General features: G+C 71.6%; 97 protein-coding genes, 2 tRNA genes, 2 pseudogenes and 1 riboswitch. Of the genes and pseudogenes, 64 read left to right on the top strand and 37 right to left on the bottom strand.

Annotated elements, in window-relative coordinates; translation table 11 throughout:
- Positions 1-76 precede the first annotated feature (76 nt).
- Together glpR and ACIHEJ_RS18615 are read left to right on the top strand one after the other, a co-directional pair.
- Positions 77-1,261 (top strand): gephyrin-like molybdotransferase receptor GlpR, encoded by a 1,185-nt coding sequence (gene glpR / locus ACIHEJ_RS18620; RefSeq protein ID WP_400136580.1) that lies wholly within the window; start codon positions 77-79, stop codon positions 1,259-1,261.
- Between the two features lie 93 nt (positions 1,262-1,354).
- Positions 1,355-1,428: transfer RNA gene (locus ACIHEJ_RS18615), tRNA-Ala, on the top strand.
- Positions 1,429-1,531: 103 nt separating this feature from the next.
- Here ACIHEJ_RS18615 and ACIHEJ_RS18610 read toward each other — a convergent pair.
- Positions 1,532-2,125 carry a hypothetical protein gene (locus ACIHEJ_RS18610; RefSeq protein WP_400136577.1) on the bottom strand — a complete coding sequence of 198 codons (594 nt, stop codon included), beginning with the start codon at positions 2,123-2,125 and terminating at the stop codon, positions 1,532-1,534.
- Positions 2,126-2,269: 144 nt separating this feature from the next.
- On the bottom strand, positions 2,270-2,746 hold the full coding sequence (locus tag ACIHEJ_RS18605) for a GNAT family N-acetyltransferase (protein ID WP_400136574.1): 477 nt from the start codon (positions 2,744-2,746) through the stop codon (positions 2,270-2,272).
- An 80-nt stretch (positions 2,747-2,826) separates the two neighbouring features.
- Between ACIHEJ_RS18605 and ACIHEJ_RS18600 the strand changes: the two genes are divergently transcribed.
- Positions 2,827-3,630 carry an exodeoxyribonuclease III gene (locus ACIHEJ_RS18600; RefSeq protein ID WP_400136571.1) on the top strand — a complete coding sequence of 268 codons (804 nt, stop codon included), beginning with the start codon at positions 2,827-2,829 and terminating at the stop codon, positions 3,628-3,630.
- Positions 3,631-3,668: 38 nt separating this feature from the next.
- On the opposite strand, the gene ACIHEJ_RS18595 is transcribed toward ACIHEJ_RS18600, so the two are convergent.
- Positions 3,669-4,289 carry a MerR family transcriptional regulator gene (locus ACIHEJ_RS18595; RefSeq protein WP_400137484.1) on the bottom strand — a complete coding sequence of 207 codons (621 nt, stop codon included), beginning with the start codon at positions 4,287-4,289 and terminating at the stop codon, positions 3,669-3,671.
- Positions 4,290-4,466: 177 nt separating this feature from the next.
- Here ACIHEJ_RS18595 and ACIHEJ_RS18590 point away from each other — a divergent pair, with 177 nt between their 5' ends.
- The 4 genes from ACIHEJ_RS18590 (at position 4,467) to ACIHEJ_RS18575 (ending at position 8,212) form a co-directional block, all read left to right on the top strand.
- Complete coding sequence (locus tag ACIHEJ_RS18590) at positions 4,467-6,035, top strand: flavin-containing monooxygenase (protein ID WP_400136568.1); 1,569 nt, start codon at positions 4,467-4,469, stop codon at positions 6,033-6,035.
- Positions 6,032-6,985: an alpha/beta fold hydrolase gene (locus tag ACIHEJ_RS18585; protein WP_400136566.1), complete on the top strand. Its 954-nt coding sequence runs from the start codon at positions 6,032-6,034 to the stop codon at positions 6,983-6,985. The genes ACIHEJ_RS18590 and ACIHEJ_RS18585 overlap by 4 nt, the downstream gene beginning before the upstream one ends.
- On the top strand, positions 6,982-7,866 hold the full coding sequence (locus tag ACIHEJ_RS18580; protein WP_400136563.1) for an SDR family oxidoreductase: 885 nt from the start codon (positions 6,982-6,984) through the stop codon (positions 7,864-7,866). Before ACIHEJ_RS18585 ends, ACIHEJ_RS18580 begins: the two co-directional genes overlap by 4 nt.
- Positions 7,867-7,963: 97 nt before the next feature.
- Positions 7,964-8,212 (top strand): hypothetical protein, encoded by a 249-nt coding sequence (locus tag ACIHEJ_RS18575; RefSeq protein WP_400136560.1) that lies wholly within the window; start codon positions 7,964-7,966, stop codon positions 8,210-8,212.
- A 105-nt stretch (positions 8,213-8,317) separates the two neighbouring features.
- Here ACIHEJ_RS18575 and ACIHEJ_RS18570 read toward each other — a convergent pair whose 3' ends face one another.
- Positions 8,318-11,674, bottom strand: a complete 3,357-nt coding sequence (locus tag ACIHEJ_RS18570; RefSeq protein WP_400136558.1) for a S41 family peptidase — start codon at positions 11,672-11,674, stop codon at positions 8,318-8,320.
- 154 nt (positions 11,675-11,828) lie between these two features.
- On the opposite strand from ACIHEJ_RS18570, the gene ACIHEJ_RS18565 reads away from it, so the two are divergent.
- The 6 genes from ACIHEJ_RS18565 (at position 11,829) to ACIHEJ_RS18540 (ending at position 17,710) form a co-directional block, all read left to right on the top strand.
- Positions 11,829-12,434 (top strand): TetR/AcrR family transcriptional regulator, encoded by a 606-nt coding sequence (locus ACIHEJ_RS18565; RefSeq protein WP_400136556.1) that lies wholly within the window; start codon positions 11,829-11,831, stop codon positions 12,432-12,434.
- A gap of 106 nt (positions 12,435-12,540) precedes the next feature.
- Positions 12,541-14,766 (top strand): MMPL family transporter, encoded by a 2,226-nt coding sequence (locus ACIHEJ_RS18560; RefSeq protein WP_400136554.1) that lies wholly within the window; start codon positions 12,541-12,543, stop codon positions 14,764-14,766.
- A gap of 249 nt (positions 14,767-15,015) precedes the next feature.
- The gene (locus tag ACIHEJ_RS18555) at positions 15,016-15,528 is read left to right on the top strand and encodes a YbaK/EbsC family protein (protein WP_400136551.1); all 513 of its coding nucleotides are present in this window, start codon (positions 15,016-15,018) and stop codon (positions 15,526-15,528) included.
- On the top strand, positions 15,525-16,373 hold the full coding sequence (locus tag ACIHEJ_RS18550) for an EamA family transporter (protein ID WP_400136548.1): 849 nt from the start codon (positions 15,525-15,527) through the stop codon (positions 16,371-16,373). The genes ACIHEJ_RS18555 and ACIHEJ_RS18550 overlap by 4 nt, the downstream gene beginning before the upstream one ends.
- 69 nt (positions 16,374-16,442) lie before the next feature.
- Entirely contained in the window at positions 16,443-17,339 is an 897-nt protein-coding gene (locus ACIHEJ_RS18545; RefSeq protein ID WP_400136545.1) for an NAD(P)-dependent oxidoreductase, read from the top strand.
- Between the two features lie 95 nt (positions 17,340-17,434).
- Positions 17,435-17,710, top strand: coding sequence for a DUF1876 domain-containing protein (locus ACIHEJ_RS18540; protein WP_400136544.1), 276 nt, complete (start codon positions 17,435-17,437; stop codon positions 17,708-17,710).
- An 18-nt stretch (positions 17,711-17,728) separates the two neighbouring features.
- Here the strand turns inward: ACIHEJ_RS18540 and ACIHEJ_RS18535 are convergent, their stop codons facing one another.
- The 6 genes from ACIHEJ_RS18535 to ACIHEJ_RS18510 all read right to left on the bottom strand — a co-directional run bounded on the left by ACIHEJ_RS18535 (position 17,729) and on the right by ACIHEJ_RS18510 (position 22,592).
- Entirely contained in the window at positions 17,729-18,889 is a 1,161-nt protein-coding gene (locus ACIHEJ_RS18535; RefSeq protein WP_400136541.1) for a serine hydrolase domain-containing protein, read from the bottom strand.
- Positions 18,890-18,962: 73 nt separating this feature from the next.
- Positions 18,963-19,409: an organic hydroperoxide resistance protein gene (locus ACIHEJ_RS18530; protein WP_400136539.1), complete on the bottom strand. Its 447-nt coding sequence runs from the start codon at positions 19,407-19,409 to the stop codon at positions 18,963-18,965.
- Positions 19,410-19,572: 163 nt separating this feature from the next.
- Complete coding sequence (locus ACIHEJ_RS18525) at positions 19,573-20,037, bottom strand: MarR family winged helix-turn-helix transcriptional regulator (protein WP_400136537.1); 465 nt, start codon at positions 20,035-20,037, stop codon at positions 19,573-19,575.
- Complete coding sequence (locus tag ACIHEJ_RS18520; RefSeq protein ID WP_400136534.1) at positions 20,034-20,795, bottom strand: energy-coupling factor ABC transporter ATP-binding protein; 762 nt, start codon at positions 20,793-20,795, stop codon at positions 20,034-20,036. Before ACIHEJ_RS18520 ends, ACIHEJ_RS18525 begins: the two co-directional genes overlap by 4 nt.
- The gene (gene cbiQ / locus ACIHEJ_RS18515; protein ID WP_400136531.1) at positions 20,783-21,544 is read right to left on the bottom strand and encodes a cobalt ECF transporter T component CbiQ; all 762 of its coding nucleotides are present in this window, start codon (positions 21,542-21,544) and stop codon (positions 20,783-20,785) included. Before cbiQ ends, ACIHEJ_RS18520 begins: the two co-directional genes overlap by 13 nt.
- A 1-nt stretch (position 21,545) precedes the next feature.
- Positions 21,546-22,592: an energy-coupling factor ABC transporter permease gene (locus ACIHEJ_RS18510; protein ID WP_400136528.1), complete on the bottom strand. Its 1,047-nt coding sequence runs from the start codon at positions 22,590-22,592 to the stop codon at positions 21,546-21,548.
- Positions 22,593-22,740: 148 nt separating this feature from the next.
- Here ACIHEJ_RS18510 and ACIHEJ_RS18505 point away from each other — a divergent pair, with 148 nt between their 5' ends.
- Positions 22,741-23,079: an SsgA family sporulation/cell division regulator gene (locus ACIHEJ_RS18505; RefSeq protein WP_400136526.1), complete on the top strand. Its 339-nt coding sequence runs from the start codon at positions 22,741-22,743 to the stop codon at positions 23,077-23,079.
- Positions 23,080-23,127: 48 nt separating this feature from the next.
- Here ACIHEJ_RS18505 and ACIHEJ_RS18500 read toward each other — a convergent pair whose 3' ends face one another.
- Complete coding sequence (locus ACIHEJ_RS18500; protein WP_400136523.1) at positions 23,128-24,798, bottom strand: penicillin-binding transpeptidase domain-containing protein; 1,671 nt, start codon at positions 24,796-24,798, stop codon at positions 23,128-23,130.
- A 95-nt stretch (positions 24,799-24,893) separates the two neighbouring features.
- Positions 24,894-26,522: a penicillin-binding transpeptidase domain-containing protein gene (locus tag ACIHEJ_RS18495; protein ID WP_400136520.1), complete on the bottom strand. Its 1,629-nt coding sequence runs from the start codon at positions 26,520-26,522 to the stop codon at positions 24,894-24,896.
- Positions 26,523-26,758: 236 nt separating this feature from the next.
- Between ACIHEJ_RS18495 and ACIHEJ_RS18490 the strand changes: the two genes are divergently transcribed.
- Positions 26,759-27,856 carry a PP2C family protein-serine/threonine phosphatase gene (locus ACIHEJ_RS18490; RefSeq protein ID WP_400136517.1) on the top strand — a complete coding sequence of 366 codons (1,098 nt, stop codon included), beginning with the start codon at positions 26,759-26,761 and terminating at the stop codon, positions 27,854-27,856.
- A gap of 30 nt (positions 27,857-27,886) precedes the next feature.
- Here the strand turns inward: ACIHEJ_RS18490 and ACIHEJ_RS18485 are convergent, their stop codons facing one another.
- On the bottom strand, positions 27,887-29,635 hold the full coding sequence (locus ACIHEJ_RS18485; protein WP_400136514.1) for a dolichyl-phosphate-mannose--protein mannosyltransferase: 1,749 nt from the start codon (positions 29,633-29,635) through the stop codon (positions 27,887-27,889).
- Positions 29,636-29,740: 105 nt separating this feature from the next.
- Between ACIHEJ_RS18485 and rsmI the strand changes: the two genes are divergently transcribed.
- From rsmI to ACIHEJ_RS18430, 11 genes are all read left to right on the top strand, one after another.
- On the top strand, positions 29,741-30,589 hold the full coding sequence (rsmI, locus tag ACIHEJ_RS18480; RefSeq protein WP_400136511.1) for a 16S rRNA (cytidine(1402)-2'-O)-methyltransferase: 849 nt from the start codon (positions 29,741-29,743) through the stop codon (positions 30,587-30,589).
- Between the two features lie 253 nt (positions 30,590-30,842).
- A complete protein-coding gene (locus ACIHEJ_RS18475; protein ID WP_400136509.1) occupies positions 30,843-31,238 on the top strand; it encodes a hypothetical protein in 396 nt (131 codons plus the stop codon).
- 52 nt (positions 31,239-31,290) lie between these two features.
- Positions 31,291-32,187: a TatD family hydrolase gene (locus ACIHEJ_RS18470; RefSeq protein WP_400136506.1), complete on the top strand. Its 897-nt coding sequence runs from the start codon at positions 31,291-31,293 to the stop codon at positions 32,185-32,187.
- Positions 32,188-32,321: 134 nt separating this feature from the next.
- On the top strand, positions 32,322-33,695 hold the full coding sequence (locus ACIHEJ_RS18465; RefSeq protein ID WP_400136503.1) for a ubiquitin-like domain-containing protein: 1,374 nt from the start codon (positions 32,322-32,324) through the stop codon (positions 33,693-33,695).
- A 102-nt stretch (positions 33,696-33,797) separates the two neighbouring features.
- Positions 33,798-34,667 carry a 16S rRNA (adenine(1518)-N(6)/adenine(1519)-N(6))-dimethyltransferase RsmA gene (gene rsmA, locus ACIHEJ_RS18460; protein WP_400136501.1) on the top strand — a complete coding sequence of 290 codons (870 nt, stop codon included), beginning with the start codon at positions 33,798-33,800 and terminating at the stop codon, positions 34,665-34,667.
- Entirely contained in the window at positions 34,664-35,578 is a 915-nt protein-coding gene (locus tag ACIHEJ_RS18455) for a 4-(cytidine 5'-diphospho)-2-C-methyl-D-erythritol kinase (RefSeq protein WP_400136498.1), read from the top strand. The genes rsmA and ACIHEJ_RS18455 overlap by 4 nt, the downstream gene beginning before the upstream one ends.
- A gap of 82 nt (positions 35,579-35,660) precedes the next feature.
- Complete coding sequence (locus tag ACIHEJ_RS18450) at positions 35,661-36,917, top strand: HEAT repeat domain-containing protein (RefSeq protein WP_400136496.1); 1,257 nt, start codon at positions 35,661-35,663, stop codon at positions 36,915-36,917.
- A 48-nt stretch (positions 36,918-36,965) separates the two neighbouring features.
- The gene (locus ACIHEJ_RS18445; RefSeq protein ID WP_400136494.1) at positions 36,966-38,774 is read left to right on the top strand and encodes an ABC-F family ATP-binding cassette domain-containing protein; all 1,809 of its coding nucleotides are present in this window, start codon (positions 36,966-36,968) and stop codon (positions 38,772-38,774) included.
- Positions 38,775-39,007: 233 nt separating this feature from the next.
- The gene (locus ACIHEJ_RS18440) at positions 39,008-40,801 is read left to right on the top strand and encodes a PQQ-binding-like beta-propeller repeat protein (RefSeq protein ID WP_400136492.1); all 1,794 of its coding nucleotides are present in this window, start codon (positions 39,008-39,010) and stop codon (positions 40,799-40,801) included.
- A gap of 79 nt (positions 40,802-40,880) precedes the next feature.
- Complete coding sequence (locus tag ACIHEJ_RS18435; RefSeq protein WP_400136489.1) at positions 40,881-42,803, top strand: PQQ-binding-like beta-propeller repeat protein; 1,923 nt, start codon at positions 40,881-40,883, stop codon at positions 42,801-42,803.
- 227 nt (positions 42,804-43,030) lie between these two features.
- Entirely contained in the window at positions 43,031-43,714 is a 684-nt protein-coding gene (locus ACIHEJ_RS18430; protein ID WP_400136487.1) for a LuxR C-terminal-related transcriptional regulator, read from the top strand.
- A gap of 89 nt (positions 43,715-43,803) precedes the next feature.
- On the opposite strand, the gene ACIHEJ_RS18425 is transcribed toward ACIHEJ_RS18430, so the two are convergent.
- The gene (locus ACIHEJ_RS18425) at positions 43,804-44,148 is read right to left on the bottom strand and encodes a hypothetical protein (protein ID WP_400136485.1); all 345 of its coding nucleotides are present in this window, start codon (positions 44,146-44,148) and stop codon (positions 43,804-43,806) included.
- A 21-nt stretch (positions 44,149-44,169) separates the two neighbouring features.
- The gene (locus tag ACIHEJ_RS18420) at positions 44,170-45,861 is read right to left on the bottom strand and encodes a sodium:solute symporter family protein (protein ID WP_400136483.1); all 1,692 of its coding nucleotides are present in this window, start codon (positions 45,859-45,861) and stop codon (positions 44,170-44,172) included.
- A gap of 177 nt (positions 45,862-46,038) precedes the next feature.
- Here ACIHEJ_RS18420 and galT point away from each other — a divergent pair, with 177 nt between their 5' ends.
- The 3 genes from galT to galK are packed head-to-tail and all read left to right on the top strand — an operon-like array spanning position 46,039 to position 49,213.
- Complete coding sequence (gene galT, locus ACIHEJ_RS18415; protein ID WP_400136481.1) at positions 46,039-47,100, top strand: galactose-1-phosphate uridylyltransferase; 1,062 nt, start codon at positions 46,039-46,041, stop codon at positions 47,098-47,100.
- Positions 47,097-48,059, top strand: a complete 963-nt coding sequence (gene galE / locus ACIHEJ_RS18410; RefSeq protein ID WP_400136478.1) for a UDP-glucose 4-epimerase GalE — start codon at positions 47,097-47,099, stop codon at positions 48,057-48,059. Before galT ends, galE begins: the two co-directional genes overlap by 4 nt.
- The gene (galK, locus tag ACIHEJ_RS18405; RefSeq protein ID WP_400136476.1) at positions 48,059-49,213 is read left to right on the top strand and encodes a galactokinase; all 1,155 of its coding nucleotides are present in this window, start codon (positions 48,059-48,061) and stop codon (positions 49,211-49,213) included. The genes galE and galK overlap by 1 nt, the downstream gene beginning before the upstream one ends.
- A gap of 535 nt (positions 49,214-49,748) precedes the next feature.
- Here the strand turns inward: galK and ACIHEJ_RS18400 are convergent.
- Positions 49,749-50,204 (bottom strand): GNAT family N-acetyltransferase, encoded by a 456-nt coding sequence (locus tag ACIHEJ_RS18400; protein WP_400137482.1) that lies wholly within the window; start codon positions 50,202-50,204, stop codon positions 49,749-49,751.
- A 245-nt stretch (positions 50,205-50,449) separates the two neighbouring features.
- Here ACIHEJ_RS18400 and ACIHEJ_RS18395 point away from each other — a divergent pair, with 245 nt between their 5' ends.
- Positions 50,450-51,217, top strand: a complete 768-nt coding sequence (locus ACIHEJ_RS18395; protein ID WP_400136473.1) for a LuxR C-terminal-related transcriptional regulator — start codon at positions 50,450-50,452, stop codon at positions 51,215-51,217.
- On the opposite strand, the gene tamR is transcribed toward ACIHEJ_RS18395, so the two are convergent.
- Positions 51,176-51,673 carry a MarR family transcriptional regulator TamR gene (tamR, locus tag ACIHEJ_RS18390; protein WP_143631217.1) on the bottom strand — a complete coding sequence of 166 codons (498 nt, stop codon included), beginning with the start codon at positions 51,671-51,673 and terminating at the stop codon, positions 51,176-51,178. The two genes, ACIHEJ_RS18395 and tamR, sit on opposite strands and share 42 nt — an antisense overlap.
- Positions 51,674-51,761: 88 nt before the next feature.
- Between tamR and ACIHEJ_RS18385 the strand changes: the two genes are divergently transcribed.
- Together ACIHEJ_RS18385 and ACIHEJ_RS18380 are read left to right on the top strand one after the other, a co-directional pair.
- Complete coding sequence (locus ACIHEJ_RS18385) at positions 51,762-52,574, top strand: trans-aconitate 2-methyltransferase (RefSeq protein ID WP_400136469.1); 813 nt, start codon at positions 51,762-51,764, stop codon at positions 52,572-52,574.
- A gap of 2 nt (positions 52,575-52,576) precedes the next feature.
- Positions 52,577-52,957 carry a VOC family protein gene (locus ACIHEJ_RS18380; protein WP_400136466.1) on the top strand — a complete coding sequence of 127 codons (381 nt, stop codon included), beginning with the start codon at positions 52,577-52,579 and terminating at the stop codon, positions 52,955-52,957.
- Here the strand turns inward: ACIHEJ_RS18380 and ACIHEJ_RS18375 are convergent.
- From ACIHEJ_RS18375 to ACIHEJ_RS18360, 4 genes are all read right to left on the bottom strand, one after another.
- Entirely contained in the window at positions 52,932-53,180 is a 249-nt protein-coding gene (locus tag ACIHEJ_RS18375; RefSeq protein ID WP_400136464.1) for a type II toxin-antitoxin system RelE/ParE family toxin, read from the bottom strand. The genes ACIHEJ_RS18380 and ACIHEJ_RS18375 overlap by 26 nt on opposite strands.
- Positions 53,177-53,431, bottom strand: coding sequence for a type II toxin-antitoxin system Phd/YefM family antitoxin (locus tag ACIHEJ_RS18370; RefSeq protein ID WP_400136461.1), 255 nt, complete (start codon positions 53,429-53,431; stop codon positions 53,177-53,179). The genes ACIHEJ_RS18375 and ACIHEJ_RS18370 overlap by 4 nt, the downstream gene beginning before the upstream one ends.
- Positions 53,432-53,492: 61 nt before the next feature.
- Positions 53,493-54,170 (bottom strand): TetR family transcriptional regulator, encoded by a 678-nt coding sequence (locus ACIHEJ_RS18365; RefSeq protein ID WP_400136458.1) that lies wholly within the window; start codon positions 54,168-54,170, stop codon positions 53,493-53,495.
- On the bottom strand, positions 54,167-55,174 hold the full coding sequence (locus ACIHEJ_RS18360; RefSeq protein ID WP_400136455.1) for an acyl-CoA desaturase: 1,008 nt from the start codon (positions 55,172-55,174) through the stop codon (positions 54,167-54,169). The genes ACIHEJ_RS18365 and ACIHEJ_RS18360 overlap by 4 nt, the downstream gene beginning before the upstream one ends.
- Positions 55,175-55,480: 306 nt before the next feature.
- Here ACIHEJ_RS18360 and ppc point away from each other — a divergent pair, with 306 nt between their 5' ends.
- On the top strand, positions 55,481-58,213 hold the full coding sequence (gene ppc / locus ACIHEJ_RS18355) for a phosphoenolpyruvate carboxylase (protein WP_400136452.1): 2,733 nt from the start codon (positions 55,481-55,483) through the stop codon (positions 58,211-58,213).
- Between the two features lie 72 nt (positions 58,214-58,285).
- On the opposite strand, the gene ACIHEJ_RS18350 is transcribed toward ppc, so the two are convergent.
- The 6 genes and pseudogenes from ACIHEJ_RS18350 to ACIHEJ_RS18325 all read right to left on the bottom strand — a co-directional run.
- Positions 58,286-58,792, bottom strand: coding sequence for a hypothetical protein (locus tag ACIHEJ_RS18350; RefSeq protein ID WP_400136450.1), 507 nt, complete (start codon positions 58,790-58,792; stop codon positions 58,286-58,288).
- A gap of 52 nt (positions 58,793-58,844) precedes the next feature.
- A complete protein-coding gene (pth, locus tag ACIHEJ_RS18345) occupies positions 58,845-59,450 on the bottom strand; it encodes an aminoacyl-tRNA hydrolase (protein WP_400136447.1) in 606 nt (201 codons plus the stop codon).
- A gap of 72 nt (positions 59,451-59,522) precedes the next feature.
- Positions 59,523-60,119, bottom strand: coding sequence for a 50S ribosomal protein L25/general stress protein Ctc (locus ACIHEJ_RS18340; protein WP_400136445.1), 597 nt, complete (start codon positions 60,117-60,119; stop codon positions 59,523-59,525).
- A 211-nt stretch (positions 60,120-60,330) separates the two neighbouring features.
- Positions 60,331-61,311 carry a ribose-phosphate diphosphokinase gene (locus ACIHEJ_RS18335; protein WP_366010771.1) on the bottom strand — a complete coding sequence of 327 codons (981 nt, stop codon included), beginning with the start codon at positions 61,309-61,311 and terminating at the stop codon, positions 60,331-60,333.
- Between the two features lie 153 nt (positions 61,312-61,464).
- On the bottom strand, positions 61,465-62,913 hold the full coding sequence (gene glmU, locus ACIHEJ_RS18330; protein ID WP_400136441.1) for a bifunctional UDP-N-acetylglucosamine diphosphorylase/glucosamine-1-phosphate N-acetyltransferase GlmU: 1,449 nt from the start codon (positions 62,911-62,913) through the stop codon (positions 61,465-61,467).
- A gap of 214 nt (positions 62,914-63,127) precedes the next feature.
- A pseudogene (locus ACIHEJ_RS18325) lies at positions 63,128-63,412 on the bottom strand (hypothetical protein); the annotation flags it as partial.
- A 238-nt stretch (positions 63,413-63,650) separates the two neighbouring features.
- On the opposite strand from ACIHEJ_RS18325, the gene ACIHEJ_RS18320 reads away from it, so the two are divergent.
- Entirely contained in the window at positions 63,651-64,952 is a 1,302-nt protein-coding gene (locus ACIHEJ_RS18320; protein ID WP_400136439.1) for a sensor histidine kinase, read from the top strand.
- Between the two features lie 24 nt (positions 64,953-64,976).
- Here the strand turns inward: ACIHEJ_RS18320 and ACIHEJ_RS18315 are convergent, their stop codons facing one another.
- A complete protein-coding gene (locus ACIHEJ_RS18315) occupies positions 64,977-65,468 on the bottom strand; it encodes an SUKH-3 domain-containing protein (protein WP_400136437.1) in 492 nt (163 codons plus the stop codon).
- A gap of 61 nt (positions 65,469-65,529) precedes the next feature.
- A complete protein-coding gene (locus ACIHEJ_RS18310) occupies positions 65,530-66,045 on the bottom strand; it encodes a YwqJ-related putative deaminase (RefSeq protein WP_400136435.1) in 516 nt (171 codons plus the stop codon).
- 263 nt (positions 66,046-66,308) lie between these two features.
- Between ACIHEJ_RS18310 and ACIHEJ_RS18305 the strand changes: the two genes are divergently transcribed.
- The 3 genes from ACIHEJ_RS18305 to ACIHEJ_RS18295 all read left to right on the top strand — a co-directional run bounded on the left by ACIHEJ_RS18305 (position 66,309) and on the right by ACIHEJ_RS18295 (position 71,621).
- The gene (locus ACIHEJ_RS18305; protein ID WP_400137479.1) at positions 66,309-67,319 is read left to right on the top strand and encodes an SMI1/KNR4 family protein; all 1,011 of its coding nucleotides are present in this window, start codon (positions 66,309-66,311) and stop codon (positions 67,317-67,319) included.
- A 10-nt stretch (positions 67,320-67,329) separates the two neighbouring features.
- On the top strand, positions 67,330-70,404 hold the full coding sequence (locus ACIHEJ_RS18300) for an SUKH-4 family immunity protein (protein ID WP_400136433.1): 3,075 nt from the start codon (positions 67,330-67,332) through the stop codon (positions 70,402-70,404).
- Positions 70,405-70,730: 326 nt separating this feature from the next.
- The gene (locus tag ACIHEJ_RS18295) at positions 70,731-71,621 is read left to right on the top strand and encodes a DivIVA domain-containing protein (protein ID WP_400136430.1); all 891 of its coding nucleotides are present in this window, start codon (positions 70,731-70,733) and stop codon (positions 71,619-71,621) included.
- 24 nt (positions 71,622-71,645) lie between these two features.
- Here the strand turns inward: ACIHEJ_RS18295 and ACIHEJ_RS18290 are convergent, their stop codons facing one another.
- The 3 genes from ACIHEJ_RS18290 to ACIHEJ_RS18280 all read right to left on the bottom strand — a co-directional run bounded on the left by ACIHEJ_RS18290 (position 71,646) and on the right by ACIHEJ_RS18280 (position 75,442).
- The gene (locus ACIHEJ_RS18290; protein ID WP_400136429.1) at positions 71,646-73,286 is read right to left on the bottom strand and encodes a cation acetate symporter; all 1,641 of its coding nucleotides are present in this window, start codon (positions 73,284-73,286) and stop codon (positions 71,646-71,648) included.
- On the bottom strand, positions 73,283-73,765 hold the full coding sequence (locus ACIHEJ_RS18285; protein ID WP_400136426.1) for a DUF485 domain-containing protein: 483 nt from the start codon (positions 73,763-73,765) through the stop codon (positions 73,283-73,285). Before ACIHEJ_RS18285 ends, ACIHEJ_RS18290 begins: the two co-directional genes overlap by 4 nt.
- A gap of 180 nt (positions 73,766-73,945) precedes the next feature.
- The gene (locus tag ACIHEJ_RS18280; protein WP_400136423.1) at positions 73,946-75,442 is read right to left on the bottom strand and encodes an MFS transporter; all 1,497 of its coding nucleotides are present in this window, start codon (positions 75,440-75,442) and stop codon (positions 73,946-73,948) included.
- Between the two features lie 443 nt (positions 75,443-75,885).
- On the opposite strand from ACIHEJ_RS18280, the gene ACIHEJ_RS18275 reads away from it, so the two are divergent.
- Complete coding sequence (locus ACIHEJ_RS18275; protein ID WP_400136420.1) at positions 75,886-76,674, top strand: ABC transporter ATP-binding protein; 789 nt, start codon at positions 75,886-75,888, stop codon at positions 76,672-76,674.
- Positions 76,671-79,247: an ABC transporter permease gene (locus ACIHEJ_RS18270; protein ID WP_400136418.1), complete on the top strand. Its 2,577-nt coding sequence runs from the start codon at positions 76,671-76,673 to the stop codon at positions 79,245-79,247. Before ACIHEJ_RS18275 ends, ACIHEJ_RS18270 begins: the two co-directional genes overlap by 4 nt.
- 129 nt (positions 79,248-79,376) lie before the next feature.
- Here the strand turns inward: ACIHEJ_RS18270 and ACIHEJ_RS18265 are convergent, their stop codons facing one another.
- Positions 79,377-79,805: a phospholipase A2 gene (locus tag ACIHEJ_RS18265; protein ID WP_400136416.1), complete on the bottom strand. Its 429-nt coding sequence runs from the start codon at positions 79,803-79,805 to the stop codon at positions 79,377-79,379.
- A 419-nt stretch (positions 79,806-80,224) separates the two neighbouring features.
- Here ACIHEJ_RS18265 and ACIHEJ_RS18260 point away from each other — a divergent pair, with 419 nt between their 5' ends.
- The 4 genes from ACIHEJ_RS18260 (at position 80,225) to ACIHEJ_RS18245 (ending at position 86,084) form a co-directional block, all read left to right on the top strand.
- Entirely contained in the window at positions 80,225-80,563 is a 339-nt protein-coding gene (locus ACIHEJ_RS18260; RefSeq protein WP_400136414.1) for a helix-turn-helix transcriptional regulator, read from the top strand.
- Positions 80,564-80,690: 127 nt separating this feature from the next.
- A complete protein-coding gene (gene mfd, locus ACIHEJ_RS18255; RefSeq protein WP_400136412.1) occupies positions 80,691-84,224 on the top strand; it encodes a transcription-repair coupling factor in 3,534 nt (1,177 codons plus the stop codon).
- 305 nt (positions 84,225-84,529) lie between these two features.
- Positions 84,530-85,243, top strand: a complete 714-nt coding sequence (locus tag ACIHEJ_RS18250) for an HNH endonuclease family protein (RefSeq protein WP_400136410.1) — start codon at positions 84,530-84,532, stop codon at positions 85,241-85,243.
- A gap of 97 nt (positions 85,244-85,340) precedes the next feature.
- A complete protein-coding gene (locus ACIHEJ_RS18245) occupies positions 85,341-86,084 on the top strand; it encodes an N-acetyltransferase (RefSeq protein ID WP_400136408.1) in 744 nt (247 codons plus the stop codon).
- Between the two features lie 74 nt (positions 86,085-86,158).
- Here the strand turns inward: ACIHEJ_RS18245 and ACIHEJ_RS18240 are convergent, their stop codons facing one another.
- Positions 86,159-86,872, bottom strand: coding sequence for a hypothetical protein (locus ACIHEJ_RS18240; protein WP_400136406.1), 714 nt, complete (start codon positions 86,870-86,872; stop codon positions 86,159-86,161).
- Between the two features lie 90 nt (positions 86,873-86,962).
- On the bottom strand, positions 86,963-87,649 hold the full coding sequence (locus ACIHEJ_RS18235) for a hypothetical protein (protein WP_400136404.1): 687 nt from the start codon (positions 87,647-87,649) through the stop codon (positions 86,963-86,965).
- 186 nt (positions 87,650-87,835) lie between these two features.
- On the opposite strand from ACIHEJ_RS18235, the gene ACIHEJ_RS18230 reads away from it, so the two are divergent.
- The 15 genes from ACIHEJ_RS18230 to ACIHEJ_RS18160 all read left to right on the top strand — a co-directional run bounded on the left by ACIHEJ_RS18230 (position 87,836) and on the right by ACIHEJ_RS18160 (position 106,124).
- Positions 87,836-90,073 carry an N-6 DNA methylase gene (locus ACIHEJ_RS18230; RefSeq protein ID WP_400136402.1) on the top strand — a complete coding sequence of 746 codons (2,238 nt, stop codon included), beginning with the start codon at positions 87,836-87,838 and terminating at the stop codon, positions 90,071-90,073.
- Positions 90,074-90,221: 148 nt separating this feature from the next.
- On the top strand, positions 90,222-90,842 hold the full coding sequence (locus ACIHEJ_RS18225; protein ID WP_400136399.1) for a hypothetical protein: 621 nt from the start codon (positions 90,222-90,224) through the stop codon (positions 90,840-90,842).
- A gap of 38 nt (positions 90,843-90,880) precedes the next feature.
- On the top strand, positions 90,881-92,374 hold the full coding sequence (locus ACIHEJ_RS18220; protein ID WP_400137476.1) for a protein kinase: 1,494 nt from the start codon (positions 90,881-90,883) through the stop codon (positions 92,372-92,374).
- Positions 92,375-92,441: 67 nt separating this feature from the next.
- Positions 92,442-93,269 (top strand): glycoside hydrolase domain-containing protein, encoded by an 828-nt coding sequence (locus tag ACIHEJ_RS18215; protein WP_400136397.1) that lies wholly within the window; start codon positions 92,442-92,444, stop codon positions 93,267-93,269.
- Between the two features lie 137 nt (positions 93,270-93,406).
- Positions 93,407-94,060, top strand: coding sequence for a SurA N-terminal domain-containing protein (locus ACIHEJ_RS18210; RefSeq protein ID WP_400136395.1), 654 nt, complete (start codon positions 93,407-93,409; stop codon positions 94,058-94,060).
- 164 nt (positions 94,061-94,224) lie between these two features.
- Positions 94,225-95,307: a nucleoside triphosphate pyrophosphohydrolase gene (locus ACIHEJ_RS18205; protein WP_400136393.1), complete on the top strand. Its 1,083-nt coding sequence runs from the start codon at positions 94,225-94,227 to the stop codon at positions 95,305-95,307.
- A gap of 42 nt (positions 95,308-95,349) precedes the next feature.
- Complete coding sequence (locus ACIHEJ_RS18200) at positions 95,350-96,648, top strand: cytochrome P450 (protein WP_400136390.1); 1,299 nt, start codon at positions 95,350-95,352, stop codon at positions 96,646-96,648.
- 147 nt (positions 96,649-96,795) lie between these two features.
- Positions 96,796-97,842, top strand: coding sequence for a transglycosylase family protein (locus ACIHEJ_RS18195; RefSeq protein WP_400136388.1), 1,047 nt, complete (start codon positions 96,796-96,798; stop codon positions 97,840-97,842).
- A gap of 197 nt (positions 97,843-98,039) precedes the next feature.
- A riboswitch (cyclic di-AMP (ydaO/yuaA leader) is annotated at positions 98,040-98,212 on the top strand.
- A 4-nt stretch (positions 98,213-98,216) separates the two neighbouring features.
- Positions 98,217-98,906 (top strand): transglycosylase family protein, encoded by a 690-nt coding sequence (locus tag ACIHEJ_RS18190; protein ID WP_400136385.1) that lies wholly within the window; start codon positions 98,217-98,219, stop codon positions 98,904-98,906.
- Positions 98,907-99,243: 337 nt separating this feature from the next.
- Positions 99,244-100,551, top strand: coding sequence for a phosphopyruvate hydratase (gene eno / locus ACIHEJ_RS18185; protein WP_400136382.1), 1,308 nt, complete (start codon positions 99,244-99,246; stop codon positions 100,549-100,551).
- A 115-nt stretch (positions 100,552-100,666) separates the two neighbouring features.
- Complete coding sequence (locus ACIHEJ_RS18180) at positions 100,667-101,143, top strand: septum formation initiator family protein (protein ID WP_400136379.1); 477 nt, start codon at positions 100,667-100,669, stop codon at positions 101,141-101,143.
- Between the two features lie 61 nt (positions 101,144-101,204).
- Positions 101,205-101,810, top strand: a complete 606-nt coding sequence (locus tag ACIHEJ_RS18175) for a DUF501 domain-containing protein (protein ID WP_400136377.1) — start codon at positions 101,205-101,207, stop codon at positions 101,808-101,810.
- Entirely contained in the window at positions 101,807-102,802 is a 996-nt protein-coding gene (locus tag ACIHEJ_RS18170; protein WP_400136374.1) for an exopolyphosphatase, read from the top strand. Before ACIHEJ_RS18175 ends, ACIHEJ_RS18170 begins: the two co-directional genes overlap by 4 nt.
- 443 nt (positions 102,803-103,245) lie before the next feature.
- Complete coding sequence (locus ACIHEJ_RS18165) at positions 103,246-104,625, top strand: NAD(P)/FAD-dependent oxidoreductase (protein ID WP_400136372.1); 1,380 nt, start codon at positions 103,246-103,248, stop codon at positions 104,623-104,625.
- Positions 104,626-104,831: 206 nt separating this feature from the next.
- Positions 104,832-106,124: a class I SAM-dependent methyltransferase gene (locus tag ACIHEJ_RS18160; RefSeq protein WP_400136370.1), complete on the top strand. Its 1,293-nt coding sequence runs from the start codon at positions 104,832-104,834 to the stop codon at positions 106,122-106,124.
- Between the two features lie 55 nt (positions 106,125-106,179).
- Here ACIHEJ_RS18160 and ACIHEJ_RS18155 read toward each other — a convergent pair whose 3' ends face one another.
- On the bottom strand, positions 106,180-108,708 hold the full coding sequence (locus ACIHEJ_RS18155) for an ABC transporter permease (RefSeq protein WP_400136367.1): 2,529 nt from the start codon (positions 108,706-108,708) through the stop codon (positions 106,180-106,182).
- The gene (locus ACIHEJ_RS18150) at positions 108,708-109,478 is read right to left on the bottom strand and encodes an ABC transporter ATP-binding protein (RefSeq protein WP_400136364.1); all 771 of its coding nucleotides are present in this window, start codon (positions 109,476-109,478) and stop codon (positions 108,708-108,710) included. The genes ACIHEJ_RS18155 and ACIHEJ_RS18150 overlap by 1 nt, the downstream gene beginning before the upstream one ends.
- A 401-nt stretch (positions 109,479-109,879) precedes the next feature.
- Between ACIHEJ_RS18150 and ACIHEJ_RS18145 the strand changes: the two genes are divergently transcribed.
- The 6 genes and pseudogenes from ACIHEJ_RS18145 to ACIHEJ_RS18120 all read left to right on the top strand — a co-directional run.
- Positions 109,880-109,966 (top strand) — tRNA-Leu (locus ACIHEJ_RS18145).
- Positions 109,967-110,065: 99 nt separating this feature from the next.
- Complete coding sequence (locus ACIHEJ_RS18140; RefSeq protein WP_400136361.1) at positions 110,066-110,524, top strand: hypothetical protein; 459 nt, start codon at positions 110,066-110,068, stop codon at positions 110,522-110,524.
- A gap of 167 nt (positions 110,525-110,691) precedes the next feature.
- Positions 110,692-110,883 carry a hypothetical protein gene (locus ACIHEJ_RS18135; protein WP_400136358.1) on the top strand — a complete coding sequence of 64 codons (192 nt, stop codon included), beginning with the start codon at positions 110,692-110,694 and terminating at the stop codon, positions 110,881-110,883.
- 276 nt (positions 110,884-111,159) lie between these two features.
- Complete coding sequence (locus ACIHEJ_RS18130) at positions 111,160-111,438, top strand: hypothetical protein (RefSeq protein WP_400136355.1); 279 nt, start codon at positions 111,160-111,162, stop codon at positions 111,436-111,438.
- Complete coding sequence (locus ACIHEJ_RS18125) at positions 111,435-111,686, top strand: hypothetical protein (protein WP_400136354.1); 252 nt, start codon at positions 111,435-111,437, stop codon at positions 111,684-111,686. The genes ACIHEJ_RS18130 and ACIHEJ_RS18125 overlap by 4 nt, the downstream gene beginning before the upstream one ends.
- Before the next feature lie 114 nt (positions 111,687-111,800).
- Positions 111,801-112,174, top strand: a pseudogene (locus tag ACIHEJ_RS18120) (transposase); the annotation flags it as partial.
- Between the last annotated feature and the right edge of the window lie 1,438 nt (positions 112,175-113,612).

Here is a 113,612-nt window from a genome sequence, read left to right as displayed (position 1 = left end):
AAATATCAGCCAGATCGTGCGACACACCGGCCCAATTGGCGGATGGCCCCACGCAAACCCCTCTACCGTGTGAGGCGTGAGCAGCAGCGGCCTCATCTACGCAGTCATTGTCGGGGCCTGGGCCGCCTACTTGGTGCCGATGTGGCTCCGTAGGCAGGACGAGCTGAACGAGGCCCGTCCGACGGAACGCTTCAGCACCGCCATCCGGCTGCTGTCCGGACGGGCGGGTATGGAGCGCCGGTACGCCAAGGACCTGCGGGCGCGCTCCGCCCAGGAGGGGGAGCCGGACGCCGTCGATCCGGACGCCGTCACCGACTCGGTGGACGTCCGGGCCTTCGCCGTGCCCCCGACCCGTCGTCAGGTCCACGCGGAAGCCGAGCCGGAGGCGCCCGGAAGCACGGACGTGGCGCGCGACCAGCCCGCCGCGACGGCACCCCCCTCCACCCCGGCCCCCGTACGCAAGCGCGTCCCCGCCCCGCGGTCCACCCCCTCGGCGCAGGCGGCCGCAGCACGCGCCCGGCGCTCGAAGGTCCTCGCGCGACGCCGACGCACCACCGTCGTCCTCTTCTTCGCCTTCACTCTCGGCGCGGTCGTCGCCGCCGTCGGGGGGCTCGCCTTCCTGTGGGCGCCCGCCGCACCCGCCGTCCTGCTCAGCGGGTACATCGCCTATCTGCGCAGCCAGGAGCGCCGCCGGTTCGCCTACCAGATGGACCGCCGGGCCGCCGAGGTCGCCGCCCAGCGCCTGCGCGAGCGCCAGCCCCGCCGGCGTGCCTCCCTCGACACCGGCCCCGGCGCCGACGAACCGGAGGAGGTCCGGGAGACCGACACGGACACCGGCCTCTCCGCGCTCGCCGCCGACCGGCGCGCCCTCGTCGAGCAGACCGACCACGCCGAGTGGGTCGACCAGCAGCGCGAGCGGCAGCGCCGGCCCGGCCACGGGGACAGCTGGGACCCGGTGCCGGTACCGCTGCCGACGTACGTGACCGCGCCGGTCGCGCCCCGCGCCACCTCCGACGTGGATCTGGGGGCGCCCGACACCTGGAGCTCGGCGCGCTCCAGCGCGGTCGTCCCCGAGCAGGAGGCGGCACCGGCGGCCGAGACCGAGGACGACGGGACGGCACCCGCGTCCGGGGACAGGCCGGCGGGCGGCCGCAGCGACGCGCGGCGGGCGGCCTCGGCCCGCCGGGCCCGCGAGCGCGGACGCACCCCCCTCTTCGACCAGTACGAGGACGGCGACCGCCCGCGCGCCGCCAACGAGTGACGGCCGTCACGCCCCCGGAAGCCCGCCTCTGACCAGTCGGGGAGCGGATTTCCAAGCACCCCGATCGGGATGCTAAAGTTTCACTCGTTGCAAGGGCCTGTGGCGCAGTCCGGTAGCGCACCTCGTTCGCATCGAGGGGGCCAGGGGTTCAAATCCCCTCAGGTCCACGCAGCTCAGAGCCCCGGCCGGTGATCACCGGCCGGGGCTCTGGCATGTTTCCGGCAGCGAAGTACCGCAACTACTTCATGGTCCGCCCGTTGCCTCGTCCCGTCACGGAGGCGTGGGCAGCTGCGTGAAGGTGCACGGCACCGTGAGCGGCTCTGTCGCGGTGCACACGCCTTCGTACACGGTTCCGTTCGCGGTCAGCACGGTGACGTAGACCTGGTTGCTTCGCGACGCCAGTGTGGCGTCGATAACGTTGGTCGGGCCGCCCACGAACCGCCAGCCGCCCACGGGCTGAGGGTTCGTGGGCGGTGTCTCTCTGACCGTCAGGACGTACACCCGCCCGTTGCACACCACCGAGACGTACTTGTCCGGATCCTGAACCGTCGAGTCGATGTCGAAGCACCCTGTCGGCACCGGCACCGGCGGGGGCTTCGGGCAGTCGTGGCCCTGCTGGCACCCGCCGCCGGCGACGCTCCCGCGGCCGGTCGTGCCGTGTGCCGCCCCGGGCTGCTTCGCAGCGTGTGCTGTTCCGGCTCCGGCGAACGCCATGACGACTGCGGCGGCCAGCGAGGCGGCAGCCCTGCGCTTTTCTCTCACCCTCTGTGCTCCCTTCTCTGGGGGAAACAGGCTTAAAGCCTGCTTATCGGGAAAACACACGAATATATGCCCGGGTGGCACGGCATACGCCGGGGTGCGCACGGTTTTCACTCGCATGCCGCGGGGCGGGGCATGGGTGAGCAGCGGCCGGCTGGTCGGCTTCGGGGGGCGGCGTCATCGACCGGCGTCGTCGGCCGGCGGAGAAGGACTCGGCGGCCCCCAGGTTCGTGCTTCCCGCCGGTCGTTCTACAGCCGCTTCGCGTAGCAGCGGCTGTCCTCGTAGTGGCGGTAGTAGCCGAACTTGGTGCACGGCTCGTAGCCGCTGGAGGTGTACAGGGCGATGGCCTCCGGCTGCTTGGTGCCGGTCTCCAGGACCATGCGGACGCGCCCCGCCATGCGGGCGTCCTCCTCCAGGGCCGCGAGCATGCGGCGGGCCAGGCCCCGGCCGCGCGCCTCCGTGACCACGTACATGCGCTTGAGTTCGGCGTCGCCGTCCTCGTTGCCCTCGTCGTTGTGATCCTGGCTGCGCCAGCCGCCGGTGGCGACAGGGCGGTCGAGCTCGTCGTACGCGATCAGGTACACACCCCGGGGCGGGAGGAAGTCCTCGGCGGCGAGGACCGTGGCATCGCCCTCGTCGCCGTAGCGCAGGCTGTACTCGGCCTGGACCTCGTCGTTGAGCTTGACGGCGTCGGGGTGGTCGAATCGGACGCGGCGTATATTCATGCTGGGTATCGTACTTCTATGCAGACGCATGGGGCGTCGGGCGATGAGGACTCTGACCAGTGTGCCGGTATCGTGCCCTGGTGCTGACTGTGACCTCGGTGAACGTGAACGGGCTGCGAGCGGCCGCCAAGAAGGGCTTCGTGGAGTGGCTCGCCCGGACGGAAGCGGACGTCGTCTGCCTCCAGGAGGTGCGTGCCGAGCCGCACCAGCTGCCCGACGAGGTCAGGCAGCCCGACGGCTGGCACGTCGTGCACGCCCCGGCTGCCGCCAAGGGGCGCGCCGGCGTCTCGCTCTACACACGACGTGAGCCCGACCGCGTCCGGATCGGGTTCGGCTCGTCCGAGTTCGACGGCAGCGGGCGCTACGTCGAGGCCGACCTGCCCGGCGTCACCGTCGCCTCCCTGTACCTGCCCTCCGGCGAGGTCGGCACCGAGCGGCAGGACGAGAAGCTCCGGTTCATGGGCGAGTTCCTGGCCCACCTCAAGGAGCTGCGCGAGCGGGCCGCCGCCGACGGTCGCGAGGTCGTCGTCTGCGGCGACTGGAACATCGCCCACCAGCAGGCCGACCTCAAGAACTGGCGCGGCAACACCAAGAACTCCGGCTTCCTGCCCGAGGAACGCGAATGGCTCGGCCGCGTCTTCGCCCCGGGCGAGGGCGGCTACGTGGACGTCGTCCGCGCCCTGCACCCGGAGACCGAGGGGCCGTACACCTGGTGGTCGTACCGCGGGCGGGCCTTCGACAACGACTCGGGATGGCGCATCGACTACCACTGCGCCACGCCCGGTCTGGCCGACAGGGCCGTCAAGGGCTTCGTCGAGCGCGCGGCCACGCACGCGGAGCGGTGGTCCGACCACGCGCCGGTGACCGTCGTCTACGACCTCTGACCTCCGGCCTCTGAGCGCTGCCGATCCGCAGCCGCCGGTCAGTCGCGTTTGGTCACCCGGCGGTCCAGAGCCAGGGAGAGTTCCGCCTCCACCACGCTGCGGGCCAGCGGGCGCAGGCGCTGGAGGTCCTCCTCCGGGGCGTGGCGCAGGATCAGGTCGGCGAAGAGTTCGGCCAGGGCGTCGGCGTGTTCGCGGACGCGGGCTGCGGCCGTGAGGACCTCGCCGAGCGGGATGCCCTCGCGGACCAGTGCCGAGGAGACGTCCAGCAGCCGGCGGCTGATGTGGACGATCGCGTCGCCGTCGGTGCCGAGGTAGCCCAGTTCCAGGGCGGCGGCGAGGTTCTCGGGGGTGACCTCGCCCTCGAAGCGGGCGGCGAGTTCCTCGGGTGTCAGGTGGACCGGTTCCTCCTCGCTCGGGGTGCCGACGCCGAGGAGGTCGGCGACGTCCCGGCCCTGGTCGAGCGCTTCGGCGAGTTCCGCGATGCCGTTCAGGGTGTGGCCGCGCTCCAGCAGTGCCGCGATGGTGCGCAGGCGGGCCAGGTGGTGGTCGTCGTACCAGGCGATGCGGCCCTCGCGGCGGGGTGGCCGGATCAGTTTGCGCTCGCGGTAGAAGCGCAGGGTGCGCACGGTGATGCCGGCGAGGCGCGCCAGCTCCTCCATGCGGTACTCGCGCCCGCCTTCCCTGCGTTCTGCGTCCTCTGCCACGCCCGCAGCCTATGTTGTACCGCCGGTAACTTTCCTTCCCCGGCCCCCTACCGCTCGGTACGGAGCTGCTCTACAGTCCCATTGCGCCAGTGTTCACTGGCAGAGTCCAAGGCGATGCGTGGAGGCTTCGGGATGGCCGAGCACGAGCATGTACGGGTGGCGGTGATCGGGTCCGGGTTCGGCGGGCTGGGGGCCGCCGTGCGGCTGCGCCGCGAAGGGATCACCGACTTCGTCGTCCTGGAGCGGGCGGACGGCGTCGGCGGCACCTGGCGGGACAACAGTTACCCCGGGTGCGCCTGTGACGTGCCCTCGCACCTGTACTCCTTCTCCTTCGCGCCCAACCCCGAGTGGCCGCGCACCTTCTCCGGGCAGCGTCACATCCGCGCCTATCTGGAGCACGTCACCGACCTGTTCGGGCTGCGCCCGCACATCCGGTTCGGCTCCGAGGTCAAGCTGATGACCTGGGACGCGGAGAACCTGCGTTGGAACATCGAGACCGCGCGCGGGCCGCTCACCGCCGATGTCGTCGTCTCCGCCACGGGGCCGCTGTCCGACCCGAAGATCCCCGAGATCCCGGGGCTGGCGTCCTTCCCGGGCGAGGTCTTCCACTCCGCGCGCTGGGACCACGAGTACGACCTGCGCGGCAAGCGCGTCGCCATGGTCGGCACCGGCGCCTCCGCCATCCAGATCGTGCCCGCCATCCAGCCGCAGGTCGGCCGGCTCACCCTCTTCCAGCGCACCCCTCCGTGGGTGATGCCCCGGGTGGACCGCGCCATCAGCGGCGCCGAGCGCCGGCTGCACCGGACGCTGCCCTTCACCACCCAGCTGCGGCGCGGGCTGCTGTGGGGCATCCGGGAACTGCAGGTGCAGGCGTTCACCAAGCACCCCGACGAACTCGGGCTGGTGGAGCAGCTGGCCAAGCGCAACATGGCGCGCGCCGTCAAGGACCCGGCCCTGCGCGCCAAGCTCACCCCGGACTACCGCATCGGCTGCAAGCGGATCCTGCTGTCCAGCACCTACTACCCGGCGCTGGCCAGGCCCAATGTGGACCTCGTCGCCAGCGGGCTCAGCGAGATCCGCGGCTCGACCGTCGTCGCGGCCGACGGCACCGAGGCCGAGGTCGACGCGATCATCTTCGGCACGGGCTTCCACGTCACGGACATGCCGATCGCCGAGCGCGTGGTCGGGGCCGAGGGGATCACGCTCGCCGAGTCCTGGAAGAGTGGCATGCAGGCCCTGCGCGGGGCCGCCGCCGCCGGGTTCCCGAACTTCATGACGGTCATCGGGCCCAACACCGGCCTGGGGAACTCCTCCATGATCCTCATGATCGAGTCCCAGCTGAACTACATGGCCGACTATCTGCGGCAACTGGACGTCCTCGGAGGCCGTACGGCCCTCGATGCCCGGCCGGCGGCCGTCGAGGACTGGAACCGCAAGGTTCAGGAGCGCATGAAGCGGACCGTGTGGAACACCGGCGGCTGCACCAGCTGGTACCTGGACGCGAGCGGCCGCAACACCACCATCTGGCCCGGCACTACGACCGAGTTCCGGCGTGCGACCCGGCGGCTGGACCTGGCGGAGTACGAGGTGATCCGCAAGCCCGCGACGGCGCGGCCGAAGGCCCCGGCGGCGCAGCCTAAGGCTTCGGCGGCGAAGACGAAGGCCCCGAAGGCCGCCCGGCCGAGCGAGGCCACCGCATGAGCCGGCGCGCCTCCGTGACCTCAGGTCCCTACGCCCCGCCCACCCCCGCCCGTGAACTCACCGTCGTCTCCGCCGACGGCGCGCGGCTGCACGCCGAGGTGCACGGGCCCGAGGACGCGCCTCCCGTCGTCCTCTCCCACGGCTGGACCTGCTCGACCGCCTTCTGGGCCGCGCAGATACGGGAGCTGGCGACCGACCACCGGGTGATCGTCTACGACCAGCGGGGGCACGGACGCAGTCCCGCGAGCCCCGCCTGCACCACCCAGGCGCTGGCGGACGACCTGGAGGCGGTGCTGGCGGCGACGCTCGCGCGCGGGGAGAAGGCCCTGATCGCCGGGCACTCCATGGGCGGCATGACGATCATGGCCGCCGCCACGCGCCCCCGCTTCCGCGAACACGCAGCCGCCGCTCTGCTGTGCAGCACCGGCAGTTCGCGGCTGGTCGCGGAGGCACGCGTGGTGCCGTTGCGCGCCGGACGCGTGCGCACCTGGATCACCGGGCGCGTGCTCGGCTCGCGCGCACCTCTCGGTCCGGTCACGCCGGTGGCGATGAGCGTCCTCAAGTACGCCACCATGGGCGGCCGTTCCGCCCGGCACATGGTCGAGGCGTGCGCGAGGATCGTGCACGCCTGCCCGCGCGCTGTGCGCCACGCCTGGGCGGGCGTGCTCGAGGCGCTCGATCTCGACCACGGTGTACGGGAGTTGAGCGTGCCCACCGCGGTGGTGCACGGTACGTCCGACCGGCTCACGCCCCCCGTGCACGCCCGCGCGCTGGTCGCCGCGCTGCCGCACTGTGTGGGCCTCACCGAGCTGCCCGGTGTCGGGCACATGACCCCGATCGAGGCCCCCGGACAGGTCACCGGCACGATCCGGGAGCTCGTCACCACGTACGTCACGGGGGTCACCCCCGAGCACGGTTCCACCCCCGCGCAGATCAAGGAGGGCGCATGAGCAGGGTCGGCCTCGAAGGGCAGGTCGCCGTCGTCACGGGAGCGGCGCGCGGCGTAGGTGAGTTGCTGGCGCGCAAGCTCTCCGCGCGCGGCGCGAAGGTGGCGCTGGTCGGGCTGGAGGAGGAGGCGCTCAAGGACGTCTCCTCGCGTCTGCACGGCGAGAGCGCCTACTGGTACGCCGACGTCACCGACCACGAGACGATGAGCCGGGTCGCGCAGGAGGTGAAGGCGCGGTTCGGGAAGGTCGACATCGTGGTCGCCAACGCCGGTGTGGCGACGGGCGGTCCGTTCGCCGCCTCCGATCCGCAGGCGTGGCGGCGGGTGATCGAGGTGAATCTGATCGGCTCGGCGGTGACCGCGCAGGCGTTCCTGCCGGTGCTGGTGGAGAGCCGGGGTTATCTGCTGCAGGTCGCCTCGCTCGCCGCGATCACCCCGGCGCCGATGATGACGGCGTACTGCGCGTCCAAGGCGGGCGTGGAGGCGTACGCGCACAGTCTGCGCGCGGAGGTCGGCCACCAGGGCGTGCGCGTCGGCGTCGCGTACCTGTCCTGGACCGACACCGACATGGTGCGCGGCGCCGACCAGGACGACGTGATGCGGGAGCTGCGGCAGCGGCTGCCGTGGCCGGCGAACAAGACCTACCCGCTGGGTCCGGCGGTGGACCGGCTGGTCGCCGGGGTCGAGCGGCGCTCGGCGCATGTGTACGGGCAGTGGTGGCTGCGGGGCATGCAGGGCGTGCGCGGATACCTGCCGGCGCTCATCGGGACCGTCGGCCAGCGCGAGATGCGGCGGTTCGCACCGAGGCTGCAGGGGATGAGTTCTGGACTCGTCGGCGCAGGTGGGGCGGCGGACGAGGCGGCGAGGGCTACGCACCGTAACTGATCCACATGCGCAGCGTGGTCGGCCGTGTGAATCTGGTCGAGGCCCCACCAAAGGGGCCGACTCCCCCAGTTCTCACTCACCACAGGAGTGAACCCACATGGGTATGAAGGACCAGTTCCAGGAGAAGGCCAACCGGCTGCAGGACCAGGGCAAGGAGAAGATCGGCCAGGCCCGTGAGAAGGCCGGTCAGCACGGCCAGCAGCCGCAGCGCGGTCAGCAGCCGCAGCGTGGCGGCCAGCAGCGTCCTCAGCAGCCGCAGTCCGAGCGGGGTCGCCAGAACACGCGCGACATCGAGGACACGGAGCGGGAGATGGACGACCGCTTCGACCGCGACTACGACGCGTAGCCGCTGCGCTCGGCTCCGGCCGGAATGAGATGTGGGGCGCCCTTCCTTCGCGGGAGGGCGCCCTGCGTGTTCCGGTGGAGGGGTCCCGGATGCGGGGCGCCCGCGCTACTGCTGCCGTGGCGGCAGTTTCGGGCGGGTGCGGTTCGGGACGTCGGTGTAGTCGGGGGGGACGGCGGCGGGGTGGGTCTCCAGGAGGTCCAGGGCCAGTTGGATCGCGTCGTCCATCTGGGCGTGACGGCCCTCCGCCCAGTCCAGGGGCGTGCGCATGATCTCCACGTCGGGGGTGACGCCGTGGTTCTCCACGGACCAGCCGTAGGCGTCGAACCAGGCCGCGTTCATCGGCACCGTGATCACCGTGCCGTCGCCCAGGCGGTGCCGGCCGGTCATGCCGACCACGCCGCCCCAGGTGCGCTGGCCGACCACCGGGCCGAGCTTCAGCAGCTTGAAGGCGGCCGTGATCATGTCGCCGTCGGAGGAGGTCGCCTCGTCGGCGAGGGCGACGATCGGGCCTCGCGGCGCGTTCGAGGTGTACGACACCGGTTGCGCGTCCCTCGTCAGGTCCCAGCCGAGGATCGTCCGGGTCAGCTTCTCGATGACGAGCTCGCTGATGTGGCCGCCCGCGTTGCCGCGCACGTCCACGATCAGGGCGGGCCGGGACACCTCCATGCGCAGGTCGCGGTTGAACTGGGCCCAGCCGGAGCCGCCCATGTCGGGGATGTGCAGATAGCCGCACTTGCCTCCGCTCAACTCCCGTACGACGGCGCGGCGCTTGGCGACCCAGTCCTGGTAGCGCAGTGGTCGTTCGTCGACGAGCGGGACGACGGCGACCCGCCGGGCCCGGCCGGGCTCCCCTTCCGCCGGGGTGAACGTCAGCTCCACCGTCGTACCGCCGGACCCGGCGAGGAGCGGGTAGGGGCCCGCCACGGGGTCGACCGGGCGGCCGTCGACATGGGTCAGCACGGCGCCCTCGCGGATGCCCGTGCCGGCCAGCGGCGAGCGGGCCTTGGAGTCGGAGGACTCGCCGGGCAGGATGCGCTTGACCGTCCAGCCGCCGTCGCGGCGCACGAGGTTGGCGCCGAGGAGGCCCTGCCAGCGCTGGTAGTGCGGCGGGCCCTCGTTGCGGCGGGCGGCGGTGACGTAGGCGTGGGAGGTGCCGAGTTCGCCGAGGACCTCACGCAGCAGGTCGGCGAACTCGTCCGGCGAGGCGACGCGTTCGACCAGCGGCCGGTACTGGTCGAGCACCGCGTCCCAGTCGATGCCGCACATGCCCGGGTCCCAGTAGTAGGCGCGGATGAGCCGGCCGGCCTCCGCGTACGCCTGGCGCCACTCGGCGGGCGGGTCGACGACGTGCAGGATGCGGCGCAGGTCGATCCAGACGGTCGTGTCGCTGTCGCCGATCTCCGTGGAGGGGGCCGCGCGCAGGTCGCCCTCGTCGACGACGACCAGCCGGGTGCCGTCGCCGCTCACGGCGAACCAGTCGAGGTGGTCGACGAGTTCGGACTTCTTCGCCTTGGCGAGGTTGAAGTACTCCAGGGCCGGGCGGGCGCTGATGTCGGTCGGGTTGGCGAAGGTCTCGCCGAGCGCGCCGGAGATCGGCCAGCGCATCCAGACCAGGCCGCCGCCCGCCACCGGGCACAGCGCGGAGTACTTGGAGGCGATGACCGGGAACGGCGTGACCCTGTTCTCCAGGCCCTCCACCTCGACGGTCACCGTGCCGTTCTCGCCGGTGTCCTCGTCCTCCAGCGGGTCCAGTCCGCCCGCGGCCGGGCGGCCCTCGGGGTTCAGCGCGAAGGGGGAGGGGGTCGCCGAGTTCAGCGGGACCAGATACGGGCGGCAGCCGAGCGGGAAGGACAGGTCGCCGGTGTGGACGTCGTACACCGGGTCGAAGCCGCGCCAGGACAGGAAGGCGAGGTAGCGGCCGTCGCGGGTGAAGACGGGGTTCTCGTCCTCGAAGCGGCCGTTGGTCACGTCCACGACGAGCCGGTCCTTGATGCGGGCCAGCTTGATCTGGCGCAGGGAGCGGCCGATGCCCGGGTGGGACCAGGTGAGCCAGGCGCCGTCCGGGGAGAAGGCGAGGTCACGGACGGGGCCGTTGACGGACCGGATCAGCTCGGTGACGCGGCCCGCGGCGGCCCCCGCGGCTCCTTCTCCCTGGTCGCCGGAGCCCGCGGGATCCTCCTCGTCCTCCTGCGTGTCCTGCTCCGGGCCCGCCTCCGCGCTCGCCTCCGCGTCCTCCTCCTCCGACACGTCGATCAGCAGCAGCCGTCCGTCGTGGGACGCGACCGCCAGCCGTTCGCCCGGCGGGTCGGAGACCATCTCCAGGACCCGGCCCAGCTCCCCGGAGGCCAGCCGGCGGGGCGGTCGGTCGCCGGTGGCGCGGGGCAGCTGGGCGATCTCGACGGCGTCGTCGCCCTCGGCGTCCGTCACATAGGCGACCTGGCCGGTGGAGCCGAGCATCTCCGGCAGCCGTACCCGCACCCCGGGGTTGTCGGTGATCGTGCGGGCCGGCCCGTCGCGGTGGGTGAGCCAGTACAGGCTGCCGCGTACGACGACGGCGCTGGCCCGGCCGGTCTCGTCCACGGAGATGCCGTCGACGTTCTGCGCGGCCGGCACCGGGTACCGGCGGCGCCCCGCCGCCGGCCCGGCGAGCCGGATGTCGAGCTTGTGCGGGACACCGGCCGGGGAGAGGTCGTCCACCAGCCACAGGTCACCCGCGCACTGGTAGACCACCCGCGTGCCGTCGCTGGAGGCGTGCCGGGCGTAGAAGGCGTCGTGGTCGGTGTGGCGGCGCAGGTCGGTGCCGTCGTGGGCGCAGGAGTAGAGGTTGCCGACGCCCTCGTGGTCGGAGAGGAAGGCGATCCGGCCGGCGACGAACATGGGGCTGGCGAGGTGGCCGCCGATGTCGGGCAGCAGCTGCTCCCCGTGCAGCCAGAGCCGGCCCATGGCGCCGCCGCGGTACCGCTTCCAGGAGGCCGGTTCGTGCGGCGGGGTGCCGGTGAGCAGCAGCGTCTTGTGCACGCCGTCGACGTCGGCGACCTGGATGTCGGAGACCGGCCCCCAGGGAAGCTTGCGGCCGGGGTCGCCGTCCGCCGTCACCTTGTAGGCCCAGGTGAAGTAGGAGAAGGGCTCACCGTGGGAGGCGACCGCCAGGATGTCGGCGTTGCCCTTGTCGTCCGGGGGCGTCCAGCCGCAGACCTGGGTGTCGGTGCTGCCCCAGTACGTCAGCTGCCGCGCGGGACCGCCGTCGACGTCGACGAGGTGGATCTCGGGGACGAGGCTGCGCCAGGTCGTGTAGGCGATCTCGCGGCCGTCGGGTGAGAAGCGCGGGTGGCCCGCCTTGGTGCGGTCCGCGGTGAGGCGCCAGGCGCGGCCCGGGGCGTCGAGGGGCGCCAGCCAGAGGTCGTCCTCGGACACGAAGCAGAGCAGGTCGTCGCTGATGTGGGGAAGGCGCAGATAGCTCACCTCCCCATGCTTTTCCCCCCGCTGGGCCCCAGCAACTTATGCGGCGTACACGTCCGTGACCCACGGCACGTACGAAACGGTTTCGTTTCGCACGCTCTCAGGGTATGTTCATGGTGTACGAAGACGGAGGCTCCCGAGCGGGAAGGTGACGGGCATGACCGAGAGTGTCGCAACGGCGCGTCGCAGTCGGATCACGCCCGAGCGCGAGGCCGAGTTGTACGAGGCCGTGCTCGACCTGCTCCGGGAAGTCGGCTACGACGCCCTCACCATGGACGCCGTGGCCGCCCGCACCCGGTCCAGCAAGGCCACGCTCTACCGCCAGTGGGGCGGCAAGGCCGAGCTGGTGGCGAAGGCCGTGCGGCACAACAAGCCCGGCCCGGTCGACGACGTCGACACCGGGTCGCTCAGGGGCGACCTGCACGCGCTCACGCTGCGTGCGGACGACTGCGAGATGGAGCAGAACTCCGCGCTGATGCGGGGCCTGGCCATGGCGACCCACTCCAACCCCGACCTCCTGCGGGCGTTCCGGGAGCATCTCATCGAGCCGGAGATGGCGGAGTTCCGCCGCGTCCTGCACCGGGCGATCGACCGGGGCGAGGTACGTGCGGACAACCCGGCGCTCGAGTTCGTGATGCACATGATGATCGGAGCGTTCGCCGCCCGCACCATGATCGACGAGCAGCCGCCGACACAGGGCTTCCTCCTCTCGTACATCGACGCCGTGGTCCTCCCCGCCCTCGGCGCGCGCAGCACCTCCTGAGCTGACCTCTTTCCCCAGCAAGCCCACCACCTGACGTAACCGCTCACGTCGTCGGGCTGAACACCCCTGCCCTGACAATCCCACGACTGACCGGGAGTACGCCCTCGTGGCCACGTTCCTCTACAAACTGGGCCGGCTCGCCTTCAGGCGACGGCACTTCGTCGCCCTCATATGGGTGGCGTTGCTGACGCTCGCGGGCGTCGGAGCGGCGAGCGCGCCCGCCGCCGGCAACACCTCCTTCTCCGTCCCCGGCACCGAGGCCCAGAAGGCCTTCGACCTGCTGGAACAGCGCTTTCCCGGGATGAGCGCCGACGGCGCCACCGCCCGGGTCGTCTTCAAGGCGCCCGGCGGCGAGAAGATGACCGACAACGCCAACAAGGCGGCCGTCGAGAAGACGGTCGAGGAGCTGCGCAGCGGCTCCGAGGTGGTCTCCGTCGCCGACCCCTACACCGGGCACGCCGTCAGCGGGAACGGCTCGATCGCGTACGCCTCGGTGAAGTACGAGGTCTCCGGCATGGAGCTGAAGGACTCCTCCCGGGACGCGCTGAAGGACGCCGCGCAGCACGCACGGGACGCCGGGCTGACCGTCGAGGTCGGCGGTGACGCGCTGAACGCCACGCCCGAGACCGGTTCCAGCGAGATCATCGGCATCGGCATCGCCGCCGTCGTCCTCGTCATCACCTTCGGCTCGCTGCTCGCGGCCGGATTCCCCCTGCTGACCGCGATCATCGGCGTCGGCATCGGCGTCTCCACGATCACCGCGCTCGCGAGCGCCCTCGACCTGGGCTCGACGACCTCCACCCTGGCGTCGATGATCGGCCTCGCCGTCGGCATCGACTACGCCCTGTTCATCGTCTCCCGCTACCGCGCCGAACTGGCCGAGGGCCGCGAGCGCGAGGAGGCGGCCGGACGCGCCGTCGGCACCGCCGGCTCGGCCGTGGTCTTCGCCGGACTGACCGTCGTCATCGCCCTGGTCGGCCTGTCCGTCGTCAACATCCCGATGCTGACCAAGATGGGCATCGCGGCGGCGGGCACCGTCGCCATCGCCGTCCTCATCGCGCTGACCCTGATCCCGGCGTTGCTCGGCTACGCCGGCCGCAGGATCAAGCCGATGGGCGAGAAGAGCAAGCTGCTCGGCGGCGGCCGTACGCCGAGGAAGCCCGGCCGGCCCAACATGGGCACCCGCTGGGCGAGTTTCGTCGTCCGGCGTCCGATCGCCGTCCTCCTCCTCGGTGTGATCGGCCTCGGCGCGGCGGCGATCCCGGCCGCCTCCCTCGAACTGGGCCTCCCGGACGACGGCTCCCAGCCGACCTCCACCACCCAGCGCCGCGCCTACGACCTCCTCTCCGAGGGCTTCGGGCCCGGCTTCAACGGCCCCCTGATGGTCGTGGTCGACGCCAAGGACAGCGCCCACCCGAAGAAGGCCTTCACGAAGGTCGGCGACGAGATCAAGGGTCTGAAGGACGTCGTCACGGTCACCCCGGCCGTGCCCAACAAGGCGGGCGACACCGCGACGATCACGGTCGTCCCGAAGTCCAAGCCGTCCTCCACGACCACCGAGGACCTCGTCCACGCCATCCGCGACAAGGGCGCCGACATCTCCCGGAAGACCGACTCCCAGATCCTGGTCACCGGCTCCACGGCGATGAACATCGACGTCTCGCAGAAGCTGAACGACGCCCTGCTGCCGTATCTGGCGCTGGTGGTCGGCCTGGCCTTCCTGCTGCTGATCGTGGTCTTCCGCTCGGTCCTCGTCCCGCTGAAGGCGGCCCTCGGCTTCCTGCTCAGCGTGCTCGCGGCCCTCGGCGCCGTGGTCGCGGTCTTCCAGTGGGGCTGGCTGTCCGGCCTGATGAACGTCGAGCAGACCGGCCCGGTCATGTCGATGATGCCGATCTTCATGGTGGGCGTCGTCTTCGGCCTCGCGATGGACTACGAGGTCTTCCTCGTCACACGGATGCGGGAGGCGTACGTCCACGGTGAGAAGCCCAGCCAGGCGGTGGTGACCGGGTTCCGGCACGGCGCTCGCGTCGTGACCGCCGCCGCCGTCATCATGATCGCCGTCTTCTCCGGCTTCATCGGCTCCAGCGAGGCGATGGTGAAGATGATCGGCTTCGGCCTCGCGACCGCCGTCTTCTTCGACGCGTTCATCGTCCGCATGGCCGTCGTCCCGGCGGTGCTCGCCCTGCTCGGCAGGCGGGCCTGGTGGCTGCCGAAGTGGCTCGACCGCGCGCTGCCCAACGTCGACGTCGAGGGCGAGGGCCTGCGCACGCTGTCCGCCGCGGACGGCAAGGACGCCGACCCGGACGGGGAGCGGGCGCTGGTGCGGGTCTGACGCGCCCGGCCTGACGCGCCGCGTCCGACGTGTCGCGTCAGGCCGACAGCGGCCGGCCGGTGAGGGATCCGTGGGGACGGGGCACCCTCACCGGCCTCTTTCTGTCCCGGGAGCGGAACCCGGCGACGTCGCCGGGTTCCGCTCCCGCACCCGTTGCCGGTCGGCCGGTGGCGGGCGGTGACCGTACAGCCGGGCCGCTGCGCGGAAACCCGGTGAGCGCGGCTCAGGTGATGTCGTAGCGTGCCCACCATGACGACAGCCGCCACTGACGCCGAAGGGTCCGGAGCCCACCCCCGTTTCGCCGACGCCCTCCGCGCGCTGGGCCTCGACGACCTGCTCGGCCGGACCCGCCGGTTCCCGGAGGCCACCCGGACCGCCGCCGAGGCCGCCGCCGCGATCGGGTGCGGACTCAGCCAGATCTGCAAGTCGCTGATCTTCGCGGCGGACGGCGTGCCGGTGCTGGTCCTGATGGACGGTGCCTCGCGCGTGGACGTGGAGCGGGTACGGCAGGAGCTGGGCGCCGGGAAGGTCGCCCGGGCCGACGCCGCCGTCGTACGAGAGACGACCGGGTACGCCATCGGGGGCGTCCCGCCCTTCGGGCACCGCACGCGCACGCGTGTCCTCGCCGACCGCTCCCTGCTCGCGCACGACCAGGTGTGGGCGGCGGCCGGGACGCCGCACACCGTCTTCCCGATGACGCCGAAGGACCTCGTCGCCCACGCGGGCGCCACGCTGGTGGACGTGCGCGAACAGACCGCGTGACGCCGGCCGTCACGGCCGCGGTCCTGCTCGCCGCGGTCACCCACGCCAGCTGGAACGCCATCGCGCACCGGATCACCGACAAGCTGGTCGGCTTCACGCTGATCCTGGCGGGCGGCGTGCTCATCGGGCTGCTGCTGGCGCCGTTCGCCGCGTTCCCGGCGGCCGGGGCGTGGCCGTACCTGACCCTCTCGGCCGTGATCCACCTCGTGTACGTCGTCCTGCTGATGACGTCGTTCCGGCTGGGGGACTTCGGGCAGGCCTATCCGATCGCGCGGGGCAGCGCGCCGCTGGTGGTCACCGTGTTCGCGGCGGTCTTCGCGCACGAGGTGCCGGACGCGTGGGCCGCGGCCGGCATCGTCCTGTCCTGCACGGGTCTCACCGGCGTGGCGCTGTGGGGGATGCGCGGACGCCGGCCCGACTGGGCGGCGATCGTGGCCGCGCTCGCGACGGGGCTGTCCATCGCCTCGTACACGCTCGTCGACGGACTCGGCGTGCGCGCCTCGGGCTCGTCGCTCGGGTACACCGCCTGGCTGATGGTGGTGCAGGGCGTGGCGATCCCCGCGTACGCCGTCTGCTGCCGCTGGGGGCGCGAGACGGGTACGGTCCTCCGCCCCCACGCGACCCTGGGCCTGCTCGGTTCCGTTCTGTCCGTCTCCGCGTACGGCCTGGTCCTGTGGGCCCAGACCCGCGCAGAACTCGCCCCGGTCGCGGCCCTGCGCGAGTCCTCCATCCTCGTCGGCGCGGCCATCGGCACCCTGTTCTTCGAGGAGCGCTTCGGCGCACCCCGGATCGCGGCGGCCGGGCTGCTGGTCGTGGGCATCGGGTTGATGCTGCATCCCGGGTAGCAGGATGACGGGGGATCGGGGGGACAGGACACAGGAGCCGTACGAAACCCCGTGAGAGGGAGAGCGTCAATGACCGACAAGCCGACCGTCAGCGTCCTGGGCACCGGGATCATGGGGGCCGCCATGGCCCGCAATCTGTGCCGTGCCGGGTTCGACGTGCGGGTGTGGAACCGTACGCGGGCCAAGGCCGAGCCGCTGGCCGCCGACGGCGCCCGGGTCGCCGACACGCCCGCCGAGGCCGTCGAGGGCGCCGCTGTCGTCCTGACCATGCTGTACGACGGCGCCTCCGTGCTGGAGGTGCTGCGCGAGGCGGGTGCGGCGCTGCGGCCCGGCACGGTGTGGGCGCAGTGCACCACCGCCGGGATCGACCTGATCGAGGAGCTGGCCGGCTTCGCCCGCGAGCACGGGCTCGTCTTCTACGACGCCCCCGTCCTCGGTACCCGCCAGCCCGCCGAGGCCGGCCGGCTGACCGTGCTGGCCGCCGGACCCGAGGAGGGGCGGGAGAAGGTCACGCCGGTCTTCGACGCGGTGGGCGCCAGGACCGTGTGGACGGGGGCCGACGGCGGCGCGGGCAGTGCCAGCCGGCTGAAGCTGGTCGCCAACAGCTGGGTGCTCGCCGTCACCGCCGCCGCCGGTGAGGCGCTGGCCCTCGCCAAAGGGCTCGGCGTCGACCCGCAGGGCTTCTTCGACATCATCGAGGGCGGGCCGCTGGACATGGAGTATCTGCGGGCCAAGTCCGCGCTGGTGCTCGACGGGAAGCTGTCCCCGGCGTCGTTCGCGGTGGCCACCGCCGAGAAGGACGCCCGGCTCATCGTCCAGGCCGGGGAGCGCGGCGGGGTACGGCTCGACGTGGCCGCGGCGAGCGCGGAACGGTTCGCCCGCGCCGCCGCCCAGGGGCACGCGGACGAGGACATGGCCGCCGCGTACTTCGCCAGCTTCGGCGGCTCCGCCGAGGGCAGGGGCTGACTCGCGTTGGTCGCCCCTTCCGCCGAGATGACGTGCGCTGCGCGCGGGAGCACCCTGGAATCAGCCGGCATCAACGGTTCCCGGAGGTGGTCGACATGATGAACACCGCTGTCGGATGGCACGTCGAGCTGGAGTTCCAGGAGGACGATCAGCACACGCGCGCGGCGGCCCTGGTGCGCCTGCCCGACGGCACCGAGGTGCGCGGGCACGGGCATGCCAGCCGTCACCGCATCGACTCCAATCAGCCCCGGGTCGGCGAGGAGATCGCGGGCGCCCGTGCGCTCAACGAAATGGCCATGCAACTGCTGTCCAAGGCACACGACGAGATCGACGAGATGTCCGGGCGGACGTCCCATCCGATCAACGTGTGAGGTGAGCCGGCCGGACCCTCAGGCGAGCGCCGTGCGCAGTGCTCGCACCAGCGCCTGCGCCCTGGGGTCGGCCGTCACGCTCTTCCTGAAGCCGTTGGTGACATAGCCGAAGGCCAGGCCCGAGTCCGGGTCGGCGAACGCGAGGGCGCCGCCCCGGCCCGGGTGGCCGAAGGAGCCGGGGGAGAGCAGCGGGGACGCGCTGCCGTGCAGCATGTAGCCGAGGCCGAACCGGGTGCCCACCACCAGGACCCGGTCCGGTCCTGCGGACCGCTCGGTCCGGGCCAGCCCGGCCGTCTCCGGCGTGAACAGGCGCCGGCCGCCGTCCACCTCGCCGATCAGCGAGGCGTAGAAGCGGGCCAGCCCGTCGGCGGTGGCGATGCCGTTGGACGCGGGCAGGGCGGCGGCGCGGTAGGCGGGCGCGTTCTCGTCGGGCAGCGGGGTGATGGCGGCGAAGGCACGCCGGGTCAGGGAGTCCGGGTCGGCGTAGGCCTCGGCCACCGCGCGCTTGGGGCGGGTCTTCAGGCCGCCCGCGGCCTCGGTGGCGTCCAGCGGGCCGACGCGGCCCACGCGCGCGATTTCCGACTGGGGCAGGCCCAGCCACAGGTCCGCGCCGACCGGGCCGGCGATCTCGTCGGCGATCCACTCGCCCACCGGGCGGCCGGTGATCCGCCGGATCAGTTCGCCGGTGAGCCAGCTGTAGGTCTGCGCGTGGTAGCCGTGCTCCGCGCCCGGCTCCCACACCGGCGCCTGGGCGGCGACGGCCGCGGCGCCCAGGTCGGGGTCGGCGGCCTCGGCGGGGGTCAGGGGGCGGTCCAGCACGGGCACGCCGGCGCGGTGCGCGAGCAGGTCCCGCACGCGTGTGTGCTCCTTGCCGGCTGCCTTGTACTCGGGCCAGTACGCGCCGACCGGGGCGTCGAGGTCCAGCTCGCCGCGCTGGTGCAGGAGCAGGAGCGCGGCGGCGGCGACGCCCTTGGTCGCGGAGCGCACGATCTGTGCGGTGCCGGGCTGCCAGGGCCGGGTGCCGTCGACGTCCTGGGTGCCGGCCCACAGGTTCACCACGCGGTGCCCGTCGCGGTACACGGAGACGGCCGCGCCGCGCTCGCCGAGCAGCGCGAAGTTCGCTGCGAACGCCTCCCTGACCGGCTCGAAGCCCTCGGCCACAGTGCCGTTCACGTCCACGTCCGCCGTCCCTTCCGATCGCCTGCGACAGTGGGTGCAACAGCCGCTGCCTGCCTGCGATTCCTCGGTGGGATCAGCCCAGCAGAATCGTTACCTCGATGTTGCCGCGGGTCGCGTTCGAGTACGGGCACACCTCGTGCGCCGCGTCCACCAGCTGGGCCGCGACCTCCGCGTCCAGCACGGGCAGGGAGACGCTGAGGGCGACCGCGAGGCCGTAGCCGCGGTGCTTGTTCGGGCCGATGCCGACCTTGGCGGCCACCGTGGAGCCGGTCAGGTCGTAGCCCGCGCGGTTGCCGACGAGGATCAGCGCGTTGTGGAAGCAGGAGCTGTAGCCGGCCGCGAAGAGCTGCTCCGGGTTGGTGCCGTTGCCGTCGCCGCCGAGCTCCGGAGGCATCGCGACCTTCAGCTGGATCTGGCCGTCCTGGCTGGTCACATGGCCGTCCCGGCCGCCGTGGGCGGTGGCCTCGGCGACATACATGATCTTCGTCGGACGCGTGTCGACGGCAGTGTCCTCGGTCATGGCCGGCCTCCCCCGGAACAAGTGGCGCACAAGTACATTGCGCACAAGGTACTGGCCGGTATGTCGGTGCGCCGCACCAGGGGGTGGCAACCGCCGGTAACGGCCGACGGGAAGCGGGCCGACGGGGAGCGGGCGCGGGAAGCGGGCCGACGGGAGCGCGTGCTCAGCGGCGGTCTGCGGCCGCGTCGGCGCGTTCGGTGAGCTTCCACAGCTCCTCGCGCAACCGCGCGACCTCCTGGGCAGCGAGCCCGGTGGCCGTGAGCAGGGCGCCGGGCACGCGCGCCGCGCGCTCCCTGAGTGCCTCGCCGCGCCCGGTGCAGGCGACGCGCACCGAGCGCTCGTCTCCCGTCGAGCGCTCCCTGCGTATCAGGCCCGCCCCCTCCAGCCGCTTCAGCAGCGGTGAGACGGTGCCGTAGTCGAGGCGCAGCGCGCGGGCCAGTTCCTTCACGCTGGTCTCGCCGTGCTCCCACAGCACGAGCAGCACGAGGTACTGCGGGTAGGTGAGCCCGAGGGCGTCGAGGAGCGGACGGTACGCGGCGGTCACCGCGCGCTGCGCCGCGTACAGCGCGAAGCACAGCTGGTCGTCCAGCAGCAGCGAGCCCTCGGTGGCGTCGTCCTCGTTCGTCACGCGCCCATTGTCACGGACTTCGGGTCGAAGCCGAACGGCAGCTCGAGCCGGTGCGCCCGCATCAGCTCCTCGTCGGAGAGCAGCGCGCCCGTGGGACCGTCCGCCGCGATCACGCCGTCGCTGAGGACCAGGGAGCGCGGGCACAGTTCGAGGGCGTACGGCAGGTCGTGCGTGACCATGAGGACCGTCACGTCCAGGGAGCGCAGGATGTCGGCGAGTTCCCGCCGGGAGGCCGGGTCGAGGTTGGAGGACGGCTCGTCCAGGACCAGGATCTCCGGCTCCATGGCGAGCACGGTCGCGACCGCGACCCGGCGCCGCTGGCCGAAGGACAGGTGGTGCGGCGGCCGGTCGGCGAAGTCCTGCATGCCGACCCGCTCCAGTGCCGTCCGCACCCGCTCCTCCAGGGCCGTGCCCCTGAGCCCGGCCGCCGCCGGCCCGAACGCCACGTCCTCCCGCACGGTCGGCATGAACAGCTGGTCGTCCGGGTCCTGGAAGACGATGCCGACCTTCTGCCGGATCGTGGCCATGTGCTGCCTGCCGACGGGCAGCCCGGCCACGGTCACCGTGCCGGTGCCGCCGCTCAGGATGCCGTTGAGGTGCAGCACGAGGGTGGTCTTGCCGGCGCCGTTCGGGCCGAGCAGCGCGACCCGCTCGCCGCGCGCGATCGTGAAGTCGACGCCGAACAGTGCCTGGTGGCCGTCGGGGTAGGCGAAGGCGAGGCCGCGGACCTCGAGCGAAGCAGTACTCACAGGACCCATCCCAGCAGACAGACGACGACGGCGGCGCAGGGGAGCGCGAGGGCGTGACGCCACTGCGCGCGGGACGCGGTCACCTCGTCGATGACCGGCATCGAGCCGGCGTAGCCCCGGCTCACCATGGCGAGGTGCACGCGCTCCCCGCGCTCGTAGGAGCGGATGAACAGCGCGCCGGCGGACTTGGCCAGCACGCCCCAGTGGCGCACGCCCCTGGCCTCGAAGCCGCGCGACTCCCGGGCGATCCGCATCCGGCGCATCTCGTCGGTGATGACGTCGCCGTACCGGATCATGAAGGAGGCGATCTGCACGAGCAGCGGCGGAAGCTTCAGCCGCTGCAGCCCGAGCAGCAGCTCGCGCAGCTCGGTGGTGGCGGCCAGCAGCACGGAGGCGGCGACGCCGAGGGTGCCCTTGGCGAGCACGTTCCACGCGCCCCACAGGCCGTTCACGCTGAGCGAGAGGCCCAGCACGTGCACCCGTTCGCCCTCCGCCACGAACGGCATGAGCACCGCGAAGGCGACGAACGGCACCTCGATCAGCAGCCGCCCGAGCAGAAAACCGGCGGGCACGCGCGCGTGGCGGGCGACGGCGGCGAGCAGTACGGCGTACAGCGCGAACGCCCACATCGCCTCGCGCGGGGTCGACACCACGACGACCACGAACAGGAAGGCTGCGGCGAGCTTGGTGTGCGGCGGCAGGCCGTGCACGGGCGAGTGCCCGTGCCGGTAGAGCCTGTGCGTGTGTCCGGCGCCCACGTCAGACGCCCGTGTTCACGGGGGAGACGTCGGTGCCGCCGCGCCGCCTGCGCACCGCCCAGAACACGGCGCTGCCCGCCACCGCCGTGACGCCGACGCCGATCACGCCCGCGAGGCCGCCGGACAGCCGGGCGTCGGAGACGTCCTTGACGCCGTAGCCGGCGAGCGGGGAGTCGGAGGACGCGTGCTTCTCCTCCTTCTTGTCGATCCCCTTGTCGTGCGCGACCTTCTCCAGGCCGTCCGGATCGGCGGAGGCGTAGAAGCTGACGAAGCCGGCGAGGACGAGGGACGTGACCAGGCCGGCCGCCCACAGCGTGCGGCGGGAGGTGCGCGCCGCGACGGGGGCCGTGGGCGCCGGGGCGTCCACCAGTGCGCCGTTCACGCGCAGCTTGAGCCGCTGCTGCAGGCCGCGCGCGCCGTGTACCAGGTCCGGGCGTACGGCGATGACGGCGCCCACGGTGAGCGCGGTGATGAACGCCTCGCCGATGCCGATCAGCACATGGACACCGATCATCGCGGTGGCGACCTTGCCGAGCGAGACGTCGGTGGTGCCGCCGACGGCGTAGATCAGCGTGAAGACGACGGCGGCGGCCGGCACGGAGAGCAGGGCGGCGACGAAGGAGGCGACGGTCACCGAGCGCCGCCCCCGGGGCAGCACGGCGAGCAGGCCGCGGAAGACGGCGTAGGACACGACCGTCGTGACGATCGCCATGTCGGTGATGTTCACGCCGAGCGCGGTCAGCCCCCCGTCCGCGAAGAGCACACCCTGCATGAGCAGCACCACGGACACGCACAGCACCCCTGTACAGGGGCCGACGAGTATCGCGGCGAGCGCCCCGCCCAGCAGGTGGCCGCTGGTGCCTGCCGCGACCGGGAAGTTGAGCATCTGTACGGCGAAGATGAACGCCGCCACCAGGCCGGCCAGCGGGGCCGTCTTCTCGTCCAGCTCACGGCGGGCGCCGCGCAGGCTCACCGCGAGGGCGCCGGCGGCGACCACTCCGGTGACGGCGGAGGTCGGGGCGTCGATGAATCCGTCAGGTACATGCACCCGACGATTTTAGAGCCTTGTTGCGAACGTCTTGCAAGAGAGAGGCGGTCTCATCGTTCGATCGGGCGAGAACGGGAATATGTGCGACATTGGAAAGAAGCGGATGCACAGCTTTCGCAAAGGTCACTCAGCGTGAGAGGGCGATCCGATGTCTGTAGTCGAGCAGTACGCGCGCGCCCATATCGTCACGGACGAGGAGGACCCGGGCGCCGTGCCCGTGGTCCTGCGGTACGACCCCGATGCCGATCCGCGGTCGGTCCGGTTCGGCCTCCCCGGACCGCACGAATGGACCTTCTCGCGCACCCTGCTCGAACGCGGACTGCGGGCGCCGGCCGAGAGCGGCGCCGTACGGGTGTGGCCGTGCGGGCGCGTGCAGGCCGTCGTGGAGTTCCACTCGGACAACGGTGTCGAGGTGGTCCAGTTCGAGTCGAAGGCGCTGCTGCGCTTCCTGCGCCGTACGTACACGGTGGAGCCGGTGGGGGCCTGAGCCGTACCGGCGCCTCTCCCCTCCGCACGTCGTCCGCAGGGGGCCTGGTCAGCCGCCCGTCTTCAGCAGGGCCGCCACGATGGGGCCGGCCGTGTCGCCGCCGTGACCGCCCGCCTGGACCACGCCCGCCGCGGCGAGGTCGCCCTTGTAGGCGGTGAACCAGCCGTTCGGCTTCTTCTGGCCGTCGACCTCCGCGGAGCCCGTCTTGGCGCCGTAGTCCCCGCTCATGCCCGCCATCGCCTTGGTCGCTGTGCCGTAGTCCGCCGTGAACCGCATGACGTCCTTCAGCTGGGACCGCGTCGTCGACGACATGGTCCGCGCCGCCTTCGCCAGCGTGCGGTGGTCCACCTCGGGGGAGACCAGGTACGGCTGGTGGAAGGCGCCCGACTCCACCGTCGCCGACACCGAGGCCATGTTCAGCGGGTTCATGCGCACCCCGCCCTGCCCGATCAGTGAGGCGCCCATCTGCGCGCCGCTCTGCACCGGCACCGAGCCGTCGAACGACGGGACGCCGATGGCCCAGTTGTCCATGCCGAGGCCATAGACCTGCTGGGCCTCCTTCGTCAGGTCGCTGTTCGACAGCTTCGGCGCGAAGTCGATGAAGGCGTTGTTGCAGGAGGCCCCGAAGCTCTGCTTGAACGTGCCCTTCTTGATCTCGGAGTCGTCGTCGTTGTGGAACGTCCAGCCGGCCAGCTTGTACGTCTTGGGGCAGGGGTGCGACGCGTCGGGGGTGACGAGCTTCTTCTCGAACAGCATCGTCGACGTCACGATCTTCATCGTGGAGCCGGGCGCCAGGGAGCCCTGGAAGGCCGTGTTGAAGCCGTGCCCGCTGTTGGCCACCGCGAGGATCTCGCCGGTCGAGGGCCGCAGCACCACCACGGAGGCCTGCTTGCGCTGGGCTACCTGCCGCTCGGCCGCCGCCTGCAGCGTCGGGTTCAGCGTGGTCCGCACCCTGCCGGGCGTGCCCTTGCTCAGCTCCACGAGCGTCTTGTCGGACAGCTCGGCCTTCTGCGACGCCTTGCCGCGCACCACACGCAGCTCCACGCCGGCCTTGCCGCCGGCCTTCTTGCCGTACTTCTCCCGCAGCCCGTCCAGCACCGTGCCCAGGGAGGGGTACTTCGCCGTGGTCAGCTCGCCGCCGTCGCGGTCCAGGGCGGTGACCGGCGGGGTGCCGGACTCGCCGGTGACGAGCGTGTCGCCGTCCCTGAGGTCCGGGTGGACGACGGACGCGTGCCAGTCGACGAGCGGCTTGCCGTCGCTCTTGCGCCGGACGACGGTGAGCGAGCTGTCGTAGGCCAGCGGCTTGCTGAGGCCCTTGTACGACACCGTCGCCTTGACGGAGAAGGGCACCTTCACGCCCGTGGCCGTCCCCGGCGTGAGGGTGACGTCCTTCAGGTGGGCGTCCTTGGTGTAGCCGGTGAGCAGCTCGCCGGCGGCGGAGGTGTCGTCGGTGACCCCGGCCGCCTCGGTCACCCTGCCCTGCTGCCAGGCGGTCAGGAAGCGCGTGGACGCCGTACGGACCTCGGCGGCGCTGAGCGGGCCGGTCCTGACGGCCTTGTGGTGGGCGGAGCCGGCGGACGTCCCCTCGTCGGCGGCGGCCCCGCCGCCGTACAGCGCGTAGACGCCGAGCCCGGCGCCGCCGAGCACCACGGCGAGCATCCCGCCGAGCACGACGGGTCCGGTCTTCCGTCGCTCGGCGACGCGCCTTCTCTTGCCCACTGCCTCAGTTCCTCCGCGCCTTCCCCGGGTCCCCGCCGCCCTCGCACTCCTCAACGACGGCAATCACCTTAAAGTCCCCGCCTCGACGGGTGACGTCAGCCCGCATTCCGTAGCACGCTTGCGACAATCGGGCCGGCCGCGTCGATGCCGTGTCCGCCGTCCTGGGTCATCGCGGCGGCGGCCACGTCCCCCCGGTAACCGGTGAACCAGCTGTTGGACTTCGTCTGCCCGTCGACCTCGGCCGAACCCGTCTTGGCGCCGATGTCGCCCCTCAGCCCGGCCATCACACCGGCCGCCGTGCCGCTGCGCGCGGTGCGGTTCATCATCGCCCGCAGCTGCCCGGCCGTGCTCTGCGACAGCCCACGCGCGTGTGCCGCCCGGCGATGGTCCAGGCTCAGCGGAACGATCACCGGCTGGCGGAAGGTGCCGGTCATCGCGGTCGCCGTCACGGACGCCATGTTCAGCGGGTTCATCTGGACCTGGCCCTGCCCGATCAGGTTGGCCGCGGTGTCCGGGCCGCCGGAGGCCGGGACCCGGCCGTCGAAGGAGGGCACGCCGACCTTCCAGTCCTGTCCGATGCCGAACCGCTCCTCGGCCTCCTTGGTGAGGGAGTCCACCCGCACGGAGTCCGCGAACTTCACGAACGCGGTGTTGCAGGAGCGGGCGAAGCTCTCGGAGAGGGTGGCGTGCTCGTTCGGCGCCAGGTCCTTGAGGTTCTGGAAGGTCTGGCTCTGCCAGACGGCCGTCGCCGGGCAGGGCGCCGGGCCGCTCGCCGTGGTCAGCCCGGCGTCGATGAGGGTCGCCGCGCTGATGATCTTCATGGTGGAGCCGGGGGCCAGGGTGCCGAGGAAGGCCGCGTTGAAGCCGTCCGTCCGGTGGTTGGCGACCGCCAGGACCTCGCCCGTGCTGGGCTTGACGGCCACGACGGACGACTCGGCGTACTTCTGCACGGCCGCCTCGGCCGCCGCCTGTGCGCTCGCGCTGAGCGTCGTCCGCAGCCTGCCCGGCCGGCCCTTGGCCAGGGTGAGGAGCGGGGTGTCGGCGGCGCTCCCCTCGTGCCGGATCGCCAGCTCCACCCCGGGCCGCCCGCCCGTCGTGTCGCCGTACCGCGCGCGCAGATCGTCCAGCACGGGACCGAGGGAGGGGTACTTCTCCTTCGACAGGACCGTGCCGTCGCGGTCCACGGCCACGACGGGCGGGTCCGCCGCCTTCCCGGTGACGAGCGTGTCCCCCTTCTCCAGCCGCGGATGGATCACGGACGGCTGCCAGTCGACCAGCGCGCGGTGCGAGGTCTGGCCGCGCACCACGGACAGGCTGCTCGCGTAGGAGAGCGGCTTGGAGGTGCCGTCGTACGACACCGTCGCCCTGACCGTGAACGGCACGGTCGTGCCGGCGGCCGTGCCGGGCGTGATGTGCACGTGGGTGATGTGCGCGTCGTCGCCGTAGGCGGTCAGCAGGGCGCGCGCGGCCTCCGGGTAGTTCGTGTACGACGCCGCGGTCGACGCGTCGCCCTTCTCCCAGGCGGTGAAGAACGTGCCGGTGGTCTCCTTCACCTCGGTGGTGCTCGGCGGCCCGCTCTTGACGGACACCGCGCCGCCCCCGGGCCCGCTGCCGCTCCCGCCGCCGTTCAGCGCGGACAGGATGTTGTACGTGCCGTAACCGGCCCCGCCCAGCACCACCGCACACACGGTGCCTATGACGGCACCCTTCACCCCGTTGCGCATACCGCGCTTCCCTCCCCGAAGACCCTGTTGAACGCGTTCAAAACAGGTTGCCCGGGGCACTCTATGCGCCGGTGGTGTCGTTGTGACGGATGTTGGCGAAACTGTGACTCGGGTCCAGGGGCCGGACAGCGGTGGAGCCGTGGCGCGCGGCGAGGCAGGCTGGGTGCATGAAGGCGCTCTTGCGCTCACCCTCGTGGCCAGGAGCAGGCGGTCGGCACCGGGTCCTCTTCACGCTGATGCAGTGTGCGCCCTTTCTGATCGCGCCGGCCGTGCTGGTCATCGAGCTCACGCCTGCGCACTTCATCTACACCGGCCCCTTTCTCACCGCGGTCCCGGCGCTGGCGGCGGTGACGTTGGGGCCCAGGGGCACCACCGCGGCGGCGGCCCTCGCGCTGGCGATCAGCGTGACCACCGCGACCTACAACGGGGCATGGGGCACGCTGCAGGTCTACAGCAACTTCCTGGCCCTGGCCCTGGTCTCCGTGGCCGGCTTCATCACCAGCCGTGCCATGCAGGAACGCAGGCAGAGAGAGCTCGACCAGGTCCGCCGCATCGCCGTGGCGGCCCAGGACGTGGTGCTGCGGCCGGTGCCCGCGCGCCTGGGCCCCCTGCGGGCCGGCAGCCTGTGCCTGGCCGCCGGGACCGGGGCACGGGTGGGCGGTGATCTGTACGAGGCCGTGCAGACGCGGTACGGCGTCCGGATGATCGTCGGGGACGTGCGGGGCAAGGGACTGTCCGCGGTGCGGGCCGTCGCGGCGGCGCTGGGCGCGTTCCGGGAAGCCGTGCACTACGAGGAGGACCTGGTGGAGGTCATGAACCGCTGCGCGGCCGCGCTGCGACGGGAGGTCACCGTGCCGGGTGCGTACGGTCCGGAGGTTCTCCTGGAAGGGTTCACCACGGCGCTCATCGCGCAGGTGCCGGACCAACCCGTGGTGCAGCTGGTCAACCGCGGACATCCACCCCCGCTGCTGCTGCACCAGGGCAGGGCCGTACCGCTGACGCCGAGCCTGCCGTCGCCGCCCCTCGGCCTCGAGGACCTGGCCCCCGACCTCCCCGAGAAACCCGAGAGCTACACGTTCCTCCCCGGTGACCGCCTGTTGCTGTACACCGACGGTGTGATCGAGGCCCGCGACCGCGACAGCGCGTTCTTCGCTCTGCCGGAGGCCATGGAGGACATAGGCGCCGGCCCCACCCCACCGGAATTCCTGGAGCGGCTGCACCAGGCGTTGACCCGCCACACCGGCGGCGACCTGGCGGACGACGTGGCGATGATCCTCACCGACCGGTCCGACGGCCTGCCGGGGCCCACTTCCGATGGGGCGGACGTGGGCTGACCGGCCCACCCCGGTCGGGGCGACGGCCGGCTAGACCCAGGTGTCCAGCCACATCCGCGACCGCCACTGGTCTATCGGGATCGCCTCGCCCGTGAACAGCGGCCAGAAGTAGATGAAGTTCCAGGAGATCAGCAGCACCAGGACGCCCGCCGCCGACGCGCCGACCACGCGGCGGGTGTCGCTGGAGCCCGGTGGGCCGACGATCGCGCCGATCATCATCGCCACCGCCAGACACAGGAACGGCACGAAGACGACCGCGTAGAAGAGGAAGATCGTCCGCTCCTGGTACAGGAACCACGGCAGGTAGCCGGCCGCGATGCCGCAGGCGATCGCGCCCGCCCGCCAGTCGCGGCGGAACGCCCAGCGCCACAGCACGTACAGGATCGCGAAACAGGCCGCCCACCACAGCAGCGGCGTGCCGATCGCGAGCACCTCCCGGGCGCACTTCTGGCCCGCGTCCGCCGGGCAGCCGTCGGCGCCGGGGTTGGGGGACTCGTAGAAGTACGACACCGGGCGGCCCAGCACGATCCAGCTCCACGGGTTGGACTGGTAGGTGTGCGGGGACGTCAGCCCGACGTGGAACTTGTACACCTCGTGCTCGTAGTGCCACAGGCTGCGCAGCCAGTCCGGCAGGAAGGTCCAGCTGCCGCCCTTGCCGTCGGTGGCCGCCCAGTTGCGGTAGTAGCCGCCGGTGCCGTTCGCGGGGGAGAGGATCCAGCCGGTCCAGGAGGCCAGGTAGACGACGATCGCCACCGGCACCGTCGCCAGGAAGGCGAGCCCCGTGTCGTACTTCAGGACCGCCAGGTACGGGTGCTGGGCACCGGCCACCTTGCGCGCGCCGACGTCCCACAGCACCGCCATCACACAGAAGGCGGCCAGGATGTACAGGCCGTTCCACTTCGTGCCGATCGCGAGACCCAGCATCACCCCGGCCCCCCACCGCCAGGGGCGCAGGCCGAAGCGGAAGGTGTCACCGACGTGCACGTCCGGGCGGACCCGCCCGTCGGGGCCGGCGGGCAGCGCGGCGGCGAGTCTCTCCCGTGACCTGTCCCGGTCGACGACCAGACAGCCGAACGCGGCCAGTACGAAGAACATCAGCACGCCGTCGAGCAGCGAGGTCCGGCTCATCACGAAGTGCAGCCCGTCCACCGCCATCAGCGCGCCCGCCAGACAGCCGAGGAACGTCGAGCGGAAGATCCGCCGCCCGATCCGGCACAGCAGCAGCACGGAGAGGGTGCCGAGCAGCGCGGTCATGAAGCGCCAGCCGAACGGGTCGAACCCGAAGATCAGCTCGCCGAGCCCGATCACGTACTTGCCGACCGGCGGGTGCACGACGTACGCGGCGTCCGTCGGGACCGCCAGGTGGCCGTGCGTCTGCAGGACGAGGTCGTTGGCGTTCTTGTCCCAGTTGACCTCGTACCCGCGGTGCACGAGCGCCCAGGCGTCCTTGGCGTAGTACGTCTCGTCGAATATCACCGCGCGCGGGCTGCCCAGGTTCCAGAATCGCATCAGGCCCGCCATCAGCGTCACCAGCAGCGGGCCGCCCCAGCCCGACCAGCGCCGGATGCGTTCGGCGAGGACCGGCGAGGCGCCGAGTGCCGCCCACAGCCGGGAGCTCGGCTCGGCGAACGGAGGCACCAGCCGGTCCCGTACGTCGCCCGCCGGGGCGTCCTTGGCCGGTGTGTACCCGAATCGGCGCAGCCGCCGCTGCCACGACGGCTGCTCGTCGTGCGGCGCCTGGCCCTGCCGGAGGTCCATGGAGGACGCGGTACTGGTCACCGCGCCATCGTAGGGAACGGTTCTGTGCGAGTCCCGTGCATGTGAGGTACCGGTCGTGATGCGGCCGTTTTCCCCCCGGTGAGGCGGCCCTGGGAGGATGGGGGCGTGACTGGAACCCTTGTCCTGGCAGGTACCCCCATCGGTGACATCGCGGACGCGCCGCCCCGGCTGGCCGAGGAGCTGGCCGGCGCCGACGTGGTCGCCGCCGAGGACACCCGGCGGCTGCGCCGGCTCACCCAGGCACTGGGCGTGACCCCCAAGGGGCGCGTGGTGTCGTACTTCGAGGGCAACGAATCCGCCCGCACGCCGGAGCTGGTGCAGGAGCTGGTCGGCGGCGCGCGCGTGCTGCTCGTCACGGACGCCGGCATGCCGTCGGTCTCCGACCCCGGCTACCGGCTGGTGGCGGCGGCGGTCGAACAGGACGTCCGGGTGACCGCCGTACCGGGGCCGTCCGCCGTACTCACCGCGCTGGCCCTGTCCGGGCTGCCCGTCGACCGGTTCTGCTTCGAGGGCTTCCTGCCGCGCAAGGCGGGGGAGCGGCTGTCCCGGCTGCGGGAGGTCGCGGCCGAGCGGCGCACGCTGGTCTACTTCGAGGCCCCGCACCGGCTCGACGACACCCTCGCCGCCATGGCCGAGGTCTTCGGCGCGGACCGGCGCGCCGCCGTCTGCCGCGAGCTGACCAAGACGTACGAGGAGGTACGGCGCGGTCCGCTGGCCGAGCTGGCGGAGTGGGCCGCGCAGGGTGTGCGCGGGGAGATCACCGTCGTCGTCGAGGGCGCCCCCGAGGCCGGGCCCGAGGAGCTGGACGCGGAGGAACTCGTCCGCCGGGTCCGGGTGCGGGAGGAGGCGGGGGAGCGGCGCAAGGAGGCGATCGCCGCGGTCGCCGTCGAGGCGGGGGTGCCGAAGAGGGTGGTGTTCGACGCGGTGGTCGCAGCCAAGCGCGCCGGCGGCTGAGCGTCGCTCCGGGCGCTCACGAAAACCCCTCTGAGCAGGTCCGTTCTCGGGTGAGCGGATGCGCCATGCGACGGCAAAGGGCTGTCTCCGATGGCAAAGCCCACAGGGGTGGAAGAGGGCGGTTTCTGCAAGGAAAGTCCAAATCGCCTCCAACACTCGACAGCCCTGATGCGTTCACGTCGGCGGAAGAGTCCACTGGTCGAAGAGGCGCCCCGTCGCGGGGCGCCTGTCCAGCGGAACAAGAGGAGCTGGCATGAGCGAGATCGCAGGGCAGACCGGCCTCCGTGGTACTGCCACAGCCGTCGTTCACGAGTCGTACGCGTTCGCCTGCATGAGGTGCGGGCACGGCTGGGAGCAGTCGTACGAGATAGAGCACCACACGGACGGCGACGGGCAGGAGTTCGTGCTGTACGTGGCCGACGGCCGGGTCGTGCCGTCGCCGCTGAGCCGGCCCAGCTGCCACAACTGCGACGGCCATGTCGTGCGGATCATGCGGGCGGGGCAGGTCTCGTCGGCGCGCGGCGCCGCCCAGCACCACCACGTGCCGCCGGCGGGCCCGGTCGAGGCGCCGCAGGTGCCCGGGCAGACCGAGGAGCCGCACCACTGGCACCTGACCGATCTCCTCCACCCTTTCCGCAAGGCGGGCTGAGCTGCGTCCGGGGCCCGGTGAGGGGGGCTTGCCCCTTTCGTAGGATCGGGGCATGCCTTCGAACGCCGGCCAGAGCGCCAAGGACGACAAGCACACGGCCCCGCCGCTCCCGGCGCCCCTCCAGGTGCCCGTCGCCGACTCGCACACCCATCTCGACATGCAGTCCGGCACGGTCGAGGAGGGCCTCGCCAAGGCCGCGTCGGTGGGTGTGACGACGGTCGTCCAGGTCGGCTGCGACATCAAGGGCTCACGCTGGGCCGCCGAGACGGCCGCCGCGTACGACAGCGTCCACGCCGCGGTCGCCCTGCACCCCAACGAGGCGCCGCGCATCGTCCACGGCGACCCCGACGGCTGGTCGCGGCAGGGTGCCCGCGAGCCGGGCGGGGACGCCGCGCTGGACGAGGCCCTCGTCGAGATCGACCGGCTCGCCGGGCTGCCCCAGGTGAAGGGCGTCGGGGAGACGGGGCTCGACCACTTCCGCACGGGCCCGGAGGGCAAGGCCGCGCAGGAGCGGTCCTTCCGCGCCCACATCGAGATCGCCAAGCGGCACGGCAAGGCGCTGGTGATCCACGACCGGGACGCGCACGCCGACGTCCTGCGGATCCTGCGGGAGGAGGGCGCCCCCGAGCGGACCGTCTTCCACTGCTACTCCGGCGACGCCGACATGGCCGCGATCTGCGCCCGCGAGGGCTACTTCATGTCCTTCGCCGGCAACGTCACCTTCAAGAACGCCCAGAACCTGCGCGACGCCCTCGCCGCCGCCCCGCTGGAGCTGGTCCTCGTGGAGACCGACGCGCCGTTCCTGACCCCCGCGCCCTACCGCGGACGGCCGAACGCGCCGTACCTCGTCCCGGTCACGGTCCGTGCGATGGCCGCCGTGCGCGGCATCGACGAGGACGCGCTGGCGACGGCCCTGGGCGCCAACACCGCCCGTGCCTTCGGCTACTGAGAGTCGTCAAGCGTCCCTGAGCGCATGTTCGGGGCGCAACTGTACGTAGCCGTGCCGCTTTGGAGAGTGACAGCCGCTCCGCTAGGTTCTGCTCGCCCGATCCGGACCCCTCTGGCTCCCTGGAGCGTGTCGGCGTGAGCAAGTCGCAGTACGAGACGTACGAGCCCTACGGCCCTGACGCCTCCGTGCACACCGCGGAGACCCTGCCCTACGGCCTGTACGAGGACACCTACCGGCCCGCCTACGAGGCCCAGGCGTACTTCGTCTCCGAGCCGGCGCTGCCGCGGCGGACGACGACGGTGCCCGCTCCGGTGAGCACGGAGGAACCGGAGTCACTCGACGGAGTGACCGGCCCACCCGAAGGGGTGTACGGGCGTGCCGCGCGCCGACGCAGGGCGCGCAGCGCCGAGCGCCCTGAGTCCGCGGTGCGCCGTCTGCTGCCGCAGGCGCTGGTGGTGGCCTTCCTGGCCGGCGGCACCACCGCGTTCGTCGCCAAGGACAAGGCGATCGAGCTGAGCGTCGACGGCCATCCCCGCACCCTGCACACCTTCGCCGACGACGTGAGTGAGCTGCTCGCCGAGCAGGGCGTGCACGTCGGGGCGCACGACATGATCGCGCCCGGTCCCGGCGCGGCCCTCGCCAGCGGGGACGCGGTCGCGGTCCGCTACGGCCGCCCGGTACGGCTCACGCTGGACGGCCGACAGCACGAGGTGTGGACGACGGCGCACACGGTCGAGGGGGCGCTCGACGAGCTGGGGGTGCGCGCCGAGGGCGCGTATCTGTCGATCTCCCGCTCCCAGAGCATCGGGCGCGCCGGACTCGCGCTCGACGTGCGCACCGAGCGCGCCGTCACGGTCATGGCGGACGGCCGTACCCGCACCATCCGCACCAACGCGGCCACCGTCCGCGAGGCCGTCGAGGAGGCCGGCATCGTCCTGCACGGCCAGGACACCACCTCCGTCCCGCTCGACAGCTTCCCGCGCGACGGCCAGACGGTGACCGTGCTGCGCATCAGCGGCACCCGGGAGGTGCGCGAGGAGCAGATCCCCTTCGACGTCGAGCGGGTCGAGGACCCCACCCTGTTCAAGGGCATCGAGGTCGTCGCCCGGCCCGGCCGGCCCGGGCTGCGGCGGGACACCTACCTGCTGCGCACCGTCAACGGCGTACGGCAGAAGCCGCGCCGGGAGACCTCCGAAACCGTGCGCGGGCCGCACAAGCAGCTGGTGAAGGTGGGCACCAAGCCGCTGCCGCCCTCCGTGGAAGGCGCCGAGGGCCTGAACTGGAGCGCCCTCGCCGCCTGCGAGTCCGGCGGCCGCCCGCACGCGGTCGACCCCTCGGGAACGTACGGCGGGCTCTACCAGTTCGACGTCCACACCTGGCGCAGCCTCGGCGGCACCGGCCGGCCCCAGGACGCGTCGGCGGAGGAACAGACGTTCCGCGCGAAGAAGCTGTACCTGAGCCGGGGGGCCAGTCCCTGGCCGCACTGCGGGGCGCGGCTGCGCTGGTGACCGGGGGCCGGTGCGCCTCGCCCCGTGCCTCGACGGCCCGGGAGACGTCCCCGGGAGCGGTACCTGGCAAACCGCCCCGGTGGACCCCCGTACCCTTGTCCCGTGAGCAGCCCCACCCCCGACGCCCTCCTCGGCCCGGCCGACATCCGTGAGCTGGCGGCAGCGCTCGGTGTCCGTCCCACCAAGCAGCGCGGCCAGAACTTCGTGATCGACGCCAACACGGTCCGCCGTATCGTCCGCACCGCCGAGGTCCGCCCCGACGACGTGGTCGTCGAGGTCGGCCCGGGGCTCGGCTCCCTCACCCTCGCGCTGCTGGAGGCCGCCGACCGGGTCACGGCCGTCGAGATCGACGACGTCCTCGCCACGGCCCTCCCCACGACCATCGGCGCGCGCATGCCGGCCCGCGCCGACCGGTTCGCACTGGTCCACTCCGACGCGATGCACGTCACCGAGCTGCCCGGCCCCCCGCCGACGGCCCTGGTGGCGAACCTGCCCTACAACGTCGCCGTACCCGTGCTGCTGCACATGCTCGAGACCTTCCCGAGCATCGAGCGCACCCTCGTCATGGTGCAGTCCGAGGTCGCCGACCGGCTCGCCGCCGCCCCCGGCTCGAAGGTGTACGGCGTGCCGTCCGTGAAGGCCAACTGGTACACCGAGGTGAAGCGGGCCGGGGCCATCGGCCGCAACGTCTTCTGGCCCGCGCCGAACGTCGACAGCGGACTGGTCTCCCTCGTCCGACGGACCGAGCCGATCAAGACGACGGCCTCCCGGAAGGAGGTCTTCGCGGTGATCGACGCGGCCTTCGCGCAGCGCCGCAAGACCCTGCGCGCCGCGCTCGCCGGCTGGGCCGGATCCGCCGCTGCCGCCGAGGCCGCCCTGGTCGCCGCCGGGGTCTCGCCGCAGGCCCGCGGGGAGTCGCTCACGGTGGAGGAGTTCGCGTCCATCGCCGAACACAAGGAGTCCGGTAAGTGAGCGTCACGGTCCGCGTTCCCGCCAAGGTCAACGTCCAGCTCGCGGTCGGTGCCGCCCGCCCCGACGGGTTCCACGACCTCGCCAACGTCTTCCTCGCCGTCGGCCTCTACGACGAGGTCACGGTGACCCCCGCGGACGAACTCCGGATCACCTGCGAGGGCCCCGACGCCGGGCAGGTCCCCCTGGACCGCACCAACCTCGCCGCGCGCGCCGCGCTCGCGCTCGCCGAGCGGCGGGGCATCGAACCGGCCGTGCACATCCACATCGCCAAGGACATCCCGGTCGCGGGCGGCATGGCGGGCGGCAGCGCCGACGGCGCGGGAGCGCTGCTCGCCTGCAACACGCTGTGGGGCACGGGCGCCTCGCGGGCCGAACTGCTCGCGATCTGCGCCGAGCTGGGCAGCGACGTGCCGTTCAGCCTGGTCGGCGGGGCGGCTCTCGGCATCGGGCGCGGCGAGCAGCTGACCGCCCTGGAGACCGGCGGCACCTTCCACTGGGTGTTCGCGATGGCCGAGCGGGGGCTGTCGACGCCGGCGGTCTTCCGCGAGTTCGACCGGCTGGCGCAGGGGCGGGACATTCCGGAGCCGGTGGCTTCGGCGGCGCTGCTTCAGGCGCTGGCGAAGGGGGACGCGGACGCACTGGCCGCCGCCGTCTCCAACGACCTCCAGCCCGCGGCCCTGTCCCTGTTCCCGGAGCTCGCCGACACGCTGGACGCGGGGCGCGGGGCCGGTGCCCTCGCCGCGCTGGTCTCGGGTTCGGGGCCCACGACGGCCTTCCTCGCGCGCGACCCGGAGGCCGCCACGAAGATCGCCGACGCCCTCCGGTCCTCCGGTACCTGCCGTACGGTGCGCACGGCGACGGCCCCCGCGCCGGGCGCCACGGTGACCCCCCGGGACGTCGCGCGGCAATAGGGCTGCGCCGTCGGCGAGGTCGCTCTGGGCTCCGCTGCCTCGGCCGCTTGTGACGCGGACGGACGGGGGAGGGAGCGCACACATGGGCACGGGGGACGCGGACCGGCTCGTCACGGCCGTACGGCGCGGGGACGCGGAACAGGTCCGGGAGCTGCTGGAGGCCGGGGCCGATCCGGACGCCCCCGACGCGAGCACGGGCCTGCCGGTGCTGTGCCGGGCGATCGACGCGGACGACCGGCCGGTCGCCGAGGCCCTGGTCGAGGCCGGGGCCGACCCGCTGCGGCGGCTGCCCGACGGCACCACCCCGCTGCTGCGGGCGGTGGACGGCGGCTCACCGGGACTGGCCCAGGCCGTCCTCCCCGGCGTGGCACTCCGCCCCGGACCGGTCCGCGAGGAGGTGCTGGAGCACGCACGCCGCCTGGCGGGCACCGATCCGGAGGCCGAACTGCGGCGCCGCACCGGCCTGCCGGGCCCGGTCGCGCGGATCCGGCGGCAGGACGACATCGGCTGCTGGTACGAGCGGCTCACCCTCGGCGGGTTGACGCTGTGCGACGGGCACGCGGCCTTCCTCACCGCCCTGGAGGCGAGGCTGCGGCTGCGTACGCCCTTCGGCGAACTGCTCGCGCGCGCCCTGACCCGCCCGGACCGCGACCACGAGGTGTGGACGGAATCGGTGCTGGCGCTGGGCGCGCGGCTGGACGACGCGATCTGGGCCGAGGCCGTCCGGCTCGGCCGCGACCCCGATCCGCTGCTCCGGCTCTTCGCCGCGGACGTGCTGCTGAGCACGATCGTCGCGGACGCCCAGCGCCGCAGGCCCACCCTCCGGGACCCGGCCCGAGACCTCGTTCCCTGGGCCGAGCGGGAGCGGGACACGGACGTGCTCGACGTCCTGCTCAACGGGCTGACGTGGATGAGCGGCCCCGAGACCGACGCCCTCGGCCTGGCGCACGTCACGCACCCCGATCCCCGGATCCGCAGCCATGTGCCCGAACTGCTGGACGGCGACGAGGACGTGCTGCGCCCGGAGGGCCTGGCCGCCGTTGTCGCGCTGGCCCGCGATCCGGACCCCGACGTACGCGACCGCACCTGCTTCTGGCTGTCGCACTACCGGGGCCGCGAGCCGGAGACCGGGGACGTGCTGGTGGAGCTCACGCACGACGAGCGGCAGCGCACGCGCGCGTACGCGGTCGCGGCGCTCGCGCACCGCGACGACCCGCGCTGCGTGGAGCTCGAACACCGCATCGGACCCCTGGAGCCCGGCACGGACATCGACACGTTGCCACTGAGTGCGGTCTGGTACTACCAGCGGCGTCAGGAGCAGCAGAAGGACGACGGCTGACCTCGGACTACCCTGGACGGGCGATCCATCCCCCCGGGCAGGAGTGAAATGGCCGTCAATCTGGTCAATGTCGAGAACGTCAGCAAGGTGTACGGCACCCGTGCCCTGCTCGACGGCGTCTCGCTCGGTGTGTCGGAAGGGGACCGGATCGGCGTCGTCGGGCGCAACGGCGACGGCAAGACCACCCTCATCCGGATGCTCGCCAAGCTGGAGCAGGCCGACACCGGGCGCGTCACGCACTCCGGCGGGCTGCGGCTCGGCGTGCTGACCCAGCACGACTCCCTCGACCCCGCCGCCACCGTCCGCCACGAGGTCATCGGCGACATGGCCGACCACGAGTGGGCCGGCAACGCCAAGGTCAGGGACGTGCTGACCGGGCTCTTCGGCGGGCTGGACCTGCCGGGCTTCCCCAAGGGGCTCGACACCGTCATCGGGCCGCTCTCCGGTGGCGAGCGGCGCCGTATCGCGCTCGCCAAGCTGCTCATCGAGGAACAGGACCTGCTCGTCCTGGACGAGCCCACCAACCACCTCGACGTCGAGGGCATCGCCTGGCTCGCGAACCACCTGCGCAACCGCCGCTCGGCGCTGGTCTGCGTGACCCACGACCGGTGGTTCCTGGACCAGGTCTGCACCCGCATGTGGGACGTGCAGCGCGGTGACGTCTACGAGTACGAGGGCGGCTACTCGGACTACGTCTTCGCCCGGGCCGAGCGGGAGCGGATCGCCGCCACCGAGGAGGCCAAGCGGCAGAACCTGATCCGCAAGGAGCTGGCCTGGCTGCGGCGTGGGGCGCCCGCGCGGACGTCCAAGCCCCGTTTCCGGGTCGAGGCCGCCAACGAGCTGATCGCCGACGTGCCGCCGCCCCGGGACACCTCCGAGCTGATGAAGTTCGCCTCCTCGCGGCTCGGCAAGACCGTCTTCGACCTGGAGGACGTCACCGTGCAGGCCGGGCCCAAGGTGCTGCTGAAGCACGTGACCTGGCAGCTGGGCCCCGGCGACCGGATCGGTCTCGTCGGCGTCAACGGCGCGGGGAAGACCTCCCTGCTGCGCGCCATGGCGGCGGCGGCCCGTACCGAGGGCGAGGAGCAGCCGGCCGCCGGCCGGGTCGCCGTCGGCAGGACCGTCAAGCTCGCCTACCTCTCCCAGGAGGTCGCGGAGCTGAACCCGACCACGCGGGTCCTGGAAGCCGTCCAGCAGGTGCGTGAGCGCGTCGACCTCGGCAAGGGGCGCGAGATGACCGCCGGGCAGCTGTGCGAGACGTTCGGCTTCGGCAAGGAGAAGCAGTGGACTCCGGTGGGGGACCTCTCCGGCGGTGAGCGCCGCCGCCTGCAGCTCCTGCGCCTCCTCATGGACGAGCCCAACGTCCTCTTCCTCGACGAGCCCACCAACGACCTCGACATCGAGACCCTCACCCAGCTCGAGGACGTCCTCGACGGCTGGCCCGGCTCGATGATCGTCATCTCCCACGACCGGTTCTTCGTCGAGCGCACCACGGACCGTGTGTTCGCCCTCCTCGGGGACGGCACCCTGCGGATGCTGCCGCGCGGCATCGACGAGTACCTGGAGCGGCGGCAGCGCATGGAGGAGGCGGTCGCCGCGCAGGCCGCCGCCGCGGCGCCCAAACCGGCCACGACGGAGAAGAGCGCCGCCGACCAGCGGGCCGCCAAGAAGGAACTGCAGAAGATCGAGCGGCAGTTGGACAAGATCTCCGAGAAGGAGTCCACGCTGCACGCTCAGATCGCCGACAACGCCACCGACTTCGCCAAGGTGGCCGAACTGGACGGCCGGCTGCGGGACCTGGCCGGGGAGCGCGAGGAACTGGAAATGCGCTGGCTGGAATTGGCGGAGGACGCCTGACCTCCGCGGTATCCCGCGCGGGGGGCGCGTGCGCCGCGTGAAGGGGGCGTGAAGGCGCATAACAACGGCATCACGGGCCGGTTCTCCCTTGGGAACAGGGGAGGGCGCGGCCCCGTGTGCTGTCTGTGCCGGGTGATAGAAAGAGCCGTCTGACAACTTCTGAATACGACCTTGGGTCCATCACGAACCTCAGGGCGTGGCTAAAAATCAGTGAACGAGGGGGAAGAGCGCTGATGACTCAGCCGCCCAACCAGCCGCCCCACGGCGGTTTCGGAGCGCCACAGGACCAGCCGCCACAGGGCGGCGGATTCGGTGCACCCCCTCCGCCGGCGCAGCCGCCGGCCGCCCCGCCCCAGCCGCCCGCGGCCCCGCCGCAGCAGCCACAGCCCGGGTACGGCTACCCGCAGCAGCCCGGGCCGTACGGCGCTCCGCCCGCGCCCGGCGCGCCGGGCCCGTACGCCGCCCCGGGGCCCTACGGTTACCCGCAGCAGCCCCAGCAGCCCGGCCCGTACGGCGCGGCACCCCAGCCCGGTTTCGGCGGCGGGTACCCGCATCAGCCGTACCCGGGCATGCCCGGCACCCCGCCGGGCGGCCCGGCGCCGGGGTCCAGGACGAAGCCGGCGCTGCTCATCGGTGCCGCGGTGGCCGCGCTGCTCGTCATCGGCGGCACCGTGTACGCGGTGACCAGCGGCGGGGACGACGACGGCAAGAAGAAGCCGGTCGCCCAGCAGAGCGATGACCCCAAGCAGTCCGCCTCGGCGTCCGCCACCCCGAGCCCGGCGAGCGGCGGCGGTGACGACCCGGAGAACTTCAACGAGGGCCGCAAGCCCGGCGAGGCGAAGGTCCTCTGGTACAAGTCGGCGCCGGACGCCCCGGGCAACGGTGCCGACGCGCCCGGCCTGTGGGTCACCGGCTCCACGGTGGTGAAGGCGGCGTACAAGCAGGTCTTCGCCTTCGGTGCCGGTGACGGCGGGACCGCCTGGGGGCCGATCACCCTCCCGCAGAAGATCTGCGCGGTCACCCCGCAGAAGTCGGCCGACGACAAGGTCGTCGTGGCGTACGCGAGCGGCGCCGGCGACAGCGCCAAGTGCAACCAGCTGCAGCAGATCGACCTGGCCACCGGCAAGAAGGGGTGGAGCGGCGAGGTCGCCGACGGTGAGCTGTTCGACAGCGCGCTGAACGTCGAGCTGACCGTGAGCGGGAAGACGCTGATGGTGGCCCGTTCGCAGTCGGGCACGGCGTACGACATCGACAGCGGCAAGAAGCTGTACGACAAGAAGAAGTACGGCTCCGCCTGCTTCCCGGACGCGTACGCGGGCGGCACCGGCCGGCTGATCCAGGTGGCGTCCTGCGGCGCCGGTACGAGCACCGAGCACGACGAGATCCAGGAACTCGACCCGGCCACCGGCAAGGTGAGGTGGACCCAGAAGGTCAAGAAGGGCTGGAAGGTGTCGCGGACGTACTCCGTCGACCCGCTCGTCGTCTACCTGACCAACGAGGACAAGAAGGCCTGGAACATCTCGACCTTCGCCAAGAACGGCAAGTTCCGTTCGCAGGTGACGGTCGACGAGAAGTTCGCGCCGCGCTGCGGCTGGGCGATCCTCGAACGCGACCTGCAGGGCTGCCAGGGCGTCGCCGTCGACGGCGACACGCTCTACCTGCCCACGGACTCCACGGCCAGTGCCAACGAGATCGTCGCCATCAGCCTGGCCGACGGCAAGGCGAAGTGGCGCGCCAAGTCCCCGGCGGACGAGCCGATGTCGCCGATCAAGGTGGAGGGCGGCAAGCTCATCGCGTACGTGCAGCCGTCGTTCGAGGCGGGCGGCCAGGTCGTCTCCATCCCGGTCGGCGGTTCCTCCCACAGCACGACCAAGCTGCTGCAGAACCCCTCGGGCACCGCCGAGATCGAGGAGACCTTCTACGACAGCGTCCTCGACTGGTCCGGCGGGCGGTTCTACATCTCCTCCGGCCGGCTGAACGGAAACGACGACGCGAAGGAGAAGCTGATCATGGCCTTCGGCAACTGAGCCCGGCTTCCCGCCCGTCCGTAGAGTCCGAGTCCGCTGAGCCGTCCGGCCGTTCGCGCTTCACCGAGGTACCCACGTCATGACCCAGCCGCCCCCTCCGCCGCCCCACCAGCCCCCGCAGCAGGGCGGTGGCTTCGGCCCGCCGAACACCCCGCCGCCCCCTCCGTCGCAGACCCCGCCTGCGCCGACCCCGCAGGACCAGCCGCCCGCGGGCGCACCGCTCCCGCTGGACAAGCCGCCCGCGGCCCCCGCGGCCCCGGCGGGTCCGCCCGTGCAGCCGCCGCACCCGCCGCAGCCCGCGTACGGCTACCCGCAGGCCGCCGCTCCGGCTCCGCAGCCGCAGCAGCCGCCCCAGCCCGGATACGGCTACCCCGGCGCCCAGCCGAACCCGTACGCCCAGCAGCCCCCGGCCTACGGCCAGCCGCAGGCCCCCTACGGGACGCCCGCCCAGCCGATGCAGCCGGGACAGCCCGGGCAGCCGGGCTACGGCTACCCCGGTTACGGCTATCCGGGGCAGCAGCCGACGATGCCGATGCAGCCGCAGGTGGGGACGGCCGGCGGCGGCCGGAACAACACCGTGCTGTTCATCGTCGTCGCGGCGGTCGTCGTGATCGCGCTGATCGTCGGCGGCGGCATCTGGTACGCCAAGTCCTCCGGTGACGACGGCAAGCAGCACCACACGGCCTCCTCCAGCGGGGGCACGGGCGGTGACAAGGGCGGCTCCGGGGGCACGTCCACCGGCGGCAAGGAGAAGGCGCCGGCCGACCCCGCCTCCCAGGTGCTCTTCCAGGTCCCGATGCCCAAGGCCGACGACACGACCGACACCTCGGGCTCGTGGCTGACCGACAAGGTGTACGCCAAGAGCGGCATCGCCGAGATCGTCGGCTACGACCCGGTCAAGGGCGGCAAGCTGTGGACGGTCAAGCTGCCCGGCCCGGTCTGCGCGGCCAGCGCCCAGGTCAGCTCCGACAACCGGACGGCGGTCCTCTTCCAGCCGAAGATGCCCGCGAAGAACTCCTCCGCGGGCTGCAGCCAGGTCGCCGGGATCGACCTCGACACGGGGACCAAGCTGTGGACGAAGACGGTCAAGTCCGGTGACTACACGGCCAGTCTGGACAACGTGACGGTCGCCCAGCACACCGTCGCGGTCGGCAGCACCGACGGCGGCGCCGCGTTCGACCTCGACTCCGGCAAGACGCTGTGGCAGCCGAAGCCGGACGACACCTGCTACGACGCCGGGTACGGCGGCGGCACCAAGCTGGTCGCGGTGCGCAAGTGCGGCGGCTACGACAACAAGCAGCTGCACATCCAGAACATCGACCCGAAGTCCGGGAAGGTGATCTCCGAGTACAAGATGGACTCGGGCATCGAGTACGCCTCCGTCGTCTCCACCGACCCGCTGGTGGTGGCGGCCGACGTCGGGGACAGCGCAGGCGACGGCAGCGGTGTCTCGGACTACTTCTCCATCGACGGCAGGACCGGCAAGCTGATCACCCGCATCTCCGCGCCCGCCGACACCTACGGCGGCCGCTGCGACGGCATCGACACCGTCGACGGCTGCAAGGAGATCGTCGCGGGCGACGGCAAGCTGTACGTGCCGACCGAGGAGCACGACGGGTCGGGCCAGTACAGCAGGACCAACGAGATCCTCGCCTTCGACCTGAACACCGGGAAGCAGACCGGGCAGCGCGCCGAGGCCGGGGACGGCTACACGATCTCTCCGCTGCGCATGGACGGCGGCAACCTGATCGCCTACAAGCGCCCGCCGTACGACAAGGGCGGCCAGATCGTCAGCATCGACGGCGGCTCCTTCAAGGAGACCAAGCTGCTGGAGAACCCGGCCAACTCGACCGTGCGGGACGTGGAGACCAGCATGTCGCCGGACTACTCGGAGATCCTCTTCGGGCACGGCCGGCTGTACATGTCGGAAGTCTTCGCCCACAAGCCGGACTCCACTAACGAGAAGGAGGTCCTGGCGATGGCGTTCGGCCCCAAGGGCTGACCGTTCGCCGACGCCTGGTGCCGTCTCGCCCGAATGGGTGACTTGCCGAGAAGTGCCCCGGATTTCATCGATCCGGGGCACTTCTCATGAAGAGGGGCAGCGCGACGTCGAACAAGCGTGTAGCTTCCGGGGACATGAAGGGGCCGGGTGCCGGGGGGCGCTCTGTCCCGGCGGACCGGTGGGCGTCCATAGTGGGGCATCCATGGGGGGGACTGGGGGGTTGCTCGATGGGAGTGCGGCTCATGGTCGTCGACGACCATCGCCTGCTCGCGGAGGCGTTGGCGTCGGCGTTGAAGCTGCGCGGGCACCGGGTGCTCGCCGCGGCGGCGCCGGCCGCGGGCGCGGCGGACCTGGTGATCGCGCGGGCGCCGGAGGTGTGCCTGCTGGGTACGGCGGCACCGGCCGAGCCGGGGGCGTTCGACCCGGTGGTGAAGATCAAACGGGAGCGGCCGCAGGTGGCGGTGCTGGTGCTGGGGCCGGTGCCCTCGCCGCGGGGCATCGCGGCGGCGTTCGCCGCGGGCGCGTCGGGGTACGTGCGGCACGACGAGCGGATCGAGGGGGTCGAGCGGGCCATCATGAAGGCCCGCTCGGGCGAGGCGGCGGTGGCTCCGCAGCTGCTCCAGGGGGCGTTCGGCGAGCTGCTCAATCCGGCGGCGCAGCCCGACGACGAGGCGCAGCGGCTGCTGGAGATGCTGACGCCGCGGGAGGTGGAGGTGCTGGTGCGGGTGGCCGACGGCGAGGACACCCGGCTGATCGCGGCGGGCATGGGCATCGCACCGAGCACGGCCCGCACCCATGTCCAGCGGGTCCTGATGAAACTGGGCGTGGGCTCACGCCTGGAGGCGGCGGCGCTGGCGGCCAGGACCGGCTTGCTGGACCGGGCGGGACCGCTGAACCCCGGTCCGGAGTAGGTGCCCGAAGGGGCGCGGGGCCGTGCCGGTCTGCGGCTCCGCCGCGCGGGCGCGACCAGCTTCCACGCGCCCGCGGGCGGGGCGGCGGGTTACTCCCCCTGCCCCTCCTCCGGCGAACCCTCCGGAGGAAGCGGCGGCGGAGTCGGCCGCAGCTTCAGCCAGGCCAGGAAGAAGATGCCCAGCAGGAGCATGCCGATCCCGGTCCAGAGGTTGATGTTGACTCCCTGCGCCTTGTCGATCGCGGCCTGGGAGTCGGTGATGCCGGTGATCGTGACGATGATGCCGTAGACCACGAACAGGCCGCCGATGATGCGGCGCAGGTCGAAGATGCGGGCCGCGGTCGCCGACTTGCTCTCCAGGTCGGTGACCTCGCGCTGGACGTCCTCCTCCGAGTAGTGGAACGGCTCGTGCGGGCGGTCGGAGTGTTCGTTCATGATTTCCTCGATCCTCCCGCGTCAGAACGAGAACGGGATGTAGCAGGCGGCGGCGAGCACGACCGCGCCCCAGCCCAGCAGGGCCGGCTTGCGGTACCAGGCCTCGTCACCGGGCGCGGGCGGTTCGGACATGCCGGGGGAGCGGGTGCCGTAGACGAGGCCCTGCAGCTCCTGTGCCGGCTTCGGCTGGGTGAACAGGGACACCGCGACCATCACGACCGCGCCGGCGACGAACCCGGCGATCGCGGAGACGAAGTTGGCGCCCTGGTCGGAGGGGATGGAGATGATCCCCTTCTTGTAGAACACGAAGTAGTTGATCATGGCGGCCGTGGTGCCGGCGAGCAGGCCCCAGAAGCCGGACTTGGCGGACGCGCGCTTCCAGAACATGCCGACGATGAACACCACGAACATCGGCACGTTGAAGAAGGAGAACAGCGTCTGCAGGTAGCTCATGATGTTCGAGAACGAGGACGCCAGGAACGCCGTGCCGATCGAGGCGAGGACGCCGACCACGGTGATCAGGCGGCCGAACCGCACGTAGTACGCGTCCTCGCGGCCCCGCACCACGTACTTCGCCCAGATGTCGTTGGTGAACACCGTGTTGAAGGACGACACGTTGGCCGCCATGCCCGCCATGAAGGCCGCCAGCAGACCGGTGACGGCGATGCCGAGCACGCCGTTGGGCAGCAACTCCTGCATCAGGTAGGGGATGGCGTCGTTGTACTGGTAGCCGGAGGCCGGGGTGCCGAACTTCGGGACGATCGCGGCGGCGACCAGGCCCGGGATCATCACCAGGAAGACGATGAAGATCTTGGGGTAGGCGGCGATCAGCGGGGTCCGCTGCCCGGCGGAGAGGTTCTTGGCGGACAGGGCGCGCTGCACCTCGGCGAAGTTGGTGGTCCAGTAGCCGAAGGAGAGCACGAAGCCGAGGCCGAGGACGATGGTCAGCCAGTTGGCGCCGAGCGGGTTGGCGTGGCCGATGCCGGTGCCGCCCCAGGCCGTGGTGAAGTCGGCCCCGTGGGTCGCGGTGAGCTTGTGGGTCAGCCCGCCCCAGCCGCCGACCTTCTTCAGGCCGAGCACGGTGATCGGGATGAGCGCGGCCAGGATCACGAAGAACTGCAGCACCTCGTTGTAGATCGCCGAGGACAGACCGCCCAGGGTGATGTACGCGAGCACGAAGGCGCCGGCGACGACGATGGCCACCCACTGCGGCCAGCCGAGCAGGGCCTCGACGACGATCGCGAGGGCGTAGAGGTTGACACCGGCGATCAGGATGGCGGCGAAGGCGAACAGGATCGAACTGAGCAGGTGAGCGGCCCGGTCGAAGCGCAGCAGCAGGAACTCGGGGACCGAGCGGACCTTGCTGCCGTAGTAGAAGGGCATCATCACCAGGCCCAGGAAGACCATGGCGGGGATGGCGCCGATCCAGTACCAGTGCACGGTGTAGGCGCCGTACTGGGCGCTGTTCGCGGCCATGCCCAGGATCTCGGTGGCCGCCAGGTTCGCCGAGATGAAGGCGAGGCCGGTGATCCAGGCGGGCAGCGAGCGTCCCGAGAGGAAGAAGTCCAGGCTGGTCTTCACCGAGCGGCGGGCCGCGAAGCCGATGCCGAGGACGACGAGGAAGTAGATCCCGAGGATCGTGTAGTCGAGCCCGTTGGTCGGGAGCCGTAGGCCCGCCGCCAGGTACGTATGGGCGTCTGTGGGGGTTTGCATGGAGAACTCGCTTCGTCGCGCGAACTGATCAGTGCGGAACCTACGCCGCCGCGTTCAGTATTTGAACACTTCTGTTGATGTTCTTTGTTTGATTGTGATGATCCTCGAGGTGGTCGAGTGTGGTCTGTTATGTTTGATTGTGTTGAGTGATTGGGTGCGGGACGTGAGGAGTCCGGCGTGAAGAAGACCTCGACCCGGCTGGCCGACGGTCGTGAGCTGATCTACTACGACCTGCGCGACGACCGCGTGCGGGACGCCGTCGACCGCCGCCCGCTGGAGCGGACCCATACGACCTCCGAGATCCGCCGCGACCCGCTGCTCGGCGACGCGGTCGCCGTCGCCTCGCACCGCCAGGGCCGCACCTACCATCCGCCGGCCGACGAGTGCCCGCTGTGCCCGACGCGGGGCGAGCGGCTGAGCGAGATCCCGGACTCCTCCTACGACGTCGTCGTCTTCGAGAACCGGTTCCCCTCCCTCGCCGGCGACTCCGGGCGCTGCGAGGTGGTCTGCTTCACCTCCGACCACGACGCCTCCTTCGCCGACCTCACCGAGGAGCAGGCGCGGCTGGTGCTGGACGCCTGGACCGACCGGACGTCCGAGCTGTCGCACCTGTCCTGCGTCGAGCAGGTCTTCTGTTTCGAGAACCGGGGTGCCGAGATCGGTGTGACCCTGGGCCATCCGCACGGACAGATCTACGCCTACCCCTTCACCACCCCGCGCACCGCGCTGATGCTCCGCTCGCTGGCCGCCCACAAGGAGGCAACCGGCGGGGAGAACCTCTTCGACACCGTCCTGGAGCGGGAACTGGCCGGTGGGCGGGTCGTCCTGGAGGGTGAACACTGGGCGGCCTTCGTGCCGTACGCGGCGCACTGGCCGTACGAGGTCCACCTGTACCCCAAGCGCCGCGTGCCCGACCTGCTCGCCCTGGACGAGGCCGCGCGCACAGAGTTCCCCCAGGTCTATCTGGAACTCTTGAGGCGCTTCGACCGGATCTTCGGTACCGATGAGCCGCCGACGCCGTACATCGCGGCCTGGCACCAGGCCCCGTTCGGCGCCCTGGAGGAGTTCGACGGTGTCACGCGCGACGACTTCGCGCTCCACCTCGAGCTTTTCACCATCCGCCGCACTTCCGGCAAGCTGAAGTTCCTCGCGGGTTCCGAGTCCGGCATGAACGTGTTCATCAACGACGTGCCGCCGGAGCGCGCGGCCGAGCGACTGCGAGAGGTAGCGAGTTCATGAAGTACCTGGTGACGGGTGGCGCGGGATACGTCGGCAGTGTCGTGGCCAAGCATCTGCTGGAGGCCGGCCACGAGGTCACCGTCCTCGACAACCTCTCCACCGGCTTCCGCGAGGGCGTCCCGGCCGGTGCCGCGTTCGTCGAGGGCGACATCCGCGAGGCGGGGAAGTGGCTCGACCCCTCTTACGACGGCGTGCTGCACTTCGCCGCGTCCTCGCAGGTCGGCGAGTCGGTGGTGAAGCCGGAGAAGTACTGGGACAACAACGTCGGCGGCTCCATGGCCCTGCTGGCCGCGATGCGTGAGGCGGGCGTGCGCAAGCTGGTCTTCTCCTCCACGGCGGCGACCTACGGCGAGCCGGAGCAGGTCCCGATCGTCGAGACCGCCCCGACCAGGCCGACCAACCCCTACGGCGCCACCAAGCTGGCCGTCGACCACATGATCACCAGCGAGGCGACCGCCCACGGCCTGGCCGCGGTGTCGCTGCGCTACTTCAACGTGGCCGGCGCGTACGGCGCCCACGGCGAGCGCCACGACCCGGAGTCGCACCTGATCCCGCTGGTCCTCCAGGTCGCCCAGGGCCGCCGCGACGCCATCTCGGTCTACGGCGACGACTACCCGACCCCGGACGGCACCTGCGTCCGCGACTACATCCACGTCGCGGACCTGGCCGAGGCTCATCTCCTGGCCCTGCGGGCCGCCGCCCCCGGCCAGCACCTGATCTGCAACCTCGGCAACGGCAGCGGCTTCTCGGTCCGCGAGGTCATCGAGACCGTCCGCAAGGTCACCGGCCACCCGATCCCCGAGGTGGTCGCCCCGCGCCGCGGCGGCGACCCCGCGGTCCTGGTCGCGTCGGCGGCCACCGCCCGCGAGAAGCTGGGCTGGAACCCGTCCCGCGCGGATCTCGCGGGGATCGTCGCGGACGCGTGGGAGTTCGCGCAGACCACCACAAGGGGGCACTAGTGGGGGCACAGCAGGTCCGGGAGCGCTTCGCCGAGCTGTACGGGACGGAGCCGGAGGGCGTCTGGGCGGCGCCGGGCAGGGTCAACCTGATCGGGGAGCACACCGACTACAACGACGGCTTCGTGATGCCCTTCGCCCTGCCGCACCAGGCGACGGCGGCCGTCTCCCGCCGCACCGACGGCGTCCTGCGCCTGCACTCGGCGGACGTCGAGGGCGGCGTCGCGCAGCTCCCGCTCGACGCCCTGGCACCGCAGAGCGACGACGCCTGGACGGCGTACCCGGCGGGCGTGGTCTGGGCACTGCGCGAGGCGGGCCACGAGGTCACCGGCGCGGACGTCCATCTGGCCTCGACCGTCCCGACCGGCGCGGGCCTGTCCTCCTCCGCCGCCCTGGAGGTCGTGATCGCGCTGGCGCTGAACGAGCTGTACGGACTCGGCCTCCAGGGCTGGCAGCTGGCGCGCCTGTGCCAGCGCGCCGAGAACGTCTACGTCGGCGCGCCGACCGGCATCATGGACCAGACGGCGTCGGCCTGCTGCCGGGCCGGCAACGCCCTGTTCCTGGACACCCGGGACCTGTCCCAGCAGCAGATCCCCTTCGACCTGGCGGCCGAGGGCCTGCGCCTGCTCGTGGTCGACACCCAGGTCAAGCACGCCCACAGCGGCGGCGAGTACGGCAAGCGCCGTGCCGGCTGCGAGAAGGGCGCCGCGCTGCTCGGCGTCGACGCCCTGCGGGACGTCCCGTACGCCGAGCTGGACGCGGCGCTGGCCCGGCTCGGCGACGAGGAGGAGGTCGTCCGCCTGGTCCGGCACGTGGTGACGGAGAATCAGCGGGTGGAGCGGGTGGTGGAACTCCTGCGCGCGGGTGAGACCCGGGCGATCGGCCCCGTCCTCACCGAGGGCCACGTCTCGCTGCGCGACGACTTCCGCATCTCCTGCCCCGAGCTGGACCTGGTGGTGGACACGGCCCTGTCCGCCGGTGCCCTGGGCGCCCGCATGACCGGCGGCGGCTTCGGCGGCTCGGCGATCGTCCTGACGGAGGCGGCCGACGTGGACACCCTCACCAAGGCCCTCGAAGAGGCCTTCGCGGCAGCGGACTTCACGACCCCCCGCGTCTTCGAGGCGGTGCCTTCGGCGGGGGCGCGGCGGGTGGTCTGAGTCTCCGCCGACGTCGTCAGCCCCGCACGGATGTGCGGGGCTGACGCTCTTTCACAGGAGGCCTGGCGAATGAAGGACGACGAGATCCGGTCCCGCTTCGACGGGCGGGGACGCGTCGAGATCCGGGGGTCGGCGGCTGTGAAGGTCCGGGCCGGGGCGATCGCTCATGCGCTCGGGTACCGGCCGGTCTCCGTCGAACGCCTCCGTGGGCCCGGTCGCGTGTACGGGTTGCCCGCCCCCGTCAGTGTGCGGTTGTTCTTCCGGCGCGACGACGATCCCCGGGCCCGCCGCCGGGTCGAGCGGACGGTCGAGCGGTTGCGGGCGGGCGGCCCCGTGCTCGCGGACGACGAACTGCCGCCCCCGCCCCCGCCGACCCCGGCTCCGCCCCTGACGCCCCGTCCGCCGGCACCCCGCCCACGGCGGTCGACGGAGCCGCCTCCGCCCGCACCGTCGGGCCCGCCCGGCCCCCGCATCCCGTCCCGGCCGCCTGGTCCGCCCCCGCCCCCGCCTCCTCCTGCCGGGCAGTGAGTCCCCGTCAGGCCAGCCGCTTGGTCAAGGTGTACTCCGTGATGCCCGGCGGATAGTCCGGGATCACCCCCACCACCCTGTACCCCTTCTTCTTGTAGAAGTCGGGCGCTTGGAAGTCCCAGGTCTCCAGCCGGGACGCCGTGCAGCCGCGGGTGGTGCGGGCGAGGTCCTCCGCCTCCGCCAGCAGGCGCGAGCCCAGGCCCGTGCCGCGGTGGACGGCGTCGACCCACAGGTAGGTGATGTGCAGCCAGCTCGCCCAGGTGTGGCCGACCAGGCCGCCCGCCAGGTCGCCCGAGGAGTCCAGGGCCCACACGTGCAGGGGCAGATCGCGCTCGCCGGGAGTTCCGCGCAGGGCCGCCAGCACCGGGGACGCCGCCGTGTTGGTGTCCCGCAGCCGCGAGCGGAGCAGATCACGTCGAGCTTTGTCGACTTCCGCCTCAATACGAAACATGCGGCACACCATAAACGTGCCGGACGGCCAGTTCTGCAAATCTCCTTCCGCTCCGTGCTCCCATCCGTACTCTGAGGAACAGCACCGGTGGGGGCCGGTGCTGATCAGGGGGCGAGACAAGCGGGTACGGCGCCCGCGGTGGGGGTAGCAGTGTCCGCGACGGCGGCGGCCGTGCGGCAGGTGTTCCTTTCCGCGGGTGTCGTGTCCGCAGAGGTCGCCGTTCTCCGGAGGACCAGGCCCGGTCCGGGAGGGGTTTCGTGGTTCGTATCCGAGTCCTGGTCGTCGACGACCACCGCATCTTCGCCGAGTCGCTCGCCGCGGCACTGGCCGCCGAGCCCGACGTCGACGTCTTCGCCGCCGGGAGCGGCCCGGCCGCACTGCGCTGCCTGGAACGGGCGGCCGGTGAGGGCCGCCGCTACGACGTCCTCCTCGTCGACGCCGACCTGGGCGGCCGGCTGCCCGGCGCCCGCCCGGCCGTGCCGGTGCAGGACGGCAACGAGGACGGGCTGGTCGACGGCATCTCACTCGTCACCGGGGTCAGAGCCGCCCAGCCCGCCGTGCGGATCGTCGTCCTCGCCGAGAAGGACGACCCCCGGCGTGCGGCGCTCGCGCTGCAGGCCGGTGCCTCGGGCTGGGTCGCCAAGGACTGCTCGCTGTCGCGGCTGCTGACGGTGATCCGCGGGGTGCTGCGCGACGAGACGCATCTGCCGCCCGCCCTGCTCACCGGGGTCCTCAAGGAGCTGACGGCCGCCCGCCGGCACCGGACCGAGAGCGAGCGGCTGGTGGAGTCCCTCACGCCGCGCGAGCGGGAGGTGCTGCGCTGCATGGTCGCCGGGCTCGGCCGCAAGGCCGTCGCCGAGCGGCTGTTCCTCTCCCCGCACACGGTGCGCACCCACATGCAGAACGTCCTCGGCAAGCTGGGCGTCCACTCCACGCTGGCCGCCGTGGCGCTGGCCCGGCGGGCCGGGGTGGGGCCGGCCGACCTAGCCGGGGATGTTGTCGAACGGGGCGGTCAGCTGGCGTAGCAGTCCCGCCAGCTCCGCCCGCTGGGCGCGGGACAGCTCGGCGAGGATCGCCCGCTCCTGCTCCAGCAGCCCCGCGAGGGCCTGGTCCGCGCGGTCCTGGCCGGTGTCGGTCAGCCGGACCAGCACGCCCCGCCGGTCGCTCGGGTCGGGCAACCGCTCGACCAGGCCCTTCTTCGCGAGCCGGTCGATCCGGTTGGTCATCGTGCCCGAGGTGACCAGGGTCTGCGTCAGCAGCTGCCCGGGGGAGAGCTGGTACGGCGTGCCCGCGCGCCTGAGCGCGGTCAGTACGTCGAACTCCCAGGGTTCGAGCTGGTGCTCGGCGAAGGCCAGCCGGCGGGCGCGATCCAGGTGCCGGGCGAGTCGGCTCACCCGGCTGAGCACTTCCAGCGGCTCCACGTCGAGGTCCGGGCGCTCCCGGCGCCACGCTGCGACCAGCCGATCGACCTCGTCCTCCATGGAGATCAGTGTAGTGGTTGTGTCGACGTGAAGTCTCTTGATGTCGAGTCTCTTGACATCAAGAGACATTTCGCGGGACAGTGCCCTCATGACGACGCCCACGTGGGACCCCACCCAGTACCTCCGCCACGCCGGCCACCGTGCCCGCCCCTTCGCCGACCTCCTCGCGCGCGTGCCCGCCCTCCCCGGCGACCGCCCCCGCATCGCCGACCTCGGCTGCGGCCCCGGCAACGTCACCGTGCTGCTCACCGAACGCTGGCCCACCGCACACGTCACCGGCTACGACAACTCGCCCGAGATGCTCGACAAGGCCCACGTCGACCACGAGGGGCCGACGGCCGGCGCGGGCCGCCTCGACTTCGCCCACGCCGACGCCCGTACCTGGACACCCGAGGAGCCGTACGACCTGATCGTCTCCAACGCGACCCTGCAGTGGGTGCCGGGCCACGCCGACCGCTTCACCGACTGGATCGCGGGCCTCAGGCCCGGCGGCACCTTCGCCTTCCAGGTCCCCGACAACATCGACGCCCCGCTGCACGCCCTGATGCGCGACCTCGCCGGCACCCCCCGCTGGAAGTCCCGCCTCGCCGACGTCCTGCGCCACACCGACTCCGTGCACACCCCCGGCGTCTACCTGGACCGGCTCGCCCGCCTCGGCTGCGCCACCGACGTGTGGCAGACGACGTACTTCCACGTCCTGGAGGGCGAGGACCCGGTCCTGGACTGGGTGAAGGGCACCGGACTGCGGCCCGCCCTGACCGCGCTCGCCGACGACCCCGAGGCACGGGACGCGTTCGTCACCGAGTACCGGGACCTGCTGCGCCAGGCCTACCCGAGCGCCCCCTACGGCACGGTCCTGCCGTTCCGCCGGCTGTTCGCCGTCGCCGTGAAGGAAGGCTGAGGATGCTGGTGGCCGTCGATCATGTGCAGCTGGCCGCCCCGCCCGGGGCGGAGGACGCACTGCGGGCGTACTACGTCGACGTCCTCGGTATGACAGAGATCCCCAAGCCGCCCGGCCTGGCGGCGCGCGGGGGCTGCTGGTTCCGGGCCGCGGCCGTCCAGCTCCACGTCGGCGTGGAGGAAGGCTTCCGGCCCGCGAAGAAGGCCCATCCAGGGCTGCGGGTGACGGGCATCGAGGCCTTCGCCGCCCGGCTGCAGGCCCTCGGTGCCCCGGTGACCTGGGACGACAACCTCCCCGGTCACCTGCGCTTCTACTCGGAGGACCCCGTCGGCAACCGTCTGGAGTTCCTGGAGCGGGTCAGGCCGTCCGGCCGAGGTGGGTGACCAAGATGCGGATGATCTCGGACTCGATGACATACATGACCCGGTAGTCATCGACGCGAAGACGGCGGATGTCCGAACCGTACGGCGCCGATGTCAGCGGCCGGGGATCGTGAGCCAGCTCGTCGATTGCGTCCAGGACCTTGGCAAGTCCTGCCGGGTCCTCCTCCAGGAACCGTGCTGCGGCGTTCAGGGCGTTCGGTTCGAAGACGATCTCGTAGGTCACGGCTTTTCGAGCCCCAGTCGCCTGCGCACCTCTGCCATGGGGATGCCCTCGCCCAATGTCCCCTCGGCCTTGCGCCGCTGATAGTCGGCGACCGCCAGCGCGTCTTCGAGATCCTCTATCACCTGCGGCGAGACGAGGAGCGCGGCCACATGCCCGTGATCGGTGAGTGCGATGGTCTCGCGGCCGTGTGCCGCGCGGCGTACCAGGTCACCGAGCTGGGAACGGGCTGCGCTGATCGCGATCTGAGTCATGCGGTCATGATTCCACGAGATGCATCCGAGTGACCACTAGTGTCACCTTTCCCGGTGAACCTCAGCTCTTCCGGTGCCCTATCAGCCGCGGCTTCGGCTCCAGGCCGTCCAGGCCGTGCCATGCCAGGTTCACCAGATGCGCCGCCACCTCCGCCTTCTTCGGGCGGCGTACGTCCAGCCACCACTGGCCGGTCAGCGCGACCATGCCGACCAGTGCCTGCGCGTACAGCGGGGCCAGCTTCGGATCGAAGCCGCGGGACTTGAACTCGCGGCCCAGGATGTCCTCCACCTGGGTGGCGATGTCCGAGATCAGGGAGGCGAAGGAGCCCGTGGACTGCGGGATGGGAGAGTCCCGGACCAGGATCCGGAAGCCGTCCGTGTACTCCTCGATGTAGTCCAGGAGGGCGAAGGCCGCCTGCTCGCACAGTTCGCGCGGATGGCCGGCCGTCAGCGAGCCGGTCACCATGTCCAGCAGCCGCCGCATCTCGCGGTCGACCACCACCGCGTACAGCCCCTCCTTGCCGCCGAAGTGCTCGTACACCACCGGCTTGGACACCCCGGCCTTCGCCGCGATCTCCTCCACCGACGTGCCCTCGAAGCCCTTCGCCGCGAAGAGGGTGCGACCGATCTCCAGCAGCTGCTGGCGCCGCTCGGCACCGGTCATCCGTGTCCGGCGGGTCCGCCGCTGCTTGTCATTGCTCGAGGTGCTGCTGGAGTCGGTCGCCACGGCGTCAATCATGCCGCCTTCGCGGTCTCCTTCCGGCGCCGGGAGCCGCCTCCCTCGGTGTCACGGCGCGAATCGATACGCGAGCGTGACGGCCAGCGCACGTCGTACGCCCATCCGCACAGCTCGAAGATCCGGATGAAGCGCGCCGAGGAGTCGATCTGGCCGCGCATCACCCCGTGCCGCGCCGACGTCGGGTCGGCATGGTGCAGGTTGTGCCAGGACTCGCCGCAGGACAGCACCGCCAGCCACCACACGTTGCCCGAACGGTCCCGCGACTTGAACGGCCGCTTGCCCACCGCGTGACAGATCGAGTTGATCGACCACGTCACATGGTGCAGCAGGGCCACCCGCACGAGTGAACCCCAGAAGAACCCGGTGAACGCGCCCCACCAGGACATCGTCACCACACCGCCGATCACCGCCGGCAGCACTAGCGACAGCGCCGTCCACAGCACGAACTGGCGGGAGATCGCACGGATCGCCGGATCCTTGATCAGATCCGGCGCGTACTTCTCCTGCGGGGTCTGCTCCTCGTCGAACATCCAGCCGATGTGCGCCCACCACAGACCCTTGATCAGCGCCGGAACCGTCTCACCGAACCGCCACGGCGAGTGCGGGTCGCCCTCGGCGTCGGAGAACTTGTGATGCCTGCGGTGATCGGCCACCCAGCGCACCAGGGGACCCTCGACGGCCATCGATCCCATGACCGCCAGGGCGATCCTCAGGGGCCGCTTGGCCTTGAACGAACCATGGGTGAAATAACGGTGGAAGCCGATCGTGATGCCGTGGCAGCCGAGGAAGTAGAAGAACACCAGCAGGCCCAGATCGAGCCAGCTCACTCCCCAGCCCCAGGCCAGGGGCACCGCCGCCACCAACGCCAGGAACGGCACGGTGATGAAGAGCAGCAGCGTGAGCTGCTCGATCGAACGCTTCTGTTCCCCGCCCAGTGTCGCGGACGGAACAGCTGCGTCGGTGGCTTTACGGGGGTCGTCGATCACATCGGAACTAGAGGTCATGCGCGTCCCCTGTGGGGTCGAGGGTCGAGGCAGATGCCGGGCCGCCGGGACCGGACGGGACTCGACGGTACTTCCCTACGGTTCCGTAACCTACGGCGTCGTAAGTATGGCAGCGTGTCGTGCGGCGGCAAGAGCCCCAGGGCCTGCGCGTCCCGCATGGACACCTATCCTTGGTCTCGGTCGGACAGCGCGGTCCGCTGAAGTTTCCTTCCCGGACGCTCCGGCCCGTATGCGGCGCCCGCCGCCACGTGGCAGACGGACGGGTTCCCTCCCAGACGAGCTTCAACACTGCAAGGAGCCGCACCTGTGAGCAGTGCCGACGACCAGACCACCACGACCAGCAGCGAGCTGCGCGCCGACATCCGCCGCCTGGGTGATCTCCTCGGCGAGACCCTCGTCCGGCAGGAGGGCCCCGAGCTCCTCGACCTGGTCGAGAAGGTCCGCCGCCTCACCCGCGAGGACGGCGAGGCCGCCGCCGAACTGCTGCGTGGCACCGAACTGGAGACCGCGGCCAAGCTGGTCCGCGCCTTCTCCACCTACTTCCACCTGGCCAACGTCACCGAACAGGTGCACCGCGGCCGCGAGCTGCGCGCCCGGCGCGCCGCCGAGGGCGGCTTCCTCGCCCGCACCGCCGACCGCCTCAAGGACGCCGACCCCGAGCACCTGAGGCAGACCGTCCAGAACCTCAATGTTCGCCCGGTCTTCACCGCACACCCCACCGAGGCCGCGCGCCGGTCGGTCCTGAACAAGCTCCGGCGCATCGCCGCGCTCCTGGAGGAGCCCGTCCTCGACTCCGACCGCCGCCGCCACGACGTCCGCCTCGCCGAGAACATCGACCTCGTCTGGCAGACCGACGAGCTGCGCGTCGTACGCCCCGAACCCGCCGACGAGGCCCGCAACGCCATCTACTACCTCGACGAGCTCCACGCGGGCGCGGTCGGCGACGTCCTCGAAGACCTCACCGCCGAACTCGAACGCGTCGGCGTCAAGCTCCCCGACGACACCCGCCCCGTCACCTTCGGCACCTGGATCGGCGGCGACCGCGACGGCAACCCCAACGTCACCCCCCAGGTCACCTGGGACATCCTCATCCTCCAGCACGAACACGGCATCAACGACGCCCTGGAGATGATCGACGAACTGCGTGGACTGCTCTCCAACTCCATCCGCTACACCGGCGCCACCGAGGAGCTCCTCGAGTCCCTCAAGACCGACCTCGACCGCCTGCCCGAGATCAGCCCCCGCTACAAGCGCCTCAACGCCGAGGAGCCCTACCGCCTCAAGGCCACCTGCATCCGGCAGAAGCTGGAGAACACCAAGCAGCGCCTCGCCCAGGGCACCCCCCACCAGGAAGGCCGCGACTACCTCGGCACCAGCGAGCTGATCGGCGACCTGCGGATCATCCAGAACTCCCTCAGAGAGCACCGCGGCGGCCTCTTCGCCGACGGCCGCCTCGGCCGCACCATCCGCACCCTCGCCGCCTTCGGCCTCCAGCTCGCCACCATGGACGTCCGCGAACACGCCGACGCCCACCACCACGCCCTCGGCCAGCTCTTCGACCGCCTCGGCGAGGAATCCTGGCGCTACGCCGACATGCCCCGCGAGTACCGCGCCAAGCTCCTCGCCAAGGAACTCAGGTCCCGCAGGCCGCTCGCCCCCACCCCGGCACCCGTCGACGCCGCCGGCGCCAAGACCCTCGGCGTCTTCGAGACCGTCAAGAAGGCCCTGGCGGTCTTCGGCCCCGAAGTCATCGAGTCCTACATCATCTCCATGTGCCAGGGCGCCGACGACGTCTTCGCCGCCGCCGTCCTCGCCCGCGAGGCCGGCCTCCTCGACCTGCACGCCGGCTGGGCGAAGATCGGCATCGTCCCCCTCCTGGAGACCACCGACGAGCTCAAGGCCGCCGACACCATCCTCGAGGACATGCTCTCCGACCCGTCCTACCGGCGCCTGGTCGCGCTGCGCGGCGACGTCCAGGAGGTCATGCTCGGCTACTCCGACTCCTCCAAGTTCGGCGGCATCACCACCAGCCAGTGGGAGATCCACCGCGCCCAGCGCCGGCTGCGCGACGTCGCCCACCGCTACGGCGTCCGCCTGCGCCTCTTCCACGGCCGCGGCGGCACCGTCGGCCGCGGCGGCGGCCCCTCCCACGACGCCATCCTCGCCCAGCCCTGGGGCACCCTGGAGGGCGAGATCAAGGTCACCGAGCAGGGCGAGGTCATCTCCGACAAGTACCTCATCCCCTCCCTCGCCCGGGAGAACCTGGAACTGACCGTCGCGGCCACCCTGCAGGCCTCCGCCCTGCACACCGCGCCCCGCCAGTCCGACGAGGCCCTCGCCCGCTGGGACGCCGCCATGGACGTCGTCTCCGACGCCGCCCACGCCGCCTACCGCCGGCTCGTCGAGGACCCCGACCTGCCGACGTACTTCCTCGCCTCCACGCCCGTCGACCAGCTCGCCGAGCTGCACCTGGGTTCGCGGCCCTCCCGCCGCCCCGGCTCGGGCGTTTCGCTCGACGGCCTGCGGGCCATCCCCTGGGTGTTCGGCTGGACCCAGTCCCGGCAGATCGTCCCCGGCTGGTTCGGCGTCGGCTCCGGCCTCAAGGCGCTGCGGGAAACCGGTCTGGACACCGTGCTCGGCGAGATGCACGAGCAGTGGCACTTCTTCCGCAACTTCATCTCCAACGTCGAGATGACCCTCGCCAAGACCGACCTGCGCATCGCCCAGCACTACGTCGACACCCTCGTCCCCGACGACCTCAAGCACGTCTTCGCCACCATCAAGGCCGAACACGAGCTGACCGTCCGCGAGGTGCTCCGCGTCACCGGCGGACAGGAACTGCTGGACGCCCAGCCCGACCTCAAGCAGACCTTCACCATCCGCGACGCCTACCTGGACCCGAGCTCCTACCTCCAGGTCACCCTGCTCAAGCGCCAGCGCGACGCGGCCGCCGCCGGCGCGAACCCCGACCCGCTGCTCGCCCGCGCCCTGCTCCTCACCGTCAACGGCGTGGCGGCAGGCCTGCGCAACACCGGCTGACCCACCCGCGACAGACAAGAGGGTGCCCCCGAGGCCGTACGACCCCGGGGGCACCCTCTTGTCGTCGAGGAACTACTGCACCGCCAGGAACGCCGACGTCAGCAGGGCCACACCCGACAGCCCCAGCACCCACGCCACCCGCGTCAGCCGCATCCCGCCCGCCACCACCACCGACGCCAGGAGCAACGCCCCACCCAACGGCACCCAGGCGTACAGGATCCCGGCCGGGCCCGAACGCAGCGCGTCAGCAGTCCCGGGCTTCAGGACGACGTCGTACGTCCGCCCCTTGCGCACCGCCACGGACTCCGCCAGCTCCACACGCGCGTGCGCCCGCGCCCCCGCCGACGCCGGCGCGAACGGCCCACTGCACGTGTCGCCCGAACAGGCGGTCACCCTCACCGTGCCCTGCTCACGCCCCTTGGTCAGCATCACGTGCTGCGCGGTCCCCCAGGAGCCCCACACCCCCGCGAAGAGAATCAGCGCGGCGAGGACACCCATCACCGAGACCCGCCCGAACCGCAACGCGGACACGGACGCCTGGCGAGCTGAGCTGGCTGAGGCAGGCATGGCCGGGATCATTGGCCAAACCCCCACGACGGGTCAACTCGCCTGTCCGCCGTAGAACTACATGTCAGGAGTTGTACGCGCCCTGCGCCCGCTCCAGCCCCTCGATCACCAGACACTCCACCGCATCCGCCGCACGGTCCACGAAGTAGTCCAGCTCCTTGCGCTCCGCCGACGCGAAGTCCCTCAGCACGAAGTCCGCCACCTGCATACGACCCGGAGGCCGGCCGATCCCGAACCGCACCCGGTGATAGTCGGAGCCCATCGCCTTCGTCATCGACTTCAGACCGTTGTGGCCGTTGTCCCCGCCACCCAGCTTCAGACGCAGCACCCCGTAGTCGATGTCCAGCTCGTCGTGCACCGCCACCACGTTCGCCACCGGCACCTTGTAGAAGTCCTTCAGCGCGTTCACCGGACCACCGGACAGATTCATGTACGACATCGGCTTGGCCAGCACCACCCGGCGGTTCGCCGGCCCCGCCGGACCGATCCGCCCCTCCAGCACCTGCGCCTGCGCCTTGCCCGCCCGCTTGAAGTTCCCCCCGATCCGCTCCGCCAGCAGGTCCACCACCATGAATCCGACGTTGTGCCGGTTCATGGCGTACTCCGGCCCGGGATTCCCGAGCCCGACAATCAGCCAGGGATCAGTGCTGACAGGGGTGCTCACGTCCATGTCTCCTTGATGCGCGCCAGCCGCCGCTCCCCGCGGGGGAAGCGGCGGCTGAACAGATGATGACGGCGAGGATCAGGCCTCGGCGACCTCTTCGCCCTCGGCGGCCTCCTCACCCTCGGTCTCCTCGGCCTGCGCGGCCAGGACCTGCAGGACGACGGCGTCCTCCTCGACGGCCAGGGTCACGCCGCCCGGGAGCTTGATGTCCTTGGCGTGGATGGAGGCACCGGCCGCCAGGCCCTCGACGGAGACCGTGACGGCCTCGGGGATGTGCGTGGCCTCGGCCTCGACCGGCAGCGCGTTCAGGACGTGCTCGAGCAGGTTGCCACCCGGGGCCAGCTCGCCCTCGGTGTGGACCGGGATCTCGACCGTGACCTTCTCGCCACGCTTGACCAGCAGCAGGTCGACGTGCTCCAGGAAGCCCTTCAGCGGGTCGCGCTGAACGGCCTTCGGGATCGCCAGCTCGTTGCTCTTGCCGTCGATGTCCAGGGAGATCAGGACGTTCGGCGTACGCAGCGCCAGCAGCAGCTCGTGACCCGGCAGGGTCAGGTGCACCGGGTCGGTGCCGTGGCCGTAGAGAACGACCGGAACCTTGTTGTCACGGCGGATGCGACGGGCCGCACCCTTGCCGAACTCGGTACGGGTCTCGGCGGCGAGCTTCACCTCGGACATGTGGATCACTCCTCGTAGGAACTGGGAACGGACGTGGTCACCCGGCCACGAACGGCCTGCTACGAAGAGCGCGTCGATAACGGACCGCCGTACACACGAGTACGGCCTCCCTCGCCGAGCAACTGAAGCAGTCTACTCGGAGGGGGAGGCCGTACCAAAAGGATCTACGGCTACCTCACGCGGAGGGGGCGCCGAAGGCGGTGCAGAAACCTCACTGCTCGTCGAAGAGGCTGGTCACCGAACCATCCTCGAAGACCTCACGCACCGCACTCGCGATCGTCGGAGCGATCGACAGCACCTTGATCTTGTCCAGATCCGCCGCCAGCTCACCCGGCGTCGGCAGCGTGTTCGTGAACACGAACTCACTCACCCGCGAGTTCTTCAGCCGGTCCGCAGCAGGCCCCGACAGCACACCGTGCGTCGCCGTCACGATGACGTCCTCCGCACCGTGCGCGAACAGCGCGTCAGCAGCCGCACAGATCGTCCCACCGGTGTCGATCATGTCGTCCACCAGCACACACACGCGCCCCTTGACCTCACCCACCACCTCGTGGACGGTCACCTGGTTCGCCACGTCCTTGTCCCGCCGCTTGTGCACGATGGCCAGCGGCGCACCGAGCCGGTCACACCACCGGTCCGCCACCCGCACCCGACCCGCGTCCGGCGACACCACCGTCAGCTTGTTCCGGTCCACCTTCTCGCCCACGTAATCCGCGAGCAGCGGCAGCGCGAACAGGTGGTCCACAGGACCGTCGAAGAAACCCTGGATCTGGTCCGTGTGCAGATCCACGGTCAGGATCCGGTCCGCACCCGCCGTCTTCATCAGGTCCGCGATCAGACGCGCCGAAATCGGTTCACGACCCCGGTGCTTCTTGTCCTGCCGCGCGTAACCGTAGAACGGCACGATCACCGTGATGGAACGGGCCGACGCACGCTTCAGCGCGTCGATCATGATCAGCTGCTCCATGATCCACTGGTTGATCGGAGCCGTGTGGCTCTGGATCACGAAGCAGTCCGCACCACGCGCCGACTCCTGGTAACGGACGTAGATCTCACCGTTCGCGAAGTCGAAGGCCTTCGTCGGGACGACCCCGACACCCAGCTGCTGGGCGACCTCCTCGGCAAGCTCGGGGTGGGCGCGGCCGGAGAAGAACATCAACTTCTTCTCGCCGGTCGTCTTGATCCCGGTCACAGCACTGTCTCCTCAGAGGTTGTCTCAGCCAGCCGGCTGCTCGGCGACCTCTCGGCTGGGCATGAGAGGCCGTATCAGCTGGTAAGGGTGCGGGTGCACGCGTGCGGATGTGCACTTATCACGGTACGCCGTGTTTGGCGCACCCGTTTCCCGTCAGTCCTCGCGCTCACCCCGCCCGGACGCCGCCTCGGCCGCCTTCGCCGCAGCACTGCCCGGACGCTTCCGTGCCACCCAACCCTCGATATTCCGCTGCTGACCACGGGCCACAGCCAGCGAACCAGGCGGCACATCCTTAGTGATCACAGAGCCGGCAGCGGTGTAAGCGCCGTCCCCGACCGTGACAGGAGCCACAAACATGTTGTCCGAACCCGTCCGGCAATGTGACCCGACCGTGGTGTGGTGCTTGTCCTGACCGTCGTAGTTCACGAACACACTCGCCGCACCGATGTTCGAGTACTCACCGATCGTCGCATCACCGACGTACGACAGATGAGGCACCTTCGTACCCTCACCGATCTTCGCGTTCTTCGTCTCCACGTACGTCCCGATCTTGCCCTTCGCCCCCAGACGTGTACCAGGACGCAGATACGCGTACGGCCCCACCGACGCCCCCGGACCCACCACGGCCCCCTCCGACACCGTGTTGTCCACCCGCGCCCCCGCACCGACCCGCGTGTCCCGCAGCCGGCTGTTCGGACCCACCTCGGCGCCCTCACCGACCTGCGTCGACCCCGTCAGCAACGTGTTCGGGTGCACCACCGCGTCCCGCTCGAACGACACGGTCACGTCCACCCACGTCGAAGCCGGGTCCACGACCGTGACCCCCTCCAGCATCGCCGCCGTCAGCAACCGGTCGTTGAGAATCCGGCGCGCCTCGGCCAACTGCACCCGGTTGTTGATCCCCGCGATCTCCCGGTGATCACCCGCCACCGACGCACCCACCCGGTGCCCGGCCGCCCGCAGAATCCCGAGCACGTCCGTCAGGTACTCCTCACCCTGACTGTTGTCCGTCCGCACCTGCTTCAGCGCCTCCGCCAGCAGCCGGCCGTCGAACGCGAACACACCGCTGTTGATCTCCCGGATGGACCGCTGCGCATCCGACGCGTCCTTGTGCTCCACGATCGCCGTCACGGCACCCGACGCCTCGTCCCGCACGATCCGGCCGTAACCCGTCGCGTCCGGAACCTCGGCCGTCAGCACCGTCACCGCGTTGCCGTCGGCGGCATGGGTCCCCGCGAGCCGCTTCAGCGTCTCGGCGGTCAGCAGCGGGGTGTCACCGCAGACGACCACCACGGTCCCCTCCACGGCCCCGCCCAGCTCCTCCAGACCCATCCGCACCGCGTGCCCGGTCCCCTTCTGCTGCGCCTGCACGGCGGTCCGGGTCTCCGGGTCGATCTCGGCGAGGTGCGCGGTGACCTGCTCACGGGCGTGGCCCACGACCACGACCAGGTTCTGCGGGTCCAACTCACGGGCGGCGGCCAGTACATGACCGACGAGGGAACGGCCGCAGATCTCGTGCAGGACCTTGGGTGTCGCCGACTTCATACGGGTGCCCTCACCCGCTGCGAGAACGACGACGGCTGCCGGGCGGATGGCGCTCACGGGGTTGCCCTTCGGCTGTGGGTGGTGGGGGTGACAGCCGCAGGATACCGGGGGAGGTTTCGGGGGGTATGAGTGCGGGCCCTGACCGGGGAGTCAGGGCCCGTATGTGAGCAGCTCCCCCATCAGGATTTGAACCTGAACTTAAGGGACCAAAACCCTCAGTGCTGCCTGATTACACCATGGGGGATGAAACTCGACTAAACCGGACATTCGGTTAGATCGCCGAGTCGGCACCCAACACTATGCCGTACCAAGAGCCTTCGATGCGACGGTACAAGTCGGCGCCTTTCAGGACTTTGATCACGAGGCACCCGCGGTAGTTGTCGCCGGTGTTCTTGCGGATCGTCTTGGGGTTGTGCTTCTTCAGGGTCGTCGTGTTGAAGACTGACGCGTCGGCGCCGACGAGGGCTGCCGAGTACTCCTCGGCACCCGCCACGTTTGCGTTCTCGTGGATCGTGACGGTGCAGCGCAGGCGCTTGCGCTCCACCCCGAGAAGGTTGGTCGTAGGGCCAGCCCTGGAGGCGTAGCTCACGGGTCGTTGTTGAAGATCTTCAGCTCGTCCCGGATCTGCCGGAGGCGCGTCCGGGTGGAATGCCGTGTTCCGTGATCGAACGGGAAGGCTTCACCAGTTCGAGGGATACCGGTGGGTTTCGAGGTCGTTCGGTTGCGGGGCGTGGTGTGTGGAGGTCGGCGAAAGTCGCCGGAAAAGGCATGGGGGCCGCCCGTAGGCTGGAGGCATGACCACGACGGGGGAAGAGCACGCCAGGGCCCTGAGCGGGCCTTGGTGGTGGGACAGGTGGCGCAGTGCGGTGTTCGACGGGTGTCTCGCGCTGGTGTCCGCCGTGGAGTGCGGTGCGGAGGGGGTTCCGTTCGCCCGGGACGCCGGGATCCCGGTGTGGTTCGGGGTCGCGTTCGGGGTGATCGCCGGTTCGGTGCTGTTGGTGCGGCGGAAGTGGCCGATCGCGGTCGTGCTCGTCGCCATCGCGATCACGCCTGCCGAGATGGGGTTCCTGCTGGGCGTCGTCGGCCTGTACACGCTGGCGGCGTGCGAGCTGCCGCGGCGGGTGATCGGTGCGCTGGCGGGGATGTCGTTGCTGGGGACGGCGGTGGTGACGTTCGTGCGGGTGCGGCAGGACATGGCGCGGGGCGATCTGACGCTCGGTGACTGGTTCGTGCCGTTCGCGGCGGTGACGACGGCGTTGGGGCTGACGGCTCCGCCGGTGTTGCTGGGGCTGTACGTGGGGGCGCGGCGTCGGTTGATGGAGAGTTTGCGCGAGCGGGCGGATTCGCTGGAGCGGGAGCTCCAGTTGCTAGCGGAGCGGGCGGAGGAGCGGGCGGAGTGGGCGCGTAACGAGGAGCGGACGCGGATCGCGCGGGAGATGCATGACGTGGTGGCTCACCGGGTGAGTCTCATGGTGGTGCATGCGGCGGCGTTGCAGGCGGTGGCGCGGAAGGATCCGGAGAAGGCGGTCAGGAACGCTGCTCTGGTGGGGGACATGGGGCGGCAGGCGTTGACCGAGCTGCGCGAGATGCTCGGGGTGTTGCGGGCGGGGGAGGACGTGGGCCGGCGTGCGGCGGGGGTGTCGTTGGCGGCGGTGCGGGAGGCTGCTGTTGCGGCGGCGTCGCGGGTGGCGGTGGAGGACGGGCCGTGGCTGGGGGAGCTGGAGGAGTTGATCGGGCAGTCGGCGGCCGCGGGGATGGTCGTGGATCTGTCGGTGGAGGGGGAGGTGCGGTCGTATGCGGCGGAGGTGGAGCAGACGGCGTACCGGGTGGTGCAGGAGGCGTTGACGAACGTCCACAAGCATGCGGCGGGTGCGAAGACGCATGTGCGGTTGGCGCATCGGGTGTCGGAGATCGCGATGCAGGTGGAGAACGAGCCGCCGCCGGAGCCGGGGTCGGCGTCGGCGGCGGGGTTGCCGTCGGGTGGGAACGGCCTGGTGGGGATGCGGGAGCGGGTCGTGGCGCTGGGTGGGGTGTTCGTGTCGGGGCCGACGGATGCGGGTGGTTTCCGGGTGTCGGCGGTGATTCCGGCGGTGTAGTGGCCCTGTGTCGGGGTGGTGGGGTCAGCCTGCGGTGAGGCGTGCGGGCTGGATGCCGGTGACGAGAGTGGCGAGGGCGTGGTCGATGTCGGGGCCTGCGTACCAGTCGCCGGTGTGGTCGATGGTGTAGACGCGGCCTTCGGTGTCGATGGCGAGGAGGGCGGTGGTGTCGGTCTCTTCGCCGAGGGGGCTGAGTTCGGTGCCGAGGGCGCGGCCGAGGTCGCCGAGGGTGCGGGCGTGGTGGAGGCCGTGGAGGGGGTCGAGGTGGAGGGTGGCGGGGGCGATCTGGCGGCCGGTGCCGGTGGGGGTGATGTGGAGGCCGCCGAATTCGGCCCAGGCCTCGACGGCGGCGGGGAAGACGGTGTGCCGGTGTCCGGCGGGTGAGGTGTGGTCGCGGAGGGTGTCCGCCCAGATCTCGGCTTGTTTTATGTCCCAGCGTCCGGGTTGCCAGCCGGCGGCGCGGAGGGCGGCGTCGACGGGGACGGGGAAGCGGGTGGTGGTGCGGTCGGGGTGCATCTGCCCTTCGTTCGTCGTGCCGGCGGTGTGGTGCGGGTGGTACTGGGGTTGACGGTGGTTCTCAGCCGTCGGTTGCCGTCGGGTCGACGATGCGGACGCCGAAGTGGGCGGTGAGGGCGGTGCAGGCGCGGCAGGGGGCGGCGAAGCTGCCGTGGAGGGGGTCGCCGTCCTCGCGTATGCGGCGGGCGGTGAGTTTGGCTTGTTTGAGGGCTTTGCGTGCTTCGCCGTTGGTCATGGGTTTGCGGGCGGCGCGTTTGCTGCGGGCGTTGTCGGCTGCGGTGATGTGGCGGGAGATGAGGATGGTCTCGGCGCAGCGGCCGGTGAAGCGGTCGCGTTGGGTGCTGGTGAGGGTGTCGAGGAAGTCCTGGACGAGGGGGTGGAGGGTGGGGGGCCGGTCGCCGCGGGCGGCGGTGCCGGTGAGAGTGGCGCCGCGGACGGAGAGGGCGGCGGCGATGGTGGGCAGGATGCCGTCGCGGCGGTGCCGGAGGGTGGGGGCGGGGGGTGTGTCGGTGCCGCTCCAGCCGATGCGGGGGTCGCCGGCCCGCATGTCGGCACCTCCGGTCTGCAAGGCGTTCATGATTGTTTTCCCCTCCCCGGGCATCCCCTCGAAGGACACAGGGTGCCAAATGCCGTGGCTGGTGCGGAAGCTGGGGCGGTGCGACACGCCCGGGCGGGTGTGGGTGGTCACGGTGGGCTGACGGCTGGTCACGGAAGTGGAGGGGTGGTGTCCGCGGGGTTGCGGTGGGCCGGTGACCGGGGTGCGCGTACCGCATAGGCTGTCGCCGTTCGCGATCGACACCGCCGTTCAGGCCAGAGATGACGCCGCAGGGGGCAACCGCCATGACGACAGGTCGGCTCGGGCAGCAAGCCGCGCCGCCGAACGCGGCCTACGCCGGGCAGGTCGTGCACTTCCCGGATCCGGTCCGGGCGGCTCGTCACCCGAGAGGGGTACGGGTCGATGAGCATGGTTACCCGGATTTCTCGCCGTACGCGCGCGTGGCGGTGGAGATCGCCGAGCCGCCGGAGGGGTTCGGGGTCGACGAGTTGCGGCTGACGGACTACGTGTCGGCGAACGCGGCGCTGGCGGCCGAGGAGCACGAGCTCTGGGACACGGTGCCGGATGTGGCGACGCCGCACGGTTGGACGTGGCATCACGTGGTGGGGACGCGGCGGCTGGAGTTGGTGCCGGTCGAGGTGAAGGCGTTGCTGCGGCATCACGGCGGGGTGGCCACGACGCGGGTGGATCATGCCAAGCGGGGGACGCGGCCGTTGCAGGAGACGCGGCCGGCGCATTTCGGGCTGCCGAAGTCGGGTGTGGCGGTGTCGGAGGCGCAGGTGCAGGGCGTCGAGGAGGATCTGGGGTATCGGCTTCCGGGGGCGTACCGCTCGTTCCTGAAGGCGGCGGGTGGTTGTGCGCCGGTGGGTACGGCGCTGGACGCCGAGTTGGGGCTGCTGGTGGACCAGCCGTTCTTCACGGTGCGGGACGAGGCGGCGGTCAATGACCTGGTGTACGTCAACAAGTGTCTGCGCGACCATCTGACGAAGGACTACCTGGGTGTCGCGTTCGTGCAGGGCGGGCTGCTCGCGGTGAAGGTGAAGGGCGAGCGGGTCGGTTCGGTGTGGTTCTGTGCGTACGACGATGTGCGGGACGTGGATCCGTCGTGGTCGGCGGCGGAGCGGGTGGAGCGGTTGTTGCTGCCGTGCGGTGACGACTTCGATGGCTTCCTGTCCCGGCTGGCGGGCAACCCGCCGGAGTTGGAGACGGTGGCGAATCTGATGGTGGACGGCGGTTTCGCGCATGTCGTCCCGGTGTCTTCCGGCTCGGCGTCTTCCGGCCCGGTGGGGGAGTGAGCTTCAGGCGATGGTGACGTACGCGCAGGCGCAGGAGCGTGCCGAGGAGTGGATCAACGGTGACGTGCCCGCGTATCAGCATCGTGAGGTGCGGGTGCGGGAGTTCGAGCTGGGTTTCGTCGTGTGGGGCGAGGACCGGGCGGAGGGGCCGCGGTCGGACGCGGGTGCCCAGCGGCTGGTGATCGCCCGGGACAGCGGTGAGGCGACGCTGTGGCCGGGGCTGCCGGTGGGTGAGGTGATCCGCCGGTACGAGGAGGAGTACGGCCGTGCCGAGGAGCCGCAGGACGCGGTTCCGTCGCCCGCGGCGGCTCGGGTGGACTTGAATCAGACGTCGTTCCTGCTGACTCCTCCGGAGTGGTTGCAGGAGGCGGCGGACAAGCTGGGGATCGGTGAGCGGCCGGCGGCTTCCGGGGCTGGTGGCTCGGGTGCCGGTGCTTCGGGTGCCGGTGCCTCGGGTGCTGATGCTGGTTCTGCGGCTGGTGCTGCGGCCTTCGGGGGCGGGCTGGCGGAGACGCAGGCCGGGGCGCCTGCTCCGGTGGACGTGCCCGCGCCTGCTCCGGTGGACGTGCCCGAGGGGGCGACGCCCTGGGCGGGTACCGACACGAATGCGGAGGTCGGCGAGGAGGACCGTTCCGTGCCGCTGCCGGCGACGGTGTTCGCGCCGCCGCTGAGCGACTCGGGCGACGACGTCCCGCGGCCTCCGGTGGCCGCGCCGGACGCGAAGACGGCGTTGATCTCGGGGGGCAGCCAGCTGCCGCCGACGGCGGTCGCCCCGGCGCTCGACCCTTCGAACGCGCCGGGCGCGCAGGCCGGCCCGCCGGTTCCGGGTGGTGTCTCCGGGGTGCCGGGGGCGCCCGTTCCGCAGGGGAGTACGCCTCCGCCGCCTCCGGGCGCGCCGTCGTACGGCCACCAGGTCGCGCCCGGGACTCCGCCCGTGCCGGGGGCTCCGCAGGGCGGCACGCCCCCGCCGCCGCCTCCGGGCGACCGGTCGTACGGCTACCCGCAGGGGCCGGGCGCTGCGGGGTACGGCTATCCGCAGGCTCCGGGTGGTGCGCCGAACGCGCCGCAGCCTCCGGGCGGTCCGGACGTCTCCGGGCGGCGGCTCGCGCCGAACGCCGGGGACATCGCGGATGCCGCCACGAGCAAGGCGGCGCCGCCCCCGAAGAAGGCGCGTGGTGGCGTCGGTGCGCCTCCGCCGCCGCCGGGCGCTCCTGGCATGCCGGGTGCGCGCCCGGGGAGTGCGACACCGCCGCCCGTGCCGGGTGCACCGGGTGCGCCTGCGGGTGGGTACGTGCCGACGCAGTTGGTGTCGGCGCTCGGGCCCGAGGGACCCGAAGGTCAGGGCGTTCCGGGTGCTCCGGGTGCGCCGAACCCGCCTGCCGCGCCCCCTGGCGCCCCGGGCGGTACGCCTCCGGGCAACGTGCACCCTGCCGCCACGGTGCTGGCGGATCCCAGCCTGCTGGGCGGTGGCGCGCCTCAGGCTCCGGGCGGTCCGGGCGGCCCAGGGGCTCAGGGAGTGCCGGGTGCTCCCGGTGCTCCGGGTGTTCCTGCCGCTCCGGGTGTTCCTGCCGCTCCGGGTGCTCCGGGTGCTCCGGGTGCTCCGGGTGCTCCGGGCGCGCAGGTCCCGCCGAGCGCTCCGGGCATGCCCAGCCCGCCCGGCGCCCCCGTGACTCCGGGCGCCCCGCCCGTGCCCCCGGCTCCCGGAGCACCTGGTGCCCCCATGCCCCCCGCCCCGGGCGCTCCGCAGTTCCCGGGGGCCCCTGGCGGCCCCGGTGTGCCCGACGGGCCCGGTGTCCCCGGTGGCGGGCGTGGGGCCGTGCATCACGCGGAGACCGTGCTGGCCGCGCCTCCGGTGGCCGGGCCGGGGGCGCCCCCGCCCCCGCCCCCGCCGCCGCCCGTTCCGGGTGCTCCGGGCATGCCGGGAGCACCGGGCATGGCCCCGGGTGCTCCGGGCGTCCCGCAGCCGATGCCGCCCGGTGCGATGCCACCGCCCGGCGCCGTGCCGCCCGGTGCGATGCCGCCGCCCGGCGCCGTGCCGCCGGGTGCGATGCCGCCGCCAGGGGGGCCGATGCCCGGGCAGCCCCCGGCGTACGGGTATCCGCAGCAGGGGCAGCCGACGGTCGGTCCGGGATATCAGGCCGTGCTGCGCTATCGCGCGCAGGACGGCTCGGAGCAGCAGCTGATCCGGCGTTCGGCGCCGGGTACGCCGCACCCGGAGTGGCAGATCTTCCATGAGCTGCGGACGATGAACGTGCCGCCGGACCAGGTGCTGGAGCTGCACACGGAGCTGGAGTCGTGTGAGCTGCCCGGTGCCTACTGCGCGCGGATGATCCGGGAGCAGTGGCCGCAGGCGCGGATCGCGAGCATCGCGCCGTACGGCACGGACCATGCGAGCCGGCAGCAGGGCATGCAGCAGTTGCTGGCGCACCAGGGCGAGTTGCACCAGGTGGCGGACGGTCCCGCGCGGCCGGCGCCGGTGCGGGCGCCGTTGCCGCCGGTGCAGGCGGCGCCGCCGATCCCGCCGGAGGGCATCGCGCAGGAGCTGGCGGCCGCGTTCGGGCCGGGGGTCTTCCGGTTCGAGCAGCAGGCGGTGTCCCGGCAGGGTGTGCCGCCGGTGGTGGCGCACACGCTGGTGGTGGCCGGCCTGCCGACGGACATGGGGCCGTTCTTCTGGGCGCAGGCCCAGCCGGGGCGTCCGGTGCCGACGCTGGCGGAGCTGGCGGCCGAGCGCGGGGTGCAGCCGGCGGCGGACGCGGGCTCGTACCTGGTGATGGGCTCCGACTTCGGCAAGGCGCTCTGCGTGCAGTACGGGACGGCGAACATCGTGGCCGTGCCGGTGGAGGCGGGGCCGGGCGGGGCGCCGGTGCCGCCGCAGTTCGTGAACACGGGGCTGCCGGAGTTCGCGCGCTGCCTGGCGCTGCTGGGCCGGATGTGGCGTCTGAGGTTCGGGTTGAACCAGGAGCAGGCGGGCCGCTGGACCGTCGACTTCCAGGCGCAGCTGGCCGCGCTGGACCCGGCGGCGCTCGGTTCGCCGGAGAGCTGGTGGTCGGTGCTGCTGGAGCAGATGTGGGACGGGCTGCTGTAGGGCGGGCCGGACCTGTGTGAGCACATCGTGCCCTTCACGCGCCTGCGTGAAGGGCACGATGCGTTTCCGGATGTCTTTCCGGATGCCTTTCCGGCCGAAGGAGGTGTCCGTTCGCAGCAGGCCGCCGCCCCGGGGGACCACCCATGAGGATCACCCGTGTGGCAGAGGCGCCGGAGGCTGCCTTCGCCGCCACACCGATCGCGAGGTGCAATGTCTCGACCGTGACGTGACAGCGGAGTGTCGCGTTATGAGCGGTTACGTCCGATCCATCAAGATGTGCGCGAAATCATCCTGTCGTGTAGGTCCGGTGGAGAGGGGTTCCCAGGGTGAGCAGCGCATCGATGCCGCCGCACGACTTCGCGACGGTCCGGGGGCGCGGCTACCGCCCCGACCAGGTCGACGCCTACCTGGAGGCGCTGTCCCAGGACCGGGACGCCGCGTGGGAGCGCGCCGCCCGTCTGACGGTGCTCGCCAAGGACATGGAGGCGGAGGTCGTACGGCTGCGCGAGGCCGTCGCCCGGCTCGCGCCGCAGGAGTACGAGACCCTGGGGGAGCGTGCGCGGCGCGTCTTCCAGCTCGTGGTGCAGGAGGCGGCGGACCTCACCGAGGGCACGCGGCGGGCGGCGATCGAGCAGGTCGCGCAGGCCGAGGCGTACGCCGAGAACCTGCGCCGGACGGCCCAGGAGGCGGCGGACGCGCTGCGCGTGGAAGCCGACGAACGCGCCCGCCAGCTGCTCCTCGCCGCCCGCGCCCAGGCCGACGACCTCCGCATCGGTGCCCGGCGCGAGGTGAAGCAGGGCCGCGGGGAGGCCCTCGGCGCGTTGCGCGAGGTACGGCAGCGCACCACCGGCATGCTCGCCGAGCAGTCCCGCGAACACACCGAGCGCTGGGCCGCGGCCGAGCGCGAGGAGGCCGAGACGGCGGCCGCCTCGGACGCCGGGTACGCCGAGCGGACGAGCCGGGCCGAGGCCGCCCTGTCGGACGCCGAGCGGGCCCTGGAGGAGGCCAGGGAGTCCGCGCGCCGCGGTCAGGAGGAGGCGCACGCGCGTGCCGCCGAGATCGTCGCCGACGCGCGCGTGCGCGAGGAGTGCATCGCCCGGGAGACCGAGCGGGTGCTGTGCGCGCACAGTGAGACCTGGGAGAGCGTCCAGGCCCACATGGACTCCGTGCGCGACAGCCTCATCTCGCTGACGGGCAGGGCGGCGGCCCTGGAGTAGCCCCGGTACGGCCCGTGTGGGGCGTCACCTGCGCACCGCGCCCGCCAGGATCCATCCCTCCACCGCCTCGTACTGGTGCCGCTGCCGTTCCGCCTTCGCCCGGCCCGACACCACCGTGCCCAGCCAGCCGAAGAAGAAGCCGGCCGGGATGGACACGATCCCGGTGGTGGTGAACGGGAACCAGTTGAAGTCGGCGCCCGGGAAGGCCGAGACGGGTGAGCCGGAGACGAGGTTGGTGCCCGGCATGAGCAGCAGCACGGTCAGCGTGCCGCCGATCAGCGTGGCCAGCAGCCCGCCGCGGGTGTAGCGGCGCCAGAAGAGGCCGTAGACCAGGGCGGGCGCGAGGGCGGAGGCGCCCAGGCAGAAGGAGAGCGTCACCAGCGGCTGCAGGCTGTGGTGCTGCACCAGGGTGGCCAGCAGGATCGTCGGGACGCCTGTGGCGAGCGCCGAGAGACGGGCCAGGGCCATCTCGCGGCGGGCCGGCATCTCCTGCACGCGGGCCGCGAACACGTCGTGGGCCAGGGAGTTGGCGCAGGCGAGGATCATCCCGGCCACCGAGGCGAGCAGGGTCAGGAAGATCGCGGTGGTGACCATGGTGAACAGGAACGTCTCCGCCGTCGACACGTCGGTGCCGAACACCGCCCGGGAGCCCAGCAGGTAGGCGGTGTTGCCCTGCGGGTCGGCGGCGGCGATCGCCGTACGGCCGACCAGCGCCGTGGCGCCGAAACCCACCACCGTGATGACCAGCACGAACAGGGCGACGATGGACACCGCCCAGGACATCGAGCGGCGCACCTGGCGGGCGCTGGAGGCGGTGTAGGTGCGCATGGTGATGTGCGGCAGACAGGCGCCGCCGAGCACGACGGTCAGCTCGGAGGCGACCATGTCGAGGCGGGACCTGCCGGAGGTGCCGAACTCCAGCCCGGAGTGCAGGAAGGCCGGTCCCGCGCCGCTGTTGCGGGAGGCGGCGGTGAACAGGGCACCCGGGTCCCAGTCGAAGCGGTGCAGGATCAGTACGGCGACCACGGCGCCGGAGCCGACCAGCATCACGATCTTCAGGATCTGGATGAGCGCGGTGCCCTTCATGCCGCCGATGGCCGCGTAGGCGATCATCAGGGCGCCGAGTCCGACGACGCAGCCGGTCTTCAGCGACTCGTTGGTGAAGCCCAGGATGAACGCCATCAACTGCCCGGTGCCGGCCAGTTGGACCAGCATCAGCGGCAGCAGTGCGGCGATCGTGACGGCGCAGGTGGTGATGCGCACGCAACGGCCGGGCAGCCGGCGGGCGAGGGCGTCGCCCATGGTGAACCGGCCCGCGTTGCGCAGCGGTTCGGCCAGCAGGAACATCAGCAGCATCAGGGACAGTGCCGTGCTGAGGGCGAGGACGATCCCGTCGTAGCCGCACAGGGCGATCACCCCGCCGGTGCCGAGGACGGTGGCCGCGGAGATGTAGTCGCCGGCGATGGCCAGGCCGTTGCGCAGCGGGGACAGGGAGCCGTAGCCGGTGTAGAACTCGTCGAGGTCGTCACGGTCGGGGCCGGTCATCACGCACAGCAGCAGGGTCACCGTGGCGACGGTGGAGAAGGCGACCAGGGACATGGTCTCGGCCGAGCCGCTGAAGCCGGTGAAGGCGGGGACGGCGGGGGAGCTCGCGGTGCCGGTCATCGCATCGCTCCTCGGCGCGCGTCCAGTTCGGCCTGCTTGCGGATGCGGTCGGCGAGCGGGTCGACGTGCCGGCGCGCGGTGTGCTCGTACAGGGCGATCGCCAGCCAGGTGACGGGGAGTTGGAGCAGGGCGAGCAGCAGGCCTGCGGGGATGCCGTCGGCGACCGTGCGGGTCATGAAGTCGGGCGCGGCGGCGGACAGGACGAGGAAGAGGGTGAAGTAGCCGAGCGCGGTGAGCGTGGCGGTGCGCCGCTGCCAGCGGTAGGCGCTGCGCAGCACGCGCAGGTCGCTGTGGTGGCCGACGGGTTCGCGGGAGGGCCGGGGGCGGGTCCGGGGCGGTTCGGGGGGCGCGGGCTGCCAGGGGTAGGTGAGGGACGGCGGGTGCGGCGGATCGTAGGCCGGGCGCGGTTCGTACGACCGGTGTTGCGGGCTGTGGTTCGGGCGTGGTTCGTACGACGGGTGCGGTGTGTCGTAGGACATCCCGGGGCTCCTTGCGTGGCTCGGGTCCGTGGCGGCGGACCGCAGGGAGGGGGGAGCGGAGCCACGCACGCTACTCGCGACTCTCGGATCGCGTGGTGTTTTCACCGAACTGGCCGGTCGGTATGCGCTTACTGCGCGGGCGGTGTGTCTCCCCGCGGGGGTACCGGCGTCGGCCGGGGGCTATTCGTCGAGCACCGGGAACCGGCGGGGCGCCACCAGCAGCAGCACCAGGAACGCCAGTGCCGCCGCGCCGGCCGCGCCGAGGTACACCGCGTGCACGGCGTCCGCGATGGCGCGCCGGGTCGCCTCCGGGGCCGTACCGGCGTCCAACGCGCGCGTGACGGAGTCCAGATCGCCCGCGCCGCCCAGCCGCGCGGCCAGGACGCCGTTGGCGACGGCGCCGAACAGGGCCGCGCCCAGGGTCTGGCCGGTCTGCCGGCAGAACAGGACGGACGCGGTCGTGGTGCCCCGCTCCGACCAGCCCACCGTCGACTGCACCCCGATGATCAGCGGCAGCTGGAACAGGCCGAGCGCCCCGCCCAGCGCCAGCATCAGCAGCATCGGCTGCCACCAGGACCCGGGATACGGCAGGAAAGGGAAGGCCAGCAGGACCAGGGCCCCCGACCCGATGCCGATCAGCGCGGTGTCCCGGAAGCCGATGCGCCGGTAGACGTGCTGGCTGAGCGCAGCCGACCCCGACCAGGTCAGCGTCCACACGCACAGCACCAGCCCGGCGGCCGCGGGCGCGAGTCCGAGCACCGACTGCGCGTAGGTCGGCAGGAACACGCTCGGCGCCACCATCAGCAGCCCCAGCGCGCCGAGCGCCAGATTGACCGCCGCGTTCGTCCGGCGCCGCCACACCCAGCCCGGGATGATCGGCTCCGCGGCCCGCAGCTCCACCCACACCACGACACCGGCCAGCGCCAGTCCCGCACCGAACAGGGCCAGCGACGGCGCCGACAGCCACGGCCAGGCCACCCCGCCCTGCACCAGCGCGGTCAGCAGCACCCCGCCGCACGCGAACACCGCGAGCGCGCCGGCCCAGTCCACGCGCGTGCGTGCCGTGCGCTCCCGCACGGGCTCGTGCAGATGACGGACGACCAGCCACAGGGCGGCGGCGCCGATCGGCAGGTTGACCAGGAAGATCCAGCGCCAGTCGGCGTACGCGGCGAGCACCCCGCCGAGCCCCGGACCGGCCACCGCCGACACCGCCCACACCGTGGACAGCCTGGCCTGGATCTTCGGGCGCTCCGAGAGCGGATACAGATCCGCGGCCAGCGTCTGCACCGTCCCCTGCAGCGCCCCGCCGCCGAGACCCTGCACGATCCGGAACGCGATCAGCGCGCCCATGTTCCAGGCCACCGCGCACAGCAGCGAGCCCAGCAGGAACACGAACGCGCCCACCACCAGTACCGGCTTGCGGCCGAAGGTGTCGGAGAGCTTGCCGTAGACGGGGAGGGTGACCGTGACGGCGAGCAGATAGCCGGAGAACAGCCAGGAGAAGACGGAGAACCCGCCGAGGTCGCCGACGATCTGCGGTACGGCGGTGGAGACGATGGTGGCGTCCAGCGCCGCCAGCGCCATGGCGAGCATCAGGGCGGCGACGACCGCGCCCCGCCGGCGGGGCCCGGTGCCTTGCGCGGTCCCGTTGCGTATCGCGGGTGTCGTACTTCCCACCGGAAATCCCCTCCCCGTCCCCACCGCCGGCAGCTGCCCGTGCCCCTTGCATGCATGTCCGGTACGACAGCTTGTCACGCGGCGCCTGCTTGCACCTGACGCGACGGGAGGGTGGAGGCTGTCCGCACCCGGGGGTGGAGCCGGCCCCGAGAACGGCTCCACCCCGGGGTGGACCTCCCCTGGGGGTGTCTCCGTACTACGGCTCGGGGAGGGTTCGTCCCGGCGGAGGACGAGCCGGGCCGGGTGCGCTCCCTAACCTGGCTTCACGCCGCAGGGGGCGGCTGCCGGAACCGGCGGGGTGGGGTTTTCCCCCCGGAAAGAGGGGGCTCCGCACCAGCGCGCGGCACCCCCGCCGGCCGCGAGACTCATCGACGTACCCAGGACGACACCCCGGCACACCGGGGCGACATCCACGACTTGCCAACCGACATAGGAGACATACCGTGACTTCGGCTGTGACCATTCCCAGGCACGGGGGCACTGGAGGGCGTACGGCCGTTGCCGCGCGGGCGCGGCAGGTCGTGAAGGCGTACGGCTCCGGCGAGACCCGTGTCGTCGCCCTGGACCACGTCGACGTGGACATCATGCGTGGTCAGTTCACCGCCATCATGGGCCCCTCGGGGTCCGGCAAGTCCACGCTGATGCACTGCCTCGCCGGCCTCGACACCGTGACCGGCGGTCAGATCCACCTGGACGAGACCGAGATCACCGGCCTGAAGGACAAGAAGCTCACCCAGCTGCGCCGGGACCGGATCGGCTTCATCTTCCAGGCGTTCAACCTGCTGCCGACGCTGAACGCGATCGAGAACATCACGCTGCCCATGGACATCGCGGGTCGTAAGCCGGACCGGGAGTGGCTGGACCGGGTGGTGGAGACCGTCGGGCTCGCCGGACGCCTCAAGCACCGGCCGACCCAGCTCTCCGGCGGCCAGCAGCAGCGCGTCGCCGTGGCCCGTGCCCTCGCCGCCCGGCCGGAGATCATCTTCGGGGACGAGCCGACCGGAAACCTCGACTCGCGCGCGGGTGCGGAGGTGCTGGGCTTCCTGCGCCGCTCGGTCGACGACCTCGGCCAGACCATCGTGATGGTCACGCACGACCCGGTGGCCGCCTCGTACGCCGACCGCGTGCTCTACCTCGCAGACGGCCGCATCGTCGACGAGATGTACAACCCGACGGCCGATCAGGTCCTGGACCGCATGAAGGACTTCGATGCCCGGGGGCGCACCTCATGACCGTGCTGAAGACCTCGATGCGCAATTTCTTCGCGCACAAGGGCCGCATGGCGCTCTCGGCGATCGCGGTCCTGCTGTCCGTCGCCTTCGTGTGCGGCACCCTCGTGTTCACCGACACGATGAACACCACCTTCGACAAGCTGTTCCAGGCCACCGCCTCGGACGTGACGGTCAGCGCCAAGGGCGCCTCCGACACCGGCCAGACCACCTCCCGCACCGGCAAGCCGCCGGTCATGCCGGCCTCCGTCCTCGGCGAGGTCCGCGGGGCGCGGGGCGTGCGCAAGGCCGAGGGCACGGTGTTCTCCACCTCGGTGACCGTCGTCGACGCCAAGAAGGACAAGCTGTCGCCGAGCAGCGGCGCGCCCACCATCGTCGGCAGCTGGAACGGCAACGACGCCCGCACCATGGAGATCACCACCGGTACGGCGCCCAAGGGCCCGGACCAGGTCATGGTCGACGAGGACACCGCCGACAAGCACCACCTGAAGATCGGCTCCGAGATCGGCATGATCTCGGTCGTCGGCACGCACCACGCGCGCGTGTCCGGCATCGCCGCCTTCAAGGTCACCAACCCCGGCGCGGCGGTCTTCTACCTGGACACGAAGACCGCCCAGCAGACCCTGATCGGCAGGACCGGCGTCTACACCGACGTGAACGTCACCGCCGCCCCCGGCGTGACCGACGCGCGGCTGAAGGAGAACGTCACCGCCGCCCTCGGCCACGGCTACAAGGTGCAGACCGCCAAGGAGGTCGCCGACGCCAACCAGAAGAGCGTCCAGAGCTTCCTGAACGTCATGAAGTACGCGATGCTCGGCTTCGCCGGGATCGCCTTCCTCGTGGGCATCTTCCTGATCGTCAACACCTTCTCCATGCTGGTCGCCCAGCGCACCCGCGAGATCGGCCTGATGCGCGCCATCGGCTCCTCCCGCAAGCAGGTCAACCGGTCCGTGCTCGTCGAGGCACTGCTGCTCGGCGTGATCGGGTCCGCCCTCGGTGTCGGCGCGGGGGTCGGCATCGCGGTCGGCCTGATGAAGCTCATGGGCACCATGGGCATGCATCTGTCCACCGACGATCTGACCGTCGCCTGGACCACCCCGGCCCTCGGTCTGCTCCTCGGCGTGGTCGTCACCGTCCTGGCGGCCTATCTGCCGGCCCGGCGTGCCGGCAAGATCTCGCCGATGGCCGCCCTGCGCGACGCGGGCACCCCCGCCGACGCGAGGTCAGGTGTCGTGCGGGTCCTGATCGGCCTGGTCCTGACCGGTGCCGGCGGCTGGAGTCTGCACCTCGCCGCCACCACCGACCAGGCCAAGGACGGCTCGGCGTGGCTGGGCCTGGGCGTGGTGCTGACCCTGACCGGCTTCATCGCCGTCGGCCCCCTGCTCGCCGCCGGCCTGGTGCGCGTCCTCGGCGCGGTCATGCTGCGGATCTTCGGTCCGGTCGGCCGGATGGCCGAGCGCAACGCGCTGCGCAACCCGCGCCGCACCGGCGCCACCGGCGCGGCGCTGATGATCGGCCTGGCCCTGGTGGCCTGTCTGTCGGTCGTGGGGTCCTCGATGGTGGCCTCGGCCACCGACGAGCTGGACAAGTCGGTCGGTGCCGACTTCATCGTCGAGGCGGACGGCGGCAGCAAGCCCCTCACGCCGGCGACGGTGGAGGCGGTCCGGGACACTCCCGGTCTCACCCACTTCTCCCGCCTCAGGGAGATGCCCGCCGAGCTGACCCTGCCGAACGGCAGTACCCACCGGCAGAAACTGTTCGCCACCGACCCCGCCTACCCGCAGGACGTGCGCCGCACGACCGTCTCGGGCCGCCTGTCCGCCGCCTACGGGCGCGACGCGATGTCCGTCGGGTCGGACTTCGCCCGCGAGAACGGCGTCAAGGTCGGCGACACCCTGAAGGTCGCCTTCGACGGGGGACACGCCGCCCGGCTCCGGGTGGCCGCCGTGACCTCGGACGACACCTCGATCGACAAGGGGAAGATGTACACCGCCATCACCACGGTCGGCAGGTACGTCCCCGCGGGCCGGATGCCGTTGGACATCGGGGTGCTCGCCGGGCACAGCGGTGACGAGCACCAGGTCTATGCCGCGCTCAAGAAGGCGGTGGCCGAGGACCCGTCGGTGACGGTCATGGACCGGTCCGACTACAAGAAGGACCTGCGCAACCAGATCGGGCAGCTGCTCGACATGGTGTACGGCCTGCTCGCTCTCGCGATCGTGGTCGCGGTCCTGGGCGTGGTCAACACCCTGGCACTGTCGGTGGTGGAGCGGACCCGGGAGATCGGCCTCATGCGGGCCCTCGGCCTCTCCCGGCGCCAGATGCGCCGCATGATCAGGCTGGAGTCGGTGGTCATCGCCGTGTTCGGTGCGCTGCTGGGGCTCGGCCTGGGCATGGGCTGGGGCGCGACCGCGCAGAAGCTCCTCGCCCTGGAGGGCATGAAGGTCCTGGAGATCCCCTGGCCGACGATCACCGGGGTCTTCGTCGGCTCGGCCTTCGTGGGCCTGCTCGCGGCCCTGGTGCCGGCGTTCCGGGCGGCGCGGATGAACGTGCTGAACGCCATCGCGACGGACTAGCGGCCGTACGGCCGACGACCACCGCGTACGGGGGTCGCGGGGGAACGGCGGGGCGCGGAGATCAACTCCGCTGCCCCGCCGTCCGCGTGCTCGCCCCCGGTCACGGCCGGCGGTGTGGATCCCGGTGGATCAGCCGGCGGCGCGAACCGCGTCGTAGTACTTCTGAGCGGTCTTGAGGCAGGCGTTCTTCAGCTGCTTCCGCTGCGCCGGCGGGTACGGGTCGGCCCAGGGCTTCCAGTTGCACGCACCCTTCAGGTCCCTCAGGAGGGCCTTGTCGATGCGGAGCTTGTGGTCCCTCTTGAAGTAGTAGTTGCCCACGAGGCTCTTGTAGTTGCGGTATCCGAAGTCGTGGCGGTAGCAGCCCCACTTGAACGTGTAGCCGCCGGGCAGCGTGTCCGGAGAGTAGGTGCAGTAATCCGTGTGCCAGTTGAATTTGTACTGCTCGATCGCCTTCTTGTGCTGAAGGTGCAGAGTGAGCGCTTCGCTCCACTTCTGCGACGAGGCGTTTGAATCGAGGGTGAGGGACTTGAGTTTGGCGAGCTTCTGCGCCTTGCTCACGGCGGAGGTCGCCGAGTGGGAAACGGTCCCGGTAGGCGCGGAATCCGCCAGAGCGGGCGCCGCCCCCGTGGCGAGAAGAGCGCCCGAAAGGGCAATTCCGGTCAATGTGGCACGCAACTTGGTCAAGGTTGCTTTCCCTTTCCGGTCGAGGTGGCGCAACGATGGCATGTCCGTGCCAGGAGGGGCAATCGACTTCCTGTCGACCTGTGCGTCGAGAAATGCGGAATATATTGATCCGGTCGTCTGACCTGGCTATATCTCTCAACAAGGCCGCTTTATGCCAGTCTCGCTATACGCCGGGCCGGGCTGGTCCAGGCGACGGTCGACAGGTATGAGGAGAAGCTCAGGTCTTGCTCAAGTGGACGTCGGCCGCGGCCGAACTCCGGCTACTCTCCGGGCGTACGTGTGTTCCGAGGTTCGTGGATGTCGAGCGATCCGGGAGTGGCAGTGCGTCATCAACGGGGGGGGGACTTGGCCGCGCCGAGCGCAGGAGAATTCCGGACGAAAGACTGGAAAAAACGCTGGGGCGAGCCGTGCACGAACGGCGCGGAAGAACCGTAATGACACAGAGCCGGCTCGCGGAACTTTCCGGTCTAACCCAGGCGGCGATTTCCCGGCTGGAACACGGGAAATGTATGCCTGCATTTCCGTTGCTGGAACGGATCGCCCAGGCCTTCGGCTCGCCCCTGCTCGTCGCGGTCGAACCGGGCCGCGGCGTGACCGTCAGCTTCGACGGCGGTGACAGGGTCCAGCGGTGACACCGTCCAGGGGCACCGGCCGAGCGGGCGGCGCGGCACGGGCGCCGTCGGCGTCGTAGGCTGGCAGCCCCGGCCCGTGCGACGTGTCGGGCGGTTTGCGTTGCCCCTCCACGGGATGGAAGCCCTCATGAGCCTGCACGGTCTGCTCGACGCCGTCGTCAAGGACCCCGCCCTCGCGGAAGCGATCACGGCGGCCGCGGACGGCAACCGCATGCACGTCGACCTCGTCGGCCCCCCGGCGGCCCGCCCCCTCGCGCTCGCCGCCCTGGCGCGCGAGGCCGGCCGCCCGGTGCTCGCGGTCACCGCCACGGGCCGCGAGGCCGAGGACCTGGCCGCCGCCCTGCGCTCCCTGCTGCCCGAAGAGGGCGTCGTCGAGTACCCCTCCTGGGAGACGCTGCCGCACGAGCGGCTCAGCCCGCGCAGCGACACCGTGGGCCGCCGCCTCGCCGTCCTGCGCCGCCTCGCCCACCCGAGCGCCGACGACCCCGAGACCGGCCCGGTCTCCATCGTCGTGGCCCCCGTACGGTCCGTGCTGCAGCCGCAGGTCAAGGGCCTCGGCGACCTGGAGCCGGTGTCCCTGAGAACCGGCCGCACCGCCGACCTGAACGATGTCGTGGAGGCCCTCGCGGCAGCGGCGTACGCGCGCGTGGAGCTCGTCGAGAAGCGCGGCGAGTTCGCCGTGCGCGGCGGCATCCTGGACGTCTTCCCGCCCACCGAGGAACACCCCCTGCGCATCGAGTTCTGGGGCGACGACATCGAGGAGATCCGCTACTTCAAGGTCGCCGACCAGCGCTCCCTGGAGGTCGCCGAGCACGGCCTGTGGGCACCGCCGTGCCGCGAGCTGCTGCTGACGGACGACGTCCGCGCCCGCGCACGTGCCCTCGCCGAGGCACACCCGGAGCTGGGCGAACTCCTGAACAAGATCGCCGAGGGCATCGCGGTGGAGGGCATGGAGTCCCTCGCCCCCGTCCTGGTCGACGACATGGAACTGCTCCTCGACGTGCTGCCCAAGGGCGCGATGACCGTCGTCTGCGACCCGGAGCGGGTCCGCACCCGCGCCGCGGACCTCGTCGCCACCAGCCAGGAGTTCCTGCAGGCGTCCTGGGCGGCCACCGCCGGCGGCGGCGAGGCCCCGATCGACGTCGGTGCCGCCTCCCTGTGGTCCATCGCCGACGTCCGCGACCGCGCGCGCGAGCTGGACATGATGTGGTGGTCGGTGTCGCCGTTCGCGGCCGACCTCGAACTGGAGGCGGACACCCTCAAGCTCGGCATGCACGCGCCCGAGACCTACCGCGGCGACACCGCGCGGGCCCTCGCCGACACCAAGGGCTGGCTCGCCGACGGCTGGCGCGCGGTGTTCGTCACCGAGGGGCACGGCCCCGCCGCCCGCACCGTCGAGGTGCTCGGCAACGAGGGCATCGCGGCCCGCCTGGACGCCGACCTCGGCGAGCTGAGCCCCTCCGTCGTGCACGTCTCCTGCGGCTGCATCGAGTACGGCTTCGTCGACCCGGCGCTCAAGCTGGCCGTGCTCACCGAGACCGACCTCTCCGGCCAGCGCACCGCCACCCGCGACGGCGCCCGGATGCCGGCCCGCCGCCGCAAGACCATCGACCCGCTCACCCTGGAGTCGGGCGACTACATCGTCCACGAACAGCACGGCGTCGGCCGCTACATCGAGATGGTCCAGCGCACCGTGCAGGGCGCCACCCGCGAGTACCTCGTCGTGGAGTACGCGCCCGCCAAGCGCGGCCAGCCCGGCGACCGCCTCTACATCCCGACCGACCAGCTGGAGCAGATCACCAAGTACGTCGGCGGCGAGGCCCCCACCCTGCACCGGCTGGGCGGCGCCGACTGGACGAAGACCAAGGCGCGCGCCAAGAAGGCGGTCAAGGAGATCGCCGCCGACCTGATCAAGCTCTACAGCGCCCGCATGGCCGCCCCCGGCCACGCCTTCGGCTCCGACACCCCCTGGCAGCGCGAGCTGGAGGACGCCTTCCCCTACGCGGAGACCCCCGACCAGCTGACCACCATCGCCGAGGTCAAGGAGGACATGGAGAAGTCGGTCCCGATGGACCGCCTGATCTGCGGCGACGTCGGCTACGGCAAGACCGAGATCGCCGTACGGGCCGCCTTCAAGGCGGTACAGGACGGCAAGCAGGTCGCCGTCCTCGTCCCCACGACCCTGCTGGTGCAGCAGCACTTCGGCACGTTCTCCGAGCGGTACGGGCAGTTCCCGGTGAGCGTGAAGGCGCTGTCCCGTTTCCAGACCGACACCGAGGCCAAGGCCGTCCTGGAGGGCCTGAAGGACGGCGCGGTCGACGTCGTCATCGGCACCCACCGCCTGTTCTCCTCCGAGACCAAGTTCAAGGACCTGGGCCTGGTCATCGTCGACGAGGAGCAGCGCTTCGGCGTCGAGCACAAGGAGCAGCTGAAGAAGCTCCGCGCCAACGTCGACGTGCTGACGATGTCCGCCACCCCGATCCCGCGCACCCTGGAGATGGCGGTCACCGGCATCCGCGAGATGTCCACGATCACCACGCCTCCGGAGGAGCGCCACCCGGTGCTCACCTTCGTCGGGCCGTACGAGGAGAAGCAGATCGGCGCCGCCATCCGCCGCGAACTGCTGCGCGAGGGCCAGGTCTTCTACATCCACAACCGCGTCGAGTCCATCGACCGCGCGGCGGCCCGGCTGCGCGAGATCGTCCCCGAGGCGCGCATCGCGACGGCCCACGGACAGATGTCGGAGTCGGCGCTGGAGCAGGTCGTCGTCGACTTCTGGGAGAAGAAGTTCGACGTGCTCGTGTCCACCACGATCGTCGAGTCCGGCATCGACATCTCCAACGCCAACACGCTGATCGTGGAGCGCGGCGACAACTTCGGCCTGTCCCAGCTGCACCAGCTGCGCGGCCGGGTCGGCCGGGGCCGCGAGCGCGGTTACGCCTACTTCCTTTACCCGCCGGAGAAGCCGCTGACGGAGACCGCGCACGAGCGTCTGGCCACCATCGCCCAGCACACCGAGATGGGCGCCGGCATGTACGTCGCGATGAAGGATCTGGAGATCCGCGGCGCGGGCAACCTGCTCGGCGGCGAGCAGTCCGGGCACATCGCGGGCGTCGGCTTCGACCTGTACGTCCGCATGGTCGGCGAGGCCGTCGCCGACTACCGGCGCCAGCTGGAGACCGGCGAGATCGAGGAGGAGCAGCCCCTCGAGGTCAAGATCGAGCTGCCGGTCGACGCGCACGTCCCGCACGACTACGCGCCCGGCGAGCGGCTGCGTCTGCAGGCCTACCGGGCCATCGCCTCCGCCAACTCGGAAGAGGACATCAAGGCCGTCCGCGAGGAGCTCACCGACCGCTACGGCAAGCTGCCCGAGCCGGTGGAGAACCTGCTGCTGGTGGCCGGGCTGCGCATGCTGGCGCGCGCGTGCGGCGTCGGCGAGATCGTCCTCCAGGGCACCAACATCCGCTTCGCGCCGGTGGAGTTGCGTGAGTCGCAGGAACTGCGCGTCAAGCGCCTGTACCCGGGCACGGTCATCAAGCCGGCCGCGCACCAGCTCCTCGTCCCGCGGCCGAAGCCGGCGAAGGTCGGCGGCAAGCCTCTGGTCGGACGTGAACTGCTGGGCTGGGTCGGCGAGTTCCTCGCCTCCGTCCTGGGCTCGTAAGCCCCCGGGGGCGCGTACGAGCAACGTGAACGAGGGCGCGTACGAGCAACGTGAACGAGTGACGTGTCCGAGCAACGTGAACGAGTGACGTGTCCGAGCGGCGTGCACGGCAAGGAGTGAGCGGGCGCAGCAGCCCGCCCCGCTCGCTCCCCTCGCCGAGCACCGAATGCCCCCAGCCGTGCCCCGCTTTGCCCCGTAATGCTCGCATGAGGCCCCATCTGCTGGGCCGGAGACGGCGGTTACCGTGGAGGCGGAACGATCCGCCCCTGCGTGAGGGCGGTCCTGGGTGAGCGAGGGGGCGCACCGTGACGCGTCTGAGGGGCGGGGCGGTCGCCGCGGTGGCCGTGCTGGTCGCCGTGGCCGGCTGCAAGGCCGAGCAGGACAAGGGGGCCTCCGGCCCCGGCCGGACGGGCGGCGGCGCGGCCCTGTCCGCCGCCGACTCGCTGACCGTCAAGGGACGCGCGCCGAAGACCGGCTACTCCCGGGCCCGGTTCGGCACCGCCTGGGCGGACACCGACTCCAACTCCTGCGACACCCGCGACGACATCCTCAAACGGGACCTGAAGGACGTGAAGTTCACCGGCGGCACCTGCAAGGTCTCCTACGGCCTGCTGGACCCCGACCCCTACTCCGGCAAGGAGATCACCTACCGGCGCGGTCGCAGCCAGGTCGACATCGACCACGTCGTCGCCCTCTCCGACGCCTGGCAGAAGGGCGCCAAGTACTGGGACCCCGGCAAGCGGATAGCGCTCGCCAACGACCCCCTCAACCTCCTCGCGGTCGACGCGAGCACCAACCGCGGCAAGGGCGACGGCGACACGGCCACCTGGCTGCCGCCCGACAAGGCCTACCGCTGCACCTACGTCGCCGCCCAGGTGGCGGTGAAGAAGAAGTACGGCCTGTGGGTGAGCGCCGCCGAGAAGGCCGCCATGAAGAAGGTCCTCACCGGCTGCCCGAACCAGAAGCTCCCCACGGGCGGCAACCCGACCGAGGCCCCAGGGCGCTTCCGGGCGCGGTGAGAGCGCCGACGGACCACGGAAAACCGCTGGTGGGAAAGGTGGAACCGCCGGCCGAATCGCTGGCGCGGCAATACGCCCGCCGTCTACCGTGGCCGCCATGGACGTCCAGGTGAGCAGCGTCGCCGAGCGGCCCGACCGGCTGCGGGCGGTGTTCGAGATGGCCGACACATGGCCCGAGTTCGTGACCAACGACCCCGTGGGCACCGCCCACTACGGCCGTATCGCGAGCGAACTGCCGGAGTACGCACTGTTCGCCGAGGACGCGCACGGTGAGATCGTCGCCCACGCCTTCAGCGTGCCCTTCGCCCTCGGCCTCGACGGCCGGGGCGTCCTGCCCGCGCGCGGCTGGGACCAGATCCTGCTCTGGGCCTTCGCCGACCTGCGCCACGGCACCCGCCCGGACACGGTGAGCGCGGTGTCCGTCACCATCGCCCCGCACGCCCAGGGTCACGGCCTGTCCGCCGTCATGCTCTCGGCCATGCGGGCGGGTGCCCGCGCCCGCGGTTTCCGCGAGGTCGTCGCGCCGGTCCGGCCCAGCGCCAAGCACCGCGAACCGCACACCCCGATCGCCGAGTACGTCCACCGGACACGCCCCGACGGACTGCCCGCGGACCCGTGGCTGCGCGTCCACGCCCGCGCCGGCGCGCGCATCGACTCCATCGCCCCGGCCTCCATGACCGTGGGCGCCTCGCTGGAGGAGTGGCGCCGCTGGACCGGGCTGCCCTTCGACACCGCCGGGGACGTCGAGGTGCCCGGCGCCCTGGTCCCGGTCCGCTGCGAACCGGAGCGCGGGTACGCCGTCTACGTCGAACCCAACGTCTGGATGCGGCACGCGCTGTGAACGCCGACGGGGCCGGCAGGCTCACGCACCCTTGAGGTGCGCCGGCCCGCCGGCCTCGCGCCGGCCCCCGTCGGTCAGGCGGACTTCAGCTCCTTCAGGGAGTCCAGGATCCGCGTCGTCACCTTCTTCGCCGACGCGGCACCGTTGTCGCCGCCCGCCGTGGACAGCACGGTGATCACGGACTTGCCGGAACGAGCCGCGATCAGCGTGGTGCCGTTCTCCCAGTAGCCGCTCGTCAGCGTCATCGTGTAGGCCTCGTCACCGAGTCCCGGCGTCGACGCGCCCGTGAGCTTCACCTTGGCGTGCGCGTCGGTGTCCGTGTACGTGGCGCACTCGTGGGCGACGGACTGCACGGCCTTCATCACGTCGGCCGCCGTGGTGCCCCGGAAGGCGTCGACCTCCTGGGCCACCTCCTCGCTCTTGTTCGCGTAGTCGTTCTGCGCGAACGACACGCCCCCCTTGTAGCCGGTCACCTGGATCCAGGACGTGGTCTCCAGCCGGGTGCAGTCCGGCTTCGTGGTCTTCCGGGTGGACGGGGGGACGAACGTGCTGCCGCTGTCCGCGGAACCGTCGGCCTCGAGGGTGAGCCCGGACGGGAACGCCGACGCGGGCGCCAGCGCCTTCTTCAGCTGTGCACCGGTGGGAAGACCCGCGTTCAGGTCCTTCGCCTCGGCCGGCTTGGCGCTCGCGCCGCCGGAGTGGGAGGGGGAACCGGAGGAGCAGGCGGTGAGGGCCAGGGGAAGTGCCGCGACGGCGAGCAGGGTGGCGGCACGGGGCGACAGACGCATGACAGTCCTTCAAAAGGTGGGTGGTACGGGGAAACTGGGGTGGGGGGGGGTGTCAGGGGGCACGGGGGCGCGTGCGGAGAGGGGGTCGGCTCAGGCCGCCTTCTTCCAGTCGCCGCAGCCGGTGGTCTTGAAGTAGGCGTCGCCCGGGCCGATGGTGACGACGGCCGTGCCCTTCACGTTGTTGTTGGCGATGATCGAGTCCAGCCCGTGCTCGGCGTTCTTGGTGCGCTCCCAGTAGCAGGAGTCGTCGGTGTTGCCGGTCGACCGGTACGTGCCCGGCGCGATGTCCGTGCCGACCTCGTACATGCCGCCGTCACCGTCCATCGAGGAGGCGGGCGTGCCCTTCGCCTTGGGGTCGACGGCCTCCCAGTCCTTGCAGCCGCTGGACTTGAAGATCTTGTCGGTGGCCTTGACGGTCACGTAGCTCGTGCCGGTGACGTTGTCGTTGGCGAGCAGCGAGTTCAGCTCGCCCTTGGCGTCCTTGGCGCGCTCCCAGTAGCACATGTCATCGGTGTTGCCGGTGGTGCGGTAGGTGCCGGGCTTCACGTCCGAGCCGACCTGGTACTCGCCGTCGCCGGCGAGGGCGGCCTTCTTCTTCCCGGCGGCCCGGGCGTCCCCCGAGCCCTTCTTGCCGGACGTGTGCTCGGCGGACGCGGACGAGCCCTTGCCGCTGCCGGAACCGCTGTCCTTGCCGTTGCTGCCGGCGTTCGCGGACACCGCACCGATGACGACGATCCCCACGACGGCGCCCAGCGCGATCTTGGCCTTCATGCCCATGGCGAATCCCTCCCCAGAAGGCGGCCTCCCCTCGGCGGCCGCTCGTTCGCTGGGTCAATAAGACCAGAGCCTGTGAACCGAGTCAACACGGTTCACAGAATCGACTGTGTACACGTCCGTGAATGCATGGATCTTGTGTACGCCGGTATGCTCGGCGCCACACACGGGACGAGGGGAGCCAGGCCGGTGCAGGACAACGCGACAGAGGTGACCGCCGCCGGTATCGCCCGGCTCGCCGGCGTGGGCCGGGCCGCCGTGAGCAACTGGCGTCGCCGGCACGCCGACTTCCCCAAACCGGTCGGGGGCACCGAGACCAGCCCGTCCTTCGCCCTCGCCGAGGTCGAGGCCTGGCTGCGCAAGCAGGGCAAGCTCGCCGAGGTCCCGCTGCGCGAACGCGTCTGGCAGCAGCTCGTGGGCCACCCCGAGGGCCCGCTGACCGCCCTGGTGCACGCGGGCTGCGTACTGCTGCTCATCCATGAGCGCCCCCCGGTCTGGCTCGACGCGAGCGCCGGCTCCGACGAGCGCCTGGCCGCGATCCTCCCGGGGGAGCTGGAGCAGGTGCTGCGGCCGCGCTTCGGGACCGCTGTGAACACGACTCCGGCGCCACGGCGTGTGAACGACGCCTCCGCGGCGCCCGCTGTGAACGAAGACTCCACCCCCGGGCCGTCGCGTGTGAACACCGCACCGACTCCGCCTGCTGTGAACGCCTCACCCGCTGTTCACAGCGCCCCGGCCGCTCATACGGCTCCCGCGCCGACCGGACCCGCGCCGACCCTCATCTCGCCGACCTCCCCCGCGCCCCGTGCCCTCCGCACCCCCACCGGCCCCCAGCTGCTCCCCTCCGTCCCCCTTCTGCGCGGCGCCGCCGAGCTGGCCGCCGAGACCGGGGCGCGGCAGGCCTTCGAGTTCCTGCTGGGCCGGCACCTGGACGCCAACTCGCGCCAGTACACGCTCACCCCGGCCGAACTCGCCGGTCTGATGGCCGACCTCGCCGGTCCGGCCCGCACCGTCCTGGACCCGGCCTGCGGCACCGGCGCCCTGCTGCGGGCCGTGGACACCCGCCCCGAGCAGGAGCTGTACGCCCAGGACAGCGCCCCCGACCTCGCCGCGCTCACCGCGCTGCGGCTCGCGCTGCACTCGCGGGCCACCGTGCGCGGCGCCGCCGGTGACACCCTGCGCGCCGACGCCCACCCGGAGCTGCGGGCCGACGCGGTGCTGTGCCATCCGCCGTTCAACGAGCGCAACTGGGGCCACGACGAACTCGCCTACGACGCCCGCTGGGAGTACGGCTTCCCGGCGCGCACCGAGTCCGAACTGGCCTGGGTGCAGCACGCGCTGGCCCGGCTGGCCGACGGCGGCACCGCCGTGCTGCTCATGCCGCCGGCCACGGCCTCCCGGCGCTCCGGGCGCCGGATCCGCGCCGACCTGCTGCGCCGGGGCGCGCTCAGGGCCGTGGTCGCGCTGCCGGTCGGGGCGGCACCGCCGTACAACATCCCGCTGCACGTGTGGGTGTTGCGCCGGCCGGACCGGACCCCGGTGACGCCCGAGGTGCTGCTCGTGGACACGGGGTCGTTCGCGGGGGAGGGGCGTGGCGGACCGGACTGGGACGCGGTGCGTCAGGCCGCCCTGGACGCCTGGCGTGCCTTCGAGCGGGCCGGGCGGCTGGAGGAACGGCCGGGGCTCGCCCGTTCCGTGCCGGTCATCGAACTGCTCGACGACGACGTGGACCTCGCGCCCGCCCGCCATCTGCCACCCGCCGTGGCCGACGGAGCCGAGCAGCTCACGGCGGTGCGCGAGCGTCTCGGCGCGACCCTGCGCCTGACCGCCGAGCTCACCCCGCCCCCCGCCGCCCCGGCACCGCCCGCGCGCTGGCCGCTCACCACCGTCGGTGAACTCGCGCGCGGGGGCGCGCTGGTGATGCGCACCGGCGGGAACGGCGGCCACGCGCGCGTGCCCGTGCTCACCGACCACGACGTGCTCGCCGGCGCGGCGCCGTCGGGCACCCTGCCCGAGAGCGAGGAGGAGGCCGTGCTGACCGAGCCGGGCGACGTCGTCGTACCGGTGCTCGGCGGGGGCTCGGTGGCACGCGTGATCGACGAGGCGACCGGCGGCGCCGCCCTGGGGCGCAACCTCGTGCTGCTGCGCCCCGATCGCACGGCGCTCGACCCGTGGTTCCTCGCCGGCTTCCTGCGCGGGACCGCCAACAACCGTCAGGCCAGCAGCTACGCCTCCACCGCGACCCGCCTGGACGTGCGCCGGCTCCAGCTGCCCCGGCTCCCGCTGGACGACCAACGGCGCTACGGCGCGCGCTTCCGGGCCCTCGCCGAGTTCGAGCGGGCGCTGCGCCACGCGAGCCGGCTCGGGGAGCACCTCGTGCGCGGGATGTACGACGGCCTCACCGACGGCACGGTGGCCCCCGGCTGACGGCCCGGCCCCGACAACGGTTCGGTACATCCCTGACCGTTCGTCCGTGGCGGGCCATATGCTCGGAGCGACCATGGCACGAGCGGTGTGGTCGGACCGGAGCACATCGGGCGGACAGCTGCGCCCATTTCAGGCATCAGGAGCAGTCATGCAAGGCCACGGCTACGCACAGCCGGTGAAGCAGCCGCCGCACCAGGGATGGCTGGTCTTCCTGCGCGTGCTGTTCGTGGCGGTCGGCTTCCTCAGCCTCGGCTTCCTGACCTGGGTGGTGCTGCTGCGGCTGGCCGTCGTCACCCGCAGGTCGCTGGACTGGGGCCTGTTCGTGGCGGTGCTGGCGGCCGACATCCTCAGCATCGTGCTGCTGGGCAGCGAGCCGGGCGACGAGATCCACACCGCCGGGGGATACCTGGGCCTGACGCTGCTGCTGGGCACGCTGGTCGCCGCCGTCGCCTACTACCTCGCGGCCGACATCCGGCACTTCCACCGCCTCCGGCCGGCGTACCCGGGCGGCCCGGCGGCGCCCGCGTACGGCTATCCGCAGCCCCCGTCGCCGTTCACCGCGACGGCCATGAGGCAGACCCCCGTGCCCGTGCGGCCCCCGATGCCGCACACCCCGGTGCCCCAGCACCCGCCGACCGTCCCGCCGACCACCCCGCCGCCCCAGCGCCCGGCGCCCGCCCGCATCGACCAGGTCCGTGCCGAACTGGATGAGCTGAGCGACTACCTGCGCAAGCACGACGGCCGTGACGACAGCCAGGGCGGACGGTGACCGTGGCGACGGGGCGTGTCGTCGCCGGCCGTTACGAACTGTCCACGCTCATCGGCCAGGGCGGCATGGGCCAGGTGTGGACTGCGTACGACCAGCGGCTGGACCGGCGCGTGGCGGTGAAGCTGCTGCGTCCCGACAAGGTGGCGGGCCAGGAGGCGGACGAGCTGCGCCGCCGGTTCGTGCGCGAGTGCCGGGTGACCGCGCAGGTGGACCATCCCGGTCTGGTGACGGTGCACGACGCGGGCAGCGAGGGCGAGGAGCTGTTCCTCGTCATGCAGTACGTGGACGGCGCCGACCTGTCCGACCATCTCGCCGAGCACGACCCGTACCCGTGGCAGTGGGCGGTCGCGGTCGCCGCGCAACTGTGCGCCGTGCTGAGCGCCGTGCACGCCGTGCCGATCGTCCACCGTGACCTCAAGCCGCGCAATGTGATGGTGAAGCAGGACGGCACGGTCACCGTCCTCGACCTCGGCGTGGCATCCGTCATGGACACCGACACCACGCGCCTCACCCACACCGGCTCACCCATCGGCTCGCCCGCCTACATGGCGCCCGAGCAGGCGATGGGCGGCGCGGTCGGCCCGTACACCGACCTGTACGCGCTCGGTGTGCTGCTGCACGAACTGCTCAGCGGGGACGTGCCGTTCGTGGGCTCCACGGCCCTCGGCGTGCTGCACCGGCATCTGTACGAGCCTCCGCTGCCCGTGCGCCGGATCCGCCCCGAGGTCCCCGAGGCGCTGGAGACCCTGGTGCTGCGGCTGCTCGCCAAGGATCCGCAGCACCGGCCGGCCTCCGCGCAGGAGGTGTACGAGGACCTGGCGCTGCTCCTGCCCGCGCGTGGCATGCCCACCGGGGCGCCCCTGGACCCCACGCGCCCCTTCCTCCGCCCGCACGCCCCCTGGCCGGACCGCGCGCGGACCCCCGCGCCCCAGCCCGCCCCCGTCGCGCCGGCGCCGCCGGTGGCCGAGAAGCCCGACGTGGCCGCCGCGGTGGACGAGGTCAAGCGTCTGCTGGGGGAGGGTCGCATCACACAGGCCGTGGACATCCTGGGCGCGATCCTGCCCGCGGCGGCCGAACAGCACGGCGCGCAGTCCCCGGTGGTCCGCACCCTGCGCAAGCAGTACGCGGCGACCCTCATGGACGACGGTCAGTACCGGCGCGCGCTGCCCGAACTGCGCCGTCTCGCCGACGAGCGCGCCGCCGAGGCGGGCCAGGCCGACCCGCAGTCCCTGCGCTTCCGCTACGAGGCCGCGCAGTGCCTGGAGCAGCTGGGCGAACCGGCGGCGGCGCTGGCCGAGTACCGGGCGCTGCTGCCGTACTACGAGAACCAGTACGTCTCCGGCGACCCGCAGCTCGCCCACGACGTGCGCCGGCGCATCGGCCATCTGCTGCTCGCCCTCGGCGACCGGCCGGCCGCCCACGACACGCTCGCGCGGCTGCTGATGGACGTGGAGCGGGTGCACGGACCGGGGCACCCGCTCGCGGCGGACATCCGGCGCACCCTGCAGTGGCTCGGACAGGTGCGTGGTTAGATGTGCGGCTGTCGGAGATCGCGGTGATCTTCCGTGCGGGTCTCGCACACACATCGGGGTGGGGAACATGGCCGGCCATCGGCAGTCGAAGAAGCGCAGATACATCACGTGGGCGGTGGCGGGTGCGGCCGTCGTCGCCGGCGGCGGGATCGCCGCCCAGACCTCCATGGCGGCCACCTCCTGGCCCGCCCAGAAGACCTTCACCGGGCGCGCGTTCGACACCTGCACCGCGCCCTCGCTGTCCACGATGAAGGCCTGGCACACCGGGTTCTACGGTGCCGCCGCCGTCTACGTGGGCGGCAAGAACCGGGGCTGCGCCCAGCCCAACCTCACCGCCTCCTGGGTGAAGTCGGTCAGTTCCCTCGGCTGGAAGCTCATCCCGCTCTACGTCGGCGCGCAGCCGCCCTGCCAGTCCGGTTCCAACCCGGAGAAGCTGACCTCCTCCACCGCCGCCTCCCTCGGCGCGCAGGACGCCGCCGACGCCGTGGCCAGGGCCTCCGCCCTGGGCATGAAGGCGGGCAGCGCCGTCTACCTCGACATGGAGGCGTACGACACCACGAACACGTCGTGCAACGACGCCGTGCTGACGTACGTGCGCGCCTTCGACAAGGGACTGCACGCCAAGACGTACCGGGCCGGCTACTACGGCTTCAGCAGCTCCAGCGCCAAGGCCGTCGCCACCGCCAAGGACAAGACGGACCTGCCGGGCAACCTCTGGTACGCGCTGTGGGACAAGAACAACACAACGACGGCGGACTGGCCGTGGGGCTCCACCCAGTTCACCGGCCACAGCCGCGGCCATCAGTACATGGTCAACAGCAAGGAGTCGCACGGCGGTGTCACGCTCACCGTCGACCGTGACGCGTGGGACGCGCCGGTGGCGATCACCGGCTGATCCGGGCGGAGGCGCGGCGGTGCCCGAAGCGCGCGCGAATCGTTGGTCGAATGGGTTGGCCACGGCCTGCCCACTGCCTACCATCGATCATCGCAAGACCTTGTGCACCGTCGCACAATCTCCCCCTGGAGGTTTCCTTGCACCGCCGCCGTCGCACCGCGCTCGTCCTCACCGCCGCGATCGCCGCCGCGGCACCCCTCCTGACCGCCTGCGGTAACGATGCGCACCCGGGCGCGGCGGCCCTCGTCGGAGGGCACCGGATCAGCGTCGCCCAGCTGCAGGACCGGGTCGACGAGGTCCGCAGGGCACAGCGGGCCGCGGTCCCCGACGACACCCAGTACCAGCAGGTCCTGGCCTCCACCGGCAGCCTCACCCGCGACACCCTGCACAACATGGTCCTCGACCGGGTGCTGCACCGCGCCGCGCAGGACGAGGGCATCGCGGTCACCCGCAGGGAGATCCAGCAGATGCGGACGGGCCTGGAGCAGCAGGCCGGCGGCGCCAAGGGGCTGGAGACCACCTGGCTGCAGAAGTACGGCATCGCCCCGGCCCGTCTGGACGACAACCTCCGGCTCCAGCTGGAGGCGCAGAAGCTGGCGGCGAAGCTCGGCACCGACACCACCCAGCCCGCCTTCTGGAAGGCCCTGTCCAAGGCGTCCCAGGAACTCCACGTCGACCTCAACCCGCGCTACGGCTCCTGGGACGTGCAGAAGAGCAGTCGGGTGGACGCCAGGACGCCCTGGGTGCGCGAGGTCACGTCGGCGGCGGGCGGGCAGCCGGCGACGGCGTAGGACGGCACCGGGGCACGACGAGGGCCGACGGCCGGGCACGGCGAAGGGCGGCATCGGCGCACCGCGAGGGCCGACGGCCGGCCGTCAGTCATACGATCGCAAGATCCCCTCGACCCTGTGGACAACCGAAACCGCTCCCTCCCGCCGTGCGTTACGTTCGAATCGTGAACGCAACCAGCCCCGAACCCACCGGCCCGGAGCACGCCACCGCCCCGGCCGGCCCCGGCCGCATCGTCCTGCTCACCACCAGCCACCGCGTCGCCCCCGGCCTGCTGTCCTGGCCCGCCTGGCAGGCCCTGCGCGCCGCCGACGCCGTGCTGTGCGCGGACGGCGCGCATCCGCAGCTGCCGTACCTGCGGGAGGCCGGAATAGCCGTGGAGCAGGCGTCCCCCGGCGCGCAGGAGCTGGTCGACGCCTGCGCCGGCGGGCGGACCGTGGTGGTCGTGGCGACGGGTGAGGGAGAGCCGGTGCTCACCGACGGCCTGGCCCGGCTGGCCGGCTCCGGCCGCGTCGCCATGCCGGAGCTGGAGCTGCTGCCCGCCTCCTACGACCTGCCCGGCGCCCGCCTCCTGGACCTCGTGCAGGTCATGGACCGCATCCGCGCCGAGTGCCCGTGGTCCTCCCGGCAGACGCACCAGGGCCTGGCCAAGTACGGCATCGAGGAGGCCTACGAGCTGGTCGAGGCGATCGAGGCCGGCGACCGCACGGAGCTGCGGGAGGAGCTGGGCGACGTCCTCCTCCAGGTCGTCTTCCACTCCCGGATCGCAGAGGAGGACCCGGACGCGCCGTTCTCCGTCGACGACGTGGCCGGCGGCATCGTCGCCAAGCTGATCCACCGCCACCCGCACGTCTTCGGCGACGAGGAGGCGGAGACACCGGAGGACGTCAAGGAGCACTGGCTGCGCACCAAGGCCGAGGAGAAGCGGCGCAGCTCGGTCACCGAGGGCGTCCCGCTCGGCCAGCCCGGTCTGGCCCTCGCCGCCAAGCTCGCCTCCCGCGTGCGTACGGCGGGCCTGGACGTCCCCCTCCCCCAGGGCGAGGGCATCGGCTACGAGCTGCTCGCGCTGGCGGTCCACGCCGAGGCGGCCGGCGTCGACCCGGAGGCGGCCCTGCGGGCGGCGGCACGGGCGTACCGGGACGGGATACGGGCGGCGGAGGGACTGCCCGGGGGGACGCCGGAGGAAAAGGCGGAGGACGTGCCCGAAGAGACGCCGGAAGACAGACCGGAAGGGACGCCGGGGGAGTAGGGCCGACGCGGCGGTCCCCGGCGGGACGGATACCGTCGAGGGGTGACCGAGCAGCCCCACCCCCCGACGGCCCCCGACCCCGCGCCCGCCCTGTTCACCTGGGAGTTCGCCACCGATCCTTACCCCGCCTACGCCTGGCTGCGCGAGCACGCGCCCGTGCACCGGACGCGGTTGCCCAGCGGGGTGGAGGCCTGGCTGGTCACCCGGTACGCGGACGCCCGCCAGGCCCTCGCGGACCAGCGGCTGAGCAAGAACCCGGCGCATCACGACGAGCCCGCGCACGCCAAGGGCAAGACCGGCATTCCGGGCGAGCGCAAGGCCGAGCTGATGACGCATCTGCTGAACATCGACCCGCCGGACCACACCCGGCTGCGCCGGTTGGTCAGCAAGGCGTTCACACCGCGCCGGGTCGCCGAGTTCGCGTCCCGGGTGCAGGAGCTGACCGACCACCTCATCGACGGCTTCGCGGCCCGCGGCTCCGCCGACCTCATCCATGAGTTCGCCTTCCCGCTGCCCATCTACGCCATCTGCGACCTGCTCGGCGTCCCGCGCGAGGACCAGGACGACTTCCGGGACTGGGCGGGGATGATGATCCGGCACGGGGGAGGGCCCCGGGGCGGGGTCGCCCGGTCGGTGAAGAAGATGCGCGGCTACCTCGCCGAGCTGATCCACAAGAAGCGGGCGGCGCTGCCCGCCGAGCCCCTGCCGGGCGAGGACCTCATCTCCGGCCTCATCCGCGCCTCGGACCACGGCGAGCACCTCACCGAGAACGAGGCCGCCGCCATGGCCTTCATCCTGCTGTTCGCCGGTTTCGAGACCACCGTGAACCTGATCGGCAACGGCACCTACGCGCTGCTCACCCACCCCGAGCAGCGCCGGCGCCTGCAGGAGTCGCTGGCGCGGCAGGAGAGGGAGCTGCTGGAGACGGGCGTCGAGGAACTGCTCCGCTACGACGGCCCGGTGGAGCTGGCCACATGGCGGTTCGCCACCGAGCCGCTCGCCCTCGGCGGGCAGGACATCGCCCCCGGGGACCCGGTGCTCGTCGTCCTCGCGGCTGCCGACCGCGACCCGGCGCGGTTCGCCGACCCGGACGTCCTCGACCTCGGCCGTCGGGACAACCAGCACCTCGGGTACGGCCACGGCATCCACTACTGCCTCGGCGCGCCGCTCGCGCGGCTGGAGGGCCAGACCGCGCTCGCCACCCTGCTCACCCGCCTGCCCGACCTGCGGCTCGCCGTCGATCCGGCCGAGCTGCGCTGGCGCGGCGGCCTCATCATGCGGGGCCTGCGCACCCTGCCCGTGGAGTTCGCTCCGGCCCCCGACAGAGGGGTACGAGCGTAGACACGCCGGACGTTCAGCTCTGTGATCTTCACGTGATCTGTGCGGCATGAACTTGTGACAAGTGATCGTGTGCCGATACGTTCACCCATCAGCGCGGCGCAGGCATCATCCGTCGCGCCGTCCTGCCGTCGCACGAAAGGTTTCCGCATGCTCTCCGGGAACGGTCGTCACCGTCGCCCCCGTCAGGCTCCGGCACTCCTCGTCGCGGCCGGCGTGACCGGCTCCGCCATCGCCATCCCGCTCCTCGGCGCCGCGAGTGCCAACGCGGCCGACGGCACCACATGGGACAAGGTGGCCGAGTGCGAGAGCGGCGGCTCCTGGAGCGCCGACACCGGCAACGGCTACTACGGCGGTCTGCAGATCTCGCAGGCCGACTGGGACAAGTACGGCGGCACCCAGTACGCCGAGAGCGCCGACCGGGCCAGCCGGTCGCAGCAGATCGCCGTGGCCGAGAAGATCGTCGCCGACCAGGGCACCAAGCCCTGGGCGACCTGCGCCCTGCTCGCCGGGCTGACCTCGGACTCCGGGCCGGTCGACGTCGACACCGGCGTCGGGGGCTCCGGGGACACCGGCGGTGCCGGTGACTCCTCCGGCTCCGCCGGGAACTCCGACTCGTCCGGTCTGCCGGATCCGGGCTCCTCGTCCCCTTCCCGTTCCGACTCCAACTCCGGCTCCTCGCAGGGCTCCTCGCACTCCGAGGACTCCTCCGACTCGAGCGCCACGCCGACTCCCGGCCAGGGCGGGGACGCCGCCACGGACCCCGGCACCTCCAGCGGCTCGCACGGCACCGACACGCCCAAGTCCGACAAGTCCACCTCAAAGGGCACCGGGAACCCGCAGGGGGCCGAAAGCTCCCCCACGGTCGATCCCGGTAACGACGAATCGGACAATTCCCAGCAGCCCACCGGCTCCTGGAGTCTCGTCGACACCGGTGCTCTCGGCAGTGGTGGCCGCCACCGGGGCGAGAGTGCGGACGAAAGCGTGACAAACGGTCAGGAGGACCCCTCTTCTGGTCGTCACGCGTCCCGTCGGCCGGACACCTACACGGTCCGCGAGGGCGACTCCCTCGCCTCCATCGCCGACTCCCTTGACGTCGACGGCGGATGGCGCGCGCTCTACGCCCACAACAAGAAGGCCATCGGTGCCGACCCGGACCGTATCGCCGCCGGTCAGACCCTGGAAGTCGGGTCCTGATCGGGCGAAAAGCGGGGGGAGTTGACGTCCCACTTGGTCACTGATGTCCGGTTTGGTGAAAGTGTGGGATGAGTCTCAGAAGCCCTGATCGTCTTTGAATTTCCGTCGATCGCCTGTCTACGGTCGAGGCCGCTCGTCACCGCGAGCCCCGGCTGCCGCAACGCCGAATCCTGCCAGCGGCTGCCCGGGAACAGTCGTCGCGTCAAGCGCCGTAGGCAGGAGCGGGGGACCCAAGGTAGGCGCCGGGCCCAGCAGTTGAGCTGGTTCCGGCTAGGGGTGAAGCCGCGCCTCGCGAGAGCGGGAGCGCGGCCGGGCAACTCAACCGGCCCGAACCCGACAGCTCACCTCGCAGGCGTCGGTGAGGGGATCGATCCATGCTGTTTTCCGGCAAGGGCAAGCACCGTCGTCCGTCCAAGGCCGTCCGCGCCGTCGCGCTGGCCGGTGTCACCGGCGCCGCCGTCGCCGCCCCGCTGATGGCGGCCGGCAACGCCTCCGCCGCCACCGCCTCCGAGTGGGACGCGGTCGCCCGGTGCGAGTCCGGCGGCAACTGGTCCATCAACACCGGCAACGGCTACTACGGCGGTCTGCAGTTCTCCGCCTCCACCTGGGCCGCGTACGGCGGCACCGCCTACGCCCCGCGGGCCGACCAGGCCACCAAGGCGCAGCAGATCACCGTCGCCGAGAAGGTCCTCGCCGCGCAGGGCAAGGGTGCCTGGCCGGTCTGCGGCACGGGCCTGTCCGGCGCCGCCTACAACGGCTCCGCGCCCAGCACCTCCTCGAAGAGCACCGCGCCGAGCAGCACCACCCGCTCCACCGACCAGCAGGCCGCCACCCGCTCCACCGAGCGGACGGCCCCGTCGGCGAGCAAGACCGTCACCACCCCGACCGGCAAGAAGGTCAAGAAGGGCGACGGCGAGTACAAGGTGGTCAAGGGCGACACCCTCAGCACCATCGCCGTGAAGCACCACGTCCAGGGCGGCTGGAAGAAGCTCTTCGAGCTGAACAAGGACATCGTCGAGGACGCGAACCTCATCTACCCGGGCCAGCAGCTGCACCTGAAGTGACGAGCGGCCCACGGCCCTGCCCCGGGGCCCTCACGGCCTCGTCCCCCAACCTGGAGGCCTCGTGAGGGCCACCCCCGTCCCCCACGGGCTCCCCGCCCCGGCGCGTCTCCCCCGTACGCGCCGGGGCGGGGTTTTTGTTTGCCCATTCTTCAGCGGCGGCTCATCCGGGGGCCCCTTTGTTCCGTCCATGAACAATGGGTACCGTCTCTCTGTCCTTCCCTGTCCACGGGCCGGTCGGTCGGCTGGCCGATGGCCCTCGGACGGTTAGGCTCTAGTCGCAAGGCACCGCCGCAAGGCGCACCGCCCCGCACTTCCAGCGTCACATCCCAAGAAGGAGATGCTCGTGCCGTCCATCGACGTCGTCGTAGCCCGGGAAATCCTGGACTCCCGAGGCAACCCCACGGTCGAGGTCGAGGTCGGCCTCGACGACGGCAGCACGGGTCGTGCCGCCGTCCCGTCCGGCGCCTCCACCGGCGCCTTCGAGGCCATCGAGCTCCGCGACGGCGACCCGAACCGCTACCAGGGCAAGGGTGTCGAGAAGGCCGTCCTCGCCGTCATCGAGCAGATCGGCCCGGAGCTGGTCGGCTACGACGCCACCGAGCAGCGCCTGATCGACCAGGCCATGTTCGACCTGGACGCCACCGACAACAAGGGCTCCCTCGGCGCCAACGCCATCCTCGGCGTCTCGCTCGCCGTCGCCCACGCCGCCTCCGAGGCCAGCGACCTCCCGCTCTTCCGCTACCTGGGCGGCCCGAACGCGCACCTGCTGCCGGTGCCGATGATGAACATCCTCAACGGCGGCTCGCACGCGGACTCCAACGTGGACATCCAGGAGTTCATGATCGCTCCGATCGGCGCGGAGTCCTTCTCCGAGGCGCTGCGCTGGGGCACCGAGGTCTACCACACCCTCAAGAAGGTGCTGAAGGGCCGCGGCCTGTCCACCGGCCTCGGCGACGAGGGCGGCTTCGCCCCGAACCTCGGCTCCAACCGCGAGGCCCTCGACCTCATCCTCGAGGCCATCAAGGAGGCCGGCTACGCGCCCGGCGAGCAGATCGCCCTCGCGCTCGACGTCGCCGCCTCCGAGTTCTACAAGGACGGCAAGTACCTCTTCGAGGGCAAGGAGCGCTCCGCCGCCGAGATGACGGAGTACTACGAGGAGCTCGTGGCGGCCTACCCGCTCGTCTCCATCGAGGACCCGCTGTTCGAGGACGACTGGGCCGGCTGGAAGGTCATCACCGACAAGCTCGGCGACAAGGTCCAGCTGGTCGGCGACGACCTGTTCGTCACCAACCCCGAGCGCCTCGCCCGCGGCATCGAGGAGGGCACCGCCAACGCCCTGCTGGTGAAGGTCAACCAGATCGGTTCGCTCACCGAGACCCTGGACGCCGTCGAGCTGGCCCAGCGCAACGGCTTCAAGTGCATGATGTCCCACCGCTCCGGCGAGACCGAGGACGTCACCATCGCCGACCTGGCCGTCGCCACCAACTGCGGCCAGATCAAGACCGGCGCCCCGGCCCGCTCCGAGCGCGTCGCCAAGTACAACCAGCTGCTGCGCATCGAGGAGATCCTCGACGACGCCGCGGTGTACGCCGGCCGCAGCGCCTTCCCGCGCTTCAAGGGGAACGTCGGGATCTCCAAGGGCTGAGCCGACCCGGGCCAAGTCTTAGCCAGTCGTCCGTACGTCCCCGTACCCGGTCCCGTACCGTGTCCGGGGACGTACGCACGTGTGAAGCACAGGCAAGGGGAGGCGGGAAGCCAGGATGGCCGTGAAGGACCGGGACCGTTTCTCCACCGCGACCAGGCTGCGGCTGCTCGGCGAGCAGACGGCGGCCCGGGTCTACCGCTCCCAGACCAAGCGGCAGGCCCGCCGCTCCCGGCTCACCGGCCGCGCGGCGCTGCTCGCCCTGGTGCTGTGCTCGATGATCGTGGCGCTCGCCTACCCGATGCGGCAGTACGTCTCCCAGCGCGCCGAGATCTCCGACCTCCAGCAACAGCAGGAGCAGGCCCGCAGGCGTGTCGAACAGCTGCGTGACCTCAAGGCGCGCTGGCAGGACGACGCCTACGCCGAACAGCAGATCCGCCGCCGGCTGCACTACGTCATGCCCGGCGAGACCGGGTACGTGGTCGTCGATCCGGGCGCGGCCAAGCAGTCCCGCACCGACCTCCGGGCCGCCCACCGGCCCTGGTACGCGAACGTCTGGGACGGCGTCGACAAGTCCGACGCCTCCGACCAGTGATCCCGGCGACCCCCGTCGGTCCTTCACAAGCCACTCCGAGAAAGCCACTCTGAAAGCAGTCATGGAAACGCCCCCGCCGCCCACTCCGCGCACCGAGCCCACCGACGCGGACGTCGAGGCCTTCAAGCAGCAGCTCGGCCGCCCGCCGCGGGGCCTGCGGGCCATCGCGCACCGCTGCCCCTGCGGTCAGCCCGACGTCGTGGAGACGGCGCCCCGGCTGCCCGACGGCACCCCCTTCCCGACGACGTACTACCTGACGTGCCCGCGCGCCGCCTCGGCGATCGGCACGCTGGAGGCGAACGGCGTCATGAAGGAGATGACGGAGCGTCTGCAGAGCGACCCCGAGCTGGCCGCGGCCTACCGGGCCGCGCACGAGGACTACATCCGCCGCCGGGACGAGATCGAGGTCCTGGAGGGCTTCCCGAGCGCGGGCGGCATGCCGGACCGGGTGAAGTGCCTGCACGTCCTCGTGGCCCACTCGCTGGCCGCCGGGCCGGGCGTGAACCCGCTCGGCGACGAGGCCGTCGCGATGCTGCCGGAGTGGTGGGCCAAGGGCCCGTGCGTGACGCCGCCCGGAGCGCCGTGCGGTGCGGGCCGGCAGGCGGAGACGGCAGAGGACGGCAGCGGCCACTTCGCCGCCGGGCCCCTTCAGGAGGACGACGAATGACACGCGTCGCCGCCATCGACTGCGGCACCAACTCCATCCGACTGCTGGTCGCCGACGCAGACCCGGACACGGGTGAACTCGTCGACCTCGACCGGCGGATGACGATCGTGCGGCTCGGCCAGGGCGTCGACCGCACCGGCCGGCTGGCGCCCGAGGCGCTGGAGCGCACCTTCGCCGCCTGCCGCGAGTACGCCGAGATCATCAAGGAGCACGGCGCCGAGCGCCTCCGCTTCGTCGCCACCTCCGCCTCCCGCGACGCCGAGAACCGCGACGACTTCGTGCGCGGTGTGCTCGACATCCTCGGGGTCGAGCCCGAGGTCATCACCGGCGACCAGGAGGCGGAGTTCTCCTTCACGGGTGCCACCCGGGAGCTCGCCGGACACAACCAGGGGGGCGCGCAGCGCCCTTCGACTGAGGGTGGTGGTGGGCGACGGGTGGGCGACCTGGCCAAGCCCTACCTGGTGGTGGACATCGGCGGCGGCTCCACCGAGTTCGTCGTCGGCGAGGAGCACGTACGGGCCGCGCGTTCCGTGGACGTCGGCTGCGTGCGGATGACCGAACGGCACCTGGTGCACGACGGCAAGGTGAGCGACCCGCCCACCGAGGAGCAGATCGCCGCGATGAGGGCCGACATCGAGGCCGCCCTGGACCTCGCCGAGGAGACCGTCCCGCTGCGCGAGGCGCACACCCTGGTCGGCCTGGCGGGCTCGGTCACCACGGTCTCCGCGATCGCCCAGGAGCTGCCCGAGTACGACTCCGCGCGCATCCACCACTCCCGGATCTCCCACGACCGGGTCCGCGACATCACCGAGTGGCTGCTGCGCTCCACGCACGCCGAGCGCGCGGCCGTACCGTCCATGCACCCCGGCCGGGTCGACGTCATCGGGGCGGGTGCTCTGGTGCTGCTCGCGATCATGGAGCGGATCGGCGCCGAGGAGGTCGTCGTCAGCGAGCACGACATCCTGGACGGCATCGCGTGGTCGGTGGCGTAGCTCTCTTTTGTTACTTGCCGGTAGCCATCGGCTGAGCAGGTCGGATAACGTTTGAGCGTCTTCGAGGGGCCCTGCGGGGCCCCTCGTCAATGCCTTGGCGGAAAAGTTCGTGAAGTTCTTCACAAGGAAATGGCCCCCGCGGGGTGTCCGCAAGGGGCCGGTTGGGCCTTTCGGGGACCCAACCGGCGTTTGAACACGTTCAGATAGGGTGCGTGAGGGTGCCTCGGCGGAAGGTGTTCCGGGTCTGTTCCGGGAGCCTCACGGATGCCCCGGCGAGCCGGAGAGGCAGCTCACGCGGCATTGACAACGGGACGAACCGCTTCCTGGTTCCGCTTCGTCGCATGACCTGCGTCACGCGGGTCGCGGAGTGTAGCACAGGGCCTGTCAGACCTTGTGAAGGGGCGCACGAGCGACCCCTGCCGGGCGGGTGGATACTCGATGGCATGAGCACCACGGAGCGTCCCAGGATCCTCGTAGTAGGCGGTGGGTACGTAGGCCTGTACGCAGCTCGGCGCATTCTCAAGAAGATGCGCTACGGCGAGGCGACCGTCACGGTCGTCGACCCCCGGTCGTACATGACCTACCAGCCCTTCCTGCCCGAAGCCGCCGCCGGCAACATCTCCCCTCGCCACGTCGTCGTCCCGCTGCGACGCGTGCTGCCGAAGGCGGAGGTCCTCACCGGCCGGGTCACCACCATCGACCAGGACCGCAAGGTCGCCACGATCGCCCCGCTGGTGGGCGAGGCGTACGAGCTGCCCTTCGACTACCTGGTCATCGCGATGGGCGCGGTCTCCCGCACCTTCCCGATCCCCGGCCTCGCCGAGCAGGGCATCGGCATGAAGGGCATCGAGGAGTCCATCGGCCTGCGCAACCACGTCCTCGAGCAGCTGGACAAGGCCGACTCGACCAACGACGAGGAGATCCGCCGCAAGGCGCTCACCTTCGTCTTCATCGGCGGTGGCTTCGCGGGCGCGGAGACCATCGGTGAGGTCGAGGACATGGCCCGCGACGCGGCCAAGTACTACAAGAACGTGTCCCGCGAGGACATGCGCTTCATCCTCGTCGACGCCGCCGACAAGATCCTCCCCGAGGTGGGTCCCAAGCTCGGCCAGTACGGCAAGGAGCACCTCGAGAGCCGCGGTGTGGAGATCTACCTCTCCACCTCCATGGACTCCTGCGTCGACGGCCACGTCGTGCTGAAGAACGGCCTCGAGGTCGACTCCAACACGATCGTGTGGACCGCCGGCGTCAAGCCGAACCCGGCCCTGTCCCGCTTCGGTCTGCCGCTCGGCCCCCGCGGCCACGTCGACTGCGAGCCCACGCTCCAGGTCAAGGGCACGGACTACATCTGGGCCGCCGGTGACAACGCGCAGGTCCCGGACCTCGTCGGCCGCAAGGCGGGCAACGAGAACGCCTGGTGCCCGCCGAACGCCCAGCACGCGCTGCGCCAGGCCAAGGTCCTCGGCGACAACGTGGTCTCCGGCATGCGGGGCTTCCCGCAGAAGGAGTACGAGCACGCCAACAAGGGTGCGGTGGCCGGTCTCGGCCTGCACAAGGGCGTCGCGATGATCGTCATGGGCAAGATGAAGATCAAGCTCAAGGGCCGTCTCGCCTGGTACATGCACCGTGGCTACCACGGCATGGCGATGCCGACCTTCAACCGCAAGATCCGCGTCTTCGCCGACTGGACGCTCGGCATGTTCCTCAAGCGCGAGGTCGTCTCCCTGGGCGCCATGGAGAACCCCCGCGAGGAGTTCTACGAGGCCGCCAAGCCGGCGCCGGTCGCCGCCGCCAAGACCGAGGAGAAGGCCAAGGCCTCCTGACCTCCGGTCACCGACCGATCCGAGGGACCTCCCGCCATCCGTGGTGCGGGAGGTCCTTCGGCGTTTCCGGCTCGTTCTCGGCCACCCTTTGCATGGTGTGTGCAACTGTTTTGCTCAGTTGTAACTCCTTTGCGGGACTGCGCGAGGCCACTCTCGGTGTTTACGTGGTAACCGGCATCCGGGATCGTGTCTTGGAGGTGTGCGCCATGGCCGACGCCGCGTCGCGGCTGAGGAGTCTTGCCGAGCAGTTGCTGGGAGCCCCGCTCCCGCTACGGGTGCGAGCCTGGGACGGGTCGCAGGACGGGCCGCCGGACGCTCCGGCGCTCGTCGTGCGCAACCGCCGCGCCCTGCGCCGCATGCTCTTCAAACCGGGGGAGTTGGGACTGGCCCGCGCGTGGGTCGCCGGCGACCTCGGCGTCGAGGGGGATCTGTACACCGCGCTCGACGTGATGGCGGGCCTGGTGTGGGAGCGTGGGGAGGACGCCCGCGGCCTGGCCGAGGCCGTGCGCGACCCCGCCGTCCGGGCCGCCGTCCGGGACCTGCTGAAGCTCGCCGGACCACCGATCCCGCCCGCCCCGCCGCGTGAGGAGGTCCGCAGACCCCGCCGGCGCCTGCACACCCGGCGCTCCGACAAGCGGGCCATCAGCCACCACTACGACGTCGGCAACGACTTCTACGAGATCGTCCTCGGCCCGTCCATGGTGTACTCGTGCGCCTACTGGGAGGACGGCGGGACGCTGGAGACCGCCCAGCGCGACAAGCTCGAACTCATCAGCGCCAAGCTCGGCCTGACCCCCGGTCAGCGGCTGCTGGACGTCGGCTGCGGCTGGGGCTCCATGGCCATCCACGCGGCCCGCGAGCACGGCGTGAGCGTCGTCGGGGTCACGCTGTCCCAGGAGCAGGCCGCGTACGCCCGTAAGCGCGTCGCCGACGAGGGGCTGACCGACCGGGTGGAGATCAGGGTCCAGGACTACCGGGACGTCATGGACGGCCCCTACGACGCGATCTCCTCCATCGGCATGGCCGAACACGTCGGCGCCGAACGCTACCTGCAGTACGCCCGCCAGCTGTACGCCCTGCTGAAGCCCGGCGGGCGGCTGCTCAACCACCAGATCGCCCGTCGACCGCAGCAGGACGAGACGGCGTACAGCGTGGACGCGTTCATCGACGCCTACGTCTTCCCGGACGGCGAGCTCGCCCCGATCGGCACCACCGTCACCCAGCTGGAGCGCGCCGGGTTCGAGGTGCGGGACGTGGAGGCCATCCGCGAGCACTACGCCCGCACCCTGCGCCGGTGGGTCGCCGACCTGGAGGCCGACTGGGGCCGCGCGGTCCGCCTCGCCGGCGCCGGCCGCGCCCGCGTCTGGCAGTTGTACATGGCCGCCTGCGCGCTCGCCTTCGAACGCAACCGGATCGGCGTCAACCAGGTCCTCGCGATCCGCACCGCCGACTCGGGCGCCTCCGGGCTCCCGCTGCGGACCCGCACCTGGACCGCCTGACACCGCGAGGGCCCCGCTCCGGCGACGGAAACGGGGCCCTCGTACACCGTGACGGCTACTCGGCCTTGATCGCCGCCAGCATGTTCAGCCGGGCCGCGCGCCGGGCCGGCCACAGGGCGGCCAGGACGCCGACCGTGCCCGCCAGCAGCAGGAAGACCGCCATCCGCCCCCAGGGCAGGACCAGTTCGTACGTCGGCATCTTCGTGCCCAGCAGCTGACCGGCCGCCCAGCCGAAGAACACGCCCAGGCCGATGCCGAGCACCCCGCCGAACAGGGAGATCACCAGGGACTCCAGGCGAACCATCCGCTTGACCGCCTTGCGCTCCAGGCCGATCGCGCGGAGCATGCCGATCTCCTGGGAGCGCTCGAAGACCGACATCGCCAGGGTGTTGATGACGCCGAGGACGGCGACGATCACCGCCATGCCGAGGAGGCCGTAGAGCATGTTCAGCATCGTCGTGAACATCTTCGCGATGTCGTTGGAGATGTCCTGCTTGTCCTGGATCTTGATCGCGGGGTTGCGGCCGAGGGCCTTGGTCAGGCTGTCCTTGGCCGTACCGGAGGCGCCGTCCGCGGTCTTGACCATGACCTGCATGTCGGCCGGGTCCTTCAGGTGCGGGGTGAGGACCTTGTTGTCGAGCATGATCCCGTTGATCATGTCGTTGCCCTCGTAGATCCCGGCGACGGTCAGCCGCTGCGCCTTGCCGTCCTCGAAGTGCGCGGTGAAGCGGGAGCCGGGCGTCCAGCCGTACTCCTTCGCCCGGTCCTTGTCGACGACGACCCGGTCGCCGCCGACCTCGAAGGCGCCGTCGTCCACCTTCAGATCCGTCAGCTTCCCGATGGACGAGCCGTCGACACCGGTCAGGAACTCGGTCCCGCCGTTGATCCGGGACTCGCCGTTGCGCAGCGGGCTGCTCGCGGTGACGCCGTCGGCGGCGGCGACCTTCTCCGCCACGTCGGGGGAGAGCGGGCCGCGGTTGGCCATCGAGACGACGTAGTCCGCGCGGATCGCCGAGGAGGCCATCTTGTCGATCGCCGTCTGCAGGCTGCCCGCCATCACCGTCATGCCGGTGATCAGGGTCAGGCCGATCATCAGCGCGGAGGCGGTGGCCGCCGTGCGGCGCGGGTTGCGCACCGAGTTCTGACGGGCCAGCTTGCCCGAGACGCCGAAGGCGCGCAGCACCGGGGCGGCGGCCGCGATCAGCGGCCGGGACAGCAGCGGGGTCAGGATGAACACGCCGATGATCAGCAGGACGGCACCCAGGCCCATCGGGCCCTGCGCCGCGTCGGCGTCCATCGAGGTGGCCGCGAGGACCGTGGCGACACCGGCCGCCGCGAACAGCGCGCCGAGCGTGTTGCGCACCACCAGCGACTTGGTGGTGGCCTTGGCGTGCACGCTGCTCATCGCCGCCACCGGGGGGATCTTCGCGGCCCTGCGGCCGGGCAGCCAGGCGGCGAGCATGGTGATGAGGACGCCGACCGCGAGGGCGGCGACCACGGTGCCGGGGCTGATCACCAGCGGTCCGTCGGGCACGCTCGCGCCGAAGGAGCCGAGCAGGGAGCGCAGGCCCGCGCCGATGCCGATACCGGCGGCGAGCCCCGTCACACCGGCGACCGCGCCGACCGCGAACGCCTCGATGAGCACCGAGCGGGTGACCTGGCGGCGGGAGGCGCCGACCGCGCGCAGCAGGGCCAGTTCCCGGGTGCGCTGGGCGACCAGCATGGTGAAGGTGTTGGCGATGATGAACGTGCCGACGAACAGCGCGATGCCGGCGAAGACCAGCAGGGCCTGCTTCAGGCCGCTCATCGAGTCGGCGATCTGCTTGGCCTGGTCGTCGGCGAGCTTCTTGCCGGTGGTGGTCTCCACCAGGTGGGCGGGCAGGGCCCTGTCCAGCGCGGACTTGAGCGCGGACTGGCTGGTGCCGGCCGTGGCCTTCACGTCGATCTCGTCGTACGTGCCCTTCTTGCCGAACAGGGCCTGCGCGGTGGGCGTGTCGAACAGGGCGAGGCTGCCGCCCGCGGACACGTTGCCGTCGTCGGTGGTGAAGACGCCGGCGAGCTTCGGGGTGAGGACCGGGCCGTTCACGGACAGCCGCACGGTGTCGCCGACCTGGTAGCCGGCCCGCTTCGCGGTCCTGGAGTCGAGCAGCACCTCGCCCCTGCCGTGCGGGGCGTGGCCGCTGACCAGCGGGTACCGGGCGTCCTCAGTGCCCCAGTAGTTGCCGCCGGCGGACTGCCAGTCGCCGCCGACCAGCTTGCCGTCCTGGTCGGCGACGGCGGTGAAGCCGCTGACGACACCGGTCGCGGAGGCGGCGCCCGGGACGTGTCCGGCCCGGTCGAGCATGGCCTGGGTCAGGTCGGCGGTCCGGCCGACCTTGTCGCCCTCGGAGTCCTGGTACTTGGGCTGTACGGCGACGTCGACCCGGTCGAAGCCCTTGGCGGAGCTCTTCTGGTAGGCGTCGGAGATGGTGTTGGTGAAGACGAGTGTCCCGGAGACGAAGGCCACGCCGAGCATGACGGCGAGGACGGTCATCAGGAGCCGGGCCTTGTGCGCGAGGACGTTGCGCAGGGCGGTGCGGAACATCAGCTGGTACGGCCCTTCGCGTCGAACTGCTTCATCAGGTCGAGGACGGAGTCGGCCGTCGGGCCGTGGATCTCGTCGACGATCCGGCCGTCGGCCAGGAAGACCACGCGGTCGGCGTAGGCGGCCGCCACCGGGTCGTGCGTCACCATGACGACGGTCTGGCCCAGTTCGCGCACGGAGTTGCGCAGGAAGCCGAGCACCTCGGCGCCGGAGCGCGAGTCGAGGTTTCCGGTCGGCTCGTCACCGAAGATGATGTCGGGCCTGGAGGCGAGGGCACGGGCGACGGCCACGCGCTGCTGCTGGCCGCCGGAGAGCTGCGAGGGCCGGTGGCTGAGCCGCCCGGACAGGCCGACCATCTCGATGACCTGATCCAGCCACGCCCTGTCGGCCTTTCGGCCGGCTATGTCCATCGGCAGGGTGATGTTCTCCAGCGCGGTCAGGGTCGGCAGCAGGTTGAACGCCTGGAAGATGAAGCCGATCTTGTCGCGGCGGAGCCTGGTGAGCTGCTTGTCCTTCAGGGACCCCAGCTCGGTGTCGCCGATCCTGACCGACCCGGAGGAGAAGGTGTCGAGGCCGGCCACGCAGTGCATCAGGGTGGACTTGCCGGAGCCGGACGGGCCCATGATCGCGGTGAACTCGGCCTGCCGGAAGTCGACGGAGACCCGGTCCAGGGCGACCACCCGGGTCTCACCCTGCCCGTAGATCTTCGACAGCTCCGTGGCGCGTGCGGCCACGGCGGTGGTCCGGCCGGCGGTGGGTGTGGTGGTCACGGGACGGTGCTCCTGTCAGGACGACGTGTTGCATGGGGACCGTTCCATCGTCCCGGCGCCCGAGGGCCCTGTAGTCAGTCGCTGTTCCGGTTCCGGAGGGCGACTCGGGTCGGACGGGGGCGCGCCGTGTCATACCTGGGGAGGACGGCCGACCCTGAGACCCGCTTCGTCGAGAAGCTGTCGAGAACAGGTGGAGCGCCCTCGTTCGGTAGGTGAAATTCCGTCATTCCACGTACGCGCGTACTCACGTCGCGCCACGCTATTGGCAAGTGCGGACGGCCTGTTCCGTGGGCTGATGCACCCTCAGACGTCAATAAAATAAGACAACATCGGTCCGCCGTTCCGCTGTTCGGGGGATGCGTCCCGATAGGCTCGGACCCTCGAAGCGGAGCCCATGGCCTGCCCGGATGGTGGAATGCAGACACGGCGAGCTTAAACCTCGCTGCCCCTTCGCGGGCGTGCCGGTTCAAGTCCGGCTCCGGGCACCACCTCCTGCACCGCGATTGAGCAGGGAAGACGAGCCCAGTGGGCCGTTTCTGTTTCCCGTTTGGGAGCACGGTGGGAGCACCGTGCCGTACCCTCCCGCCATGGCGTACGTGACATCACGGAAGAACGCCCACGGGGAGATCACGAACCACCAGGTGAAGTGGGGGCTCGGCGGCTCCCGCTCGGCGCCGCAGCAGACAGTGCGGTTGGACGGGGACGAGGCTGGCGCGGAGGCAGCTGAGATCTTCTGCCAGGCCGTCAACGACAACGGCCGGCAGTGGCCACCCGGCTGGGTGAAGGGCGACGGCTGTATCGACCCGGCCGCCGGAATGGAGCAGAGCTACATCTTCAGCAACTGCCCGCGGGAGTGCATCAAGAACAAGACCGGCGTGGAGGAGCGCTACCGGCAGGACTGCTACCGGGAGCTGGAGACGTACCTGCAGCCACGTTCGGCCACTGCGACATCCGGTCTTCCGAGCACTTCTCCAAGGCGACCGTGGCGGCCTGGGCGAACAAGATGGCCCAGACGTACGTCTGGCGGGGCTCGAAGCGCAAGCTGATGAGCCCCAAGACGCTCGAACCTGCACGGTCTGCTGAGCAGCATCCTCAATGAGGCCGTGCAGGCGGAGCCGCCGCTGCGGGACCGCAACCCCTGCCCGCTCGTCCGCCTGCCGCGCACGGACGACTTCGGCGCCGAGGACGACGAGGGCACCGAGGACATGGAGTCATGACGCCGGGCGAGCTCGTCGGCATCGTCTCCTGCTTCAAGCGCCCGGACGACCGCGTTCTGGTACGCCTGGCGTACGGCACGGGCCTGCGCGCCGTCCTGGCCGCCTACGCGTCCGCTCGGGCGGACGCCTTGCGTATCTGCGGGCTGCACCCGGACCGGGCTGCGAACGGGCGTGAGCCCGTCTCCTGACGGCTCCGATGCGGCCACCCGGCCGTGGTCGGAGATGAACCGCAGCAGCGCCGGAACCGGTGGCGTGACCGGTTTCCCCAGTAGACGACCAAGGGGCCCTTCGAGGGCCCCTCGAGGACGTGTGCGTCGTGACTCTTTTCAACGGCCGTGCTGCGTCGCGACTTGCGCGCACAGCCCAAGGACCGGCCGGACGCCGATGCCGACGCCACGGCAGTCGTCGTTCTTCCCGTCGTGCCTTCCGTGTGCTGGAGGTGTGTGGTTCCTGTCCGGCTTGTCATGAAAGGCCACCAGATCGCCGAGTGGGGCAACGGCGAGATCATCGACGCCTGCGCCGCCGTGATGGGCGGGACCGTCGTCCGCTCCACGCTCAACCGCGACAACGACCGCCAGGGCGTCGCCCAGCTCGTCACCGTCTACGCCGGCGTGCCCGTCGAGGTGGGGGCCGGCTATCCGCTGCCCGACGAGCACGGCCTGATCGCCGCCGACCTGCGTGACCTCTTCACCGCCCGACCGCTGGGCGCGCTGGTCTGCCTCCCCGGCGGAGGTGCCCGGTGATCGACGCACTGATCCTCGGCGTGATGGCCGCCTGCTTCGTGCTCCTGGTCGTGGCCGTCGTCTTCGGCCGCACCGAGGCGGACCGGTCGGCGCACGGCGCGCGGATCCCGCACCCCCGCAAGCAAGACCCGAGGACCTGCCTCGGATGCGCGCAGATGCGGCACCCCTCGCAGTCCGGCGCCCGCCACCAGTTGGCCGCTGCCCTGATCGGCCCGCGCCGGTCAGTGGAGAACGGAGGCACGAAGTGAGCCCCAGGGGACCGCGAGTGGCACGGCCTCGCCCGAGCGGCTGGGGCGAGCCGACGGTCGTGGACCACACGGCCGTCGCCGCCGGCGCCCAGACCCACACGGGCCAGTGGAGGCATTGGGCTGACCGGCGGCAACCGCAACGACGTCACCCGACTGCTGCCGCTGCTCGACAAGGTCCCGGCGGTGGCCGGCGTCGCGGGCCGACCCAGGCGCCGGCCCGACATGCTGTTCGCCGACCGCGGCTACGACCACGACAAGTACCGGCGCCTACTGTGGCAGCGCGGCATCCGCCCGGTCATCGCCGAACTGGCCAACCCCACGGCTCCGGCCTGGGCATCTTCCGGTACGTCGTCGAACGCACCATCGCCTGGCTGCACCGCTTCCGCCGCCTGCGCATCCGATGGGAACGACGCGACGACATCCACGAAGCCTTCCTCGGCCTCGCCACCTGCCTCATCACCTACCGGCATGTCCATTGTCTTTGTTAGAACCTCTAACAGTGTTTTCCTTTCATGGTCTGCAGATCGCGTACACCGTGGTGTTGACACCTCCGGCGACGCCGTTCCCGACTTGTTCCTGATAGCCGGTGGGGGGCGAGCCGATCGGTCTTGCGTACCCCTGGAAATTCACAGCGTTTCCGCTTGACGATTGCACGTTGTATGCGCCACCACCCGTGGCATACGTGCCGGCTGGGCATGAGACCGTGTTGAAGGCTGTGGAGCTTTGCGCGCCAGTGAGGGTACTGGACACCACGACACTCTGTGCTCCGGTCGAACCGGCCCCCTGAGCTCCTTGCGTGCCCTGTGCACCTGTCGCACCCTGAGTGCCCATGGGGCCCTGACTTCCGGTCGCACCCTGCGGGCCGGTAGATCCCTGAACACCCTGAGAGCCACTTGAACCCTGGAACCCTTGCGGGCCCTGTGTCCCGGTGGCGCCCTGGGCTCCGGTGGTTCCTTGGGGTCCGTTGGTGCCCTGGAAGCCTTGGGTGCCTTGGGGGCCGGCAGAACCCTGGGCTCCGGTGACGCCTTGGGCTCCGGTGGTTCCTTGGGCTCCGTTGCTGCCCTGGAAGCCTTGGGTGCCTTGCGGGCCGGCAGAACCCTGGGCTCCGGTGACGCCTTGGGCGCCTGTCGCTCCCTGGGCTCCGCTGGTGCCCTGGAAGCCTTGGGTGCCTTGCGGGCCCGTGTTGCCTTGGGCTCCGGTGACGCCTTGGGCTCCGGTGGTTCCTTGGGGTCCGTTGGTGCCCTGGAAGCCCTGGGTGCCTTGGGGGCCGGCAGAACCCTGGGCTCCGGTGACGCCTTGGGCTCCGGTGGTTCCTTGGGGTCCGTTGGTGCCCTGGAAGCCCTGGGTGCCTTGCGGGCCGGCAGAACCCTGGGCTCCGGTGACGCCTTGGGCGCCTGTCGCTCCCTGGGCTCCGCTGGTGCCCTGGAAACCCTGGGTGCCCTGGGAGCCTCCCACGCCCTGAGCTCCGGTGGTTCCCTGTGGGCCGGCGAAGCCCTGCGGACCCATCGCTCCCTGCGCCCCGGTGGCACCCTGCGTACCGGTGGATCCCTGGGCACCGGTGGATCCCGGGAACCCCTGCGGTCCCTGAGCACCGGTGTCTCCTTGGGTCCCCTGCGGGCCACCGGCGGGCCCCGGCGCCCCGGCTGTGCCTTGCGGACCCTGCGGACCGCCGGAAGGGCCTTGAGGCCCCTGTGACCCGGTGGTGCCCTGGGCGCCGGTGGATCCCTGGAAGCCCTGCGGTCCCTGCACCCCGGAGTCCCCCTGTGACCCCGTGGTCCCCTGGGCGCCGGTCGAACCCTGGAAGCCCTGCGGCCCCTGCACCCCGGTAGAACCCTGCGAACCGGCGGAGCCCTGCGCTCCCGTCGAACCCTGGAAGCCCTGCGGGCCCGTCGTGCCGGCCTCTCCCTGAACCCCCGTGGACCCCTG

Origin of the sequence: Streptomyces sp. NPDC052301, from assembly GCF_044593395.1 — a bacterium.
In the GTDB taxonomy this organism is placed as follows: Bacteria; Actinomycetota; Actinomycetes; order Streptomycetales; family Streptomycetaceae; genus Streptomyces.
This window is presented reverse-complemented; position numbering and strand designations above follow the sequence as displayed.

What these genes read in the sequence shown, in the direction of transcription:
- ACIHEJ_RS18605 (WP_400136574.1), bottom strand. Translation starts at nt 2,746, where the DNA reads ATGAATATACGCCGCGTCCGATTCGACCACCCCGACGCCGTCAAGCTC.
- ACIHEJ_RS18595 (WP_400137484.1), bottom strand. Translation starts at nt 4,289, where the DNA reads ATGGAGGAGCTGGCGCGCCTCGCCGGCATCACCGTGCGCACCCTGCGC.
- ACIHEJ_RS18590 (WP_400136568.1), top strand. Translation starts at nt 4,467, where the DNA reads ATGGCCGAGCACGAGCATGTACGGGTGGCGGTGATCGGGTCCGGGTTC.
- ACIHEJ_RS18585 (WP_400136566.1), top strand. Translation starts at nt 6,032, where the DNA reads ATGAGCCGGCGCGCCTCCGTGACCTCAGGTCCCTACGCCCCGCCCACC.
- ACIHEJ_RS18580 (WP_400136563.1), top strand. Translation starts at nt 6,982, where the DNA reads ATGAGCAGGGTCGGCCTCGAAGGGCAGGTCGCCGTCGTCACGGGAGCG.
- ACIHEJ_RS18575 (WP_400136560.1), top strand. Translation starts at nt 7,964, where the DNA reads ATGGGTATGAAGGACCAGTTCCAGGAGAAGGCCAACCGGCTGCAGGAC.
- ACIHEJ_RS18565 (WP_400136556.1), top strand. Translation starts at nt 11,829, where the DNA reads ATGACCGAGAGTGTCGCAACGGCGCGTCGCAGTCGGATCACGCCCGAG.
- ACIHEJ_RS18555 (WP_400136551.1), top strand. Translation starts at nt 15,016, where the DNA reads ATGACGACAGCCGCCACTGACGCCGAAGGGTCCGGAGCCCACCCCCGT.
- ACIHEJ_RS18545 (WP_400136545.1), top strand. Translation starts at nt 16,443, where the DNA reads ATGACCGACAAGCCGACCGTCAGCGTCCTGGGCACCGGGATCATGGGG.
- ACIHEJ_RS18540 (WP_400136544.1), top strand. Translation starts at nt 17,435, where the DNA reads ATGATGAACACCGCTGTCGGATGGCACGTCGAGCTGGAGTTCCAGGAG.
- ACIHEJ_RS18530 (WP_400136539.1), bottom strand. Translation starts at nt 19,409, where the DNA reads ATGACCGAGGACACTGCCGTCGACACGCGTCCGACGAAGATCATGTAT.
- ACIHEJ_RS18520 (WP_400136534.1), bottom strand. Translation starts at nt 20,795, where the DNA reads ATGGGTCCTGTGAGTACTGCTTCGCTCGAGGTCCGCGGCCTCGCCTTC.
- ACIHEJ_RS18505 (WP_400136526.1), top strand. Translation starts at nt 22,741, where the DNA reads ATGTCTGTAGTCGAGCAGTACGCGCGCGCCCATATCGTCACGGACGAG.
- ACIHEJ_RS18495 (WP_400136520.1), bottom strand. Translation starts at nt 26,522, where the DNA reads ATGCGCAACGGGGTGAAGGGTGCCGTCATAGGCACCGTGTGTGCGGTG.
- ACIHEJ_RS18490 (WP_400136517.1), top strand. Translation starts at nt 26,759, where the DNA reads ATGCAGTGTGCGCCCTTTCTGATCGCGCCGGCCGTGCTGGTCATCGAG.
- ACIHEJ_RS18475 (WP_400136509.1), top strand. Translation starts at nt 30,843, where the DNA reads ATGAGCGAGATCGCAGGGCAGACCGGCCTCCGTGGTACTGCCACAGCC.
- ACIHEJ_RS18470 (WP_400136506.1), top strand. Translation starts at nt 31,291, where the DNA reads ATGCCTTCGAACGCCGGCCAGAGCGCCAAGGACGACAAGCACACGGCC.
- ACIHEJ_RS18450 (WP_400136496.1), top strand. Translation starts at nt 35,661, where the DNA reads ATGGGCACGGGGGACGCGGACCGGCTCGTCACGGCCGTACGGCGCGGG.
- ACIHEJ_RS18445 (WP_400136494.1), top strand. Translation starts at nt 36,966, where the DNA reads ATGGCCGTCAATCTGGTCAATGTCGAGAACGTCAGCAAGGTGTACGGC.
- ACIHEJ_RS18440 (WP_400136492.1), top strand. Translation starts at nt 39,008, where the DNA reads ATGACTCAGCCGCCCAACCAGCCGCCCCACGGCGGTTTCGGAGCGCCA.
- ACIHEJ_RS18435 (WP_400136489.1), top strand. Translation starts at nt 40,881, where the DNA reads ATGACCCAGCCGCCCCCTCCGCCGCCCCACCAGCCCCCGCAGCAGGGC.
- ACIHEJ_RS18430 (WP_400136487.1), top strand. Translation starts at nt 43,031, where the DNA reads ATGGGAGTGCGGCTCATGGTCGTCGACGACCATCGCCTGCTCGCGGAG.
- ACIHEJ_RS18425 (WP_400136485.1), bottom strand. Translation starts at nt 44,148, where the DNA reads ATGAACGAACACTCCGACCGCCCGCACGAGCCGTTCCACTACTCGGAG.
- ACIHEJ_RS18420 (WP_400136483.1), bottom strand. Translation starts at nt 45,861, where the DNA reads ATGCAAACCCCCACAGACGCCCATACGTACCTGGCGGCGGGCCTACGG.
- galE (WP_400136478.1), top strand. Translation starts at nt 47,097, where the DNA reads ATGAAGTACCTGGTGACGGGTGGCGCGGGATACGTCGGCAGTGTCGTG.
- ACIHEJ_RS18400 (WP_400137482.1), bottom strand. Translation starts at nt 50,204, where the DNA reads ATGGTGTGCCGCATGTTTCGTATTGAGGCGGAAGTCGACAAAGCTCGA.
- tamR (WP_143631217.1), bottom strand. Translation starts at nt 51,673, where the DNA reads ATGGAGGACGAGGTCGATCGGCTGGTCGCAGCGTGGCGCCGGGAGCGC.
- ACIHEJ_RS18385 (WP_400136469.1), top strand. Translation starts at nt 51,762, where the DNA reads ATGACGACGCCCACGTGGGACCCCACCCAGTACCTCCGCCACGCCGGC.
- ACIHEJ_RS18380 (WP_400136466.1), top strand. Translation starts at nt 52,577, where the DNA reads ATGCTGGTGGCCGTCGATCATGTGCAGCTGGCCGCCCCGCCCGGGGCG.
- ACIHEJ_RS18370 (WP_400136461.1), bottom strand. Translation starts at nt 53,431, where the DNA reads ATGACTCAGATCGCGATCAGCGCAGCCCGTTCCCAGCTCGGTGACCTG.
- ACIHEJ_RS18365 (WP_400136458.1), bottom strand. Translation starts at nt 54,170, where the DNA reads ATGATTGACGCCGTGGCGACCGACTCCAGCAGCACCTCGAGCAATGAC.
- ACIHEJ_RS18360 (WP_400136455.1), bottom strand. Translation starts at nt 55,174, where the DNA reads ATGACCTCTAGTTCCGATGTGATCGACGACCCCCGTAAAGCCACCGAC.
- ACIHEJ_RS18350 (WP_400136450.1), bottom strand. Translation starts at nt 58,792, where the DNA reads ATGATCCCGGCCATGCCTGCCTCAGCCAGCTCAGCTCGCCAGGCGTCC.
- pth (WP_400136447.1), bottom strand. Translation starts at nt 59,450, where the DNA reads ATGGACGTGAGCACCCCTGTCAGCACTGATCCCTGGCTGATTGTCGGG.
- ACIHEJ_RS18340 (WP_400136445.1), bottom strand. Translation starts at nt 60,119, where the DNA reads ATGTCCGAGGTGAAGCTCGCCGCCGAGACCCGTACCGAGTTCGGCAAG.
- ACIHEJ_RS18320 (WP_400136439.1), top strand. Translation starts at nt 63,651, where the DNA reads ATGACCACGACGGGGGAAGAGCACGCCAGGGCCCTGAGCGGGCCTTGG.
- ACIHEJ_RS18315 (WP_400136437.1), bottom strand. Translation starts at nt 65,468, where the DNA reads ATGCACCCCGACCGCACCACCACCCGCTTCCCCGTCCCCGTCGACGCC.
- ACIHEJ_RS18310 (WP_400136435.1), bottom strand. Translation starts at nt 66,045, where the DNA reads ATGAACGCCTTGCAGACCGGAGGTGCCGACATGCGGGCCGGCGACCCC.
- ACIHEJ_RS18305 (WP_400137479.1), top strand. Translation starts at nt 66,309, where the DNA reads ATGACGACAGGTCGGCTCGGGCAGCAAGCCGCGCCGCCGAACGCGGCC.
- ACIHEJ_RS18300 (WP_400136433.1), top strand. Translation starts at nt 67,330, where the DNA reads ATGGTGACGTACGCGCAGGCGCAGGAGCGTGCCGAGGAGTGGATCAAC.
- ACIHEJ_RS18290 (WP_400136429.1), bottom strand. Translation starts at nt 73,286, where the DNA reads ATGACCGGCACCGCGAGCTCCCCCGCCGTCCCCGCCTTCACCGGCTTC.
- ACIHEJ_RS18285 (WP_400136426.1), bottom strand. Translation starts at nt 73,765, where the DNA reads ATGTCCTACGACACACCGCACCCGTCGTACGAACCACGCCCGAACCAC.
- ACIHEJ_RS18270 (WP_400136418.1), top strand. Translation starts at nt 76,671, where the DNA reads ATGACCGTGCTGAAGACCTCGATGCGCAATTTCTTCGCGCACAAGGGC.
- mfd (WP_400136412.1), top strand. Translation starts at nt 80,691, where the DNA reads ATGAGCCTGCACGGTCTGCTCGACGCCGTCGTCAAGGACCCCGCCCTC.
- ACIHEJ_RS18245 (WP_400136408.1), top strand. Translation starts at nt 85,341, where the DNA reads ATGGACGTCCAGGTGAGCAGCGTCGCCGAGCGGCCCGACCGGCTGCGG.
- ACIHEJ_RS18240 (WP_400136406.1), bottom strand. Translation starts at nt 86,872, where the DNA reads ATGCGTCTGTCGCCCCGTGCCGCCACCCTGCTCGCCGTCGCGGCACTT.
- ACIHEJ_RS18235 (WP_400136404.1), bottom strand. Translation starts at nt 87,649, where the DNA reads ATGGGCATGAAGGCCAAGATCGCGCTGGGCGCCGTCGTGGGGATCGTC.
- ACIHEJ_RS18225 (WP_400136399.1), top strand. Translation starts at nt 90,222, where the DNA reads ATGCAAGGCCACGGCTACGCACAGCCGGTGAAGCAGCCGCCGCACCAG.
- ACIHEJ_RS18215 (WP_400136397.1), top strand. Translation starts at nt 92,442, where the DNA reads ATGGCCGGCCATCGGCAGTCGAAGAAGCGCAGATACATCACGTGGGCG.
- ACIHEJ_RS18195 (WP_400136388.1), top strand. Translation starts at nt 96,796, where the DNA reads ATGCTCTCCGGGAACGGTCGTCACCGTCGCCCCCGTCAGGCTCCGGCA.
- ACIHEJ_RS18190 (WP_400136385.1), top strand. Translation starts at nt 98,217, where the DNA reads ATGCTGTTTTCCGGCAAGGGCAAGCACCGTCGTCCGTCCAAGGCCGTC.
- eno (WP_400136382.1), top strand. Translation starts at nt 99,244, where the DNA reads ATGCTCGTGCCGTCCATCGACGTCGTCGTAGCCCGGGAAATCCTGGAC.
- ACIHEJ_RS18180 (WP_400136379.1), top strand. Translation starts at nt 100,667, where the DNA reads ATGGCCGTGAAGGACCGGGACCGTTTCTCCACCGCGACCAGGCTGCGG.
- ACIHEJ_RS18175 (WP_400136377.1), top strand. Translation starts at nt 101,205, where the DNA reads ATGGAAACGCCCCCGCCGCCCACTCCGCGCACCGAGCCCACCGACGCG.
- ACIHEJ_RS18170 (WP_400136374.1), top strand. Translation starts at nt 101,807, where the DNA reads ATGACACGCGTCGCCGCCATCGACTGCGGCACCAACTCCATCCGACTG.
- ACIHEJ_RS18165 (WP_400136372.1), top strand. Translation starts at nt 103,246, where the DNA reads ATGAGCACCACGGAGCGTCCCAGGATCCTCGTAGTAGGCGGTGGGTAC.
- ACIHEJ_RS18160 (WP_400136370.1), top strand. Translation starts at nt 104,832, where the DNA reads ATGGCCGACGCCGCGTCGCGGCTGAGGAGTCTTGCCGAGCAGTTGCTG.
- ACIHEJ_RS18155 (WP_400136367.1), bottom strand. Translation starts at nt 108,708, where the DNA reads ATGTTCCGCACCGCCCTGCGCAACGTCCTCGCGCACAAGGCCCGGCTC.
- ACIHEJ_RS18140 (WP_400136361.1), top strand. Translation starts at nt 110,066, where the DNA reads ATGGCGTACGTGACATCACGGAAGAACGCCCACGGGGAGATCACGAAC.
- ACIHEJ_RS18135 (WP_400136358.1), top strand. Translation starts at nt 110,692, where the DNA reads ATGACGCCGGGCGAGCTCGTCGGCATCGTCTCCTGCTTCAAGCGCCCG.
- ACIHEJ_RS18130 (WP_400136355.1), top strand. Translation starts at nt 111,160, where the DNA reads ATGAAAGGCCACCAGATCGCCGAGTGGGGCAACGGCGAGATCATCGAC.